The 84,609-nt window shown below is 71.7% G+C and carries 81 protein-coding genes and 6 pseudogenes; 47 read left to right on the forward strand and 40 right to left on the reverse strand.

Going from position 1 to position 84,609, the window contains the following annotated elements:
• Positions 1-85 precede the first annotated feature (85 nt).
• Both AQJ64_RS17875 and AQJ64_RS17880 read left to right on the forward strand, forming a co-directional pair.
• Positions 86-709 carry a DUF456 domain-containing protein gene (locus AQJ64_RS17875; protein ID WP_059202762.1) on the forward strand — a complete coding sequence of 208 codons (624 nt, stop codon included), beginning with the start codon at positions 86-88 and terminating at the stop codon, positions 707-709.
• Between the two features lie 212 nt (positions 710-921).
• A complete protein-coding gene (locus tag AQJ64_RS17880) occupies positions 922-2,100 on the forward strand; it encodes a metal-dependent hydrolase family protein (RefSeq protein WP_240512737.1) in 1,179 nt (392 codons plus the stop codon).
• Between the two features lie 507 nt (positions 2,101-2,607).
• Here AQJ64_RS17880 and AQJ64_RS17885 read toward each other — a convergent pair.
• From AQJ64_RS17885 to AQJ64_RS17900, 4 genes are read right to left on the reverse strand one after another with little or no spacing between them, the layout of a single operon-like run.
• Entirely contained in the window at positions 2,608-2,988 is a 381-nt protein-coding gene (locus AQJ64_RS17885) for a nuclear transport factor 2 family protein (RefSeq protein WP_055635744.1), read from the reverse strand.
• Positions 2,989-3,023: 35 nt separating this feature from the next.
• Entirely contained in the window at positions 3,024-3,434 is a 411-nt protein-coding gene (locus AQJ64_RS17890) for a nuclear transport factor 2 family protein (RefSeq protein ID WP_055635743.1), read from the reverse strand.
• Between the two features lies 1 nt (position 3,435).
• Positions 3,436-4,245, reverse strand: a complete 810-nt coding sequence (locus AQJ64_RS17895; protein ID WP_055635742.1) for an MBL fold metallo-hydrolase — start codon at positions 4,243-4,245, stop codon at positions 3,436-3,438.
• Positions 4,246-4,283: 38 nt separating this feature from the next.
• Positions 4,284-4,901 carry a DsbA family protein gene (locus AQJ64_RS17900; RefSeq protein WP_055635741.1) on the reverse strand — a complete coding sequence of 206 codons (618 nt, stop codon included), beginning with the start codon at positions 4,899-4,901 and terminating at the stop codon, positions 4,284-4,286.
• 550 nt (positions 4,902-5,451) lie between these two features.
• Between AQJ64_RS17900 and AQJ64_RS48170 the strand changes: the two are divergent.
• Positions 5,452-5,607, forward strand: a pseudogene (locus AQJ64_RS48170) (transposase); the annotation flags it as partial.
• A gap of 89 nt (positions 5,608-5,696) precedes the next feature.
• Here the strand turns inward: AQJ64_RS48170 and AQJ64_RS17910 are convergent.
• Positions 5,697-6,557, reverse strand: coding sequence for a UbiA family prenyltransferase (locus AQJ64_RS17910; protein WP_055635739.1), 861 nt, complete (start codon positions 6,555-6,557; stop codon positions 5,697-5,699).
• Positions 6,558-6,704: 147 nt separating this feature from the next.
• Between AQJ64_RS17910 and AQJ64_RS17915 the strand changes: the two genes are divergently transcribed.
• The 5 genes from AQJ64_RS17915 (at position 6,705) to AQJ64_RS17935 (ending at position 10,651) form a co-directional block, all read left to right on the forward strand.
• A complete protein-coding gene (locus tag AQJ64_RS17915; protein WP_055635738.1) occupies positions 6,705-7,736 on the forward strand; it encodes a type III polyketide synthase in 1,032 nt (343 codons plus the stop codon).
• 8 nt (positions 7,737-7,744) lie between these two features.
• Complete coding sequence (locus tag AQJ64_RS17920; RefSeq protein ID WP_055635737.1) at positions 7,745-8,260, forward strand: isoprenylcysteine carboxyl methyltransferase family protein; 516 nt, start codon at positions 7,745-7,747, stop codon at positions 8,258-8,260.
• Entirely contained in the window at positions 8,257-9,288 is a 1,032-nt protein-coding gene (locus AQJ64_RS17925) for an NAD(P)/FAD-dependent oxidoreductase (RefSeq protein ID WP_055635736.1), read from the forward strand. The genes AQJ64_RS17920 and AQJ64_RS17925 overlap by 4 nt, the downstream gene beginning before the upstream one ends.
• 192 nt (positions 9,289-9,480) lie before the next feature.
• Positions 9,481-10,035: a COG4315 family predicted lipoprotein gene (locus AQJ64_RS17930; protein WP_055635735.1), complete on the forward strand. Its 555-nt coding sequence runs from the start codon at positions 9,481-9,483 to the stop codon at positions 10,033-10,035.
• A 31-nt stretch (positions 10,036-10,066) separates the two neighbouring features.
• Entirely contained in the window at positions 10,067-10,651 is a 585-nt protein-coding gene (locus tag AQJ64_RS17935; protein ID WP_055635734.1) for a DUF6529 family protein, read from the forward strand.
• A gap of 196 nt (positions 10,652-10,847) precedes the next feature.
• On the opposite strand, the gene AQJ64_RS17940 is transcribed toward AQJ64_RS17935, so the two are convergent.
• Complete coding sequence (locus AQJ64_RS17940; RefSeq protein WP_055635733.1) at positions 10,848-12,068, reverse strand: acyl-CoA dehydrogenase family protein; 1,221 nt, start codon at positions 12,066-12,068, stop codon at positions 10,848-10,850.
• A gap of 120 nt (positions 12,069-12,188) precedes the next feature.
• Here AQJ64_RS17940 and AQJ64_RS17945 point away from each other — a divergent pair, with 120 nt between their 5' ends.
• The 7 genes from AQJ64_RS17945 to AQJ64_RS17975 all read left to right on the forward strand — a co-directional run bounded on the left by AQJ64_RS17945 (position 12,189) and on the right by AQJ64_RS17975 (position 19,779).
• A complete protein-coding gene (locus tag AQJ64_RS17945; protein WP_055635732.1) occupies positions 12,189-13,025 on the forward strand; it encodes an enoyl-CoA hydratase/isomerase family protein in 837 nt (278 codons plus the stop codon).
• A 94-nt stretch (positions 13,026-13,119) separates the two neighbouring features.
• Positions 13,120-13,752 (forward strand): hypothetical protein, encoded by a 633-nt coding sequence (locus tag AQJ64_RS17950; protein ID WP_240512735.1) that lies wholly within the window; start codon positions 13,120-13,122, stop codon positions 13,750-13,752.
• Complete coding sequence (locus tag AQJ64_RS17955) at positions 13,749-16,337, forward strand: putative PEP-binding protein (protein ID WP_055635730.1); 2,589 nt, start codon at positions 13,749-13,751, stop codon at positions 16,335-16,337. Before AQJ64_RS17950 ends, AQJ64_RS17955 begins: the two co-directional genes overlap by 4 nt.
• Entirely contained in the window at positions 16,334-17,452 is a 1,119-nt protein-coding gene (locus tag AQJ64_RS17960) for an acyl-CoA dehydrogenase family protein (protein WP_055635729.1), read from the forward strand. The genes AQJ64_RS17955 and AQJ64_RS17960 overlap by 4 nt, the downstream gene beginning before the upstream one ends.
• A 19-nt stretch (positions 17,453-17,471) precedes the next feature.
• On the forward strand, positions 17,472-17,906 hold the full coding sequence (locus AQJ64_RS17965) for a Zn-ribbon domain-containing OB-fold protein (protein ID WP_055635748.1): 435 nt from the start codon (positions 17,472-17,474) through the stop codon (positions 17,904-17,906).
• Complete coding sequence (locus tag AQJ64_RS17970) at positions 17,903-19,057, forward strand: thiolase family protein (RefSeq protein ID WP_055635728.1); 1,155 nt, start codon at positions 17,903-17,905, stop codon at positions 19,055-19,057. The genes AQJ64_RS17965 and AQJ64_RS17970 overlap by 4 nt, the downstream gene beginning before the upstream one ends.
• Before the next feature lie 17 nt (positions 19,058-19,074).
• Positions 19,075-19,779, forward strand: coding sequence for an SDR family NAD(P)-dependent oxidoreductase (locus AQJ64_RS17975; protein WP_055635727.1), 705 nt, complete (start codon positions 19,075-19,077; stop codon positions 19,777-19,779).
• A gap of 19 nt (positions 19,780-19,798) precedes the next feature.
• Here AQJ64_RS17975 and AQJ64_RS17980 read toward each other — a convergent pair whose 3' ends face one another.
• On the reverse strand, positions 19,799-20,470 hold the full coding sequence (locus AQJ64_RS17980; protein WP_055635726.1) for a TetR/AcrR family transcriptional regulator: 672 nt from the start codon (positions 20,468-20,470) through the stop codon (positions 19,799-19,801).
• A 140-nt stretch (positions 20,471-20,610) separates the two neighbouring features.
• Here AQJ64_RS17980 and AQJ64_RS17985 point away from each other — a divergent pair, with 140 nt between their 5' ends.
• Positions 20,611-21,216 (forward strand): TetR/AcrR family transcriptional regulator, encoded by a 606-nt coding sequence (locus AQJ64_RS17985; RefSeq protein WP_055635725.1) that lies wholly within the window; start codon positions 20,611-20,613, stop codon positions 21,214-21,216.
• 17 nt (positions 21,217-21,233) lie between these two features.
• Here the strand turns inward: AQJ64_RS17985 and AQJ64_RS17990 are convergent, their stop codons facing one another.
• The 4 genes from AQJ64_RS17990 to AQJ64_RS18005 all read right to left on the reverse strand — a co-directional run bounded on the left by AQJ64_RS17990 (position 21,234) and on the right by AQJ64_RS18005 (position 25,185).
• Positions 21,234-22,604, reverse strand: a complete 1,371-nt coding sequence (locus AQJ64_RS17990; protein ID WP_055635747.1) for a 2-oxo acid dehydrogenase subunit E2 — start codon at positions 22,602-22,604, stop codon at positions 21,234-21,236.
• A gap of 5 nt (positions 22,605-22,609) precedes the next feature.
• On the reverse strand, positions 22,610-23,623 hold the full coding sequence (locus tag AQJ64_RS17995; RefSeq protein WP_055635724.1) for an alpha-ketoacid dehydrogenase subunit beta: 1,014 nt from the start codon (positions 23,621-23,623) through the stop codon (positions 22,610-22,612).
• Between the two features lie 5 nt (positions 23,624-23,628).
• Positions 23,629-24,633, reverse strand: a complete 1,005-nt coding sequence (locus AQJ64_RS18000) for a thiamine pyrophosphate-dependent dehydrogenase E1 component subunit alpha (protein ID WP_055635723.1) — start codon at positions 24,631-24,633, stop codon at positions 23,629-23,631.
• Between the two features lie 96 nt (positions 24,634-24,729).
• Positions 24,730-25,185 (reverse strand): VOC family protein, encoded by a 456-nt coding sequence (locus tag AQJ64_RS18005; protein ID WP_240512734.1) that lies wholly within the window; start codon positions 25,183-25,185, stop codon positions 24,730-24,732.
• A 166-nt stretch (positions 25,186-25,351) separates the two neighbouring features.
• Here AQJ64_RS18005 and AQJ64_RS18010 point away from each other — a divergent pair, with 166 nt between their 5' ends.
• The 4 genes from AQJ64_RS18010 (at position 25,352) to AQJ64_RS18025 (ending at position 29,647) form a co-directional block, all read left to right on the forward strand.
• A complete protein-coding gene (locus tag AQJ64_RS18010; protein ID WP_055635722.1) occupies positions 25,352-26,650 on the forward strand; it encodes an aromatic ring-hydroxylating oxygenase subunit alpha in 1,299 nt (432 codons plus the stop codon).
• A complete protein-coding gene (locus AQJ64_RS18015) occupies positions 26,647-27,471 on the forward strand; it encodes an SDR family NAD(P)-dependent oxidoreductase (protein WP_240512733.1) in 825 nt (274 codons plus the stop codon). The genes AQJ64_RS18010 and AQJ64_RS18015 overlap by 4 nt, the downstream gene beginning before the upstream one ends.
• Before the next feature lie 52 nt (positions 27,472-27,523).
• Positions 27,524-29,260, forward strand: coding sequence for a PEP-utilizing enzyme (locus AQJ64_RS18020; RefSeq protein ID WP_055635720.1), 1,737 nt, complete (start codon positions 27,524-27,526; stop codon positions 29,258-29,260).
• Positions 29,261-29,332: 72 nt separating this feature from the next.
• Entirely contained in the window at positions 29,333-29,647 is a 315-nt protein-coding gene (locus AQJ64_RS18025) for a putative quinol monooxygenase (RefSeq protein ID WP_055635719.1), read from the forward strand.
• On the opposite strand, the gene AQJ64_RS18030 is transcribed toward AQJ64_RS18025, so the two are convergent.
• The 4 genes from AQJ64_RS18030 to AQJ64_RS18045 are packed head-to-tail and all read right to left on the reverse strand — an operon-like array spanning position 29,630 to position 32,619.
• Positions 29,630-30,670: an NADP-dependent oxidoreductase gene (locus AQJ64_RS18030; protein ID WP_055635718.1), complete on the reverse strand. Its 1,041-nt coding sequence runs from the start codon at positions 30,668-30,670 to the stop codon at positions 29,630-29,632. The two genes, AQJ64_RS18025 and AQJ64_RS18030, sit on opposite strands and share 18 nt — an antisense overlap.
• Positions 30,671-30,674: 4 nt before the next feature.
• Entirely contained in the window at positions 30,675-30,890 is a 216-nt protein-coding gene (locus AQJ64_RS18035) for a hypothetical protein (RefSeq protein WP_055635717.1), read from the reverse strand.
• Positions 30,891-30,898: 8 nt separating this feature from the next.
• Positions 30,899-31,225, reverse strand: a complete 327-nt coding sequence (locus AQJ64_RS18040) for a 2Fe-2S iron-sulfur cluster-binding protein (RefSeq protein ID WP_240512732.1) — start codon at positions 31,223-31,225, stop codon at positions 30,899-30,901.
• Positions 31,210-32,619: an aromatic ring-hydroxylating oxygenase subunit alpha gene (locus tag AQJ64_RS18045; protein ID WP_055635715.1), complete on the reverse strand. Its 1,410-nt coding sequence runs from the start codon at positions 32,617-32,619 to the stop codon at positions 31,210-31,212. Before AQJ64_RS18045 ends, AQJ64_RS18040 begins: the two co-directional genes overlap by 16 nt.
• A 446-nt stretch (positions 32,620-33,065) precedes the next feature.
• On the opposite strand from AQJ64_RS18045, the gene AQJ64_RS18050 reads away from it, so the two are divergent.
• From AQJ64_RS18050 to AQJ64_RS18065, 4 genes are read left to right on the forward strand one after another with little or no spacing between them, the layout of a single operon-like run.
• Entirely contained in the window at positions 33,066-34,208 is a 1,143-nt protein-coding gene (locus AQJ64_RS18050; protein WP_055635714.1) for a sugar ABC transporter substrate-binding protein, read from the forward strand.
• Entirely contained in the window at positions 34,193-35,725 is a 1,533-nt protein-coding gene (locus tag AQJ64_RS18055) for a sugar ABC transporter ATP-binding protein (RefSeq protein WP_063788773.1), read from the forward strand. Before AQJ64_RS18050 ends, AQJ64_RS18055 begins: the two co-directional genes overlap by 16 nt.
• Position 35,726: 1 nt before the next feature.
• Positions 35,727-36,818 (forward strand): ABC transporter permease, encoded by a 1,092-nt coding sequence (locus AQJ64_RS18060; RefSeq protein ID WP_055635712.1) that lies wholly within the window; start codon positions 35,727-35,729, stop codon positions 36,816-36,818.
• Positions 36,819-36,820: 2 nt separating this feature from the next.
• Positions 36,821-37,864 carry an NAD(P)-dependent alcohol dehydrogenase gene (locus AQJ64_RS18065; protein ID WP_055635711.1) on the forward strand — a complete coding sequence of 348 codons (1,044 nt, stop codon included), beginning with the start codon at positions 36,821-36,823 and terminating at the stop codon, positions 37,862-37,864.
• 34 nt (positions 37,865-37,898) lie between these two features.
• Here AQJ64_RS18065 and AQJ64_RS18070 read toward each other — a convergent pair whose 3' ends face one another.
• The 3 genes from AQJ64_RS18070 to AQJ64_RS18080 are packed head-to-tail and all read right to left on the reverse strand — an operon-like array spanning position 37,899 to position 40,750.
• Positions 37,899-38,696 (reverse strand): ThuA domain-containing protein, encoded by a 798-nt coding sequence (locus AQJ64_RS18070; RefSeq protein ID WP_055635710.1) that lies wholly within the window; start codon positions 38,694-38,696, stop codon positions 37,899-37,901.
• Positions 38,697-38,699: 3 nt separating this feature from the next.
• A complete protein-coding gene (locus tag AQJ64_RS18075; RefSeq protein ID WP_055635709.1) occupies positions 38,700-39,464 on the reverse strand; it encodes an SDR family NAD(P)-dependent oxidoreductase in 765 nt (254 codons plus the stop codon).
• Between the two features lie 41 nt (positions 39,465-39,505).
• Positions 39,506-40,750, reverse strand: a complete 1,245-nt coding sequence (locus tag AQJ64_RS18080) for an acyl-CoA dehydrogenase family protein (protein ID WP_055635708.1) — start codon at positions 40,748-40,750, stop codon at positions 39,506-39,508.
• A gap of 196 nt (positions 40,751-40,946) precedes the next feature.
• On the opposite strand from AQJ64_RS18080, the gene AQJ64_RS18085 reads away from it, so the two are divergent.
• From AQJ64_RS18085 to AQJ64_RS46025, 5 genes and pseudogenes are all read left to right on the forward strand, one after another.
• The gene (locus tag AQJ64_RS18085) at positions 40,947-42,485 is read left to right on the forward strand and encodes an AMP-binding protein (protein WP_055635707.1); all 1,539 of its coding nucleotides are present in this window, start codon (positions 40,947-40,949) and stop codon (positions 42,483-42,485) included.
• A 48-nt stretch (positions 42,486-42,533) separates the two neighbouring features.
• A complete protein-coding gene (locus tag AQJ64_RS18090) occupies positions 42,534-43,139 on the forward strand; it encodes a histidine phosphatase family protein (protein WP_055635706.1) in 606 nt (201 codons plus the stop codon).
• A 29-nt stretch (positions 43,140-43,168) separates the two neighbouring features.
• Entirely contained in the window at positions 43,169-44,359 is a 1,191-nt protein-coding gene (locus tag AQJ64_RS18095) for an acetyl-CoA C-acyltransferase (protein ID WP_055635705.1), read from the forward strand.
• 19 nt (positions 44,360-44,378) lie between these two features.
• Entirely contained in the window at positions 44,379-45,356 is a 978-nt protein-coding gene (locus AQJ64_RS18100) for a PDR/VanB family oxidoreductase (RefSeq protein WP_055635704.1), read from the forward strand.
• Between the two features lie 77 nt (positions 45,357-45,433).
• Positions 45,434-45,589 (forward strand): annotated as a pseudogene (locus tag AQJ64_RS46025) (3-hydroxyacyl-CoA dehydrogenase NAD-binding domain-containing protein); the annotation flags it as partial.
• A 6-nt stretch (positions 45,590-45,595) separates the two neighbouring features.
• On the opposite strand, the gene AQJ64_RS50150 reads toward AQJ64_RS46025, so the two are convergent.
• Positions 45,596-46,213, reverse strand: a complete 618-nt coding sequence (locus AQJ64_RS50150; protein ID WP_206189771.1) for a hypothetical protein — start codon at positions 46,211-46,213, stop codon at positions 45,596-45,598.
• 242 nt (positions 46,214-46,455) lie between these two features.
• A complete protein-coding gene (locus tag AQJ64_RS18105; RefSeq protein WP_055635702.1) occupies positions 46,456-46,845 on the reverse strand; it encodes a hypothetical protein in 390 nt (129 codons plus the stop codon).
• A gap of 102 nt (positions 46,846-46,947) precedes the next feature.
• On the opposite strand from AQJ64_RS18105, the gene AQJ64_RS18110 reads away from it, so the two are divergent.
• From AQJ64_RS18110 to AQJ64_RS49135, 7 genes are all read left to right on the forward strand, one after another.
• Positions 46,948-47,637 carry a DsbA family protein gene (locus AQJ64_RS18110; RefSeq protein WP_055635701.1) on the forward strand — a complete coding sequence of 230 codons (690 nt, stop codon included), beginning with the start codon at positions 46,948-46,950 and terminating at the stop codon, positions 47,635-47,637.
• On the forward strand, positions 47,634-48,395 hold the full coding sequence (locus AQJ64_RS18115) for a nuclear transport factor 2 family protein (RefSeq protein WP_055635700.1): 762 nt from the start codon (positions 47,634-47,636) through the stop codon (positions 48,393-48,395). Before AQJ64_RS18110 ends, AQJ64_RS18115 begins: the two co-directional genes overlap by 4 nt.
• 32 nt (positions 48,396-48,427) lie before the next feature.
• Positions 48,428-48,751, forward strand: a complete 324-nt coding sequence (locus AQJ64_RS18120; protein WP_055635699.1) for a MoaF-related domain-containing protein — start codon at positions 48,428-48,430, stop codon at positions 48,749-48,751.
• Positions 48,752-48,871: 120 nt separating this feature from the next.
• Positions 48,872-49,807, forward strand: coding sequence for a protein-ADP-ribose hydrolase (locus AQJ64_RS18125; RefSeq protein WP_099054023.1), 936 nt, complete (start codon positions 48,872-48,874; stop codon positions 49,805-49,807).
• The gene (locus AQJ64_RS18130; RefSeq protein WP_059202763.1) at positions 49,804-50,685 is read left to right on the forward strand and encodes an SIR2 family NAD-dependent protein deacylase; all 882 of its coding nucleotides are present in this window, start codon (positions 49,804-49,806) and stop codon (positions 50,683-50,685) included. Before AQJ64_RS18125 ends, AQJ64_RS18130 begins: the two co-directional genes overlap by 4 nt.
• A complete protein-coding gene (locus tag AQJ64_RS18135) occupies positions 50,682-51,062 on the forward strand; it encodes a nuclear transport factor 2 family protein (protein WP_055636995.1) in 381 nt (126 codons plus the stop codon). Before AQJ64_RS18130 ends, AQJ64_RS18135 begins: the two co-directional genes overlap by 4 nt.
• Before the next feature lie 158 nt (positions 51,063-51,220).
• Positions 51,221-51,535, forward strand: a complete 315-nt coding sequence (locus AQJ64_RS49135) for a hypothetical protein (protein WP_157881090.1) — start codon at positions 51,221-51,223, stop codon at positions 51,533-51,535.
• 97 nt (positions 51,536-51,632) lie between these two features.
• Here AQJ64_RS49135 and AQJ64_RS18140 read toward each other — a convergent pair whose 3' ends face one another.
• Positions 51,633-52,292 carry a TetR/AcrR family transcriptional regulator gene (locus AQJ64_RS18140; protein WP_055636996.1) on the reverse strand — a complete coding sequence of 220 codons (660 nt, stop codon included), beginning with the start codon at positions 52,290-52,292 and terminating at the stop codon, positions 51,633-51,635.
• Between the two features lie 180 nt (positions 52,293-52,472).
• On the opposite strand from AQJ64_RS18140, the gene mhpA reads away from it, so the two are divergent.
• The 6 genes and pseudogenes from mhpA to AQJ64_RS18160 all read left to right on the forward strand — a co-directional run bounded on the left by mhpA (position 52,473) and on the right by AQJ64_RS18160 (position 56,439).
• On the forward strand, positions 52,473-54,029 hold the full coding sequence (gene mhpA / locus AQJ64_RS18145) for a bifunctional 3-(3-hydroxy-phenyl)propionate/3-hydroxycinnamic acid hydroxylase MhpA (RefSeq protein ID WP_055636997.1): 1,557 nt from the start codon (positions 52,473-52,475) through the stop codon (positions 54,027-54,029).
• Positions 54,026-55,120, forward strand: coding sequence for an alpha/beta hydrolase family protein (locus tag AQJ64_RS18150; protein ID WP_055636998.1), 1,095 nt, complete (start codon positions 54,026-54,028; stop codon positions 55,118-55,120). Before mhpA ends, AQJ64_RS18150 begins: the two co-directional genes overlap by 4 nt.
• Before the next feature lie 147 nt (positions 55,121-55,267).
• A pseudogene (locus tag AQJ64_RS50920) lies at positions 55,268-55,415 on the forward strand (dioxygenase family protein); the annotation flags it as partial.
• 165 nt (positions 55,416-55,580) lie between these two features.
• On the forward strand, positions 55,581-55,817 hold the full coding sequence (locus AQJ64_RS18155) for a dehydroquinate synthase/iron-containing alcohol dehydrogenase family protein (protein WP_055636999.1): 237 nt from the start codon (positions 55,581-55,583) through the stop codon (positions 55,815-55,817).
• Positions 55,784-56,035: pseudogene (locus AQJ64_RS50925) on the forward strand (IS5 family transposase); the annotation flags it as partial. The gene AQJ64_RS18155 and the pseudogene AQJ64_RS50925, both read left to right, overlap by 34 nt.
• 74 nt (positions 56,036-56,109) lie before the next feature.
• Positions 56,110-56,439 carry a hypothetical protein gene (locus AQJ64_RS18160; protein ID WP_055637000.1) on the forward strand — a complete coding sequence of 110 codons (330 nt, stop codon included), beginning with the start codon at positions 56,110-56,112 and terminating at the stop codon, positions 56,437-56,439.
• A gap of 1 nt (position 56,440) precedes the next feature.
• On the opposite strand, the gene AQJ64_RS18165 is transcribed toward AQJ64_RS18160, so the two are convergent.
• On the reverse strand, positions 56,441-58,252 hold the full coding sequence (locus tag AQJ64_RS18165; RefSeq protein ID WP_055637001.1) for a CocE/NonD family hydrolase: 1,812 nt from the start codon (positions 58,250-58,252) through the stop codon (positions 56,441-56,443).
• A gap of 227 nt (positions 58,253-58,479) precedes the next feature.
• On the opposite strand from AQJ64_RS18165, the gene AQJ64_RS18170 reads away from it, so the two are divergent.
• Positions 58,480-59,304 (forward strand): PaaX family transcriptional regulator, encoded by an 825-nt coding sequence (locus AQJ64_RS18170; RefSeq protein WP_157881091.1) that lies wholly within the window; start codon positions 58,480-58,482, stop codon positions 59,302-59,304.
• A 52-nt stretch (positions 59,305-59,356) separates the two neighbouring features.
• Positions 59,357-59,564: pseudogene (locus tag AQJ64_RS52360) on the forward strand (transposase); the annotation flags it as partial.
• 18 nt (positions 59,565-59,582) lie between these two features.
• Here the strand turns inward: AQJ64_RS52360 and AQJ64_RS18180 are convergent.
• The gene (locus AQJ64_RS18180) at positions 59,583-60,275 is read right to left on the reverse strand and encodes a TetR/AcrR family transcriptional regulator (RefSeq protein WP_055637004.1); all 693 of its coding nucleotides are present in this window, start codon (positions 60,273-60,275) and stop codon (positions 59,583-59,585) included.
• 53 nt (positions 60,276-60,328) lie between these two features.
• On the opposite strand from AQJ64_RS18180, the gene AQJ64_RS18185 reads away from it, so the two are divergent.
• The 3 genes from AQJ64_RS18185 (at position 60,329) to AQJ64_RS18195 (ending at position 62,581) form a co-directional block, all read left to right on the forward strand.
• Positions 60,329-61,453, forward strand: a complete 1,125-nt coding sequence (locus tag AQJ64_RS18185; protein WP_059202764.1) for an FAD-dependent oxidoreductase — start codon at positions 60,329-60,331, stop codon at positions 61,451-61,453.
• A 523-nt stretch (positions 61,454-61,976) separates the two neighbouring features.
• Positions 61,977-62,330, forward strand: coding sequence for a hypothetical protein (locus AQJ64_RS18190; protein WP_059202765.1), 354 nt, complete (start codon positions 61,977-61,979; stop codon positions 62,328-62,330).
• A complete protein-coding gene (locus AQJ64_RS18195) occupies positions 62,330-62,581 on the forward strand; it encodes a hypothetical protein (protein WP_055638604.1) in 252 nt (83 codons plus the stop codon). The genes AQJ64_RS18190 and AQJ64_RS18195 overlap by 1 nt, the downstream gene beginning before the upstream one ends.
• A gap of 642 nt (positions 62,582-63,223) precedes the next feature.
• Here the strand turns inward: AQJ64_RS18195 and AQJ64_RS18200 are convergent.
• The 17 genes and pseudogenes from AQJ64_RS18200 to AQJ64_RS18275 form a co-directional block, all read right to left on the reverse strand.
• Positions 63,224-65,344 (reverse strand): PQQ-dependent sugar dehydrogenase, encoded by a 2,121-nt coding sequence (locus tag AQJ64_RS18200; protein ID WP_055638605.1) that lies wholly within the window; start codon positions 65,342-65,344, stop codon positions 63,224-63,226.
• 97 nt (positions 65,345-65,441) lie between these two features.
• Positions 65,442-66,605: a sugar phosphate isomerase/epimerase family protein gene (locus AQJ64_RS18205; protein WP_055638606.1), complete on the reverse strand. Its 1,164-nt coding sequence runs from the start codon at positions 66,603-66,605 to the stop codon at positions 65,442-65,444.
• 53 nt (positions 66,606-66,658) lie between these two features.
• A pseudogene (locus AQJ64_RS18210) lies at positions 66,659-67,729 on the reverse strand (alkaline phosphatase family protein).
• Positions 67,726-68,895, reverse strand: coding sequence for a metabolite traffic protein EboE (eboE, locus tag AQJ64_RS18215; RefSeq protein ID WP_059202766.1), 1,170 nt, complete (start codon positions 68,893-68,895; stop codon positions 67,726-67,728). The pseudogene AQJ64_RS18210 and the gene eboE overlap by 4 nt, the downstream one beginning before the upstream one ends.
• Before the next feature lie 3 nt (positions 68,896-68,898).
• On the reverse strand, positions 68,899-69,747 hold the full coding sequence (locus AQJ64_RS18220) for a TatD family hydrolase (RefSeq protein WP_055638296.1): 849 nt from the start codon (positions 69,745-69,747) through the stop codon (positions 68,899-68,901).
• Entirely contained in the window at positions 69,747-70,385 is a 639-nt protein-coding gene (locus AQJ64_RS18225) for an EboA domain-containing protein (protein ID WP_055638297.1), read from the reverse strand. The genes AQJ64_RS18220 and AQJ64_RS18225 overlap by 1 nt, the downstream gene beginning before the upstream one ends.
• The gene (locus AQJ64_RS18230) at positions 70,382-71,260 is read right to left on the reverse strand and encodes a sugar phosphate isomerase/epimerase family protein (RefSeq protein WP_055638298.1); all 879 of its coding nucleotides are present in this window, start codon (positions 71,258-71,260) and stop codon (positions 70,382-70,384) included. Before AQJ64_RS18230 ends, AQJ64_RS18225 begins: the two co-directional genes overlap by 4 nt.
• The gene (locus AQJ64_RS50155) at positions 71,257-72,360 is read right to left on the reverse strand and encodes a UbiA prenyltransferase family protein (protein WP_483316189.1); all 1,104 of its coding nucleotides are present in this window, start codon (positions 72,358-72,360) and stop codon (positions 71,257-71,259) included. The genes AQJ64_RS18230 and AQJ64_RS50155 overlap by 4 nt, the downstream gene beginning before the upstream one ends.
• Complete coding sequence (locus AQJ64_RS18240; RefSeq protein WP_055636839.1) at positions 72,357-73,508, reverse strand: inositol-3-phosphate synthase; 1,152 nt, start codon at positions 73,506-73,508, stop codon at positions 72,357-72,359. Before AQJ64_RS18240 ends, AQJ64_RS50155 begins: the two co-directional genes overlap by 4 nt.
• Positions 73,509-74,004: 496 nt before the next feature.
• The gene (locus tag AQJ64_RS18245) at positions 74,005-75,012 is read right to left on the reverse strand and encodes a sugar phosphate isomerase/epimerase family protein (RefSeq protein WP_055636838.1); all 1,008 of its coding nucleotides are present in this window, start codon (positions 75,010-75,012) and stop codon (positions 74,005-74,007) included.
• Positions 75,013-75,042: 30 nt separating this feature from the next.
• Positions 75,043-76,257 carry a Gfo/Idh/MocA family protein gene (locus AQJ64_RS18250; RefSeq protein WP_055636837.1) on the reverse strand — a complete coding sequence of 405 codons (1,215 nt, stop codon included), beginning with the start codon at positions 76,255-76,257 and terminating at the stop codon, positions 75,043-75,045.
• A 67-nt stretch (positions 76,258-76,324) separates the two neighbouring features.
• On the reverse strand, positions 76,325-77,371 hold the full coding sequence (locus AQJ64_RS18255; RefSeq protein WP_055636836.1) for a substrate-binding domain-containing protein: 1,047 nt from the start codon (positions 77,369-77,371) through the stop codon (positions 76,325-76,327).
• A 101-nt stretch (positions 77,372-77,472) separates the two neighbouring features.
• Complete coding sequence (locus AQJ64_RS18260) at positions 77,473-78,501, reverse strand: ABC transporter permease (protein WP_055636835.1); 1,029 nt, start codon at positions 78,499-78,501, stop codon at positions 77,473-77,475.
• The gene (locus AQJ64_RS18265; RefSeq protein WP_055636834.1) at positions 78,498-80,021 is read right to left on the reverse strand and encodes a sugar ABC transporter ATP-binding protein; all 1,524 of its coding nucleotides are present in this window, start codon (positions 80,019-80,021) and stop codon (positions 78,498-78,500) included. The genes AQJ64_RS18260 and AQJ64_RS18265 overlap by 4 nt, the downstream gene beginning before the upstream one ends.
• A gap of 369 nt (positions 80,022-80,390) precedes the next feature.
• The gene (locus AQJ64_RS18270) at positions 80,391-81,572 is read right to left on the reverse strand and encodes an ROK family protein (RefSeq protein WP_055636833.1); all 1,182 of its coding nucleotides are present in this window, start codon (positions 81,570-81,572) and stop codon (positions 80,391-80,393) included.
• Positions 81,573-81,878: 306 nt separating this feature from the next.
• Positions 81,879-82,049, reverse strand: coding sequence for a hypothetical protein (locus AQJ64_RS49145; RefSeq protein WP_157881082.1), 171 nt, complete (start codon positions 82,047-82,049; stop codon positions 81,879-81,881).
• A 388-nt stretch (positions 82,050-82,437) separates the two neighbouring features.
• A complete protein-coding gene (locus AQJ64_RS18275; RefSeq protein WP_055636840.1) occupies positions 82,438-83,157 on the reverse strand; it encodes a DUF4142 domain-containing protein in 720 nt (239 codons plus the stop codon).
• Between the last annotated feature and the right edge of the window lie 1,452 nt (positions 83,158-84,609).

Genomic DNA, 84,609 nt, shown 5'->3' on the forward strand with positions numbered 1-84,609 from the left:
CGGAAGTCCCACCCGAAGCGGGTGCCATGGCCCTCCCCTGCCAGACCTGGCCCCCTTTGCGGGTCCGCCGACCGAAGGAGAGTTCATGTCCGTGAACGAGAACGCCGTCACCCTGCGCTTCACCGATCGTGCGACCGCCTACCAGGCGCTCAGCGACCTGAAGTACCTCAGCCCCACCACGACGGAGGTCCGTGCCGCCGTACTGATCGAGCGCCTCGAGGACGGCGCGGTGCGTGTCCCGGAGGGATTGGACACCGAGGAGGGACGCAACACGGCGGTCGGCGGGCTGGTCGGCTCGCTGGTCGGCATCCTCGGCGGGCCCCTCGGCGTCCTGATGGGTGTGGGCGTCGGCGCGCTGATCGGCGGAGGCTACGACTACAAGCGGGCCGAGAAGGCCACCACCGCCGTCGGCGCCTTCGTCCAGCACGTCCCGCCCGGCGCCACGGCCCTCCTGGCCGAGGTCAGGGAGAGCGACACCCAGGCCCTGGACCTGCTGGCCATGCGCTACGACGCCGCCCTCGAGCGCCGCCCGACCGACTCCGTTCGAGTCGAGCTGAAGGCCATGGAGGAGGCCGCCGAGCGGATCCGCAAGGAAGAGGCGAAGGCCAGGCGCGCCCACAAGCGCGCCGAGATCGCGCAGAAGCTCGGCCGGCGCCCCGGCGGACGCAAGGAGGACGACGCGGCCCCGAAGGACACGCTCGCCGTGTGACCCGTGCGGGCGCCATGGACTCGGGGCACGGACCGCACCGCGGTGCGACTCCCCTGCGCCCCGCTGGTCGGGGCGGGCCGACACCCCCCGGCCCGCCCCGACCGCGTCACCCCACCGCTTCATCCGACACCGAGCACGGACCCCGCGCTCCCGGCCTTGCCGACCTGCCGACCTGCCGACCTGCCGACCTGCCGAAGGGAAAGACCCTCACCGTGAAACGCCGCTCAGCAGTCCGCGCCCACCGCCTCTTCGACGGACACACGATGCACGACGGCCCCGTCATGGTCCTCGTCGAGGACGGGGCGATCACCGGCGTCGACCATTCGGGTGCCGCCCCGCCCGACGGGGTGCCGCTGACCGATCTGGGCGACGTCACCCTGCTGCCCGGGCTGGTCGACGCCCACAGCCATCTGGCGTTCGACCCCGGCGGCCACGCCGAGAAGCAGATGCTCGGTGACGACGACGCGACGGTCCTGGCCCGCATGCGCCCCCATGCCGGGCAGGCCCTGCGCGCGGGTGTCACCACCATGCGTGACCTCGGTGACCGCGGGTATCTGGCGCTGCGCCTGCGGCAGGAGTACGAGGAGGGCCCGCACATCGTCGCCGCGGGACCGCCCATCACCCGCACCGGCGGGCACTGCTGGTATCTCGGCGGCGAGGCGGACGGCGCCGAGCAGGTCGCCCGCGCGGTGACGGAACGGGCCCAGCACGGAGTCGATCTCATCAAGGTGATGGCCACCGGCGGCATGACCACGGCCGGCTCGGACCCCGGCAGCGCGCAGTACACCCTGGCCGAACTGCGGGCCATCACCCGTACCGCGCACGAACTCGGGCTGCGCGTCACGGCGCACGCCCACGGTGCCGCCGGAATCGCCGACGCGGTCACGGCCGGCGTGGACGGGATCGAGCACTGCACCTTCATCACCCGCTCCGGGGTGCGCCCCGATCCGCGAACCATCGACGCCATGGCCGAGGCGGGCGTGTTCGTCGGCTGCACCGTCGTCGAAACGATGGACGGGATGCCCGCCGAGGTGCTGGCGGTCCTCGAACCGATGTGGGAGAACATGGCGGCCATGCACGCGCGAGGCGTGCGCGTCGTCTGCTGCACCGACGCCGGGGTCGGCCCGTTCAAGCCGCACGACGTCCTGCCCAGGGACCTCGTCTACTTCGCCTCGCGGGTCACCACCAACACCGCCGCGCTCGCCTCGGTGACCTCACTGGCGGCCGACTCCTGCGGCCTGGAGCACCGCAAGGGACGGCTCGCACCCGGATACGACGCCGACCTGCTGGCCGTCGGCGGCAATCCGGCGCACGACCTCACCGCGATACGGGACGTCCGGGCGGTGTACCGGGCGGGCCGTCGAGTGGACCGGTCGCAACCGGCCACCTGAACCAGACGGCTGGACAGCCCGGGGCGCAGGACGCGCCGGAGGACCGCCACTCCGCACAGACCGACCTGCGCATCCCGCACGGCTCTCCCTGTCGGCGTGCGCATGCGTCCCGGGGGGGGAGCCTTTCTGACGGGAACAGCAAGGGTCGGTGCGACGGCGCCCGAGTGGTGGGGCACGCCGGCACCAAGAAGCGCGGCACAGGACGGCCGCGAGCTGGTCGGATGAGCTGGAGGGGGTGCGGATGAGGTGCGCGGCCCGAGCGGCCCGCTCCTCCGGACGGCCTCAGGCCCGGCCGGGTCCGCGGTGGCCACGACGGTGAGCGGAAGGCCGGCTGAAGCATCCTTGTACCAGGGCGAAGTGGCGTTCGCCCGGAGCATCCTCAACTCAAGTGCGTGCCGTGTGCCGCGACATGTGCCGCGACACACGGCGGGGCGGTGCGGAAGAAGGTGGCGGCGGGTCGCACGGCTCGTGATGCGGGCCGGTCCCGGGCCGCCGCGGTCGCGGAAATCAGAACATGGTGTTGTCGTTGGCGCTCTTCTCGGGGACCTCCTGGATCACGTCCCAGTGTTCGACGATCTTTCCGTCGGCGAGGCGCCAGAAGTCCGCGACGGCCATGCCCCGGTCGCCGGGCTTGAGGTGCAGGTTGCTGTGGGTGACCACGAGGTCCCCTTCGGCGACGGCGCGCTTGATGTCCAGGCGCAGCTCGGGGAACTGCCCGCGCAGCCAGTGGACGTACCCGACGAACGCCTGCGGACTGTCCTGCGCCTCCGGGTTGTGCTGGGTGTAGGTCTCTCCGAGATGCGCGGCGGCGGCCTCTTCCGGCTGGTGGTCGTTGAACGCCTGCTCGTAGAAAGCGATGACGAGCGCCTTGTTGTCGGCAGCGGGCACGAGCCTCTCCTGTCTTCGGGTGCTGGGCGGTGCGTCTATGCGGTCATGGCGTCGCGTACGAGCGCGGTGTCGACGAACTGCTCGAAGCGGACGATGAGTCCACCCCGTACGACGAAGTGGTGGGCGACGCGCACGTCGATCGGCTTGCCGGTGGCCTTGTTGACGGCGGTGTAGCGGGCGAGGACGACGACGTTCTCGCCGTCGACGACATAGGTGTCGTCGTGGGCGGCCCAGCCGTCCCAGTCCTGACCGAGCTTCTCCATCACGCTGGAGGTCACGCCGTCGGGGGTGCGGTAGGTGCCGGCGAGAGGGAAGCCGGCCATTTCCGTCCACTCCACGTCGGGAGCGAGAGTGGCCCGAAGGGCCTCCAGGTCACCTGCCGCGGAGGCGAGGTACTGACGGCGTACGACGTCCGCGGGGGCAGTGGAGGTGGCGAACTCGCTCATGTCAGCCCCACTTCATTTCGCCCTTGGCGACCTTCGCGCCGATCTGGGCGGCGATCAGCATGCCGTTGTCGGGGTAGCGCTGGACGAGTGCCTCGGTGAGCGCGGCACCGTCGGCCGCCTTGTCCAGTTCCTCCTCGAAGGCGACGAGATAGTCGCGGGTGGCGGAGATGGCGGTCGCGTCGGCCGCGGTGCCGGGCAGACGGTGGCCGGGGACGGCCAGCTCCGGCTGGAGGGCGGCCATCTCGTCCAGCAGGTCGATCCAGGCGGCGCGGTCGCCGGGGGTGGGGGTGTCGGCGACCCACACGTGCTCCTGCTGGAAGAGCAGGACGCCGCCGAGCAGGGCGCGGTGCTCGGCCTGCCACAGGTAGTGGCGGTCGGGCAGCGCGGCCGGGCCGCCCCTGAGCTCGAAGCGGTGGCCCTCCAGGGTCAGGTCGTCGCCGGTCAGCGGGGTGAGGTCGACCAGGCGGGTGGGGAGGTTCGGGCCGAGCGCGGCCCAGGCCTTGAGCTTGCCCTCGTAGGAGTGCTGGATGTGCTCGATGACGAGCGGGGTGGCGACGAAGGTCGCGTCCGGGAAGGCGTCGGCGATCACCTCGGCACCGAAGTAGAAGTCGGGGTCGGCGTGGCTGACGAAGACGGTGGTCAGCGTCTTGCCCGAGTCGAGGATCTCGGCGGCCAGGCGGTGCCCGTCGGCGCGGGTGAAGGCGGCGTCCACCAGCAGCGCCTCATGCTCACCCGTGACGAGGGTGGCGGTCTTGTTCTTGCTGCCGGCCGGGAAGTCCAGGTCGAGGACCTTGAAGGAGAGGGTGCTCATACGGGGCTCCTGTGCGAGTGGGGTGGGGAGGAAGAGGTTCAGGGCGTGGGAAGGGCTGCGAGCCGCCGGTCGATCTCGTCCGCTGTGGCATGGCCGTGGGCCAGCGGGGTGACGAAGTCCCCGTCGACGGCGAGCAGGGTGGGGAAGCCGGTGACGCCCAGCTCAGCCGCGCGGTGGAAGTCGTCCGCCGCCGCATACGGCGCCTCCGGGCCTTCGAAAGCGGCGACGACCGCGTCGGCGTCGAGCCCGGTCGCCTCGGCGACCTTCCGGTACGTGGCCGCCTCCGACAGGCTGCGTCCGCCGACGTAGAAGGCGTGCTGGAGGGCCGCGGCGAGCTCCGTCGCACGGTCGGGGGCGGCCTGGCGCAGGGCCGCGACGCCACGGGCGGCGGCCTCGGAGTCCATCACGAACGAGCCGTCGGCGATCAGCTTCTCGTACGCCTCACCGAACTCGGCGCCGGTCAGTTCGGCGATCTTGGCGTTCGCGCCCTGAACGTGGCCGAACTGGCGGATCGGCACCCGGCGCGACCCGGTGAACAGTCCGCCGGAGACCACCTCGACCGGCAACCCCGGGTGGCGGGCGACGACCTCGTGCAGGGTCGCGGAGAACCCGTGCGACCAGCCGCAGTAGGCGTCGAAGACATAGATGAGCTTCATCGAAGACCTCGGCAGGGTGTGATGCCCGCCTGATGCGAGCGATTCACCTGACCAAACAGTACCTGACTCATCAGATATTTCTCTGCTCGTGTGACGTGGGCCATACCGGGGTGGCTCACGTCATTACATCAGCGCCGCCGCCGGGCCGCAGCTCAGGGCAGCCGGGGCAGCGCGTCCGGGCCGAATGGCTGAGGATGCGGAGAGCCTCCGCGAACCGCGCCGGGGCTGGGCCGTACGCAAGGCCGCCACACCCGCCCAGATCGACCTCGCCTGGCTGCCGGCCCAGAAGCCGTGAATAGTGCCGATTCCCAGCACCACCAGGCCGTCCCGCCTCCTGGAGAACATCAGCCCGCGGAGGCAGTCACGTTCAGCCGCGACGAACTCGAGGAACTGAACGCCGCCCCGCTGACCGACGCACGGTCCCGGCATGCCCCGCCCCCGGCCGAACTCCCATACCCCGAAGGGATGTTGCGGCCGTGGACGGAGTGCATGCTCCCTGAACAACGGAGAGGCTGCTGACTACGCAGGCCTGCGACCTCCGGTGGCCGAGATGGTCGCCGACATACTCGGAGAGCAGTTCCCTCAGGTCAGGACGATGCCGCTGGTCGCGGCGACGGACATCACCGCGTTCGCCGGTTTCCCGCCGACGCACTGGAAGAAGATCTGGTCGACCCACCCGCTGGAGCGGCTGAACCGGGAAACAAAGGGCGGGCCGACGCCGTGGGCGACGGCGCGCCCCCGCATGCCGTCCTTCCGGGCAGCGGGTACCCGGCGGTGGGTCCCGCTGCCGAGGGTTCAGGCGATGTCCGAGCCCCGCAGCACCAGCTGCGCCACGGCGATGCCCGCCACCACGATCGCCGCCCGAAACGGCCACCGGCTCCGCACGCCCGAGGGCACGGCCGTGCCCGCGATGGCGACGGCCCCGGCCAGCGCCGCCAGTGCCTCACTCAACCCGCCCACTGCTCCGGGTGGGCCCGCGATGAGCACCCCTACGGCTGTCAGCATCACGCATGGTGCCAGCCACCGGCAGGTTTCGCGGCCCAGCCTTTGCGGCAGACCGCGCACACCGGTCCCGAGATCGTCCTCGATGTCCGGAAGTGCGTTGACCAGGTGCGCCCCAACACCCAGCAGCGCCCCGGCCGCCACCGCCCACCAGGCGGGCCAGGACGGCGACGGCAGGCCGAGGGTGACGAAGGCCGGCAGTGATCCGAAGGCCACGGCGTAGGGCAGCGGTGAGAACACCGTGTGCTTGAGTACCAGGTTGTAGGCCCAGCCCATGGCCACCATGCCCAGATGCGCCACTCCGGCGGCGACACCACTGAGCAGCGACAGCGGCACACAGAGCCCCAGAGCGGTTCCGGCCGCCGTGGCCGCCGCCCGGGGCGGGAGTTCGCCGGTGGCGACCGGTTTGTCGCAGCGCCCGCTGATCGTGTCGCGCCGGGCGTCGACCGCGTCGTTGCACCAGCCGACCGAGAGCTGGCCGGCCAGCACGGCCGCGGCCACCGCTGCGGACCCCGCCGCCCCGCGGCCCGCTGCCACTGCGAGCGCGGTGATGAGCACCGTCACCGCGACCGCCGGCTCCGGATGGCAGGAGCGCAACAGCGCCGGGACGCGGCGTGTCGTGGACGGAAGGGCACGGGGTGCGTGTAGAGACACACAGAGAAGTTACGGGAGAACGCGGCAAAGGGAGACCTTACCGGCATGCGTGTCACTGCAATCGTCGACGATGCCCTTCCCGAGTCCGCGCCGTCCCGGACACTGCCACGTGGCCCGGCGACTGCGGTCAGAGCGATCCGCACCGCGATGCCGCCGTACCGGTATGCCCAGGAAGAGCTCACCGAGGCGATCGGTGACCTGTGTCTGCCCGCCGGAGCCGACCGCACCCTGCTGCGCCGCCTGCACGCATCCGCCGGTGTGCGCGCACGCCATCTCGCCCTGCCGATCGAGCGGTACGCCGACCTCGGCGACTTCGGGCAGAGCAACGACGCGTGGTTGGCCGTCGGGCTTGAACTGGGCGAGGAAGCCCTCGTCGGCGCGCTGCAGGAGGCTGGGCTCGGACCGGCCGACGTGGATCTGCTGGTGTGCACCTCCATCACCGGCATCGCCGCTCCGTCGCTCGACGCACGGCTCGCCGGGCGCCTGGGACTGCGGCCCGACGTCAAGCGGCTCCCGGTGTTCGGCCTGGGGTGCGTGGCGGGCGCGGCAGGGCTCGCCCGGCTCCACGACTACCTGCGAGGGCACCCGGCCGACACCGCCGTACTCCTCAGCATCGAACTGTGCTCGCTGACCCTTCAGCGACGCGACGACTCCCGCGCCAACCTCGTCGCCGGCGCCCTGTTCGGTGATGGCGCGGCGGCGCTCGTGGCACGCGGCAGTGCCGGCGCCGGGCCGGAGGCGGCGGGACCCTTCGTGGTCGCCACACGCAGCCGCCTGTATCCGGACACCGAACAGCTCCTGGGGTGGGACATCGGCCCCACCGGGTTCCGCGTCGTGATCGACGCCGGTGTTCCGGACATCGTGCGGGATCACTTCGGTCGGCACCTGCGTGCGTTCCTGGCCGACCACGGCCTCACCACGGACGACATCGGCAGCTGGGTGTGCCACCCGGGCGGCCCCAAGGTGCTCTCCACCATGACCGACACCCTCGGCCTGCCCGACGACGCCCTGCAAACCGCCTGGCACTCGCTCGCAACGGTGGGAAACATGTCGTCCGCCTCCGTGCTTCACATCCTCCAGAAAACCTGGGAATTCAACCGACCCGAGCCAGGCACGTGGGGGGTGCTCCTGGCGATGGGCCCGGGGTTCTGTTCCGAAGTCGTCCTGCTGCGCTGGTGAGTGCTCTCATGCCCTGGTACACGCTTCTCGTCCTTGCCGTCGCGGCCGAACGCATCGCCGAGCTCGTCGTCGCCCGACGCAACGCCACCTGGACCTTCTCCCACGCCGGTGTGGAGCACGGCCGCGGTCATTACCCGGTCATGGTCGTGCTGCACACGGTGCTGCTCGCCGGCTGCCTCGCCGAATCCGTACTCGCCCACCGGCCGTTCCTGCCCGCTCTCGGCTGGCCGATGCTGGTTCTTGTCATCGCGGCGCAGGCACTGCGCTGGTGGTGCATCATCACTCTGGGGCCGTACTGGAACACACGGGTCATCGTCGTCCCCGGGGCACGCCTGGTCAGCGCCGGACCCTACCGGTTCCTGCGTCATCCCAACTACGTCGCTGTCGTCGTGGAGATCGCCGCCCTGCCGCTGGTCCACTCCGCGTGGCTGACCGCCACGGCGTTCACCGCGGCCAATGCACTGCTGCTCACCGTCCGCATCCGTTGCGAGAACACGGCCCTCGCCTCGGCGGCGCCCGCGTGAGCGGCGGCCACGACGTGGTGATCGTCGGAGGCGGTCCCGCCGGTCTCGCGACCGCACTGCACGCCGTGCGCGCAGGTCTCGACACTGTTGTGGCGGAGCCACGTCGGGCACCGGTCGACAAGGCGTGCGGCGAGGGCCTGATGCCCGGCGCCGTCCGGGCCCTCGTCGCGCTCGGCCTGGAGGTCCCCGGTCACCCGGTCACCGGTATCCGCTACATCCAGGGGGCCCGCCGGGTGCAGGCCGCGTTCCGCCATGGCACCGGCCTCGGCGCGCGCCGCACCGACCTGCACCGTGTCCTGCACCAAGCCGTCGTGGACGAGGGAGTGCCCGTACTGCCCCTGCGAGTGAGGGAAGTACGGCAGGACGCGACGGGCGTGACCGTACCCGGTACGGGCCTGCGCGCACGGTGGCTGGTCGCCGCGGACGGTCTGCACTCACCGCTGCGCCGTTCGCTCGGCCTGGAGGTGAAGACCACTGCGGCGCCCAGGTACGGCCTGCGCCGTCACTACGCGGTCCCTCCCTGGTCGTCCTACGTCGAGGTGCACTGGGGGCCCTACGGAGAGGCGTACGTGACTCCGCTCGGCCCCGCACTCGTCGGGGTCGCCATGCTGACCGCCCGGCGAGCGTCCTTCGGCACCCACCTCGAGAGCTTCCCCGAACTGGCAGCCCGCCTCCCCGCGGAGAGGGCCGTCACCGCGGTACGCGGCGCAGGACCGCTGCGCCAACGGGCACGCACCCGCACACACGGGCGGGTGCTGCTCGTCGGCGACGCCGCTGGATACACCGACGCGCTGACCGGTGAGGGCGTCTCTCTCGCCCTGACCGGTGCCGAGGTCCTGGTCGCCAACGTGCGCCGCGGCACTCCCGGCCGTTACGAGACCGACTGGTGCCGCGCGACCCGCCGCCACCGGCTCCTGACCGACCTCTTGGTGCGCGCCCGCCAGCAACCGGCCCTGGCCTCGCGCATCATGCCCACAGCCGCACGCCTGCCCCGCCTCTTTGCGGCAGCGGTGAACGCACTGGCATGACCCGATGCATGCGGCCGGACGGCACTTCCACGCCGCTGGCCGCGATGGCCCTGCCTGTCCGACGTGCCCGCCGCGCAACGAGTCCATCTCAGTGAAGCTCGGTGCGGTGGGGCCGGGAGCGCGCGAGAACGTGGGGAGGTATGCGTTCATCGGCCCTTCGGACTTCGGGCCCTTACCAGTAGTGGAGCTGGGATGAGACGTATCCGCCTGGCCCTGGTGTGGACGGCCGTACTTGTGCCGATCGCTGCCGCGAGCGGTTGTTCCAGTGGTGACGGTGGTTCCTCGTCCTCGTCACCAGCGACGCCGTCGAGCACAGCCACGAGCGGCGTCGGCCAGAACACGAACCCGTACGCACCGGCGAGCAGTGTGTCGGCCGGCGCGCGGGCCATGGTGAAAACCGCCTCGGCCGGCAACCTCGGCACGATCCTGGTCGACGGGAAGGGTCGCACCCTGTACCTGTTCGAGGCGGACACGTCGACAGTCTCGACCTGTAACGGGGCCTGCGCCACGGCGTGGCCGCCGCTGCTCACCTCGGGGACGCCGTCGACCGGCGGCTCGGCGCAGTCCGACCTGGTGGGCACGTCGAAGCGATCCGACGGCACGACGCAGGTCACCTACCACGGTCACCCGGTCTATGGGTATGCGGGGGATTCCCAGCCGGGCGACACGAACGGCCAGGCGCTCAACCAGTTCGGTGCCGAGTGGTACGTCCTCGACGCCGGCGGCAACAAGGTCGACAAGAGCTGAACGGGCGACGACCACAGATGAGTCAGCCGACATGACGGCCAGGACCGGTCACCGAGGCCCCCGGCGGCGCTCTCCCGCGCGGGCCGCCGCCATCACACTGGGCGCTGCCGTGCCGGTGGCGGTGGCGGTGGCCATCTGGGTGACCGGCCGGCACCACAGTCCGCAGTACACGACCAGCCTGTTCGGCGCGCAGGGCGCCGCGGCGGTCACCCTCAAAGCCCGCCTGGGCAGTGCCCTGTTCGGCCTCGCGCTCGTCCAACTGCTGCTGGCCCTGTGGATGTACGAACGACTTCCCGGACTCAGAGCGGCGCCCCGCCGCGTCCGCACCTCCCACCGCGCGGTGGGATGGGCCGCCTTCCTGCTGTCGGTGCCCATCGCCTACCACTGCGTCCGTACCTATGGTGTGGAAACCACGAGCACCCGGGTCTTCCTGCACTCAGTCGCGGGCTGCGCGCTGTACGGAGCCTTCGTCGCCAAGGTATTGGTGGTCCACAGCCGGCGCCTGCCCGGCTGGCTGCTCCCGGCGGCCGGAAGCGCCCTGTTCGGCGCGATCGGGCTGCTGTGGTACTCCGCCGCGCTGTGGGCCCTCAACGGCTTCGCCGCTCCCGGTCTGTAGCAACAGAGCGCCCGCAGGGACAGGAAGTCCGCACAGGCAGCCGTTCCACCCCTGTCCTCATCCGTGTCCGATGGCTCCGAGCGGATCGCCCCGGTCGACTGCGTTGGCCGAGGGGGAGCCAGGGCTGCTGGCGGGCCCTCGTGCGGCCGGACGGCCTGCTCGTCGCCAACGCGCGGTTCGAGTCATGTCGACGCCGTCATCGGCCGCCGGCGGCTCCCGTGCGCGGCTGTCGGTACGGCCGCACCGCGCGGCGCGCGATGGCGAAGCGGTGCGTCTCCGACGGGCCGTCGTAGATCCGGAACGGCCGTACCTCTCGGAACAGACGGGCCAGCGGGGCGTCGGCGGCCGAGATGCCGAGGGCTCCGCAGATCTGCACCGCCCGGTCGACCACGCGGTTCACCGCCTCCGCCACGAAGGTCTTGGACACCGAGGTGAGCTGCGAGGCGGCGGCGGAGCCGGTGTCCAACTCCCAGGCGGTACGCAGGATCAGGGCACGGCTCGCCTCGATGTCGATCTCGGAGTCGGCCAGCATCTGCTGGACCATGCCGAGGTCTCCCAGCGCCGAGCCGAACGCCATCCGGCTCCCCGCCCGTTCCAGCGCGACGTCCTGGGCCCGGCGGGCCGCTCCGAGCCAGCGCATGCAGTGGGTCGTCCGGGCGGGACCGAGCCGGACCTGGGCGCCTTCGAAGCCGCGGTCCACCGCCCCGAGGACCTGCTCGTCCCCCACCACGCACTCGTCGAAGACGATCTCGCTGTGCCCGGCGAAGAGCGACTCGTCCAGGGTCTCGATCGTCCGGACGAGGCGCATGCCGGGAGTCCCGGCGTCGACCAGGAACATGGTGGCGCCGCCCGGGTCACCCGGGCTGCCGGAGGTGCGGGCCATGACGATGGCGAAGCCGGCTCCGTCCGCCCCGGTGATGAACCACTTGTGCCCGTCGATGCGCCAGCCGCCGGGAACACGGGTCGCGGTGGTCCGCAGGGAGCGGGGGTCGGCGCCCGCTCCCGGAGCGGGTTCGGTCATGGCGAAGCAGGACCGTGTCTCGCCTGCCGAGAGCGGACGCAGGTACCTCTGCTTCTGCTCTTCGGTGGCCACCTTCTCCAGCAGGTGCATGTTGCCCTCGTCGGGGGCCGCGCAGTTCAGCGCCAGCGGTCCGAGCAGCGAGTAGCCCGCCGCTTCGAACACCACCGCCTGCCCACGCAGATCGAGCCCGTGTCCGCCCCACCGCGTCGGTACGTGCGGGGCGAACACCCCCGCCTCGCGCGCGGCTTTCTGCAGGGTTTCCCGTAGGGCGTCGGGGGCGTCGTGCACCGACCCGCCGCACTCGCGCTCGGCCGGAATGACCACCGTGCGCACGAACTCGGCCGTGGACGCGGCGAGTTGAGCGACAGTCGGATCGACATCGAACTGGATGGGCACGGGACCTCCCGCCGACGGGCGTACGGGCATCGGCTCCCGTCGCGTCCTAGAAACTGTATAGCGTCTTCAGTATCTTGCCGGGAAGCACCCGGCGACGGGCAGACGACAGGAGAAATGTCCATGAGCCTTCCCGTGAGCACCGAGCCGGTCCGGATCGTCCGCCACCCCGACGGATTCGTCGAGCTGAGGCTGGACGATCCCGGGCGGGGAAACGCCCTGGACCTGAGGACGGCCGAGGCGCTGCGGGACGGGGCCCGCGAGGTGGCCGCGGGGCCCGGCGGCGCGGTGCTGCTGCGGGCGGCGGGCGGCAGCTTCTGCGTGGGGGGTGACCTGCGCGCATTCGCCTGCCGCGGCAGGGAGACCGGCGCCTACGTACACGCCGTGGCGAGCGCCGCGCACGCCGCGATACTGGCCCTGCACGAGCTGCCGGTGCCGTTGGTGACCGCCGTGCGCGGCGCGGCCGCGGGCGGCGGAATCGGCCTCGCCCTCGTGGGCGACCTCGTCCTGGCGGCCCAGTCCGCGCGGTTCCGGCTGGCGTACACGGCGATCGGGCTCACGCCGGACTGCGGAGCCTCGTGGTTCCTGCCCCGCCTGGTGGGCCCCCGCAGGGCGGCGGACCTGATCCTGACCAATCGGGTCCTGACCGGCGACGACGCCGAACGGTGGGGTCTGGTCTCCCGGTCCGTGGACGACGAGGAACTGGACGAGGAGGCACACCGGACCGCGGCCGATCTGGCCGCCGGCGCCGGGGACGCCCTGCGCGCCGCGAAGGGTCTGCTGCGCGCCGGCGCCGGTGACGGGCTGCGCCGCCACCTCGCCGCAGAGGCGCGGTCGATCGCCGCCCTGGCGGACGGCCCGGAGGCACAGGAGCGCATGGCGTCGTTCCTCGCCGCGCGGGGTCGCCCGAAGGCGGGCGACGGCCGGGCCGAGGCCAGGGCATCGGAAAGTGTTTCTTGAGTTCCTCTTCACTAACCTGTCCGCCGGGGCGTAACCTCCGGGCAACACAGAACCGAGGAACCGGTCACCACAGAACCGGGGAAAAGGTGTGGCGATGCAATCTGCTGCCGTGGACCTTCCGGACGCATCCGACGAGCCCCTCGCCGAAGCCGTCGTCGACCTCGTTCTGCGTGGGATGTGGCGCGGTCGGCCGGAGTCCGAGCACCGTCCGCTGGTCGACGCCGGGCTGGCGATGGTGAAGGGGCCGGTGGTCCTGCCGACCGAGCGCGCCAAGGCCGCCGCCGCGCAGATCCTGCGGGTTCCCGCCGGCTCCGAGCAGGAGGAGCGGATCACCGCCGCGTACGAGGCGTTCCTGCCGGTCAACCGGAGGATCCGCGACGTGTGCACGGCATGGCAGTGCCGTCCCGACGGCACCGCCAACGACCACTCGGACGACGTCTACGACGCCGGGGTCCGCGAGTCGCTGGAAGACGTGCACGAGTCCATCCAGCCGGTGCTGCGCCGGCTGGACCGGGTACTCGCGGGCAGCGGACAGTACCTGACGGCCCTGGAAGCCGCCCTCGACCGCTTCGACGACGGCGCTCTGGAGTGGCTGGCCTCCCCGCTGTGCGACTCGTACCACACCGTGTGGATGCGGCTGCACCAGGAGCTGCTGCTCGTGCTGGGGATCAGCAGGGCCGAGGACGAGGCCCGTGAAGAGGAGCTGGTCACGAGGAGCCGGGGTTGAGCGTCACCGCCCATGGGGCGGGACCACTCGTACCGGCCGAGGCGCCTTCCGGGACCCCCGGCCGGAGCCTGGTGCCCTACGGGCAGGGACGGATCCGGGGCCTCGACGCCGACGAACTGGGCGTGCACGGAGCGGCGATGGACCGACTGGTGGCCCTGGGCCTGCCGGTCGTGCCGGGGCTCACCATGCCCGCCGGCACCGCCGCTTCGCTGTGCGAACGCGACGTCGCCGAAGCCGCCGTAGCCCTGGTCGAACAGCTCTCCGGGCGGCGGATCGGCGATCCGGCCCGGCCGCTGCTGCTGCGCCTGTCGGCCAGCGCGCCGACCGAGATCGCCGGCCTGCCGCCCGACCTGGCCTGTCTTGGCATCGCCCCCGCCCGTGCCGACGACCTGTGCGCCGTCATCGGGGGTGAGGACGCGCTGTACGAGGTGTGGGCCTCCACCGTGCGCATGGTCGCCGAGTACGCCCTCGACGTGCCCGTCGCGGTGCTCGACGACGCTTTCCTGGACACGCCCGGACCGCGGGCACGGGTGGAGGTGCTGCTGTCCCTGGTGGCGGAGCACGGCTCCGGGCCCTTCCCCGACGATCCGGCGCAACAGCTCGCGCTGGCCGCTCGTGCCCTCCTCGGCCGGTGGGCCTCGCCGCGTGCGCGAAGGTCCCGCCGGGCCCAGCGGCTCCCCGCCGAGCTGGCCGTCGCCCTGCATGTGCAGGCCCTGCGCATCGGCCCGGCGGACCACTCGGGCTACGGCACGGCCGTCAGCCGCGATCCCGAGACCGGCCGCCTCTCCCCCCAGGGCTCGTTCTTCCGGGGTGTGCGCCGCAGCGCCCCACCGCCGCACACCGGCGAACCGCTGGACCGGCTCGCTGGCGGCACCGCGCTCCTTGAGCACTCCCTGCTCACCCTGGAGCGCCATCTGCGCGCGCCCGTGTCGGTCGACTTCGAGGTGCGCGACGACGAGATCTCCCTGCTCGCCGCCTCGGCGCAGCTCCGCCCGCCGCTTCGGGCCTCGGTGTGTCTGGCCGCGGACCTGGCCCGGGACGGGGCACTCGGCCGCGAGGAGGCCGTACGACGGATCACGCCCGCGCAGGTGCAGGAACTGCTGCACCCCCAGCTCCGGCTGACCGGCGGGGAGGAGCTCCTGGTGCGGGGGCTGCCCGCATCGCCGGGGGCCGCGACCGGGGCGGTCGTGCTGTCCAGTGAACGTGCCCTCGAACTCGCCGCGGACGGCACTCGGGTGGTGCTCGTGGCCGCCGAGACGACCCCGGCGGACGTCCCCGGGATGCTGGCCTCCGCCGCCGTGCTGACCGGCAGCGGCGGTATCGCCTCGCATGCCGCCGTGGTGGCGCGGGGCGCGGGCAAGCCCGCGGTGTGCGGCGCCGAGGGGCTGCGCGTCGACCCGGCCGCCGGGACGGTCCGCTTCGGGGAGCGGGTGGTGCGCGAGGGCGATCCGGTCTCGCTGGACGGCCGTACCGGCGCCGTCTACGCGGGAACGCTGAGCGTCAGTGTGGCCGGGCCGCCGCCCGAGCTGTCCACCCTGCTGGAATGGGCGGACGGCGTGCGCCGACTGGGTGTGCGGGTCAACGCCGACACGGCCGCCGAGGTGGAGACGGCCCTCGCCCTCGGTGCGGAGGGTGTCGGGCTGTGCCGTACGGAGCACCAGTTCCTCGGCGACCGGCTGCCGCTGATCCGCCGGGTCCTCCTGGCCGCCGACCCGACCACCCGCGACGAGGCGCTGGTGGCGCTGGAGCGCGCCCAGCACGAGGACTTCACGGCGCTGCTGACCGCCGTGGGCAACCGCCCGGTGACCGTACGCCTGCTGGACGCCCCGCTGCACGAGTTCCTGCCCGCTCCCGGGCAGGCCCTGGACGCGGCCGAGGAGCAGCGGGCCGCCGCGCTGCGCGAGGCGAACCCGATGCTCGGGCTGCGCGGGGTGCGGCTGGCGCTGCTGCACGAGCGGCTCTACCCGGCGCAGGCCGAGGCGCTCTTCACCGCCTGGGCCGATGTCGCCGCCACGGGAATCCGGCCGGAGCTGGAGGTGATGATCCCGCTGGTCAGCCTGCCGGAGGAACTGGCCGCCGCGGCCGGGTACGTCCGCGGTGCCGCCGACGCGGTCGCGGCCCGCACCGGGGTCGCGGTCCCGTACCGGCTCGGCACGATGATCGAGACCCCGCGGGCCGCGCTGCTCGCCGGGGAACTCGCCGAGCACGCCGAGTTCTTCTCCTTCGGCACCAACGACCTCACTCAGCTCACCTACGGGTTCTCCCGGGACGACGTCGAGCGCCAGGTGCTCGCCTCGTACCAGGAGCGGGGCTTTCTCACCGCCAGCCCGTTCGTCCGGCTCGACCCGCACGGGGTGGGCGCACTGGTCGCCCTGGCGGCCGAGCGGGCACGGAGCGCGCGGCCCGGCATCAAACTGGGCGTGTGCGGTGAGCACGGCGGGGATCCGGAGTCGATCGCGTTCTGCGACGCCCTCGGTCTCGACTACGTCTCCTGTTCCGCGCACCGCGTGCCGGTGGCCCGGATGGCAGCCGCCCACCATGCCCTGCGGGAGCCTCGCGACGACGACAGCGGGAGCGCACGATGACAAGCACCATGACCGGCGGCACGGCCCTGTCCGACGCCGAGCTGGAGGACCTGCGCGAGACCGTGCGGTCGGTGTGCGCGGACGCCGGTGGCACCGCGGCGGTACGCCGGCTGTCCGAGGAGGCCCCCGGCATCGACGCCGGGTTGTGGAACGCCCTCGGCCGGCAGGTCGGCCTCGCGGCCCTCGGCCTGCCCGCGTCGGCGGGAGGCGTCGGCGGCCTGGCCGAGATCGCTGTGGTCTGCGAGGAGTTGGGCAGGACACTGGCACCGGTCCCGCTGCTGACCTCCACCGTGCTGGCCGGGCAGGTGCTGGCCGGCTGCGGTACGGCGGACAAGGCGCTGACCGAGCTGGCCGAGGCGACCGTGCATGCCCTGGCGGTGACGGCACCCGACGGGACGTGGCGGCCGGACGCCGTGCCCGTGGCCGTCTCCTGGCAGGGCGGCGTCCCCGTGCTGGACGGCACCGCGCCGTTCGTCCTCGACGGCGCCGACGCCGAGGCGCTGGTGGTGGCCGCGGCCGGGATCGACGGCGTGGACCTCTTCCTGGCCGACCCGCGGGAGCCGGGGGTCACGGTGCGCCGGGTGCCCACCCTGGACCTCAGCCGGGGCCAGGCGGTGGTGACCTTCCGCGGTGCCCGGGCCCGGGCGCTGACCGCCGGCGGCGAGGGGGCCGACGTCGTCTCCCGCGCCCTGGACGTTGCCCTGGTGGCGCTGGCCGCCGAGCAACTGGGCGGAGCACAGGCCGCCTTGGACATGACGGTGGCCCATGTGCGCGACCGTACCCAGTTCGGCCGGGCGATCGGCGGCTTCCAGGCGGTCAAGCACGCCTGCGCCGACATGCTGCTCCAGGTCGAGGCCGCCCGGTCGGCCGTGGTGCGCGCGGTCCGGGCGGACGGCTCGCCGGAGGCACTGGCCGAGGCGGCGGCGGTGGCACAGGCGTGGTGCGGCGAGGCGTTCGTCTCCGTCGCCGCCGAGTGCGTGCAGCTGCACGGCGGGATGGGCTTCACCTGGGAACACGACGCGCACCTGTACTTCCGTCGCGCCCAGTCCGACGCGGTCCTGCTGGGCGGCGCCGCACACCATCGGGAACGGCTGGCCGGGCTGCTGGGCTGGTGACGTGGAAGGACGGGACGACATGACCACCAGGCTCGTCGACGAGTCTTTGTTCGAGAACGGTGAGTTCCACGGCGAGGATCCGCCGCGGCTCGCGGGGGCCCGTTGCTCCGCATGCGCGACCGTCGTCTTCCCCCGGCAGAACTCGTGCCCCCGGTGTCCGGAGGGGACCATGGCCGCGCATGTGCTGCCGGCCCGCGGGCGGGTGTGGTCGTGGACGCTCCAGGCGTTCCCCCCGAAACCGCCGTACCGGCCGCCGTCCGGAGGCCACCGGCCGTACCACGTGGGCTATGTCGACCTCGGTGACGTGCTGGTGGAGGCCCTGCTGGCGGTAGCCCGCGCGGAGATCCGGATCGGCCTGCCGGTACGGCTCACCACGGTGCCCGCGTACCGGGACGAGGACGGGACCGAGGTGGTGACCTTCGCGTTCCGCCCGGAGCGGGACGGGGAGCGATGAGCCGGGCCGACGACGTGTACGTGGTCGGATGCGGGATGCATCCCTTCGGCCGCGACGAGAGCGTCACCGGAATGGACATGGCCGAGCGTGCGGTACGCGAGGCGCTGGCCGATGCCGGTGTCGCCTGGGGGGACATCGGCTATGCGGCCGGCGGCTCCGACGTGTCCGGCAAGCCCGACACGCTGGTGGGCCGGCTGGGCCTGACCGGAGTGCCGTTCGTCAATGTGCAGAACGGCTGCGCGACCGGCGCCTCCACCGTGCTCGCGGTGGCCAACGCGCTGCGCGCGGGCGAGGCCTGTCTGGGAGTGGCCGTGGGGTTCGACAAGCACGAGCGGGGTGCGTTCCACGTCTCCCCGGCGCGCTACGGCCTGGGCGACTGGTACGCCGAGACCGGCATGATGCTCACGACCCAGTTCTTCGCGCTGAAGACCCGGCGGTACCTGTACGAGCACGGCATCTCGGAGCGGGCGCTGGCGATGGTCGCCGCGCGAGCCTTCCGCAACGGCTCCCACCATCCCCTGGCCTGGCGGCGCAAGCCGCTGACGGAGCAGGAGATCCTCGACTCCGCCGAGGTCAGTCCCCCGCTCACCCAGTACATGTTCTGTTCGCCGGGACAGGGCGCGGCGGCGCTGGTGCTGGCGCTCGGCGACCGTGCGTTCGACCTGTGCGAACGACCGGTCAGGCTGGCGTCGCTGGCCTTCCGGACCCGACGGTTCGGTTCGTTCGAGGTGTTCTCACCCTGGCTGCCGCCGGGACCGCACCGCAGCCCCAGTGTCGACGCCGCCGAGGCGGTCTTCCGCACGGCGGGAGTACGGCCCGCGGACGTACAGGTCGCCCAGTTGCAGGACACGGACAGCGGCTCGGAGCTGGTCCACCTGGCGGAGACCGGGCTGTGCGGCCACGGGGAGCAGGAGGAACTGCTGGCCGCCGGGGCCACCGATCCCACGGGCCGGATACCGGTCAACACCGACGGCGGCTGTCTGGCCGGCGGGGAGCCCGTCGGCGCCTCCGGGCTGCGTCAGTTCCACGAGGTCGTACGACAGTTGCAGGGCCGGGCGCCCGGCCTGCAGGTGCCGGGCGCTCCCCGGGTGGGCTTCACCCATGTGTACGGGGCGCCCGGGATCAGCGCCTGCTCGGTCCTCACCGCGTGAAAGGGGCGGGACACGCCATGCAGCACGGCAGGAGAACGGCGCTCGTCACGGGCGGGGCACGGGGAATCGGCCTGGAGGTGTGCCGTCAGCTCGCGGACCGGGGGCTGCGGGTCCTGGTCGCGGCGCGGAAACGGGAGGCCGCCGAGGAAGCGTGCCGCACCATCGGCGCGGCGGCCCTGCCGCTGGCCATGGACGTGACCTCCGCGAAGAGCGTCGGCGAAGCGGTCGGGGAGGCACGGGCGCTGGCCGGCGGGATCGACGTTCTGGTGAACAACGCGGGAGTGTCCCTGGACGGGCAACTGCGACCCCCGTACGTCGATGAGGACCTCCTGCGCGCGACCCTGGACACGAACCTCACCGGCGCCTGGCGTGTGGTGGAGGCCGTCGTCCCGGGCATGGTGGAGTCCGGCTACGGCCGGGTCGTGAACGTCACCAGCTCGTACGGCTCCCTGTCGCTGATGGACTCCGGCCGGCACCCCGCCTACCGCATCTCCAAGACGGCGCTCAACGCCCTCACCCGTATGCTCGCGGCCGAGCTGGCCGGCACGGGCGTCCTGGTCAACGCCGCCGACCCCGGCTGGACCCGCAGCGGTATGGGCGGCCCGTCCGCCCCGCGCGGTCCTGAGGAGGGTGCGGACACCCCGGTCTGGCTGGCGACCCTTCCCGAGGGCGACGGGACGACGGGCGGGCTGTTCGCCGGACGCAGGCCACTGCCCTGGTGATGCCGCTCAGGTCCGTTACTCAGGTCCGTGACGTGGCCGGTTTCGCCGGCTTCCGCGGTGGCTCCTCGGCGGCGACGATGCGCAGCGCCAGCGCCCTGACCGCCTCCAGCACGGACCGGGAGGGCAGCTGGGACAGCGGTCCGCCCTCCGCCCGCAGCGCGGTGACGAGCATGGTCGTACTGATCAGTGTGCGGACCGCGAGCGCCTGTGACGCGTGCCGGGCCTTCGCCGCGCGGGGGCTGCGGGTGCTGCCTTCGGGCAGATAGTCGTAGCCACGCTGGATGTGGCGCTGCTCGAACTCGTCCCGCAGCACCCTCACGTTGCCGTTGGCGGAGGCGACCTGGACCTGGTACAGCCGGGCCTCGTCCGGGTTCTGCTCCACCCAGTCCCACACGGCGTCGATGACGCGGACCAGCCCCGCCGCGTCACCCGGCTCGGACTCCGGCCGGGCCGCCTCCACGACCGCGTTCAGCTGGTCGAAGACCCGCCGCATGGCGAGTTCGAGCAGCTCCTCCTTGCCGTCGAAGTGGTAGTAGACGGCCGTGGGGACCACCTGGGCCTCGTCCGCGATGTCCTGGACGCTGGTCTCCGCGAACCCGTTGCGGCCGAACACCCGCACGGCGGCGGTGATGATGTGCTGCCGCCGCGAGGGGCGGTGGGCGGGCTGCTTGCCGTTCGAGGTGGCCATCATGCTCCCTGCCCGCTGCCGTGAACCCGCGTCCGTGGGCCCTGAGTACTGACCATTGTATCGAGTAAGTCCAACCGTCCGTCCGCATAATTCCTGCTGCGCGTTGGCCTCCGGGGCACCGAGATCCCGCCATACTTGACAGCATGACGACATCCGGAACCCGCGCCGCTCACCGTCCCTCGCGCAAGCAGTGGGTGATCGAGGCAGCCACGGAGTTGTTCGCCACCCAGCCGCCGGACGAGGTGACGGTGGCCGACATCGCCGCTCGTGCGGAGATGACCTCGGCGGCGGTGTACTACCACTTCTCCTCCAAGGACCAGGTCCTGGCGGAGGCCATGCGGGCGTTCGCCGCCGCGCTGCGCGAGCAGTTGCAGGCGATCACAAGGGCCCATGAACCCGGCTCGGACATCGGAGCGGCCATCACCACGCTGCTGGCCTGGATGGGCGAACACCGGTCCGCCGCCACCGTGTTCTTCGTGTCGTCGGCCGGCATGAGCCAGGACGCGGAGGCGCTGCGCCAGGCGAGCCGTACGGAGTTGCTCGACGAGCTGGTGCGGTTGATCCGCAAGGCCCGCGAGTCCGTCTCCGACGCCGAGGCGGCGGTGATCGGCCTGGGCCTGCTGGCGCTGCTGGAGACCGCGGCGATCTCGCAGGTCCGCGGCGACGACGTCTACCGGTCGCTGGGGCACCGCTCCTTCGTGCGCGAGGTCGGCGATCTGGCGGAGCGGATCGCCGACCCGGCCGCATAGGCCTGGTGGGTCCCGGATCACACCAGCAGGCGGAGGGGCTTGCTCAGCGACTCACCGACCGTGCGCAGGTACTCGGCGGCGGGTGCCCCGTCGACGGCACGGTGGTCGAAGGTGAGGCTCAGGGTGAGCACCCGCGTCCGCAGCGGCCTGTCGTCCACCCACTCGACGCCGTCCCTGAGCCTGCCCACCCCGAGGATCGCGACGTTGCCGGGGTTGATCACGGGGGTGAAGAAGTCCACGCCGTGTCCGCCGAGCGAGGTGACGGTGAAGGTGGCCCCTTCCAGTTGTGCGGGGGAGATCCGCCCCTCGCGCGCGGCCTGGGCCAGGGCCCTCGACCGGCGGGCGATCTCGGTCAGCGGCAGCGCCACCGCGTCCTCGATCACGGGGACCATGAGGCCTCCCGGAACGGACACCGCGAAGCCCAGGTGGATGCCGTCGAGCAGATGGATGCCGTCCTCCCGCACCGTCGCGTTGAGCAGGGGGTGCTCGCGCAGGGCGTGGGCCGCGGCCTTCAGCAGGAAGTCGTTGATGCTGGGCACCGGCAGATCGCTGCCGGCCCACTCCTCCTTGAGCCGGTCCCGCAGGGACACCACTGCGTCCATCCGCACCTCGTAGCCGTGCGTCAGCTGTGCCATCTCCTGGAGGCTGGCGTGCATCCTGCGGGCGATGGTGCCGCGCATCCCGGTGAGCGGGAGGACGTCGCCGGGGTGTGGGGCCGCGTCCCGGCGATCAGGCGCCGCAGCGACGGCGTCGAGGTCGGACCGGCGGATCCGGCCGCCCGGCCCGGTGCCGTCCACCTCGGAGAGGTCGATGCCCCGCTCCTTCGCCAGCTTGCGGACCAGCGGCGAGGCGGTGGTGCCGCCCGGCGGGAGTGGGGTGGGGAGGTCGCCGGGGAGGGCCGCGAGGTACTCCGCCACGTCCTCCGAGACGATCCGGCCGCCCGGTCCCGTGCCGCGTACTGCGGTGAGGTCGACGTCGGCGGCCGCGGCGACCCGCCGTGCGTTCGGTGAGGACGGCAGCCGGTCACCGATGCCGTTGACGGTGGGGACTACGGCAGTACCCACGGCGTCGAGGGCGGGCGTGGCGGCCGTGTCCCCGCTGGTCCCGGAGCCGGAGGCCGTCGGCGTGCCCGCCGCCCGAGGCGGCTGCTCGCCCTCGGCCAGCAGCCAGCCGATGAGGGTCCCGGCCGGGACGGTGGTGCCCGCCGGGACCACCGGGTGGAACAGTCCCCCGGCCTCCGCATCGACATCCACGTCGACCTTGTCGGTGGCCAGCCGCAGCAGCGCGTCGCCCTCCGCGACGGCCGCGCCGACGGGCACCAGCCATTCGTCGATCGTGCCTTCCTGCATGGTGAGGCCGATCTTCGGCAGCAGAACCTCGACCGCCACGTCGGTCACGACCTTTCGAGGAGGCGCCGGCAGCCCTGGGCGATGCGGGCGCGATCGGGCACGTACGCCTTCTCCAGGACGGGCGAGAAGGGCACCGGGGAGAAGGGGGCGCCGATCCGCAGGACCGGCGCGTCCAGATAGTCGAAGACGGCGTCCTGGATCTGGGCGGCGATCTCCGCTCCGAGCCCGCCGAAGGTGACCGCCTCGTGCACCACGAGCACCCGGTGGGTGCGGCGGACGGAGGCGAACATCGTCTCGGTGTCCAGCGGCTGCACGGTGCGGGGGTCGATCACCTCGATCTCCACGCCCTCGGCGGAGAGTTCGTCGGCCGCCGCGAGAGCCTCCCCCACCATGCGGCCGAGGGCTATCACGGTGACGTCGGAGCCCTGCCGCGCGGTGTGCGCGCGCCCCAGCGGGATGCCGTAGATCTCCTCGGGTACTTCGCCGGTGCTGCCGAGCAGGACCTTGTTGAGCATGACGACGACCGGGTTGTCGTCGCGGATGGCCGAGACGGTCAGGCCCTTGGCGGTGTAGGCGTCGCACGGCATCACCACCTTGAGGCCGGGCACGTGGGCCAGCCAGGCCTCCAGGCTCTGGCTGTGCTGGGCGGCGGCGCCGAGGCCCGCGCCGGAGGCGGTGGTGATGGTGAGCGGCACCGACAGCGCGCCGCCGAACATGTACTTCATCTTCGCCGCCTGGTTGACGATCTGGTCGAGGCAGACGCCGATGAAGTCCATGAACATCAGGTCGACGACGGGGCGCAGACCCCGGGCGGCGGCTCCCACGCCGAGGCCGACCAGAGCGGCTTCGGAGATCGGGGTGTCGATCATGCGGCGGGGGCCGAACTCGTCGAGCAGGTTGTCGAACATGCGGAACACGCCGCCGTATCCGGCCACGTCCTCGCCGGCGACGAAGACGTTGTCGTCCTCGCGCATGGCCTGCGCGAGACCCTCGTTGAAGGCCTTGACGTAGGTGAGTTTCCGCGTGGCGACGGCCGGTGCTTCGGTGGTGGTGGTCATGGCGGTCATCCCGAGTAGACGTTGAGCAGCAGGTCGGCGGGGTCGGGCAGGGGGCTCGCCTCGGCGTACGCGATGGCCTCGGCGATCTCGTCGCGCGTGCGGCGCCATACGTCGTCCAGCTCCGGGCGGGTCGCGGTGCCGTCGGCGACCGCCCGGGCCTCGATCAGGTCGATGGGGTCGCGGGACTTCCACTCGGCGACCTCCTCGTCCGAGCGGTAGGGGTGCCGCAGGCCCTTGACGCCCTGGTGGTCGAAGTAGCGGTAGGTCTTGGCCTCGATCATCATCGGGCCCGCGCCGGTCCGGGCCCGTTCGACGGCTTCGGCGGCGGCGCGGTGGACGGCGACCGCGTCCATGCCGTCGACGATCACACTGGGCATGCCGTAGGCGGCGGCCCGGTCGGCCACATCGGTGAGCAGCATGTGCCCGGACTGCGGGGTGAACTCCGCGTAGCCGTTGTTCTCGCAGACGAAGACGACGGGCAGGCCGAGGATCGCGGCCATGTTGGCTCCCTCGTGGAAGGCGCCGATGTTGGTGGCGCCGTCGCCGAAGAAGGTCACGGCGACGCTGTCCTCGCCTTTGTAGCGGGCGGCGAAGGCGGCTCCCACGGCGATCGGGACGCCCGCCCCGACGATGCCGTTGGCGCCGAGCATGCCGCGGGTGAGGTCGTTGATGTGCATGCTTCCGCCGCGGCCGAGGCAGGCGCCGGTGACCCGGCCGTACAACTCGGCGTACATCTCGCGGAAGCCGACGCCCTTGGCCACGGCGTGCCCGTGGCCGCGGTGGGTGGAGGTGATCTGGTCGTCGTCGCGCAGGGCCGACATCACGCCGGCGGCCACGGCTTCCTGGCCGACATACAGGTGCAGGAATCCGGGCAGTCTGCCCGCCTCCATGAGCTTTCCCGCCTCGGTCTCGAACAGCCGGATGCGCACCATGCGCTCGTGCAGGTCCTTGATGATCTCCGCGCTGACCTGCGCGGACTTCTTCGACGCCGTTGACGCTCGTTGAGCCATCGTCCGCCCCTTCGCCCGAGGGAGGTTGCCAAGCAATCGGACTTACTTGTGCCGGTCTACAGTAACCAACACGGGGCACCTTACTGAACAGGGTCTCTAATTACTATGCCCAGGGCCCGGGTCGTGGCCCCGCGCGTCCACCAACTCCACGGCGTTGCCCTCCGGATCCGCCCAGAAGCTGATCCGCCGGCCGCGCGCCCGGACCACGACCGGGTCCGACAGCGGCCGGGCACCCGCGGCCGGCAGCGCCGCCACCACCGGGTCCATGTCGTCGAGATGGAAGGTGAGGTACGACAGTCCGGGGCGCCCCGCCGACCAGGGCGCCGCAGGTGCCGCCACGGGCACCGACCGGGGAAGTATCAACTTGACGCACCCCCCGGAGGGCACCCGCAGCCAGACGACCACCAGCTCGCCGCCGAGCCCGGCCGGGCCCCCGATGGACCCCGGTACGCGCGAGCGGTGCTCGGCGCGACAGCCGAGCACGTCTCCGTAGAAGCGCTCCATCAGCTCCAGATCCCGCACCACCACACCCACCTCGAACGGCCGCGTCATGACCATCACACCCACCCCCACGGGACACCGAGCCGCAACTTCGACACTTTCTATTGACAGACCACACTAAGTCCTGTTGTCGTTTCGGACACAGCCCAGCCGTCGCACTCCGAAGCAACTCCGAAGCCCGTCACCGGCTCACGGCTGGGAGGATTGTGAGGACATCGTGGTCCAGACCAGTTCGCCGGAGACTCGGGAGACAGCCGCCGCACGCGGGGCGCCGACCCCGGCCCCCTCGGCTCCCGAATACTCCTCATGGATCAGCCAGGACCGGTCCACCGACACCGCATCCCTGAGGATGCGCCAGGAGGCCGCCGAACTCGTCGAGCGCGTGATGACGCACTATCGCGGCAACACGACGCACGAGGCGGACGGCCAGTGGACGGAACCCGTCGCCAACTACCTCGACGCCGACCGCTGGCAACGCGAGACCGGGGCCGTCCACCGGAGCGTCCCGCTGCCGCTCGCCATGTCCTGCGAGCTGCCCGGTCCGAACACCTACAAGGCGATCGACGTGCTCGGCATCCCCGTGCTGATCACCCGGGACCGCCAGGGCGCCGTGCACGCGATGATCAACGCCTGCCGGCACCGGGGGGCCAAGCTCCTCGAACCCGGCTGCGGAGTGTCGAGGCGGCTCACCTGCCCGTACCACTCGTGGTCGTACGACCTGGCCGGCGAGTTGCGGGGCGTGTACGCCGAGAAGACCTTCGGTGAGGTTCCGCGCGAGGGCCGCAGTCTGGTCGGGCTCCCGGCCGGGGAGCGGGCGGGGATCGTCTTCGTCTCGCTGGATCCGGCGGCCGAGCCGGACCTGGACGCCTGGCTGGGTGATCTGCAGCCGCTCCTCGAGGGGCTCCGGCTGGCGGAGTGCCATCACTACGCCACCAGCGAGCTGACCAGTCCCAACTGGAAGGTCACCCTCGACGGATATCTGGAGACGTACCACTTCGCCTCGCTGCACCCGAAGACGGTCTTCGAGACGAACCTCTCCAACATGATGGCCCACGACACCTGGGGCCCCCACCAGCGCATCGCACCGGCCCTGCGCCCCATCGCGCAGGCGGTCGAGCTGCCGCCGGACCAGCGTGACCCCGGTGACTGCGTCGGGCCCATCTACTGGCTCTTCCCGGGCCTCGCGATCGCCGGCGGCTGGCGCCAGAGGATCGCCGTCTCGCTGGTGCTCCCCCGGACGGTCACCGAGTCGGTGACCCAGCAGATCATCCTGCTGCGGGAACCGGCGGTCACCGAGGAGGAGCGACAGGCCGCCGACCGGTTCGGCGCGTGGTTCCACGAGGTGGTCCGCGACGAGGACTACGCGACCACCTACGGGGTCCAGCAGGGTCTGAAGGCCCTCGAAGGGACCGATGTCGTCTTCGGACGCAACGAGCCCGGACTCCAGCACTTCCACCGCACCATTCACCAACACCTGGACACAGGCGCCACAGCAGCCCCCAGAGCCGCCAGGTGAGCAACCAACAACACTCGCGGGAGAACACCATGGTGGCTACGGGCAGCCTCGACGGACGTGTCGCGGTGATCACGGGCAGCACGCGCAGCATCGGGCGGGCCATCGCCGAGGCCTTCCTGGCCGACGGCGCGACGGTCGTCATCAGCGGCCGTTCCGAGATCAAGGGCAAGCAGGCCCTGGAGGAGATGGGCGCCGGGGACCGGGCCGTCTTCCACCCCTGCGACGCGAACCGCCAGGAAGACATCGAGGGCCTCGCCGACTTCGCCGCCGAGCGCTTCGGCAGGCTCGACATCTGGGTCAACAACGTGGGCGGCAGCTCCGGCTTCGCCCCGATCCACCAGCTCAGCGACGAGGCGTGGCACGACGCGCTCAAGCTGAATATCAACGGCTACTTCTACGGCACACGCAGGGCACTGCCGAAGATGCTCGAAGGCGGGTGGGGCCGCATCATCAACATCTCCTCCGTCGAGGGGAAGCAGGCCAACAAGCCGGGGATCAGCCACTACATCACCAACAAGCACGCCATCCACGGGCTCACCAAGGCGACCGCCTTCGAGTACGGCACCCAGGGCGTCACCTGCAACGCCATCTGTCCCGGCGCGGTCGACACCGACCTGATGCGTGCCGCCGGGCCGGCCGCCGCCGAGGCCGAGGGCATCAGCTACGAGGAATGGCTGAGCCGTTTCGCCGAGCACGCCGCCACGAAGAAGATCACCACGGTGGAGCAGATCGCGGCCGTCGCCTCGCTGCTCGCAAGCGAGGCCGGCGCGGGTATCACCGGCGCGCTGATCAGCGTCGACGGCGGAACGGCACAGTGGTAGGCGGCGGACGGGCAGGGGCAGGCACGGGTACGGACAGCGGGAGATCTCGGTCATGAAGAGCTGGATCACGGACTGGCAGCGCAGTGAGCGGCTGCCGCACTACACCCGGGCCAACGCGGGCGAGACCCTGCCGGACCCCGCCAGCCCGCTGGGCTGGACCCTGGTCTGGGGGCGGGGCCTCGTGGGCTGGCGGCACGGCTTCGTCGGGTTCGGCATCTACCGCGAGGAGGAGGTGACCGGCCCCCGGCCGCCGTTCGTCGGCATGTTCGGCGGCCACTTCTATCTCAACCTGTCCCACATGCGGCTGTTCGGCATCCGTATGGGCCAGACGGCGGACCAGATCGACGCGGCCTTCGTCGGTCAGCGCTCCGACACGCCGGTGTACCTGGCGCACCCGGACGACCAGGACGAGGAACTGGCCGGCAAGGCGGGCGCGACGCTTCAGCGGATGCTCGGCCAGTCCGGCTTCCCGGAGGCCGACGCCGACCGGGAACGGCTGCGCGCCCTGCGCCGCTCGCGCCCCGACCTGACGCGGCTGTCCGACGCCGAACTGGTGGCGCACGCACGGTCGTTGCTGGACGAGGTGGAGACGACCTTCCAGCGGCACGTCGAGTCGTCGCTGCCCGCGTCCGTCGGACCGGCGATCCTCGGCCCGCTGTGCGCGAGCGTGGACCGCCCCGGCGCCATGCTCGACCTGATCGGCGGTCTCGGCGACGTCGACTCCGCCTCCCCCTCGACCGGGCTGTGGACCCTGTCCCGCCAGGTGGCGGCCTCGGCCGAGCTGAGCGCGCTGTTCGACCGGGGTCCGGCCGCCGTGGAGCAGGAACTCGACGGGGCCACCGGGGACGTGAAGGCGTTCCGTGACTCCTTCGAGGAGTTCCTGGCGGAGTCCGGCGACCGCGGCCCCAACGAGTGGGACATCCACGCGCTGTCCTGGGAGGCGGCGCCCGTACAGGCGCTGGCCCTGGTCGACCGGATCCGGCACAGTCCCGACGACGACTCCCCGGCCGCCCGCCGCAAGCGGCTGACCGAGGGGCGGGAGCGGACGGCGCGGGAGATCCGGGCCGCGCTGCCCGAGGAGACGCAGCCCCTGTTCGACGCCGGGCTGCACGCCTCCCAGGTGTGGATCCCGGCCCGTGAGCGCACCAAGGCGAACTGCGTCACCGTCGTCAACGAGATCCGTATGGCCGTACGGGAGCTCGGTCGCCGCGGCGTGGAGGCGGGGCTGTTCGCCCGGCCCGAGGACGTGATGATGTTGCTGGACACCGAACTGGACGACTATGTCGCCGCCCCGGAGTCCTTCGGCCCCGTCATCGCGCGGCGACTCGAGGAGTACGCGGGCCTGCACGACCTGGAGCCGCCGTTCTTCGTCGCCGACGACACGCAGACCGAGATCGACACCTGGCCGCGACGCGCCGAGGAGCGGACCCCGGCGGCCGTCGAGGGTGATGTGCTCGCAGGTGTGGGCGGCAGCCAGGGGACGTACACCGGCAGGGTGCGCGTGGTCACCGACCCGGCTTCGTGCGAGGCGCTGGAGCCCGGAGAGGTGCTGGTCGCGCCGATCACGGACGCGGCCTGGACCCCGCTGTTCCTGGTCGCCGGAGCGGCCGTCGTGGACGTGGGCGCGCTCAACAGCCACGCCGTGGTGGTCTGCCGTGAGCTGGGCATCCCGGCCGTGATCTCCGTCGAGGGCGGGACGCGACGGCTGCGGGACGGCATGGTGATCACGGTCGACGGCGACCAGGGCACGGTCACCGTGGACAGCGTGCCGGCCACGCTGGGCGTCTGAGAAGCGCGTGGGCCCGCCGCTCCCCCTGACGGGGCGGCGGGCCCGCGGCCATGAGCGGGAAAGGTACACGCCATGACAGAGGAAGTCATCGTCGCGGGCTGGATGGACTACGAGCCCGGCGATCGCGACAGGATGCTGGAACATCTGGTCGTACTGGGACACCGGACCCGTGCCGAGGAGCCGGGCTGCCTGGACTACGCGATGACCGCGGACCCGGGCGACGACCAGCGGATCCGTGTGTACGAGCGGTGGGCCTCCCAGCAGGCCCTCGACGAGCACTTCGCCACCGGGCACATCAAGGACTTCCGCGCGGCCGTGGCCGGGCTGACGCGAGTCGGGGTCTCCTTGCAGGCCCACACCGTGGCCTCGTCACGAGCCATGCGCTGATTCTCCCAGCCGCACCAGCATCTTGCCCACGTTGCCGCCGCGGAGCAGGGACAGCAGAGCCCCCGCGGCGTTCTCCAGGCCGTCCACGACCGTCTCGCGCGCGGTGATCCGGCCCTCCGCGAGCCAGCCCGCGACCCGCCGCTCGAACTCCGGCCGCAGGTCGTCGTGGTCACGGACGATGAAACCGCACAAGGTCAGCCGCTTGAGGACCGCCTGGATCAAGTGGTTGATGTCCACGGTCCGTCGGTCGTCGCCGAACTGCGACATCATGCCGCACAGGGCGACCCGGCCGCCGGTCCGCAGCGCGTGCAGGGCCGCGCTGAGCTGCTCACCGCCGACGTTGTCGAAGTACACGTCGATGCCGTCGGGCGCCAGCCGGGCCAGCGCGTCGCGCACCGGCTCGGCGCGGTAGTCCGCGGCGGCGTCGTAGCCGAACTCCTCGACCAGCAGGGCGCACTTGTCCGGCCCCCCGGCGGTGCCGATCACCCGGTCCGCGCCCAGCATGCGCGCGAACTGGCCGGCGGCGGTGCCGACGGCCCCTGCCGCCGCGGACACGAAGACGGTGTCGCGGGGGCGCAGCGCCGCGATCCGGGTCAGGCCCACGTACGCGGTGAACCCGGTCTGGCCGAGCAGCCCCAACCAGGTGGGCAGCGGGGCGAGTCGCGGGTCGATGCGATCCGCCCCGTCGGTGTCCGCCCCGTCCAGCACGGCCCGCTCCCGCCAGCCCAGCTGGTGACGTACGAAGGCACCGGGCGGCACGGCGGGACAGCGGCTCTCCTCCACGACGCCGAGGGCCCGCCCGTCGAGTGGTGATCCGGGCGCGAAGTTGTGCGTGTAGTGCTTCTCGGTCGTCTCCAGCCGCCCGCGCATGGACGGGTCGACACTCATGTAGAGATTGCGTACGAGGACCTGCCCCGCGCCGAGAGGGGGCAGGGGGCGTTCCTCGACGACGAAGTCACCGAGCGCAGGCTCCTTCTCGGATCGGCGTGCCAGGCAGACCACCCGGGTGGTGCGAGGGGCCACGGAGTCACCCCTCCGGCTGGGGCGCCGTGCGCCGCTGTGCGAGGCGGCCGACCCAGCCGGCCATCTGGAGGTCCGCGTGGCGCAGTTCACCGGACTGCCACCGGGCCTGGAAGTCGAAGACGCCCTGTGCCCCGGTCCTGGGGTCGGTCACCTCGACGAGCCCGTCCTCGGTGAGCCGGTACACATGCCCGGTCAGTGGGTGGATCGCTTGCTTGGACATGTGGGGCCTCACTCCTGCACTCGGCGGCGCACGCCGCGCTTGGTCACGGTCACCGGGCCCTCGACCCTGAGCCGGCAGGCGAGCCGGGTCAGGCCGTCCACCGGCCTGCGCAGGGCCTCGATGCCCTCGCGCTCCAGCGGGCCCACGGGGGAACAGTTCTCGGCGCCCTCCTCCACCTGGACGAAGCAGGTACGGCAGGTGCCCTTGCCGCCGCAGACGGTGGGCCAGCGGTAGCCGAGGCGCTGGGCGGCGGTGAACAGATCCTCGTCGTCGAGGACTTCGAGCTCGACCCCGGAGGGTCTGACCGCCACCCGGTGGGTCACGGGTTCATCCACTGGTCGAGGGTCTGGTTGAAGTGACGGATCCGGCTCTCCTGGTAGTTGGCCAGGGTGATTCCCGGCTTGCGCATCGCCTTCAGGCCCTGCTGGACGTAGGGCAGGTTCTCGCAGTCCTGGTCGAAGACGGGGCCGAGCACGCCGAGTTCGGGGATGTCGGCGAAGAGCATGTCCTCCGGCACCCAGCGGATCCTTGCCGGGGGCGGCATCTCCCCGGGCTGCTTGGGGGACGACATGAAGATGATCTCGGCGGTACAGGAGTCGGGATCGAGGCCGTGGGGCCGGAACCGGTAGATGATGTTCGACTTGGCGCCGCCCCAGGGGTTGAAATTGGGGAACAGCAGGTAGTTGATCGCGTCGAGCAGTTCGGTGTCCGGGGTCCCCGAGAAGTCCTGCTGCGAGGTGGCCGCCAGTTGCTCGCGCATCCGCTCGGCGAGGACCTGGCGGGCGGTGCCGCCGGGTGGGACCGCCGGCAGTTCGTCGCCCTCCTGCATCACCAGGTCACGGCCCTGGGCCGCGGCGTAGAACGCACGCGAGTCGTAGAAGGTCTCCAGGACGTCCTGCTCGGTGACGGAGTCCGCCACGTGCGGGCTGGGCGCGCCCTGGATGTTGATCATCCGGTTCCAGTTCGGCTGGTCCGCCATGACGTCGTACTGCGAGTTGGCGTCGGCGAGCCACGGCAGCATCTGCGGGTGGGTGGCGATCACATGGAAGGACTCGATGAACGCGTCCTGGGCGATCTTCCAGTTGCAGGGCAGCACCTTGGCGATGTGCAGCGACTTGTAGCGGTTCTCCAGCGGCCAGATGTAGTAGTCGTCGAAGGTGCCGCGATAGGACTCGAAGGACTCGGCGTACGGGTCCATGTTGATGAAGACGAAGCCGCGCCAGGTGGCCACCTGGGCCTCGGGGAGGGCGAACTTCTCCGGGGTGACGTGCGGGAAGTCCCAGGCGCACGGCGGGGTCTGCATCGTGCCGTCGAGGTTCCAGGCGAAGCCGTGGAACGGGCAGCGGAACTCGCTGACGTTGCCGCCACCGGTGCGCAGTTTGCGTCCGCGGTGCAGGCACACGTTGACGAAGGCCCGGATCTCGTCGGGGGCCGTGCGCACGACGATGAGCGAGTCGTCGCCGATCTCGTAGACCTCATGATCGCCGACCTCGGGAATCTCGCTCTCCAGACAGGCGAACTGCCAGACGCGCCGCCACACCTGCCGCATCTCGCGCTCGGCCCATGCGCGGGACGTGAAGCGGGCGGTGTCTATGTCCTCGCTGCCGAGGTAGTCGTTTCGCTCGTACCTCAGGGCGGGGGGAACGGGGCGGCTGTCCTGGTCGAGGTAGTCCTGGACGCTGGGCCCGGGGCACCGCGCCGTGCCCAGCTCCGACGTTTCGTCCATCATCTCTCCTCCGGGCAGAAACTTTAGAGTGAGTGTAGTTACCGGTTACAGACGGGAGCAACACTCGCGACGGTGAACCAACCCGCATCTACCGCGGTCATCACGGATTTCACCTGCGAGCTTGGAATTTCTTGCGGCGACCCTCTCCCCAAGCCCGCCGCGGCATGTCACACTCCGACCCACTCGAGACTGTAGTACCTCATAAGTTTCTCTGTCCCGGAACGGTCTCTGCCCGTCCCGGCTCCAGCGCCCCGGGGTCTTCCGCCCGGCGGCCCGCGCCGTACCCCACGCCGGCGATCGACGCAGCCCTCACCCCCCAGCGCCTCTTGCGTGCCGTCCCGCCCCGGGGCGACACGGAATCGTTCCGCCTGACCGGAGCCGACCGCCGCGGACGCGGAAGCGACGCGGGTCGCGGCAGCCCAGGCGCCACACCACGGGAGTACTCAACGATGAGTTCCAGACCCGGTCGCGCGGTCCGCCGCGCCCTCACCTCGATCGTCCCTGTCACTGCCCTGCTCACCCTCACCGCGTGCGGCACCGGCACCACTGCGGCCACCGGCCCCTCGCAGGCGGCGGCGCCCGGCTCCCCCGGCCTGGCGGCGGCCCGCGCGGCCCTGGAGAAGTACGCGGAGCGCCCGGCCGCGATCTCCGTCACCGAGCCTGTCGGCAAGCAGATCCCCCAGGGCAAGAAGATCGACTTCATCCTGTGCGGAGTCCAGTCCTGCAAGGACCTCGCCGACTTCTTCACCGTCGCCGCGGGGGAACTCGGCTGGAAGGTGAAGCAGATCGCCACCCAGGGGACTCCGGAGTCCGTCCAGGCCGCCTATGAGCAGGCCGTACGCGACACACCGGACGCCGTCGTCGCCTCCGGATTCCCGCGTGCCGTCTACACGAAGCAGCTGGCACAGCTGAAGGCGGCCGGCATCCCCGTCATCCAGTCGAACGCCGACGACGTGGTGGGCGACGGCGTCTCCCTGCTCAAGAACGGGCCCAACGACGTCGGCGTGCAGGGCCGGATGCTCGCCTCCTGGGTGGTGTCGAACAGCCGCGCCCAGGCGAACACCGTGTACTTCGATCTGCCGGCGTACACGATCCTCAAGCCCGTCAAGGACTCCTTCGCGGCCAACTACAAGAAATGGTGCGCCGGTTGTTCGCTGGACAACGTCGACGTGCCGATCACCGCGGTGGGCAAGGACATGCCGGACCGGGTGGTGTCGTATCTCCGGTCCCACCCGAAGGTGACCCATGTCGTCTTCTCCCTGGGCCTGCTCAACGTGGGCGTGCCGGCCGCGCTGAAGACCGCCGGCATCACCGGCAGGCACATCGTCGTCAACGTCGGTGACGCGCAGAACTACCAGTACATCCAGAGCGGTCTCACCGACGGCGCGATGGCGCTGAACTCCCACGAGACGGCCTGGCTCCAGGTCGACGCGCTGGCCAGGCACTTCACCGGTCAGTCCATGGCCGTGGACCAGAAGGCAGCGTTGCCCAACATGCTCGTCACCAAGGACAACCTGCCCTCCGCCGACGGCGACTTCCCGATCGTCGAGGACTACCAGAAGCAGTTCAAGGCGCTGTGGGGACTGAGTTGACCGGGCCGGCGCTGCGGGTGGCCGCCCTGTCGAAGAGATTCGGCGGCACCCAGGCCCTGAAGGACGTCGATCTCGAGGTGGCGCCCGGCGAGATCCACGCCCTGATCGGGCCCAACGGCTCCGGAAAATCCACCCTCATCAAGATCCTCGCCGGCTACCACCACGCGGAGCCGGGTGCGGTGGCCGAACTCGACGGCGAACCCTTCGACCTCGGCCAGGTCACGGCCTCCCGTCACGACCGGCTCCGCTTCGTCCACCAGGAGCTGGGGCTGGTGGGCGAGCTGAGCGCCATCGACAACCTCGCCCTCAGTCGCGGCTTCGCCCGTACCGCCTTCGGCAACATCCGCTGGCCGGAGATGGAGCGGAGGACAAGCGCCCTCGTCGAACGGTTCGGCCTCGGCATCGACGTACGCCGGCCCCTGGCCACGGCGACCCCCGTCCAGCGCACGGTGGTGGCCATCGCCGCCGCGCTGCAGGGCTGGGAGGGCCGCCGCGGGGTCCTGGTGCTCGACGAGCCCACCGCCGTGCTGCCGCCCGGCGAAGTGGCCCGCCTGTTCGGCATCGTGCGGGAGATCCGCGACACCGGTGCCGCCGTGCTGTACGTCTCGCACCGCATGGACGAGATCTTCGCGCTCGCCGACCGGGTCACCGTGATCCGCGGTGGGCGCCGGATCGCCACGTGCCCGGTCGCCGAGCTCACTCCGCGGTCGCTGGCGGAGCTGATGGCGGGCGAGGAGAGGGAGACCGGCCACCGTCCCACGCCTCCTCGCGGCCCCGACGGTCCCGTGCTGGAGGTCCGCGACCTGTGGACCGGGCCACTGCGGGGAGTCGGCTTCGACCTGGCCAGGGGCGAGCGCCTGGGCATCACCGGTCTAGCCGGGTCCGGCCACGAGATCGTGCCGTACGCGGTGTGCGGGGCCCACAAGGGGCGGGTGAGCGGCAGGCTGCGGCTGCCGGAACGCTCCGAACGGTGGACCGAGGCGCGCGACGCCGACGGCCTGGGACTCCCCCTCGTTCCGGCGGACCGGGCGGGCGAGGGGGTGATCGGTGACTTCTCGGTCGGTGAGAACCTCACCCTGCCGCTGCTGGACCGGCTGCGTGCCCGTTCCGGCCGGCTGCGCGGACGCCGCGAGTCCGCCCTGGCGGAGGACTGGATCCGCCGGGTCGGCGTGCGTACGGCCGGGCGCCATCCGGCCGGCGCCCGGATCACCACGCTGAGCGGCGGCAACCAGCAGAAGGTCGTCATGGCCCGCTGTCTGGCCCAGCGCCCTCCGGTGCTGACGCTGTGCGAACCCACGGCGGGCGTGGACATCGCCACCCGCTTGCAGCTGTACGACCTGATAGAGCGGCAGGCGGACGAGGGGATGGGCGTCATCGTGTCCTCCTCGGACACGCAGGACCTGCTCGCGCTGTGCACCCGCGTCCTGGTGGTGCGGGACGGCCGGATCGCACGGGAGATCAGCGGCCGGGACATCACCGAGTCCGCGCTCGTGCACGCCATGGAAGGAACGGAGTGACATGACATCCACCCCGACCCGGGCGGCGGGTCTCCCGCCGTCCGCCCCGGAGAGATCCGCGGTGTCCGTGGGGACACCGGTCCGACGGGCGGCGGCGGCCCTGTCGTTCCGGAACATCGGCGCCGTGTACGTGTGGCTGGTCATCATCGCGCTCTTCTCCGTGTGGGCGCCGGACACGTTCCCGACCACCGTCACGGTCAGGCAGGTACTGAACGGCAACGCCGTGGCCGGCCTGGTGGCGCTCAGTGTCGTACCGCCGCTGGCCGCACGGGTCTTCGACCTCTCGGTCGCCTACACCATGTCGCTCACCAGTGTGCTGACCGCCCGTTTCCTGGTCTCCGCCGGCCTTGGGCCCGGCGCGGCGATCGCTCTGGCGATGACCGCCGCGCTGCTGATCGGAGTCGTCAACGGCATCGTGGTGGTGGTCCTGCGCGTCGACTCGTTCATCGCCACCCTGGCCACCGGCGCGCTGATCCAGTCCCTGATCACCATGGTCACCAACGACAGCTCGATCACCGGTGTGCAGTTGCTCGCCGAGCCGTTCGCGAGCATCGCGCAACTGGACGTGGGCGGCATCACTTTGCCGGTGCTGTACCTGCTGCTCGCCGCCCTTGCCATCTGGTTCCTGCTGGAACACACCGCCACCGGGCGCCGGTTGTACGCGACCGGCTTCAACGCCGACGCGGCCCGGCTCCAGGGGGTGCGCACCGACCGGCTGCGCTTTCTGACCCTGGTGGCCTCCGCCCTGCTCTCCGGTTTCGCCGGCGTCGTCTTCGCGTCCTCGGTCGGATCCGGATCTCCGACCGCGGGCACCCCGTACCTGCTGTCGGCGTACGCCGCCGCGTTCGTCGGGGCGACCCAGTTGCGCGCGGGCCGCTTCAACGCCTGGGGAACGGTCCTCGCGGTCCTCCTGCTCGGCACGGGCATCACGGGACTCGGGCTCGCCACCAGCGCGCAGTGGGCCGCGAGTCTGTTCACCGGCTCGGTCCTCATCGTGGCGCTGGTCCTCACGGGTGGCCGGATCGCCCTGCCCGCCGCGCTGCGTCGCCGGACCGGGACCCGACCGGCTCCGGCCACGGACAAGGAGATCTGACGATGAAGGCTCTTCAGTACCGGCGGGTGGGACACGCGCCCGAGGTCGTGGAGGTCCCGGTGCCCGAACCCGGCCCGGGTCAGGTGCTGTTGAAGGTGACGGCGGCGGGGCTCTGCCACTCCGATCTGGCGGTGATGGGCTGGCCCGGGGAGCAGTTCCCCTATGCGCTGCCGATGACACTCGGTCACGAGGGTGTGGGGTCGGTGGCGGCGGTGGGCGCCGGCGTCACCGCCGTGACGGAGGGCGAGGCGGTCGCGGTGTACGGCCCGTGGGGCTGCGGGCGCTGCCCCCAGTGCGCCGAGGGCAAGGAGAACTGCTGTCCGTACGCCGCCGGCCTCGGCATCCTGCCGCCCGGGCTCGGTTGGCCCGGTGCCCTGGCGGAGTACGTGCTGGTGGACTCGCCCCGCCACCTGGTTCCGCTGAACGGAGTCGACCCTGTGCAGGCGGCGCCCCTCACGGACGCCGGGCTGACTCCGCATCACGCGATCCGCAGGTCGCTGCCGAAGCTGCTGCCCGGCAGCACGGCGGTGGTGATCGGCGTCGGCGGGCTGGGGCATCTCGCCGTGCAGTTGCTGCGCGTGCTGACCCCGGCCCGGGTGGTCGCCGTCGACATGAGCAAGGAGAAGCTGGAGCTGGCGGGCAAGGTCGGCGCGCACGAGACGCTGTTCTCCGACGGCGAGGCGGCCGCTCGGATCCGGGAACTCACCGGCGGTACGGGAGCGCAGGTCGTCCTGGACTTCGTCGGAGCCGAGGCGACCCTGGCCGTGGCCGCCGCGTCGGTGGCGGTGGCGGGCGATGTCACCGTCGTCGGCCTCGGCGGGGGCACGCTGGCCGTCGGCTTCGGGAGCGGCCTGCCGTTCGAGGTGTCGGCCTCCTTCCCCTACTGGGGCAGCCGGACGGAGCTGATGGAGGTCCTCGAACTCGCGCGGCAGGGCGCCGTGTCCGCCCACGTGGAGACATTCACGCTGGAGCAGGCGCCCAAGGCGTACGAGCGTCTGCACGCCGGTGACATCAACGGCCGCGCGGTGGTACTGCCGCACGCCTGAGCCGCGATGCACACCGGGCCGGCGCCCGCCCCGCTCAGGCGCCGGCCCGCTCCCCTGCCGGGATTCGTCCACCCACCGCGCGCTCCACGCAGCGCCGGAGCACGGTCAGGAACTCCGCTGTCTCCCAGGGCCCGCGGTCCACGCGCCCGGTGTCGTCCACGCCGAGGTCCTGCACGTCGTAGCGGCCCCGGCAGTGGCCGAGGGTGAAGTAGCAGACCTCGCCGAGACCGTGCCGCCTGAGATACAGCACCGGTCGGGGCGCGTCGTCGAGGGCCGCCGTGCCGCCCTCGGCGAAACCGCGGCACGGTCCCGTGTACTCGGCGTGCAGCAGCACCTCCAGCTCTCCGTGCAGCTCACACACGTACAGCTCGTCGGTGACCGTGAACGGGCCGATCCCGGCGACCAGCGGATGGTCGGGCCGGGTCACCCGCACCTCGTACGGCTGGATCGGCGGGTGGGCCAGGAACTGGCTGCCGAGCACCTGCGCCAGTTCCCCGAGGAGCCGTGGAGTGGTGAACACCCGAGGCCCGCCACTCGTCGACGGCTCGATCACCGAGTTGGTGCCGTGCAGGGCGAGCCAGCGCCCGCCCCGCGCGACGAACCGTGCCAGGGCGGCCCGCTGTACCGGGCGGGGCCGGACGTCGCAGGTGTAGGTGACCAGCAGGTCGGCCCTGTCGAGGGCGGCCACGCAGTCGTAGTCCTGGTACACCGTGGTGCGCACCCTCGGATGCTCACCGAGCAGCTCCAGCAGCCGGAGCCGCGCGTGGTCGAAGTCGTGCCACCGGCCGCCACAGACCAGCACGGCGTCCAGGCGACCGGCCGGGCCCGCCACGGCTCAGTACTGGACGCGGGTGAGCAGCCCGCCGTCCACCACGAGATTGACCCCGACGCAGAAGGAGCCGGTCCGTCCGAGCAGGAACGCCACCGCCGCGGCCACGTCCTCCGCAGTGCCGTAGCGGCCGATCGGCAGCCTGGCGAGCACCTCCTCGTAGACCTCCGGCCGACTGGTGCGGATGGTCTCCCAGGCCCCGCCGGGGAAGTCGATCGGGCCGGGCGAGACGGTGTTGACGCGGATGCCCTTCGGCGCGAGGGCGTGCGCGAGAGCGGAGGCGTGCTGCACCACGGCCGCCTTGAGCGCGGAGTACGAGTTCGCTCCGGCCGGGCGCGCGGTGTCGGAGGCGTTGGTGGTGCCGATGGCCACGACGGCGGCCCGGTCGGAGGCCTCCAGGTGCGGAAGGGCCGCCTCGACGAGTCCCGCGAACGGGATCAGGTCGCCTCGCAGGCTGGCCTCCCACGACCCGGGGCCCTTCACATTGCCCGCCGACACGTTGGACACCAGCAGGTCCAGGCCGCCGAGTTCACCGGCCGCCCGCTCCACGAAGCCCGCGAGGGCCGCCGGGTCGGTGACGTCGACCGCTTCCGCGAACACCGTGGCGCCCTCGGCCCGCAGCTCGGCGGCTGCCTTGGCCAGCGCTTCCTCACCCCGGGCACACAGGGCCAGGGCGCAGCCCTCGGCCGCCAGAGTCGCGGCGATCGCCCGGCCGATGCCCCGGCTCGCACCGGTCACCAGCGCCTTGGCGCCTGTCAGTCCCAGATCCATCGAGGTCGCTCCTTTGTGATGGTCGAAACGGTCCCGGTCGCTCAGTTGCCGGGAAGCTGCGAGAACGGCGCCCGGTCCGCCCGGGGTTCCGGCGGCAGCTTCAGCACCCGCTCGCCGATCAGGTTGCGCTGGATCTGGTCGGTGCCTCCGGCCAGCCGGTAGCCGGGGGCGCCGAGGACATGCTGTGTCCAGGCGAAGGTGTCCGGTTCCCCGGTGTCGGCGCTGATGCGCGCTCCCATCAGCTCGGCGGCGACCTGTCCCGTGCGGGTGAGCAGTTCGGAGGCCATGAGTTTGGTCAACGACGCCTCGGGACCCGGCCGGCCACCGGAGGCGCTCGTCCTGGCGACGCGGTCGACGGTGGCCGCGCGCAGCGCGGCACGTACGTACAGGTCGGCGAGGCGCTGGCGGACCAGTGGGTCCGAGGTGCGGCCGAGGGAGCGGGCCAGCGCGAGCACGTCCGGGAAGGTGCCGCCCTTGCGGCGGTTGCCGCTGCCGGAGGCGGTCCGTTCGAAGGCGAGGGTGGTGGTGGCGACCTCCCAGCCCTGGCCCGGCCGCCCGATCCGGAGCCGGTCCGGGACGCGTACGCCGCTGAGGAAGACCTCGTTGAAGGAGGCGCCGCCGCTCATCTGACGGATGGGGCGCACCTCCACTCCGGGGGCGTCCATCGGGACCAGGAAGGCGGTGATGCCGGCCTGTTTGACGACGTCGGGGTCGGTGCGGGCGAGCAGCAGACCGTAGTCGGCGAACTGGGCGCCCGAGGTCCACACCTTCTGGCCGTCGATCACCCACTCGTCGCCGTCCTGCCGGGCGCGGGTGCGCAGGGCCGCGAGGTCGGAGCCGGCGCCGGGTTCGCTGAAGAGCTGGCAGGCCAGCAGGTCGGTGCGGAGGAACGCGCGGGCGTGGTCGTGGCGTTGCTCCGGCGTCCCGAACAGGGAGACGGCCATCGCGACCAGGCGCACGGTGACGCTGATCAGTTCGGTGGACGGCGGCACCTCGAACGCGGACTCCTCCTCGGCGAAGACGGCCACGTGGGCGGCGGTCAGGCCCGCGCCGCCCTTGTCCGCGGGGAGGGTCAGCGCCTGGTAGCCGGCGTCGAAGCGGGCCCGCTGGTAGGCGCGGCAGCGCTCCAGCAGCAGGCGCTCCTCGTCCGGGGGGAGGTTGTGGAACACGGCGAGGTCGGCGGTCTCTCCGGCGGACTGCGGCGCCCGCGCCGGTTCGAGCACGGTGGCCAGCCACTGCCGGACCTGGGTGCGCCATGCGTCGGGGTCGGGGGCGGGCTGGGCCATGGCTCCTCCTCGAGCACTTACCAGATGACAGGTTCAGTAACGGGGATGGGCACGTGTGCGTCTCTCACCGCTCAACCATGTGGGAATGCCTCCGTCTGGAACCAGAGTGTTCCGCACTTTCTTGATAAACGCTACAGTCTCGGCATCCCCTCTCCCCTCGACATCGGGAGAGGCCCGAGGAGCCGCCGGAGGAGCCATGTCGCTGCTGCCACTCGACCGTCGCGCCCAGGAGACACCCGACGAGCCCGCCCTGGCGGACGACCTGGGCATGCTGTCCTGGTCCGGCCTCGCCGACCAGGTGGCGCGGGCGGCGGCCCGGCTGCTGGAGTTCGCGCCCGGCCCCGACGACCGGATCGCCGTGCTCGGCGACAACGCGATCCCGACACTGGTGGCCCATCTGGCAGGCCTGCGAGCCGGAGTGGGGACCGTGGCCACGTCCCGGAACCTCACCTCGGGCGAGCTCGTCGACCAGATCATCGACGCGGGCGTGACCGGGATCATCGCCGGACCCGTCGGCGCGGGTGCCGCCCTTGACGCGGCCCGGGAGCTGGGCCTGCCGGTCGTGACACACGGAACCCCGGCGGCCGGGCACGCCTTCGGCTGGGACCTGTGGCTGGCCGCCGCGCCCTCCCGACGCACCCTCCCGACGGACCGGCCCGCCCGGCCTCCGCTCGTCTACACCTCGGGAACCACCGGACGGGCGCGCGGCACCGAGGTGCGCTGGGTGAGCGGCCCGGCCGCCGACAGCGCCGCCTACCTCGCCGCGATCTCCGCCCGGTCCGGATTCCCGCCCGGAGCGCACCTGGTGTGCGGTCCCCTGCAGCACAACGCGCCGCTGACCTCGCTGCGGCATCTGGCCGCCGGTCAGCCGGTGGTCGTGCTCGGCAGGTACGACGCGGAGACGTTCCTCAGCCGGGTGCAGAGGTGGCGGGTCTCCTCGACGGTGATGGTGCCCACCCACTTCCAACGGCTGCTCGCCCTTCCGGAAGAGGTCCGCGCCCGCTACGACGTCTCCAGCCTGCGGCAGGTCTCCCACACCGGCTCCGCGTGTCCGCCGGACGTGAAGCGAGCCATGATCGACTGGTTCGGTCCGGTGCTGACCGAGTCGTACGGAGCCAGCGAAGCGGGAACCGTGGCCCGCATCAGCAGCGCCGAGTGGCTGGCGCACCCGGGTTCGGTCGGACGGGTCCGGCCCCCGTTCGAGGTCCTGGTCACCGACGACGACGGTCGTCGACTGGCGCCCGGTGAACGCGGGTTGCTGGCCTTCCGGGCGCCCGACGACCAGGGCGTGCGCTACCACGCGGACCCGGACAAGACCAAGGCCGCCTATCTCTCCCCCGGCGTCTTCACGCTCGGCGACATCGGCTACGTCGACGCGCACGGCTACATCTTCATCACCGACCGGGCCGCGGACGTCGTGGTCTCCGGCGGCGTGAACCTGTACCCGGCCGAGAGCGAGGCGGCCCTGCGGCAGCACCCGGCGGTCACCGAGGTCGCGGTGATCGGCGTGCCCGACCCGGACTTCGGCGAGTCGCTGCGGGCGCTGGTCGTGGTGGCGGGGGACGAGCCGCCGACCGAGGAGCTGGACCGGTTCTGCCGCGAGCGCCTCGCCGCCTACAAGTGCCCGAAGTCGTACGAGTTCGTTCCCGAGCTCCCGCGCAACGCGATGGGCAAGCTCGACAAACGCGCGATGCGCCGTCCCTACTGGAGCTCGGAACGGACCATCGCCGGCTGAGCCGCCCCTCCCACCCTCACACCCACTCACCCGTACCGAGGATCACCCATGACCGAACTCCTCCTCATCCGGCACGGCCTCCCCCTGGCGGGGGTGTTCGACCCGGGGCTGTCGCCGGAGGGCACCGCTCAGGCCGAGCGCCTCGCCGCCTGGCTCGGGCCCGAGGATGTCGACGCCCTGTACTGCAGCCCGTTCCGGCGTGCCCGTGAGACCGTGGCACCACTCGAACGGCTGACCGGTATGACGTCCACCGTCCTCGACGACCTGCGCGAGTGGGACACGGACGTGTCCCAGCCCTACACGCCGCCGGAGCAGATCGGCACGGACGATCCCCGGGCGGCGGCGCTCGCCGAGGGACGCTACGAGGACTTCGTGCCCGATCTCGACTGGGACGCCTTTCGCGCGCGTGCCGTGCGGGCCATGGACACCATCCTCGACGCCCATCCCGGCGGGCGGGTCGCGGCCGTGTGCCACGGCGGCATCACCAACACCTACCTGGCGACGGTGCTCGGTCTGCCCAGGATGTTCTGGTTCCACCCCGGCTACACCTCCGTCAGCCGGGTGCGCCGCATGCCCGGCGGCCGGATCGTTCTGCACTCGGTGAACGAGACGGCCCACCTGACCGCCGAACGTGCCGTCGACGCGGTCGCCTGACCTCGTCCCCCACCCAGGAGGTGCCGGCCATGCCGGGATCCGTCATCGTCGCCGGAACCAGGACGCCCATCGGCAAACTGATGGGCACCCTGAGCACCCTGACCGCGGTCGACCTCGGCGCCCACGCCATCGGCGCCGCGCTGGCCGCCGTCCACCTGGACCCGGCGGCCGTGGAAGCCGTCGTCATGGGCCATGTCGTGCAGGCCGGGGCCGGCCCCAACCCGGCCCGGCAGGCCGCGATCCGCGCGGGCATTCCGTTCTCCGTCCCCGCGAGTACCGTCAACAAGCTCTGCCCGTCGGGTCTGCACGCCATCGCCCTGGCCGACCTCATGATCGCCTCCGGCCGTCACGAGGTGGTCGTCGCCGGTGGTATGGAGTCCATGTCGGGTGCCCCGCACCTGCTGCGCGGAGCTCGCCCCGGCTGGAGGTACGGATCGACCGCGGCGGAGGACGCCCTCGACCGCGACGCCCTCATCTGCGCCTTCGACGACGTCTCCATGGGGGCGGCCACCGAGCGCTACCAGCAGCCGCACGCCCTGACCCGGGAGGAACTGGACGAGTACAGCGCGCTGTCCCATCAAAGGGCCGCCGACGCACAGGAGTCGGGCGCGTTGTCCGAGGAGATCGCTCCCGTCGCCGTTGCCGGACGCCGGGGCGAGACGTCGGTGGACACCGACGAGGGCATACGGCCGGGAACCACCGCCGAGAGCCTGGGGCGCCTGAGGCCGGCCTTCTCCCCAGCGGGCACCGTCACCGCGGGCAACTCCTCACAGCTGTCCGACGGCGCCGCGGCCGTGGTCGTGATGAGCGCGGAGCGCGCCCGGTGGGAAGGCCTGACACCGCTCGCCGAGATCGGCGCCTACGGCACGGTCGCGGGTCCCGACCCCTCGCTGCTCGTCCAGCCGGCCGGCGCGGTCCGCGACGCGCTGTCCCGTGACGGCCGGCTGAAGGCCGCCGACCTGGACCTGTTCGAGATCAACGAGGCGTTCGCCGGAGTCGCCCTGGCGTCCGTACGGCAGCTGGGCATCCCGCTGGACAAGGTGAACGTCAGCGGCGGCGCGATCGCGCTCGGGCACCCGGTCGGCATGACCGGAGCCCGGCTGGTGCTGACGCTCGCGGCGCAGTTGCGGCGGCGCGGAGGCGGCACCGGAGCGGCCGCCCTGTGTGGGGGCGGTGGTCAGGGCGACGCGCTGTTGCTGCATGTTCCGACGCAGACCTGAACCCCGGAGCTGAACGACCATGAACGACCACCTGCCCCCGGCCCCGACGACCCTCACGGTGGCCGCCCGCACGCTCGCCGCCGACGGCGTCGTCTCCCTCACCTTGCGCCGCCCCGACGGCGGAGCGCTCCCCTCCTGGACGCCGGGCGCCCATATCGACGTACTCCTGGAAGGCGGCAACGGCGACGACGGCGACGTGATCCGTCAGTACTCGCTGTGCGGGCACCCTGCCGACCGCGGGACCTGGCAGATCGCCGTGCTGCGCGAGCCGCAGGGCCGCGGCGGCTCCGCGTACGTCCACGCCCACCTGCGCGAAGGCACCACGGTGCGGGTCCGCGGACCGCGGAACAACTTCCCGCTGCGGCCCGCCGCCCGCCATCTGTTCATCGCCGGCGGCGTCGGTATCACGCCCATCCTTCCCATGGTCGAGGCCGCCGAGACCGCGGGGGCCGACTGGCGGCTGCTGTACGGCGGCCGCACCCGTACCTCCATGGCGTTCCTGGACCGCCTCGCCCCCCACGGGGACCGTGTGCGGATCCGGCCGCAGGACGAGTACGGCCTGCTGGACCTCGCCGCCCATCTCGGCGTGCCCGAGGAGGGCACCCTGGTGCACGCCTGCGGTCCCGAACCCCTGCTGCGGGCGGTGCGGGAGCAGTGCGCGGGCTGGCCGCCCGGCACGCTGTGCGTCGAGCGGTTCGCCCCGGTGCGGACGGCCGAAACCGCCCCGGCCGAGTCCTTCGAACTGGAACTCGCCCGTTCCGGCCTCACCCTCACCGTGCCGCCTGGCCGTTCGGTGCTCGAAACCGTGGAGGAGGCCGGCGTCGCGGTCGACTTCTCCTGCCGGGAAGGCACGTGCGGCACCTGCGAGACCGATGTGCTCGACGGCAGGCCCGAGCACCGCGACTCGCTGCTGACCGAGGAGGAGCGAGCCGCCGGCGACACCATGCTCATCTGCGTCTCCCGCTCACGCGGTCCTCGCCTGGTCCTCGATCTGTGACGGCGATCACCGCAAGCAGTCGGAGCGGGTGCGGGGCCTCCGGACTCGCCACAGCGACTCATCGGTAAGGACCTCGGATGGATCCCGTCACCCGTCTCGGCTTCGTCGGATGCGGGCTCATGGGCCCCGGCATCGCCGAAGTCGCCGCCCGTAGCGGCATCGACGTCCGTGTCGCCGAGGCCACACCGGACGCGGTCGAGGCAGGCCGCCGCCTCACCGCCTCCCCGGACCGGCTTTCCTCACCCATGCGCCGCACAGATCGGCTTCCGCACGTCCGCCCAGAAACAAGGGGAGGTCGGTGAGGTGCGCGGTGACATCGGACGCAGTACGGACTCCTCGGCGTGGGGTGGTGCGGGGGTTGCGGGTGCTGGCGGTCCCAGTCCGGCGACGAAGGCATCCACGTCCACACGCTCGCCACAGCGGGCATTCACCTCGCACAGGGCAGCAGCCGTCGCCCGCCGGGTGTCCAGCAGCGTCAGGTCCAGATCGGCACCGAACACGGAGAACCGGCCGGCCCGGAGGATGGCGGAGTCGCCGATCATGACACCCTGTCCCGCCTCGCGCAGCCATGGAGGGGCCGGGTGCGCAACGCGTCCCGCCCCGCGCCATGCTCGGCCCGGGCCGACCCTCGGGTAGCCGATCCGGCCGCGCACAGCTGTGACCTGCGATGGTCGGGCACGTGCACAGCCACCAGCCCCCACCACGGCGGCCTCGATGCGTACGGCGTCCCAGGCGTCGTACGTCGCTATCGCCTCGCCTGTGGTGGGGTTGACGGTGGCGTCGACCAACTTCCCGCCGATGCCGCCGAGTTTGCGCGCCACCCGGCCGCCACCGGCCTCTGCGTCGCCGGCCGCCACCGGCCTCTGCGTCGCCGGCCGCCACCGGCCTCTGCGTCGCCGACTGCCTCGGCGCCCGATGGGTCGCCTCGCCGAAGGGAGGTGGGCCAGGCGCAGGACGAGGACGGCCGCAGGTGGCGCAGGGCCACTGTGTGGATCTCCAGGGGCGGGCGTCCGAGGGCTGGGAACTCTGCGGCGAGATGGGCGGCGGTCCGTCGGAGGGCCTGGGCGTCCTCGGGCAGGGGCCGGCGCAGGATCGGCGCTTACGGGTCTTCCACGCGGGCGCCGGCGGTGGGTGGTGGCCGGGTCGAGGGAGTCCGGCGGAACGGGACCAGGGTGCCCTCGGCGTGGATGAGGTCACCCCGCTGCTGCACCTGGCCGGGGCGAGCCCACGGCCACGAGCCGGGTTCGACGGCGTAGGCGGGGAAGTCGACCGTGTGCCAGAGGGTTCCGCCGGTGAGGGTGCTCAGGTGGTGGAGGTCCGGGCGCCGGGGAGCCGTGAGCCGCTCATCGGGGGCGCGGTGGCCGCCCAGGTCGGCGAGGGGCCGCACCTCGACGCCGGCAGGGCTGCCGGCGGGCACCGCGAAGGAGATCTCCAGGATCCTCCGGCTGGCATCATGTCGGTTTTTGACCATCACCAGTCGCCCGCGCATCTGATTCGACCTGTTCAACCACTCTAACTTGGAGCTGTCAGCCCATCTGGCATCAATCGATGTCGGAAAGCAGTAAGAGAGCGTCAAGAGAGGAGGTATGTGATGCCTTCGGCAGAACGGGCCTCCTTGACGTACGCCTTCGACGCGTACTGCGCCTGGTGCTACGGCTTCGGCCCCACCCTGCGGGCCTTCGCCGAGGAAAACGCTCACCGCATCCGGCTCAGCGTCGTGTCGGCCGGCCTCTACACCGGTGCCCGGGCGCTGCCGGTCTCGGCCTATCCGCACCTTCCGGCCGAACGCGGCGACGTCACGCGGCTGACCGGAGTCACCTTCGGCACGGGCTACGACCGCGCCGTCTCGCGGGGAACGACCGTGCTCGACTCCGCAGCCGCGGCGGCGGGGCTGGCCGCACTGCGCGACCAGCCCGGCATCAGCGAACTGGACGCGGCCGAGGCCATGCAGCGGGCGTGGTTCGTCGACGGCCGGAGCCTGTCCGACGCCGAGGTCTACCGGGGTATAGCCGACGAACTCGGACTGGACGCGGACGCCGTGACCGCGGCGTTCAGCGCCCCGGCCGGCCGGGTGAAGGCCCGCGCCGACTTCCGCGCGCTACGCCGCCTGCGCGTTCTCTCCTACCCGACGCTACTGCTGGACTCCGCGCACGGAGCCGACCGGATGGGCGGCGCGGACTCCACCGTCACCTCCCTGACCTCCGCCCTCGACCAGCGCCTGACCACGACCGTCCCCCAAGTCCCCACCCATGACCTGCCCTCACAAGGAGAACCGTCATGAGCAACGCCAAGAACACCGTCCTGACCGCCGCCGGTGAACTGTTCGGCCAGAAGGACCCGAGCGCGGTGGACCGCTGGGTCGCCGCCGACTACACCCAGCACAGCACCCTGGCCGCCGACGGCCCCGAGGCCCTGCGCCAACTGGTCGCCGGCCTGCCGGAGGGCTTCGGCTACGAGGGCGCCCGAGTGATCGCCGACGGCGACCTGGTCGCCCTGCACGGCACGTACCACGGCTTCGGGCCCGACCCGCTGGTCGCCTTCGACGTCTTCCGTGTCGACGCCGACGGCAAGCTCGCCGAGCACTGGGACGCCCTGACCCCGCTGGTCAAGGAGACCGCCTCCGGGCGCTCGCAGACCGACGGCCCCACCGAGGTCACCTCGCCCGAGGAGACCGAGGCCAACCGGGCCCTGGTCGCCGAGTTCGCGCAGAAGGTCCTGGTCGGCGCGGACTACTCGGTGCTCACCGACTACATCTCCACCGAGACGTACGACCAGCACAACCCGGAGGCCGCCGACGGCCTCGCCGGCTTCGGCGCCGCTGCCGCGAAGTGGGCCGAGCAGGGCAAGAACCTCGTCTACAAGACCGTCCACAAGGTCATCGCCGAGGGCGAGTTCGTCCTGCTCCAGTCCGAGGGCGAGTTCGGCGTCCCCGTCGCCTACTACGACCTCTTCCGCGTCCAGGGCGGCAAGATCGTCGAGCACTGGGACGTCATCTCCCCGATCCCGGCCGAGCTGCCCCACGGCAACGGCCTGTTCTGAGGCCGCGCACCGCCGACAGGGAGAGAATCGCGATGAGTGAGCCGACCTACGCCGGGAAGACCTTCGTCTTCCGCGTCGACAACGGGGTCGTCTTCCGCAACACCTACGCGGCCGACGGCACCACTCTCCACTACGAGACCACCGAGGGCCCGACCAAGGGCTCCGAGGAGACGGTCACCCTCCACACCGCCGAGGTGGCCCCCGGCCTGTTCATGCTCGCCTGGGTCGAGAAGTCCGGCATGACGGTCACTCACCTCATGAACCTCGACGCCCTGACGGTCCACGCCTTCTGGACCTACGAGACGGGCGACGGCCGCATCGCCGAACTGCACACCGGAACCCTCGAACCCGCCTGACGGGCCCTCACCCGCCGCCACGCCTTCACCAAACCCGGGGAGTGAGGGCCTGGCGGCGCGCCGCTCGGCGGACCCGTCCCCCCTTCGACCCGTCACATGCTCACCGCCCGGAGGACCACCGTGCGCCCGACTTCCCTGCCGCTGGCCGCCTACCGGGCCGCCATCACCCTGGACGAACCGTTCCGGTCCGACGCGGGCCACGACGCGGACGCCCGGTCCGCCGACCTGGTCCGCGAGGCGCTCGGCCTGCTGGCCGACGACCCGGCGGCGGCCGGGGCCGGGCTGCGCCCCGGCGCGGCGGACCGGATCGACGACGCCACCGCCCGACGGCTCCTGCGGGCCGTGCTGACGGTCCGGGAACCGGGTCCGCTGCACACCCAGGCCGCCCGCGCGCTGGACGCGCTCCTGGCCGTCGAACGCCTGGCACGCGACATCACCGACGCGGCCGCACTGCCCACCGTCCGCGACACGCTTCCCCACACCACCTACCGGGCCGCCGACCGCACGGTGCTGTGGCAGGGCGACATCACCACGCTCGGCGCCGACGCCGTCGTGAACGCCGCCAACAGTGCCCTGCTCGGTTGCTTCGCCCCGATGCACCCGTGCATCGACAACGCCCTCCACGCCGCGGCCGGCCCCCGCCTGCGCGCCGACTGCCACACGATCATGTCCCTCCAGGGCCACCCGGAGCCGACCGGCACCGCCAAGATCACCCGCGGCTACCACCTGCCCGCACGCCACGTCCTGCACACCGTCGGCCCGATCGTCGACGGCCCCGTGCTCCCGGAGCACGAGGAGGCGCTGGCGGCCTCGTACCGTGCCTGCCTCGACCTCGCCGCCGACGTGGGCGACATCCGCAGCCTCGCGTTCTGCGGCATCAGCACCGGCGTCTTCGGCTACCCCAAGGTGCCCGCCGCCCGCACCGCCCTGAGCACCGTGGCCGAATGGCTCGACCTGCACCCCGGACTGCTAGACCGCGTGATCTTCAACGTGTACGCGGACGACGACCGCGCCGCCTACCTCCAGGCACTGACCGAAGGAACCCAGCCCCGATGAACGAGTCCACCTCCGACCTGGAAGCCGCCGCCGGGACGCTGCGCACCTGGCTCGGCGAGGCCGACCGCGTCCTGATCACCGCCGGGGCCGGACTCAGCGCCGCCGCCGGATACGACTACGGCGACGAAGACCGCTTCCGGGAACTCTTCCCCGCCCTGTACCGCCTCGGCCTGCGTTCCCGCTACCTCGTCGGCGTCCCCCTGCCGCCCGAGCTGTGGTGGGGCTACTGGGCGGTCCACATCGACGACATCCGCTTCTCGCCGGCCCCCAACCCCCTCTACCAGCGGCTGAGGTCCCTCGTCGGCGACAAGGACCACTGGGTGATGACGTCCAACGTGGACGCCCTCTTCGCCCGGGGCGGCTTCGCCCCCGACCGGATCTTCACCCCGCAGGGCGACTACGGCCGCTACCAGTGCACGACCCCCTGCACACCGACCACCTGGGACACCCGCCCCCTCGTCGCACAGCTCCTCGCCGCGTACGACCCGGCCACCGGCGCCGTCACCGGCCCCCTGCCCAGCTGCCCGAACTGCGGCGGCGAGGTCGAGATCAACGTCCGCATCGGCCCCGAGTTCGTCGACGAGCCCCATCTCCCCGCGGGCCGCCGCCTCCAGGACTGGCTGGCGACCGCCCCCGACGCCCGCCTGCTCATCCTCGAGTTCGGCGCCGGATTCAACACCCCTGGCGTCATCCGGTGGCCGGGCGAACACCTCACCCGCCAGATCCCCCACGCACGCCTCGTACGCGTCAACCCCACCCACCCCGAAACCCCCGCCGACCTCGCCGGCCGGACACTCTCCGTCCGCGCCGGGGCCGACCACCTGCTCGACGCACTCACCGTGCCGCACCCGGCACCCGACCCTACGGTGGCACCATGAACGACCCGGAGAAGAACAAGGCCACGGCTCAGGCGTTCTACGACCTGATGTTCAACCAGTGCCGTCCCGCCGAGGCCATCGACCGGTACGCCGGCGACACCTACATCCAGCACAATCCGCACGTCGGCGACGGCAAGCAGGCGTTCATCGACTACTTCGAGCGCATGGCCGCCGAGTACCCGGGCAAGCGGGTGGAGGTCAAGCGCGCCTTCGCCGAAGGCGACCACGTGATCCTGCACTGCCACCAGACCTGGCCCGCCGAGGAGTACGCCGGCATCGACATCTTCCGTTTCGACGCGGACGGCAGGATCGTCGAACACTGGGACGTCCTCCAGGTGATCCCGCCCACCTCCAAGAACGACAACACCATGTTCTGACCCTCGCCCCGCGCACGCCGATTCGCCGCACCGCAACGCTCACACGTGACCATGCCGTCTTCCTCGAGAAGCGGGCGGCGTTGGGTGCGCGCCTCGCACCACCTACGGCCGGTCGACGGCGTCGACTGGGCACCGCTGCCCGCAGGATGGCCGGTCAGGTGGCCGATGCCAGGATCACCGCCGAACTGCGTGAGACGGGCGAGTCGGTCAACCACAAGAGGGTCACCCACACTGTGACGGCCGCCGCCGGACCTCGCCCACGACTGCTGCGCGCCCATGTCGACGCCGCCTTCAGCCGGGCAAGGGCCCGGCCGACCACGCCGACGGCGTGCCGCGCCTCGACGACCCGCCGGCACGGCAGCCGCCGGCTCTCGCCTACCGGGACCCGGCGCCGTCCTCGCCGGCAGCCCGGGCGTTCGTACGCCCTCCCGCTCGCTCGCCTGTCCCCGCGCCCGACCACGGGCATCTCGTGAATGCCGGTTCACATACGATTCGAGCTGGAGCTCACATACGATCGCGCCGCTCGCCAAAGGCCGTCCGTGCACTTCCGCGCGACGCCGGGTTGGGCGCTCAGCGGGCTTCCCGGGTGCCGAGGAGGTAGGAGATGACCGCGGTCTGCAGGTGGGTGCGCAGTTCGGTCCAGGGCAGTGGTCGTTCGGACTCCAGGAACTCGCCCTGCGTGCCGCGGTGCGTGCCGCGGTGCGCGATCGCGGCGTAGATCAGACGGTAGGCGAAGTCCAGCGCGGCCTCGGGGTCGGCATGCGCGACGGGTGTGTGGCGCAGTGCCTCGGCGAAGTGGCGGTTGCCCTCGACGCTGACGCGGGAGCCCTCGGCGCGTACCGCTTCGTGCCGGGTGCCGAGCAGCAGGAAGACGCGCAGGAGGGCCTCGTGCGCCCGGAAGGCGTCGGTGAGCGCGCCGACGGCCTCGGCGATCGCCACGGCCGGATCGCGCAGGAGGCGCAGCCGCTCCGCGGACAGCCGCTCCGTGATCTCGGCCTGGATGTTCTCGGTGAAGGCGTGCTGGATCGCCAGCAGGAGGCCCTGCTTGTCGCCGAACCGGCGGTAGATGCTGCCGACCGCCATGCCGGCCCGCTCGGCGACGGCGGCCACGGTGAGCGCGTCCACTCCGCCCTCTTCGAGCAGTGCGTACCCGGCCTGTAGGAGGTCCTGCTCCGAACGGCGACTGCCCTCCCGGAGGGCGGCGGGTCTGCGGGTGGGGGACTCGGTCATTTGCGCAGTTTATCGATCGTGCTCTTGACGTCCATGTTGCCGTCGTGTGAATCTCGCTTCACATCAACTGTGAATCTCGCTTCACACGCGGTCTCGGCCTGCACCGCATGGCCGAGCCACGCCCTCCCTCTTCCCGCCTCACCCCTCGCAACGGCGCGGGGCTGTTTCTGGAGGTGTCCCATGGCTCCGCTCCATGACGTCGCTGTCGTCGGCTACGGGCCGACCGGCCTCGCCGCCGCGTCCCTGCTCGGCCGGCTCGGTCACCGGGTGGTGGTCTGCGAGCGCTGGCCCGGCCTGTACGGGCTGCCCCGGCTGACCCACATCGATGACGAGACCGCCCGGATCGTCCAGGCGGCGGGCGATGCGGACGAGGCGTTGCGCGACTCGTCGATGTGCGAGTACGTGTGGCTCAACGGCAACGGCGAGACCCTCGTGCGCATCCCCTCGATCCCCCAGGGGCCGATGGGATATCCGGGCCACATCTCCATGTACCAGCCGGACGTGGAGAGCGCGATCGACAAGCGGCTGCGCGGCTACGGCACGGTCGACGTCCGACAGGGCTGGGCGGTCACCGGCCTCGACCAGGACGACGACGGCGTCACCCTGCGCCTGCGCGGCTGGGACGCCGACGGGGCCACTGCGAACGGCCCGCACGACGAGGTCCGCGCGCGCTATGTGATCGCCGCCGACGGCAGCCGCAGCGGGATACGCGAACTGCTCGGCGTGGAGCGCCAGGACTTCGGCTTCAACGAGCTGTGGCTCAACATCGACACCGAGTGGCTGCGCCCCCAGCCCCCGGAGTTCGCCTACGCCACCCAGTACTGCGACCCCGCGCGCGGCCACATGACCATCAACATCGGCACCGCCCGTCAGCGCTTCGAGTTCGCCCTGCTGCCCGACGAGACCCGCGAGGAGATGACCGCCCCTCAGAGCGCCTGGCGGATGCTGCGCCGCTACCACGACCTGGGCCCGGACGACGTGCGGATCATCCGGCAGCTGGTCTACCGTTTCGAGGCGCGCATCGCCACCCGCTGGCGAACGGGCAACGTCTTCCTGGCCGGCGACGCCGCCCACACCATGCCCCCCTACCTCGGCCAGGGCGCGTGCAGCGGCCTGCGCGACGCCACCAACCTCGCCTGGAAACTGCACCTCGTCCTCGGCGGCCAGGCGCCCGACGCCCTGCTGGACACATACGAGAGCGAGCGCCGCCCGCACGTCACCGCCCTCACCCACGCGGCGATCGGCCTCGGCAAGGTCGCCAACACGCACGACACCGAGGCCGCGGCCGCCCGGGACGCGGCCTTCTTCGCCGGCACGATGCCTCCGCCGCCCCCGTTCCCGCCCCTTGCCCACGGTGTGCTGCGCCAGGGCACTCACGCGCCGGTCGGCACCCTCACCCCGCAGGGCCGCATCCGTCTGGCCGACGGGCGCACCGGGCGCTTCGACGACCTGACCGGATACGGCTTCACCCTGGTCACCGCCGAGGATCCCGCCGATGCACTGGGGCCTGAGCGGCTCGCCCGGTTGGAGCGCCTGGGCTGCGCCGTGGTCGCCCTCGACACGGTCGACGACCTTGACGGGCGGCACCGGGAGTACCTCGAACTGCTCGGCGCCGTCGCCTACTTGGCGCGTCCCGACTTCGTGCTGTTCGGTACGGCGGCCGACCGCGCGGACCTGGGCGAGCTGGTGGACGACCTCGATGCCGCGCTGTCCGGAACGGTGGGTGCGGCTGCATGACGAACGGAGATCACGAAGCGGGGGCCGGGTTGCCGCCGCTGGTCGCCGCCCAGCACCGGGCCATGCCGTTCACCCGGCTCACCGACTGCGGGATGGACCCCGCCGACGCCCGCCGCCTGCTTGCCGACACCGCCGCCGGGCTGTCGTGGCAGGACGCCGCCGCGACACTGGCCGACACACAACTGGAGCGTGCCCGTCTCGCCGAGACGACCGGCCACGACGTCACCGCCCGACAGGCGCGTCGATACGCCTCCGCGGCCCTGATGTTCGCGCAGATGGCGTATCAGAGCGACACCGCCGAGAAACGGGAGCTCTACGCCCGGCACACGGCGGCGGTCGCCGCTCTCGCACCCGGGGTGGAGCGTGTGGAGATCCCGCACCGCGACGGCGTCCTCGGCGGCTGGCTGTGCCTGCCGGCCGGCCCGCCGCGCGCCACCGTGATCGTGTGGGGCGGGCTCAGCGGCTGGGGAGCGGCGTATCTGTCGGTCGCCGACGCGTACACGGCGCGTGGTCTGGCCTGTCTGCTCGCGGAAGGCCCCGGTCAGGGCGAGTCACGGCTGCGCCACGGGCTGTACGTCGACGAACGCGTCATCGACGGCTTCGCCCGCTTCCTCGATCTGGTCGAGGCCGATCCCCGTCTCGGCGGCGCCGTCGGCATCCAGGGCATCAGCTTCGGCGGCCTGTTCGCCGCCCACCTGGCCGCCGCGGATCCACGTGTCGGCGCCGTGGTCGTCAACGGAGCCCCGGCGGCACCGGCGGTCCCCGAATTCCGCACCGCCCGCGAGCAGATGGCCGCCGTGGTCGGCACCGACGACCCGGGCCGGGTGACCGCGGTCATGGACAGCCTGCGCTTCGACCCGGACAAGCACCGCATCCGCTGCCCGCTGCTTCTGCTGCACGGCGGCCTCGACCCCCTCGCCCGTTACGAGGACCAGGAGCCGTTCCTCCGCGCCGCCGATCCCGACACCTCCACGCTGCGGATCTGGCCCGACGGCGAACACACCCTCTACAACCATGCGCCCGAACGCGACGCGCTCACCGGTGACTGGTTCACCGACCACCTCGCAGGCCAGGACACCCCGAACGGTTAGGAACACGAGTGGACTTCACCGTCTGAGACCGCCACCGACGCGGTGGTGGAGAGCTTCCGCGAGACCAAGGACCGGCGGCTGCGGCAGATCATGGAGAGCCTGACCCGCCACCTCAATGGGAGGCCGCGACGGAGGGAACCGAGAGCACCGTCCCCCCTGTTCGGCACCGACGGCCCCGTCGGCGACCTCCTCGAAGCCACCGGCAGGCACCCCTACCGGCCCGCCCACATCCACTTCGTCGCGCGCGCCCGAGCATCACCGGCCGGTCACCACGCACGCGTTCGTCGCGGGCACCTTCACCTCCGAGTCCCTGCCGATGCGGGTGGTCTTCGGCACCGGCAGCCTGCGTCAACTGCCGCAGCAAGCCGAGCGTTTGGGGCTGCGGCGGGTCCTGGTGCCGTCCACCCCGAACCGCCGCCCTGCTGGGTGAGACGTACGCCGGACTCTTCGCCGAAGCCGGATGCACGTACCGGTCGACCTCGCGGAAGCGGCCCGAGCAGCCGCACGCGAGGTCGGCGCGGACGGCTGTCCGGCCATCGGAGGCGACTCCACCATCGCGATGCCCCTGACCACGGGCCTGCCCGTGATCAGCGTGCCCACCACGTACGCGGGCTCGGAGACGACCCCCGTCCGGGGCCTGACCGACAACGGCCGCAAACGGGCCGTCCTGCCGCGCGGCGTGGTCTACGACCCCTAATTTCCGGAACCGGCCGACCAAGCCTGCCACCGCCGGCGCCGCGGAAGCAGGGGTGGACGTCCTCCGGCATTCGATCGCGAGGATGACAAGGCCCGCACGCCGTCGAGTGCGGGATCAACCGCCTCAAGCGCAACCGGGCTGTAGCCACTCGGTTCGGCAAACTCGCCGTCCGCTTCGAAGCCACCGTCCAGATGGCTGCGATCAACGAATGGCTGTGACCGGACGGGCTTGTCGGCACCGCATGCCATGCTGACGGCGGCAGCACGTCGGCACAGGGGGTAGGAGCGGACCGATGGCGGAAACCTACTGCTATGTCGACAGCGAGAACGGACACCACGTCGTCGACCCGTCCGAGGACGCGCTGTTCGACCTGATCGGCGAACTGAACGACTCGGACAACACGTTCGTCGTCATCCAACCCGACGAAGACGACCCCGTCCGGTTCGCTTCCGTGGCTGTCCTCGACGAAGGCGGCTACGAGATCGTTCGCCGCGACAACACACGGCGCGGACACGAGGTCGACACCGACACCAGCATCGGCCGGATCGCCAACGACCTCATCATGTGGGTGGCCGGCCGCGACTTCCCCGGACGGCCACGCAGGCAGAGCAGCGCCTTCTAAATCACGGCCTAGGGACCACCGGCAGCAGCAGGTGGGAATCGTGGGAACCGCCCGTGCGGATCAGGTGGGCGCCCTTGTTCCGGGTCGGGGTGCCGAGGTCGCCGCCGGGCAGGCTGTCGGCGGCCAGGTCGCCCACCGGGTGCCCGCCGATCTCCACCACCAGCGTCTCCCCGGCGTGCAGCACCATCGACGTGGGCCACAGGCCGAGCTCGACCGCCACCGGCTCACCGGGCGTGAGCAGGTCCTCCCCGGTGTGCAGGAGGTACGGTTCACCGGGCGTGGAACGCTCCGGGTCCAGAGCGCGGTGCGAGGCGCGGATCCGGCCGAGCGGGCCCGAGTAGGCCACCATCGCGGGAAGCATCGCCCCCTGCGCCGCCGCGGCGGCGAGTCCCGCACGCCGCTCACCGGCCACCGTGATGTGGTAGAGCCGCCGGCCCTGGGCATCGGTCTTGTAGACCGCGGCGAACAGGTCGGCGTCGTCGGCGTCCTCGGTCTCCACCCACAGGTGCAGGTTGAGGTGGCCGGTGATCTCGGTGTCCTTCTCGGCCGTGTAGGTGAACTTCACGGAGGACTCCAGGTCGTCGCCCTGGTAACGGGCCACCGACTCCTGCGTCGGCACCTTGTCGGAGAGCGTGTTCGACGACGCGTCGAGGTGCAGGGTGCGCCACTGTTGGCGAGCCGGCGGCCACTCGTTCTCCGCACGACCGACCTCGTCCTCACCCCCCGGGTCGAGCACCGAGAGGCGGACCCTGGGCGTGGCCTCCCAGCCGTTGTCGAGCCCCTTGAGGAAGCGGTCGAAGAAGCGGCGCAGGTCGGCGACGTTGTCCAGGTCGGCGAGGTCGGTCCACTCCAGCGTGTTGTGGACACGCAACCACTTGTCCTTGGAGGAGATCTCCCGGAACGCCTTCACCGAGCCGCGGGTGTGCAGCGGGTTGCTCCAGCTCGCCCCGATGTATGCCGGGACCTCGATCTGCTCCAGACGGGCCCGCTTGTCCTCCCAGTAGGCGTTCATCAGCGGGTGGGCCGCCATCATCGCGGGGCAGTCCTCGGTGCGGCTCTTGCCGTGGATGAAGGCCATGATGTCCCGGTCCTGGAACGTGGTGTCCGGGATGCCGCCGCGCGCGGTGTCGTCCCGGTACATGTCCGTCAGGCCCTCCCAGGGCGCGATGGCGGCCAGGTGCGGGGGCTGCTCGGCGGCGGCGAACCACTGGAGGATGGCGAGCTGCGAGTTGCCGGCCATACCGACCTTGCCGTTGGTCCAGTCCTGCGTGCCGAGCCACTCGATGGTGTCGTACACGTCACGTCCGCCGGCCCGGCCCCACCACAGCTGGTCGCCTTCGGAATGTCCGGTGCCGCGGGCGTCCACGACGGCGATCGCGTAACCGTACTGGACCCAGTAACCAGGGTCGGGCGCCTCGAACACCTGGAGACCCGACAGATGGTCACGCGGGGTACCGAACTTGAACGCCTGCAGGTGGTGGTTGGCCCAGCCGCCGTTCTTGGTGTACGGCGTCCACACCAGGATCACCGGGACCTTCTCGTCGGTGGTGGGCCGGTAGATGTCGCCGTAGAGCGTCGTGCCGTCGGTCAGGGGGACGGCCACGTCGCGGTCCAGCCGGATGTCGACCGGCAGGGGCAGGGCACCCTCGTCGTTCACGGATCCCTTGGGGAGCACGGTGGTGCCCGGCCGGAACGGCGTCTGGGCGCTCTGCGGGGGCAGGTTCTCCGGCGGATTCGCCGGCCGGTAGAGCACCTCGACTCCGAGACCGTCCTGGTCTCGCGGATCGGCGGAACGTGCGTGGTCTGTGCTCACGGGACTGATTCCTCTCCTACAGCAGGTTTGCCATGCATGGGGATCAGGGAGGCCGGGCTCGATCGGCCCGGTGCGCCTCTCACGGGATGCGACAGACAGCGGCAGATGCGGAAAGTTCGCTGCCCGCAGCGGGGCGCCGCCCGACTCCCCCATCCTCGACCTGAGACAATTCTTCACACATGTGCAAGAGATTGTCTAGAGTCGGCCTGTGGACGTAGCCTGAGACGGTGGAACAGGAGAAAGAGACGGACGCGCCCTCCTCAAGGCCTCAGGACATGGTGCTCAGCGTCCTCGGGTTCGCGTCCCAGCACGCGGCGGACGGGATGGTCCCGGCGCTTCCCAGCGCGACATTCATCTCCGTGCTGAGCCGGACAGGCATCGGCGAGGCGGCCACCCGCGCCACTCTGAACCGGATGACGCACCGCGGTCTGCTCACCCGCCGCAAGGACGGCCGCACCACGGTCTTCGCACCGACCGACGAAGGGGAACGCCTGGTCACGCAAGGCAGAGCGCGCCTGTTCAACCCCGCGCCCTTCGAACGCCCCGACGACGTCTGGACCGTGCTGAGTTGCCCGCTGCCGACGCGGCTGCGGAACGCCCGCTACCACCTCCTGCCCCGTCTGGCATGGGCCGGATTCGGCCCCCTGCAACCCAACCTGTGGATCGCGCCCGGCCGCATAGACGTCCGCCCCCTCCTCGTCGACCTCCTCCCGGCCGAGGACCTCGACCTGGCCCACGCGTTCCAGGGCAGCCCCAGCTTCCCCACCCCCACCGCCCAACTGGTCGCCAGGGCATGGGATCTGGACGTCCTCCGGGCCGCCCACGACGACTTCCTCACCCGGTGGGAGAACGCCGAGTCCGATCAGGCGAACGCCCTGCCGCAACTGCTCCTGCTGACCAACGACTGGAGCGATCTCCTGCGCACGGATCCAGGCCTGCCCGAGAAATACCTCGGCCCGCAGTGGCCCGCCCCGCGGTCGACCGCCACGTATCAGCGGCTGCACGCCGAGCTACGGTCATCGGTCGCGAGGCAGTTCGCGTCCCTGCCGTGACGCCGGGAGCCCCAGCCGACAAGAGCCGGGGCGAGCAGATCCGGTCACGGTGCTGCCGGTCAAGCCGCGAGGAGCCGACGCGTCCGGGGGCCGGCCCGGTCGGCACCTCGTGCAGGGGCTGCTGCTGGAGGGGCGGCGCAAGTCGGTGGAGCCGATGGCGGCCCGCCTCGCGAGGACGGCAACCCGCCAGGCCCTGGCTCGTTCCATCACCTCCGGGCCCGCGGGATACGGCCCACGTGCGGGCCCGGCCGGCCTGGAGGTCCGGCAGGAGCTGAGCGTCAGGCCGGCGGCCGGGTGAGTTTGGCGGCCACGGCGTCGAGGACCCAGTCCAGGCCGGTCGCGAAGACTGCCTCGGCGTCCACGTCCGTGCCCTCGTACACCGCCTTGGCCAGCGCCGGGAAGCGGCCCGTGGCCAACATCTTCGTCACATGCGGGCCGGACGCGCGCTGCCAGTCGCGCTTGGACAGGCCCGTGGCGCGCTCCGCCCGCAGGTTCGCGATCTCGCGCCTGATCGCGCCGGTGAAGTAGGCGCTGACCGTCTCCACGGCGCGCATGACGGTGTCGACGTCGGCGAGGCCGTCGAGGGCGGCCAGTGTGGCCTCGGTCACGGCGAGGCCGTTCGGGCCCAGGGCCGGGCGGCCACCGAGCAGGTCGGCCAGCCATTCGTGGCGGAGAGCGGACTGCCTGGTGCGGTGGGCGAGGACGCTCAGCGCCTCCCGCCAGTCGGCGGGCTGCTCCCCGGGGAGAATCTCGGCCTGGACCTCGTCCACCATGAGGTCGAACAACTCCTGCTTGGTGGAGATGTATCCGTACAGCCGCATCGGGCCGGCGTCCAGCCGGGCGGCCACCTTGCGCAACGACACCGCCTCCAGCCCGCCCTCGTCGGCCAGCGCGACGGCGGCGGCGACGATCCGCTCCCGGTCGAGCGGCACGGGGCGAGTCGGCGGCTCCGGCCGGTCCCACACAGTCATGGTCACATCGTACTGTTGCGATGCACCGTACCGAGAAAATACAGTGTATCGACATGAGACATCGCATCGCCGTGGTCGGCAGTGGCCCTGCCGGCCTTACCTTCGCCCGCGTCTTACACCGCCATGGTCACCCCGTCGCCCTCCTCGAACGCGATCCCGCCCCCGACGCCCGCCCCCCGGGCGGCACGCTGGACCTGCACGAAGGGCTGGGCCAGCTCGCGCTGGACAAGGCGGGGCTGCTGGCGGAGTTCCGGGCGCTGTCCCGCCCCGAGGGGCAGGCCATGCGCATCCTGGACACGGACGGGACCGTCCTGCGCGACTGGCGGCCCCGTCCGGACGACCGGGCCAATCCCGAGATAGACCGCGGGCAACTCCGTGACCTGCTGCTCGGCCCGCTCGACGTCCAGTGGGGGCGGGACGTGACACAGGTGGTCCCGGGGACCCCGGACGGCGTACTCGTCCATTTCGCGGACGGGCGACGGGAAACGTTCGACCTCGTAGTCGGCGCGGACGGCGCCTGGTCCCGGACCCGCCCGGCAGTCTCGCCGGTGACGCCGCACTACACCGGTGTCACCTCGGTCGAGACCTCCCTCGACGATGTCGACACCCGCCACCCCGACCTCGCCCGACTGGTCGGCGACGGCTCCGTCGCGGTGTACGGCGTGAACCGAAAACTCGTCGCCCAGCGCAACAGCGGCGGCCACGTCAAGGTGTACGCCCAGTTCCGCGCGCCGCTGGACTGGCACACGAACCTGGACCTGGCCGACGTCGAGGCCGTGCGATCGAGCCTGCTGACTCTGTTCGACGGCTGGGCCGCTCCCGTCCTCGACCTCCTGCGCCACGGCACCGCATTCATCCACCGCCCCCTCTACGTCCTGCCCGTGTCCCACACCTGGACCCACGTCCCCGGGGTGACGCTCCTGGGCGACGCCGCCCATCTGATGCCCCCACTGGGGGCGGGCGCGAACCTCGCGATGCTGGAAGGCGCCGAACTCGCCGAGTCCATCGCCGCCGCCCGCGGCCCTGGAGATCTGGACGACGCCGTCCGCGCCTTCGAGAAACAGATGTGGGCACGGGCCGGCAGGTGGGCGAAGATCACGACGGCCGGTCTGGAACGGCTCGTGAGCCCGGACCCCGCCGAAGCCCTCGCCCTCTTCGACCAGGTCCAGCCGTCCTGACCGCCCAGCCCGAGAGAACGGCACGCGAGAGAACCGGCACGACGCCTCGCCACGGCTCCGCGGGAGAGAACGGCACCGCCCCGGCCCCTTTCCGGCAAGACCACCGCCCGCCCACGAACCCGCCACAGGGCGGTGAGCGGCCGCCGAACCGGAATCAGGTGCGCCGCCTGCTCGCGCAGGGGACTTCCTCGGCGGCGACCGCGGGGCGTCCGGCGACGCGGCCGCGGGCGGCGGCCAGGCCCTCGTCGGTGAGATTCTCGTGCACCGAGCCACCGGTTCCCTCGCCGAAGGTCGAGTGAGCGTCCAGGGCTGACTGTCCCGTGCCGCCGGAGCTCGGCGAAGGGGCGGCTTCCTCACGATGAGGGAGGGGCCGGGGACCAGCAGGCGTCGGGAGGGCCGACGGCCCGCATCGGACATGAATCCGGCTTGCGACGGGAATCCCCGACACGCGTGCGGCTCTGCACATCCTGCCGATCGCAGGCGAGGGGGAACCCGGCTCATGAATCAACTGGCTTAATTAGGCGTGGCGTTGGCGGCGGCGGCCGGGGTGTACGCCGTCCTGTCCGTGGCGTGGTGGGTCCGTGACCGCGCCGATCACAACGCCGCCGCGCACCTGGACGCCGTGGAGATCGACCCGTACCACGCGATCGCCACGGCCCGCCGTACGGACATCGACCGCGTCGCGGCGGCCGAGTTGCTGCGGACCGGCCTGATACGGGTGGATGCGGGCGGGAGGCTGTCCCTCACCGACGAGGGCGCCGATCCCGCCAGGACCCCGGCGCACCCGGTCCCGGCAGCCCTGCTGACCCCCCTGCGCCGCTCCGGACCCCGACAGCCCTGTACCTGCTGCACTGGGACGTGGATCACCGCGACCTGATGGATGCCTTCCTACGTGCCGAGGACGCCAGGGTGCCGCGCTGGTCCGCGCGCACCAAGGACGCGCTCGGCGGCCTCGCCATCCTGACCGCCGCACTGCTCGCCCTGTGGTTCGCCGTCCAGATGCCGATCCATCCGGCCGAGCAGGCCCTCGACGCGGAGCAGCGGGGGCGGCTGGAGCGGAGCACCAGGGATCCGGCCCAGGAGGCGAAGAACCGGGACGTCTGGATCGACAGCGGGGGCGGTTGCTGAGGTCACGTCGAGCGAGCGAAGGAAACGCCGAGTACGCCCCGGGCTTCCCGCGCCCCCGGCGCGGTCGGCTCCTCCTCCGGGCACACCGAGGCGGGCGCGTGTCGTGAACGGCACGGTGAAAAGGTCACGGCCGGCTGGCTGCCGGGGTTCACGCCGTTCAATGCCGGCCTGGGCATCACCTGGTGGGTGCGTACGCGCACGGACCGCCGGCGTCGCTCAGCAGCGGCAGCGACGCCCGGCCCTTCGACGCCAGTGCTCGCGGACCTTCTGGTCGGCCTCCAGCTGTCCGGGCGTGAGGGTAGGCCAGGTGGTGAGCCGACGGTGCGGCCAGGAGCCGATCACGGGCGCCGTCCACGAGATCAGAGCCGCCCGCATCCACGGCATCATCGCCGCACTCAGCGCGGCCGGCGTCCCGTGCGGGGCGGACAAGGGCTGCCAAGGCGCCGGCGGAACCGCCCGCGTTCCCTGCCGCGGCAACCATCGCAGCCTCTCCGACGGCAAGCGAGCGGTGAACGTCGCTCACGCCACCCACCGGAGCTGCGGGCCTCACGGTCAAAGAGCCGTGAGGCCCGTGGCGGGTACGCCCGTTACCGCCCGGGAGTGTCGTTCCTGGTGGGCGTGGGGAGTCGAGTCGGGCGCCGGTCAGTCGGCCGGTGTCAGTGCGACCTCGGCGCTGCCCGAGAGGGACGGCAGACCGTCCGGGGGCGAGTCCTGGTAGGTGGCGTTGAAGACCGCCTTCAGGTTGTCCGCACCGGAGTGACCGCCGTCCACGAAGGTCTGGAACGATCCGGAGCAGCCGTTGCTCGACGACAGCGGATGGCCGTGCGAGTCGTGGCCGAGGATGAACGAGACGGTGACCTTCGAGCAGTCCACGGGCTGGTCGTCGGTGACGTAGACCTGCCAGGTGACCGTGTCACCCCAGTGGAACGCCGTGCCGCCGTGCGGAGCCGGGTCGGTGGTCAGCGAGACGACCGGCGCCTTGTTGCCGACCACGATGGGAACGGACGCGGAGGCCGAGCGTCCGGTGCTGTCGGTGACCTTCAGCGTGGCGTCGAAGACGGCGTTCCTGGTGAAGGTGTATGTCGGGTTCGCCTCCCTGGAGTCCACGGTGCCGTCGGCGTCGAAGTCCCAGGCATAGCGGAGGGCGTCACCGTCGGCGTCCTTCGTACCGGCGCTGGAGAACCGGACCGTCAGCGGGCCGGTGCCGTTGCGTACGTCCGCGGCGACCTGGGGCTCCGGGGTGCGGTTGCCCCGGGTGAAGTCGATGCGGGAGAGCTGGGCCTCGGGCAGCTCCGCGAAGTACCCGGTGCCGTACTCGAGGACGTACAGCGCGCCGTCCGGGCCGAACTCGGCGTCGATCGGACCGTCCGTCCTGATCGAGGGGATCGCGTCCTCGATCTTCTGTACCTCGTTCCTGCTGCCGAGGGTGATGGCCTTCATCTGGTCGCGGGTCCACTCGTAGAAGAGCGGTTTGCCGTCGAAGTACCGGGGCCAGCGGTTCTCGGCCGTGTTCCGCTTGTCGTAGCGGTAGGCCGGGCCCCCCATGGGGCCGATGCCGCCCGTGCCGAGTTCGGGGAACGTCTCGGAGGCGCCGTAGCCGTAGACGATCTCCGCGTCCGTGACGGGTGGCAGCTCGCCGCGTCCGGTGTTGTGACGCGAGTCGTTGACCGGCTTGGCGCAGTTGAACGCCCCGCTCGACCTCTGGGTGGCGAAGTCGTAGTCCTGGTAAGGCGTGTCCCTGGTCACGCAGAACGGCCAGCCGTAGTTGGCGGGGCGGTCGATGACCATCCAGCGCCCCTGGCCGACGGGCCCGCGGTCGGGGTTGGCGTTGTTGGCGTCGGGTGAGTAGTCGCCGAGGTAGACCTCGCCGGTCTTGTCGTCCACGGCGAAGCGGAACGGGTTGCGCAGGCCCATGGCGTAGATCTCGGGACGGGTCCTGGCAGTGCCCGGCGCGAAGAGGTTGCCCTTCGGAATGACGTATCCGCCGTCGCGCCCGACCTTGATGCGCAGGACCTTGCCGCGCAGGTCGTCGGTGTTGCCCGCGGTGCGCCGCGCGTCGTAGGCCGGATTGCGGCCGGGGCGGTCGTCGAGCGGGGCGTAGCCGTCCGAGGCGAACGGATTGGTGTCGTCACCGGTCGACAGGAACAGGTTGCCCTTGTGGTCGAAGTCGATCTTTCCGCCGACATGGCAGCAGATACCGCGGTCGGCCGGTACGTCGAGGATCTTCTGCTCGGTGGCGTAGTCGAGCTTGTTGCCCACGAGCTTGAACCGCGACAGCCGGGTGACGCCCTTGTACTTGGCGAATTCCTCGGCCGTGCCGAACTGCGGTGCGTCCCCTTCGTTGACGCCCGCGGTGGCCGGGTCGTCCATGGGGGTGTCGAGGCGGGGAGAGTAGTAGACGTAGACCCAGTGGTTCCCGGTGAAGCCGGGGTCGACGGCGATGCCCTGCACGCCTTCCTCGTCGTGCTGGTAGAGCCCGGCGGGGCTCTTCTTCAGGTCGGCGGCGAGGAAGTTGACACCGCTCCTGGGGTCGTGGATCCGGACCTCTCCGGTGCGCGCCGTGTGCAGCACTCGCCGGTCGGGGAGGACGGCGAGGGCCATGGGCTCGCCGGGGCGGTCGTTGAGGGTGACCTTCTGAAAGTCCGACGCCGCCGGCGGCACGGGGGCGGGTGGGGCGGCTTGGGCTGCGGGGAGCGGCAGGAGCCCGACGGCTCCGGCCAACGCAGCCGCCCCCACGAGGGTGGCGATCCGTCTGTTGCGCACTCAGAACTCCTTCGCGGGTGAATGGCCAGGCGCGCTGGGCGAGTTGCGCGCAGGAGCGTGCCTGGCGGGCATGGCAGGCATGCCGGGTGACGCTGTGTCAGTTGCAGGCGCGCAGGGCGGCGAGGTTGTCGTAGCCGACCCGGGCGAACTCCAGGGACTGGCCGGGCGCGCTCGTGCTCGGCGCGTTGTCCTGCTCGACCATCGGGTTGCGGTGGTTCTTCGCGCCCACCCGGGTGAAGAACGTCCGGTAGTCGATGTCGCCCGTGCCGAACGGCACCATGTCGTAGCCGAGGCCGCTCTGGGGGTTGATGACGCCGTCCTTGGCGTGGAAAAGCGGGAAGCGGTCGGTGTTGCGGACCACGAGTGCGGCCGGGTCGAAGACGCGCTCGCGCGGTGAGCCGTCGTGGGCGGTGTACGTGTGGAACTTGTACCGGGCCACGTGCGCCCAGAAGACGTCCAGCTCCAGATGGACGCTCTTGCGGTCCGTCACCTTCAGGAAGTACTCCAGCTTCCGGATGCCGGAGCTGCGGGTCGGCCGGCCCTGGGCGTCGAGCGGGCCGCCGTCGAGCAGGAAGTCGTAGGCGCTGTCGTGGTTGTGGGTGTAGAGCTTGACGCCCTCACGGCGGGCGAGGGCGCCCAGGGTGTTCCACTTCTGGGCGGCGACGTCCCAGTCGTCCCGGTAGGGGGTGGTGGTGGGGTCGGCGCCGGTACCCATGTGCTCCATGCCGAGGATGTTGGTGATCTCCAGCCAGCGCTTGAAGGTGTCCAGGTCGGACGGGGTCAGCGGCCAGGACGGCGGGATGAAGCCGTGGCTGCCCTGTGCCCGCAGGCCGTACTCGTCGAGCCAGGAGCGCAGCAGCTTCGCGCCCTTGAGGGTGCCCAGGTCGGCGCCGCCGGGCGCGCCCGCGTGCTGGCCGTACCCGGCGAACTCCACCTGGCGGTAGCCGAAGCGCGACAGCTGCTTGAACACCTCGCGGAAACCGGAGGGCAGGTCGGAGGCCAGCGGGTCGCGGCCGATCGCGTCACGGACGGTGTAGAGGATGATGCCGCGCTTGTGCGGCGGGACCAGAGCGGAACGGCCCCGGTCACCCTCGGCTGCTTCCGTTCTGTCCTGCGCCAGGGCGGGTGCGGCGCCGAAGACCGGGGCGGCGATCGCTGCGGCGGTGGCCGCCGTGCAGGTGCTGAGGAAACGGCGGCGGCTCACGCCGAGTGCGCGGCGCAGGGCGTCGCCGGTGACGGTTTCGTCGTTGAAAGCGGTCACAGTGGTTCTCTCTTTCGTTGTCACGGTGCTGCGGGTGTCGGACGGCTGCCGTCTCAGGAGAGGCCGGCGAGTCGAAGGAGCAGGGACTTCACCTCGGTGGCCGCTGCGCGGCCGGATACCGCGCGGGGGGGGTGGAGAGCAGGACGAGCGGACCTTCTTCGTCGCTCGGGGGGGGGAGGCGGCCGTGGCTGCCGCGTACGGGTGAGGGGGCGAGGGGGACGACGGCGAGCCGGTAGCGCACGCCGAGCTTCTTGCGGGCCACCGCCTTGGCCGCCTTGAGCCGCGCACAGGGATCTTCGGGATCCATGAACGGCTCGGCGGGGGCGTAACCGGGTTTGGGGTGGATCTCGACGAGCTGGGCGCAGTCGGGGCCGCGGGCGTCGTCGAGCCAGGAGGAGGACGTGAACCAGGCGTCCGGTGACCGCGACCAGTTCCCCGGAACGCGGGTGATCGAGTCCGTTCGCCTTCTTGCCGTCGTCGCGGGTGACGCCGTACTCGGACAGGGCCACGACCGTACGGCCCTCGGGGCGGGCGTCTGCCAGCAACGGGCCGCTGACGGCGTCGAGTTCGGCGGCGGCTCGGTGGGAGCGGGGATCGTCGGGGCCGACCCGCTGCAGGTCGTAGTCGAGATGCGGGAGGCAGCACAGGGTCAGGTCGGGCCGAAGGGTGCGCATGACGTGGCGGGTCGCCTCGGCGATCCACCGGCTGGAGACGATGTCCGCTCCCGGTCTCCAGAAGGAGAGGAGCGGGAAGGTGCCGAGCCGCGCGGTGAGTTCGTCGTGCAGGGCTGCCGGGCGGGTGCAGCCGTCGGGTTCCTTGCGGCCGTCGGCGTAGCAGATCGGGCGGGGGGTGACGGTGATGTCGGTGCCGGCGCCCATGGCGTACCACCGGCAGATGTTCGCGACCGTGCAGCCGGGGTGGGCGCGGCGGGCGGCGTCCCAGAGCTTGTCACCGGCGATCAGGCAGGTGGACTGCGCGGTGCAGGTGGCGGCCGGGAGCACGGTGGACAGGGGTGCCTGCGAGCCGGAGGCCGCCAGCGCCTTGAGGTGGGGCATGGGGTCGAGGAGACGGGGGGTGAGGCCGACCACGTCGAGGACCAGGAGCGGACGGGGGCGGGTGCTCATGGCAGCTCCTTCAGGCCGAGGCCGGTGAGCAGGTCCCGGGCGAGGGCCAGTTCGACGACGATGCCGTCGACGAGCTGGGTCCTGGTGCGGGGGCGCAGTTCGGGCGGGAGGGCCTGCCAGGTGTAGGTCTCGACCTCGAGATGACGGGTGCGCGGTCGCACCCCGCCCACCAGCAGGGCCAGGGCCTCCTGGAGCACGTGCAGCGTGGAGGTGAGCGGCGGGGCGGGAGGGGCGTGCAGGGGGACGTGGAAGTGGGCGCGCCAGGGTGCGTCGTCGGGCAGGGCATCGCCGGCCAGCGCCTCGCCGAGGTCGTCGGTGCCGCGCAGTCCGCCGGGCGTGAGGGTGCGGGTCTGGTGCAGGAAGCGCGGCTCGGCGAAGGCGGCGAGGGCGTCGCGGACCTCCGGCCGACGGGGTTCCTCGGCGTGCAGGGCCGCCGACAGCTGTGCCTTGGGGATGACGACGCCGGCCGTCTCGAGGTCGGCCAGCGCCGTTGCCGGGTCCTCGAAGGAAGTGGCGAGATGGCACGTGTCGACGCACACGCCGATACGGTCCCCGGGCAGTGCGGTGAGCGGTCCGATCGCGTCCGCGGTGGTCTCCACCGTGCACCCGGGCTCCGGTTCGAGGGCGACCCGGATCGACTTGCCGGTCAGCTCCTCCAGCGCGTCGAGCCGCCGCGACAGCGTCGTCAGCGCCGCAGCGGCGGTGGCGGCGGCGTGCTCGTCGAAGCCGGTGCGCCAGGCGAGCGGGAGGGTGGAGACGGTCCCCTCGGTGACGTCGTCCGGCAGGAGCGCGGTCAGGAGGCGGGCCAGGTCGGTGGTGTGCGCGAGGCGTTCGGTGTCGGCCCAGTCGGGCCGGTAGACGCGGTACTTGACCTCCTCGGCGCCGAACCCCTCGTAGGGAAAGCCGTTCAGCGTGACCACTTCGAGGCCGCGCCGGTCCAGCGCGGCCCGCAGTCCCCGCAGGGCCACCGGGTCGGTGATCAGCGTGCGTGCGGCGTCCTTGGCGAGCCACAGGCCGATGCCGAGGCGGTCGCGTCCCAGGCATCTGCGGACCGGCTCACAGTGGTCGCGCAGCTGTGCGAGGACACCGTCGAGGGTTTCGGCGGGGTGGACGTTGGTGCAGTAGGCGACGTGGACGGTGGAGCCGTCGGGGTGTCGGAAGCGCATGCCCTACTCGCCCCCGCGCAGGACGGAGTTGCCTTCGTGCAGGCCGTTCGCCTCCGGGACGTCGAGCCGGAGACGGCCGCTGAGTCCGTAGAAGGCGACCGGGTTGCGCCACAGCACCTGGTCGACGTCGTCCTCGCCGAAGCCGGCCGCGAGCATGGCGTCGGCGACCTCGCGGGTCTTCAGCGGGTCGCTCTTTCCCCAGTCGGCGGCCGAGTTGACGAGGACCTTCTCCGTTCCGTACGCCCTCAGGATCCCGACCATGCGGTCCTCGTCCATCTTGGTGTCCGGGTAGACGGAGAAGCCGAGCCAGCAGCCGCTGTCCTTCGCGTCCTTGACGGTCGTCTCGTTGAGGTGGTCGAGCAGCACCCGGTCCATCGGCAGGCTCGACTCGTGGACGCAGTCCAGGGTGCGGTGCAGTCCGGCGAGCTTGTCGCGGTGGGGCGTGTGGACGAGGGCGGGCAGGCCGTGGTCGGCGGCGAGCTGGAGCTGGGCGGCCAGGGCCGCGTCCTCGGCCGGGGTCATGGAGTCGTAGCCGATCTCGCCGACGGCGACGACGCCGTCCTTGACGAGGTAGCGGGGCAGAGCGTCCAGGACCGGCGTGCAGCGGGGGTCGTTGGCCTCTTTGGGGTTGAGCGCGAGGGTGCAGTGGTGAGCGATGCCGTACTGGGCGGCGCGGAAGGGTTCCCAGCCGAGGAGGGCGTCGAAGTAGTCGAAGAAGCTGGCCGGACAGGTGCGGGGCTGGCCCAGCCAGAAGGAGGGTTCGACGACGGCGCGCACACCGGCGGCGTGCATCGCCTCGTAGTCGTCGGTGGTGCGGGACGTCATGTGGATGTGCGGGTCGAAGATACGCATCACAGCTCCTTGGGCGCTTCGCCCGTCAGGGTCAGCACGCGGCCGAGATCGTCGGGGACGTCGCGGCCGGCGGCTGTCCGCTCGGCCGCGTAGTCGCAGAGCATGCGGGCCAGTTCGCCGTCGCCGGCCGCCCGGTGCGTCCAGCGGTCGACGGCGTCGAGGGGGACGCCGGTGAACAGGCACTTCAGGACGGCGTGACGCCAGGCGTGCGGATCGAGGTGGGCGGCGGCGTACGGTCCGACGGCGGCGGAGACAAGGCTGGTGTCGTTGCTGCGCAGGGCGTCCTCGACGAGGTGTACGGCGTGCGGGCCCGCGACCAGGTCCGGCAGCGCCCGGAGTACGGCGCGGCGTTCGGCGGCGCTGCCGTGCCGGTAGAGCCGGGTCAGGGTCTCGAGTCCCGCCCGCGCCTCGACCAGCAGCAGCCTACGGACGGCGTCCGCGTGGTGGTGGCCGCAGTGCCGCCCGGCGGCGGCGAACCGCAGCTCCCAGGTGTGGGCCAGGGACGGGGGAGGGGCCGCCGGTGGTGTTCTCGCGGCGCACGCGGCGTCGGCCAGGGCCTCGTCGAACCAGGCGCGCGCGGTGTCGTCGGGCAGCTTGGCGGCGACGTCGTGGCGGGTCCAGGGAGGGGGCTGCGTCATGATGCCGACACTCCCGTCCTGGTGCCGGCTGCCGTGGTCCGCAGGAACTCGATGGAGGATCGGGCCAGTTCCGGCCCCGCGTGGGAGTGGCGGGGCAGCTCGACGACGGTGAGGCCCTGGTAGTCGACGGCGGCGAGGGCGTCCAGCACCGGCGGGAAGTCGATCTCGCCGTCGCCGAACGGCAGATGCTCGTGCACCCCGCGGCGCATGTCCTCGATCTGCACATGCCGCAGCCAGGGCGCGGTCGCACGGACGCACTCCGCGGGCGGGGCCGGCTCCGCACACTGGCAGTGACCGATGTCGAGGGTCAGGCCGAGAGCTGAAGGGCTGTCGAGCGAAGTGCGCAGATGATGGAAGTCGGCGAGAGTGGCGAGGAGATGGCCCGGTTCGGGTTCGATCGCCAGCGGCACACCGGCGGCGGTCGCGGCGTCGAGCACGGGCGCGAGCGCCTCCTGAAGACGCTGCCACGCCGTGTCGTCGTCGGTGCCGGGCGGGGTGACGCCGCTGAAGCAGTGCACGGCGTGCGCTCCGAGGTCCGCCGCGACACCGACCGCCGTGATCAGCAGCCGGGTGCGGGCGGCACGCCCTGCGGGGTCCGGGTCGAGCAGCGACGGACCGTGTTTGCGGTGCGGGTCGAGGACGTAGCGAGCGCCGGTTTCGACGGTCGTGGTGAGACCGAGTGCGCCGAGCCGACGGGCCACCCGGGCGGTACGGGCGGCGAGGTCGGGGGCGAGCGGGTCGAGGTGCATGTGGTCGAGCGTGAGCCCGACGCCGTCGTAGCCCAGGTCCGCGAGCAGGCCGAGGGCGTCGTCGAGACGGAGGTCGGTGAGGCCGTTGGTGCCGTAACCGAGGCGGAGTCGCTGCCGGCGGCTCATATGGGACTCACCTTCCGTGCGAGGGTGCGGGCCATGGGTGCGAGCCCCAGTACGGCGAGAGCGGTGGCGTTCGCCCCGGACCGGGCGGCGAGCGCGGCCTGGAGCGGGATCATGGCGCGGATCCCGCCGCTGACGGCACGCCGGGTGAGGGGCGGGGACGGGTCGAGGGCGGCATGCAGACAGGGAACGGCGGCGGTGGGGACGTACGCGGCGGCCGCCCATACCGGGACGATCCCTCTCGACGCGCCTGTCCGTGCCAGCGACACGCCGAGCGCGGTAGTGGCGCCGAGGGCGGCGAGGGGCGTGAGCGCCGAACCGCCGTGCGCCTCGTGCCGCGAGACGGCGGTGACCGCGTAGGTGGGGGCGGCCAGCGCGAGGGCGGAGGTGGCGGTGCGGCGGGCGGTGACGGGCGCGGCGGCGTGTCCCCCGCCCCGCGGTGGGCGGGCGTCCGGACCTGAGAGCGCCCCGCCGACCGCGGGAGCGTCCGGGACGGGACCGGACGGCGCCCTGGCTTCGCCTCGTGGGAGCAGCGGGCGACGAGCGGGCACGGGCGATGCCGTGTCGGCGGCTCTTCGGCGGGACCGGGTCGCCCCGGGAACCGACAGGGTGGCCGTGGCGCCGAGCAGGAGGTCCAGGGCGCGGGCCGCGGCCATCGCCGCAGGGGCCGCAGGGGCCGCAAGGGTCGCAGGGGCCGCAGGGGCCGCAGGGGCCGCGGGGGTGCGCTTCGGTCGAAGGTCGTACGCCCAGACCGTGGCGCTCAGAACCGAGGCCAGCCCGAGTGCGGGGCGGCCGGCACGGGCGGCGGACGTCAGGCCCGCCGCAGTCAGGAGTCCGGCGGCGTGGTAAAGGCGGAGCGAGGCGCAGGCGGCGTACGCCGTGCCCCGGTTGGGCCGCAGCCCGGCGGGCGCGGCACCGGCGAGCGCGTCACCGGGCACGGTGAACAGCGCCGGGGCACGGAGCAGTTCGGCCCAGTCCCGCAGCCGCGTCGGCCGCCCGCACCGCGGTGCGGGTCCCACGGGGCCCTGAGCGTTCCCGGGTCGTAAGTGCTCGGGGAGGTGCACCGGTGCCGGGGCGAGGCGGGACGGAAAGGAGCGGATCACCGGGCCTCCCGAAGGCGGTCGGCGAACGACAGCAGTTCGGCGAACTGCTCCGAAAGGCCCGACGGGCCCGCGTCGGGGTCCTTGAAGTAGAAGCCCAGTTCCGGAAGCGGGCCGGACAGGCCCGCCTCGTGGGCGCGGGCGACCAGGCGGGCCAGGTCCAGGACGAGCGGGGCGGCCAGCGCCGAGTCGCAGCCCTGCCAGACGGTCTGGAGGATCATGCGCGAGCCGAGGAAGCCCTCGAAGACGATGTGGTCCCAGGCGGTCTTCCAGTCGCCGAGCACCGGTACGTCGTCGATGTGCACCTCACCCTCCGGCAGGTGCCCGAGGGTTTCGGTCAGGACGCGTTCCTTGCCGGCGTTCTTCGCCGCGGCCGCGCCCGGGTCGGCCAGCGCCGCCCCGTCGCCTCCGCCCAGCAGATTGGTGCCGGACCAGGCCCGTACCTCCAGGGCGCGCTGGACGAACATCGGGGCGAGCACGGCCCGCAGCAGCGTCTGGCCGGTCTTGCCGTCACGACCCGCGTGGGGAAGTCCGCCGGCTGCGGCGGCGCCCGTGAGGGCCGGGGCGCGTAGCCCGGTGGACGGCGTGAAGTTGACGTAGGGGCAGCCGGCTCGCAGCGCGGCGGCCGCGTAGAGGGAGCTGGGCGGCAGCCGTACGGCGTCCGGCGCGGGCAGCGGCTCCGTGGAGGAGACGTTGACGACGACCACCCGTGCCAGTGCGTTGCGCACCCGGAACGAGATGAGGTCTGCGGCGAAGTCCGCGATGAGCTCCTCGTCGCCGCGAGTGTCACCCGCGAGCGGGCCACCGAGCCGTATCTCCTCGTCCGCGGCCTGAAGTTCGGCGCGCACGGCGGGGGCGAGCCCGTGCGGCAGGACGCCCGCTTCGGTGAGGTGTTCGGCCCGCTTGGGCAGCGGACAGTGGGCGGTGTCGTGGCCGCCGAAGACGAGTGAGGGCAGGGACGGCAGACCGGTGCTGTCGAACGGTGGGGTCTCGGTGACCATGCCGGTCGGCGGATGCAGTCCGGCGGTGACCGCCGCGCATCCGGCGACGGCGGTGGTGGCCACCGATCCACGGGCTCCGACGAACCAGACACCGGTGCGTGCGGACCGCCCGCCGATCCGGGGCTGCGATGCGTTTGCGTCGTTGTTCACGGGCTGCCTCCCTGCCATGGCGATGTTCCGATGCGGGTGCGGGACGGCGGGCGGGGCTCGGGGCCTCCCGCCCACCGCCGGCACAGGGGCGGCTTTGGCCGCGGCCCAGGCGGGATGCTCCGTGGCGGGCGCGGTCACAGCGTGCGAGGGGGCGGCGAGAAGGCCGCCGGTGAGAAGAAGGACGTCGAACTTTTTCCCGCTCCAGGACAAAGGAGTATCAGGGCAGCGCGGACCAGCCCGGCGGCTCTCCCCCCACCGGGCGCTACGGTCCGGCCCAGGGCCTGCCGGTGGGATCACGCCGCAGACGCGGGGTCTGGCACGCGTGTCTGCCGCGTTGTCGTCACTCGCCGACTCCCCCACGCTCGGCTGCGCTCGCGCGGGAGGGGCCCCATCGCGTCGGCACCCTCCTGCGCCTTGCAGCCGCACGCACCAGAGCCCGCTCAGCTCCGCCGGACGGCACCGCCACTTTCCTGCGGCCTGATCCAGACGACAGGCTCTAGTTGTCGCCGCCTCCGAAGGCAGCGTCGAAGGATGCCGAGGGCGGGTCGAAGTCGAACCGCTTCAGATGGGCGAGTGCTTGCGGCGCACCCACGAGGCGGTCCATGCCGGCGTCCTCCCACTCCACGGAGATCGGCCCGTCGTAACCGATCGAACGCAGCATCCGGAACACGTCCTCCCAGGCGACGTCACCGTGCCCGGCGGAGACGAAGTCCCAGCCGCGCCGCGGGTCACCCCAGGGAAGATGGGAGCCGAGCCTCCCGTTGCGGCCGTCCAGACGCTTGCGGGCCTCCTTGCAGTCGACGTGGTAGATCCGGTCCCGGAAGTCGTAGAGGAAGCCGACCGGGTCCAGGTCCTGCCAGACGAAGTGACTGGGGTCGAAGTTGAGCCCGAAGGCCGGCCGGTTGTCCACCGCCTCCAAGGCGCGTCCGGTGGTCCAGTAGTCGTAGGCGATCTCGCTCGGATGGACCTCGTGGGCGAAGCGGACGCCTTCGGTGTCGAACACGTCCAGGATCGGGTTCCAGCGCTCCGCGAAATCCTCGAAGCCGCGCTCGATCATCCGCTCCGGTACCGGTGGGAACATCGCCACCAGATGCCAGATCGAGGATCCGGTGAAGCCGACGACCGTGTCGACACCGAAGGCGGCCGCGGCCCGGGCCGTGTCCTTGATCTCGGCCGCGGCACGGCGTCGTACGCCTTCCGGCTCCCCGTCGCCCCAGATGCGGGCGGGCAGGATGCCCTGGTGCCGTTCGTCGATGGGGTTGTCGCAGACGGCCTGGCCGACGAGATGGTGGGAGATCGCCCAGCAGCGCAGGCCGTACTTCTCCAGCAGGGCGTGTCGGCCGGCCAGGTAGGACGGATCGGCCAGGGCCTTGTCGACCTCGAAGTGGTCGCCCCAGCAGGCGAGTTCGAGGCCGTCGTAGCCGAAGTCGGCAGCCAGTCGGCAGACCTCCTCCAACGGCAGATCGGCCCACTGACCGGTGAACAGGGTGAACGGGCGTGGCATGGTGCCTCCCAACGGGGTCCTGCCGGTTCTCTACCGGACTTCGGCCTCGACGGACTGGACGGGGGTGTACACGGAGTTCTTCTGGGCGCTCTCCTCCACCGCGGCGAGCACCCGCTGCACCTGCAGACCGTCGGCGAACGACGGCATCGGGTCGGTGCCGGACGCGATCGCCTCGACCAGGTCGCGGGCCTGGTGGGCGAAGGTGTGCTCGTAGCCGAGCGCGTGGCCCGGCGGCCACCAGCCCTCCAGGTACGGGTGCTCGGCCTCGGTGACGACGATCCTGCGGAACCCCGCCGTGGCGGCGGGCTCCCGGTAGTCGAGGAAGTACAGCTCGTTGAGCCGCTCGAGGTCGAAGGCGAGCGAACCGTACTCGCCGTTCATCTCCAGCCGCAGGGCGTTCTTGCGCCCCGACGCCATCCGGGTCGCCTCGAACGTGGCGAGCGCTCCCGAGGCGAGCCGGCCGGTGAAGACGGCCGCGTCGTCCACCGTCACCGGCCCGCGCCGGGTGCCGCCGGAAGCGGTCAGGCCGGAGGAGGCGCCGTCGAGGCGGGGGCGTTCCTTGACGAAGGTCTCCAGCTGGGCGGAGACGCCGACCAGCACCTCACCCGCCAGGTACTGCGCGAGGTCGACGATGTGCGCGCCGAGGTCGCCGAGCGCCCCCGACCCCGCGTGCTCCCGCTGGAGCCGCCACGTCAGCGGGAAGTCGGGGTCGACCAGCCAGTCCTGGAGGTAGCTGACCCGCACGTGGCGCAGTGTGCCGAGCCTGCCGTCGGCGATGAGCCGGCGCGCGTAGGTGAGGGCGGGCACACGCCGGTAGTTGAAGCCCACCATGGCCAACTGCCCGCGCGAGCGGGCCGCGTCGGCGGCGGCGACCATGGCTTCCGCCTCCGCGACCGAATTGGCCAGCGGCTTCTCGCACAGCACGTGCTTGCCTGCCTCCAGCGCCGCGATCGCGATCTCCGCATGGCTGTCGCCCGGTGTGCAGATGTCGACGAGTTGCACATCGTCGCGGGCCACGAGGGCGCGCCAGTCGGTCTCCGCCGCGGCCCAGCCGTGCCTGTCGGCCGCCGCCCGCACGGCGTGCGCGTCGCGGCCGGCGATCGCGGCCAGGAGCGGCCGCAGCGGCAGGTCGAACACGTGCCCTACGGTGCGCCACCCCTGTGAGTGCGCGGCTCCCATGAAGGCGTAGCCGACCATGCCCACACCGAGTGCCGGCGGTGCGGTCCGACTGTCCCTGTGTTCCATACGGTTTGCTCCTCGTCGGAGTGTCGGTGACTCATCGCTGTGTGCGTGGGCACGCGGCCCGGACCGGTCAGCTGAAGCCGGTCGGCAGGTACTGGTCGACGTTGTCCTTGGTGACCACGGCCGAGTAGAGCGTCAGCGAGGACGGGATCTCGAACTCGGCGAGGCCACCGACGCCCTTGCCCTGACCGAGCCCCCGGGCGAGATCGATGGCGGAGGCGGCCATCGTCGGCGGGTACAGGACGGTCGCCTTGAGCACGCTGTTGTCGGCCTTGATGGCGTCCATCGCGGACTTGGCGCCCGCGCCGCCGACCATCAGGAAGTCGTCGCGACCGGCCTGGTCGATGGCGCGCAGCGCGCCCACGCCCTGGTCGTCGTCGTGGTTCCACAGCGCGTCGAACTGCGACTGGGCCTGCAGCAGTTGCGCCATCTTGGCCTGACCGGACTCGACCGTGAACTCGGCCGCCTGGCGGGCCACCTTCTTGATGTTGGGGTAGTTCTTCAGGGCGTCGTCGAAGCCCTTGGTGCGCTGCCGGGTCAGTTCGAGGTTGTCGAGGCCGGCGAGTTCGACGACCTTGGCGTTCGGCATGTCCTTGAGCCGTTCACCGATGTAGTGGCCGGCGTTGAGACCCATGCCGTAGTTGTCGCCGCCGATCCAGCAGCGGTACGCCTGGGGGGAGGCGAAGACGCGGTCCAGGTTGACGACGGGGATGCCCGCCCTCATCGCCTGGAGGCCGACCTGGGTGAGCGCCTTGCCGTCGGCCGGCAGGATCACCAGGACATCGACCTTCTTGTTGATCAGTGTCTGGATCTGGCCGATCTGCTGGGCGATGTCGTTGGAACCCTCGGTGATCTCCAGCGTGACGTCGGAGTACTTCTTGGCACGCGACTTGGCGTTGTCGTTGATGGCGTTGAGCCAGCCGTGGTCGGCCTGGGGGCCGGCGAAGCCGATGGTGACGGCCTTGCCCGGCTTGTCGTCCGCGACCGGGGCGTTGTCCGCGGCCTGTTCCTGGTTCGTGGGCTCATTGCTGGTGCAGGCTGTCATCAGCGCACCGGCGGAAACGGCCGCGGTGCCGAACAGCAGTGCTCTGCGGCTGGTGGAGGGGATTCTTGCCATGACGGATCGACCCTTCGACTGGGCGGGCGCGTCGGACGGGGAGGGTGCGGGTGCCGGGCGGCGGTGTCGGAGTCCGCCGTCCGGCGGTGTGTGGCACGGCGTCAGGCGTCGCCATGCATCGAGCGGCGCTGGACCAGGACGGCGGCGACGATGATGGCGCCCTTCGCGATCTGCTGGACAGCGGTCTCGAGGTTGTTCAGAGCGAAGATGTTGGTGATCGTGGTGAAGACCAGAACACCGAGGACGGAGCCGAGGATGGTGCCGCGGCCGCCGCTGAGCAGGGTGCCGCCGATGATGGCTGCGGCGATGGCGTCCAGCTCGTAGAGGTTGCCGTTGGTGTTCTGACCCGAGCCGGCGAGCACGATCAGCATGAACGCGGCGATACCGCAGCACAGTCCGGACAGCAGATACAGGTACAGACGCTGGCGGCGTACGTCGATGCCGGCGAGGCGTGCCGCTTCCGCGTTGCCGCCGACCGCGACGGTGCGTCGGCCGAAGGTGGTGCGGTTGAGCAGCAGCCAGCCGATGACGGTGACCGCGGCGAATATCAGGACAAGGGGCGGGATGCCGAGAACGTAGGCGTCCCTGGCACCGAGATCGAGCACGGAGCCGACGGTCACGATCTGGGTGCTGCCGTCCGTGATCTGCAACGCCAGGCCGCGGGCGGAGGCGAGCATGGCCAGCGTCGCGATGAACGGCACCATCCTGCCGTAGGCGATCAGCAGACCGTTCACGAGACCACAGCCCACACCGACGATCACGGCGGTGAAGAGGATGCCCGCGAAGCCGAACTCCTGCGTGGCCACGGTCGTCGCCCACACCGAGGCGAGCGCCACGATCGCGCCGACCGACAGGTCGATCCCGCCGCTGGTGATGACGAACGTCATACCGACGGTGACGACGCCGATCACGGACGCCTGGGTGAGGACGAGCTGAAGATTGCTCGTCGCCAGGAACTCGTCCGGTGCGGTGATTCCACCGACCGCGACGAGGACGGCGAGGACTGCGAGCAGGGACAGACTGCGCATGTCCCACCGCAGCCCGAGTCGGCGCGAACCCTCCTGGCCCCCTGTGGACTTGGTGGCGGACGTCGGCGCTTCCTTCTGCGCCGCAGTGGCCGGCTGCGTCATGGCGTCAGGCTCCCTTCCATCACGAGATCAAGTACCCGGTGCTCGTCGAGCTCGCGGGCGTCCGCCGTGTGCACGACGCTGCCTTCCCGGAGCACCAGCACCCGGTCGGCGAGACCCAGGACCTCGGGCACCTCACTGGACACGAGAAGGACGGCCAGTCCGTCGTCGGCCAGCCGGCGAATCACTGCGTAGAGCTCCGCCCGGGCGCCGATGTCGACCCCCCGGGTCGGCTCGTCCAGCAGCAGCACCTTGCAGCCCCGCAACAGCCAGCGTGCGAGGACCGCCTTCTGCTGGTTGCCGCCGGACAGGGTCCTGATCGCGGCATCGGGATTGTCCGGCCGCAGGGACAGTTCACGGACCGCCTGGTGTGCCGCGGCTCGCTCGGTACGCCGGTCGAGCCAGCCCGCGCGGGCGAACCGGGACAGGGTGGAGACCGAGACGTTGCTGCTGACGGACTCCAGCATCAGCAGGGCCTGCGCCTTGCGTTCCTCGGGCGCGAGACCGATGCCGGCGCGGACGGCGGCGCGGACACTTCCGGGGCGCAGGGGGGTGCCGTCCACGAGGACACGGCCGCCGTCGGGCTTGCGAGCCCCGTAGACCGTCTCCAGGATCTCGCTGCGCCCGGACCCGACGAGCCCGGCCAGACCGACGATCTCACCGGGCCGCAGCTCCAGGTCAACGGGCGCGAACTCCCCTCGCCGGGTCAGCCCTTCGACCTTCAGCACCGGTTCTCGGCCCGCGGCGAACCCGGCCTCGGGGCGCTCGGGGAAGACGTATTCCACATTCCGCCCGGTCATCAGCGCCACCACCTCCTGGGTCGGCGTCGACTCGGCCGGCAGACCGCCGGCAACCGATCGGCCCTCCTTGAGCACTGTGACCCGCTCGCCGATGCGCCGGATCTCCTCGAGACGGTGGGAGATGTAGATCACGGCGACGCCGTCAGCCGTCAGATCGCCCACGATCCTGAAGAGGTTGTCCACCTCCTCGGGGTCGAGCGCCGCCGACGGCTCGTCCATCACGATCAACCGGACATCGTGGGACAGCGCGCGAGCCATCGAGACGATCTGCTGCTGCGCCGCGGACAGATCGCCGACGAGCCGCGCGGGATCGATCTCCGCGTGCCCGAGGCGTTGCAGTATCCGCGCGGTCGCCGTACGGGCGGCGGAGCCGCGCACGACGAACCCGGCGGAGGTGGGTTCGTGCCCGAGGAAGACGTTCTCCGCGACGGACAGCCCCTCGATCAGATCGAGTTCCTGGTAGATGGTGGCGATGCCGAGGCGCATGGCGGCGATCGGTGACCCCAGGGTCACGGGCTCGCCCCGCCAGGTGATCTCGCCGCTGTCGGGCTGGTGGGCTCCGGCGAGCACTTTGATCAAAGTGGACTTGCCGGCCCCGTTCTGGCCGAGGAGACAATGGACTTCGCCGGCCTGGACCTCGAGATCCACACCGTCCAGGGCGCGAACGCCCGGGAACGACTTGGTGATACCGGACATGGTGAGCAGAGGTGGTTGTGGTGCCATGAGGAATCCCCTCGGCGGGTGCGGGCCGTGAGCGGGCAGGGCAGGGCACGGTGGTTCGATTACCTGGGCGGCTTGGGAGAGCCCCTGGCGTCGGGTGCGCAGAGGCGTACGGGCTGAGCAGGGCAGGGCAGGCCCGAGGACCCGGCGGCCGTGCGGTGGTGGGAGCCGGCCGCCGAGGTCATACGGTGGTTACGGCGGGGCTGCGGACGGTGCGGTGGCTCTCGGGATGCCGCGACGGCGCTGTGGGGTGCCGAGGCGCAAGGGGTGGGCTGGGACGCCGGTGCGGTCGAAGTGACGCTTGGTTGTGGTGACGTCGTGGAGTTCCGGTGACGCGGGTGATGTTCCGTTGCCCACGGGGTCGGGCCGGAGTCAGGCCGGTGAGAAGAGGTGGTCGCTGATGAGCCGTGCCGCGCCGATGACTCCGGCTGTCGGCCCCAACTCGCCCAGCACGATCGGCAGGTTGCGCGTGGCCAGCGGCAATGACTGCCGGTACACCTGGGTCCGGACACTGGCCAGCAACGTGTGCCCGAGCCCGGTCACACCGCCGCCGATCACCACCAGCCCCGGATTGAAGAAACTGACAAGCCCAGCGATGACCTGCCCCAGACGCTTCCCGCCCTCCCGAATCAGCTCGAGAGCCACCGCGTCCCCCGCCGCAGCGGCAGCCGACACGTCCTCGGCCGTCAGACGCCCGGCCGTCTCCAGCCGGGCAGCGAACTGCACCGACCGGCCCTCACGCGCGGCCTGCTCCGCGTCAAAGGACAACGCGGCCCCGCTGAAGTGGGCTTCCAGGCAGCCCCGGTTGCCACACGCGCACGTGCGGCCTTCCGGCTCCACCTGGATGTGCCCGATGTCGCCGGCGCTGCCCGTCGTCCCACGGTAGACCTCGCCACCGACGACGATGCCGCAGCCGATCCCGGTACCGATCTTGACGCACAGGAAGTCGCCCACGGAGCGCGCGACGCCCGCGTGCTGCTCCCCCATCGCCATCAGGTTCACGTCGTTGTCGACCATGACCGGGCAGCCCAGTTCCTGGCTGAGCGCCTCCCGGACCGGGAAGCCGTCCCAGCCCGGCATGATCGGCGGTGCGACCGGTACCCCCTCCGGAAAGCGGACCGGCCCCGGGACGCCGATACCGGCGCCGTCGAAGCCCTCCGCGACACCGGAGGCCTTCAGCTTGGCAGCCATCGACAGCACCTGCTCGAAGACCGCCACCGGCCCCTCCCGGACGTCCATGGGCTGATTCAGATGCCCCAGGACCTCCAACTCCGCGTTCGTCACGGCGACATCGATCGAGGTGGCACCGATATCGACACCGAGGAAACGCAGCGTCGGCGCCAGCCGGATGTTGTGCGACCGCCTGCCACCCCGGGAGGGGGCGAGCCCGTCCGCGACAACCAGCCCCGTCTCCAGCAGCCGGTCCACCTCGACCGCCAGCTTCGAACGGGACAGGTCCACCAGATCACCCATCCGGGCACGAGAGTTGGACCCGTTGTCACGCAGTAGACGAAGCAGCCGCGCCTGATGCGCGTTCTCAGGTCGGGCAGTCATCCGTCTCACGATCCCTCCTCTCACCGCCGACTGCGTCGTCAGGCTCTCTGAGAGGAACGTAACAACGATTTTCCGGCCTGGGAAGTACTTACGCAGCAACGGGGTGCCACTTTTTCCAGGTGCAGGACAAAGCGTGAAGGGTGACTCCGGGAGTCCCGGGAAGGGGGGCCGGCGCCGGCCCCAGCATCACGAGGAGGAACCCTTCATCGACGAGGTCGTGACGCAGGGAGTAGTCGCCGGGGCGGAGGAGTTCGGCGTCGTCCGGCGGAACCGCTTCCTCGGAGGTGCGAACCTCACCGACCCACTTCAGGGCCGGGACGCCTCGAGCATCCCGAAGAGCACGTTGCAACCGAGCACGAGAAGGACGACCTTCCCCACCACGTCGTCGAGCACGGCAGGTGTCCCGCGCACACCGAACGCCACCGACGCACTGAGGACGCCGAGGGGCACCCCACCCCCGACGTCTCCGCCTCGCACCGCAGCGCAGCCTTGAGCCCCGGACCGGCATCCGTACCGGTCCCGTAAGGGGCAGCCGTGCCCTACGTCCGCGCTGGACGCGGCCAACCGCGGTTTCAGCGGTGATGAAGTTGCCGTGGGGCGCGAACACCGAATTCCACGGCCCGGCTCCCCCTGCTACGACGCCCGCATCGATCCGGAACGCCGGAAACACCACCATCTGCGCCGACTGGAAGCCCTCGGCTTCACGGCCGTCGTCGAACCCGACACACAGCCAGGGCTCCCTTCCGCCCGCAGGCACTTCGCCCGTGGGCGTCAGTCGAGACCGTGTCCTATGTGTCCTTCTCCTCGAGTCCGCGGGGCGCACCGCTTCACCTGGGCGCACCCTGGGCCCGCTCCCGGGCGGCGCCTAACCGCCGTTGGCGGCAGCGCCGTTCATGGCCGGGCCCAGGTCCGCCGGGGTGGACGTGGCGTTGGGCGGCGGGGGGAGGACGACCAGTGGCTGACCGGCGGGCGGGACCGGCGGGGTCATGTCCGACTTGGGCAGTGTCGGTGGCTTGGTCTGGTTGAACAGTGTGGTGTCGAAGTCGACCAGCCCGGTCTGCTCCATCACCGTGATGTGGTCCAGGACGGTGTCGTTGGCCTGGTCGGCCAGCGCGCGCACGAGGGCGTTCTTCGTCGTCGAGCGGACCTTCGCCACCGTGTTGAAGATGGAACCGTGCGTCATGCGCAGGATGTTGGCGAAGTCGATGTCGAACTGCTTGCCCTGGGCCGTCTTCAGAGTGGTGACGAATCCCTCCTGCTGCGGGCTGGCCACGTTGGGCAGGACGACGTTCAGCATCGGGGCGATCTTGCGGCAGGTCTCGTCCAGCGCCGCGTGGCCGTCGATCAGGTGCTGGCTGGCGATGAGCACTGCCTTGCTCTGTCCCTTTTCCAGCCCGATCTGTCCGACGGGGTGCTCCCAGAGGCCGGCCGCCCGCACCGCCACCACGAAGGCCCGGTCGCTTTCAGTGAACGGCCCCCACTGGGTGTTGGCGATGAGCCGGTCGGCCGAGGTCGACACGGTGTCCAGACCGAGCATCGACGGGTATACGAGGGCACTCACTGTCAAGGTCAGGGCGCCGCCCACGACCAGAGTGCCCACGATGTTTCGCGAAAGCTGCACTGTTCCTCCTGCACAGTCGAGGGATCTGTCGAGTTGCTCGTCGCCCGGTGGGGCGGACGAAGACGAATACGTGCGTGATGCCACTCGGGCTCACCCCGTCCCGGTAAATGTTCAAGAGGGAGCAAAGAAGGATTCCGTCACCGCGATCACCGGTCTCCCCTCGGACGGCCGCGGCGGCGCGGTCGGCGACTTCGGCGACTTCGGCGACTTCGGCGACTTCGGCGACTTCGGCGACTTCGGCGACTTCGGCGACTTCGGCGACTTCGGCGACTTCGGCGCGGAGAACTGGGCGGTGTCGCCGGGCGTGCTGCCAGCCACTCGCCTCCCGCCCCCGGCCGTGGCCGCTTTCCCCGGCCGGCACTGGTGGCGCCGCAGCGGCCCCAGCGTCGGGAACGGCCGACGCCCGTTCGGCGGGCCAGGCGTGCGCGGCCGACAGCGGCGGGTGGTCCAAGGCGTCGTCCGCGGAGCGGCCACCGTAGCCACCCGGCGCCTGCGCGTCCGGCACCGCAGGCACCATCACCGTCTCGTCCACGTCCGCTGGGCGCGCTGCGGCGTGCTCGGGTTCGGTCGGCATCCGCTCGTCGCTTCTGGCAGCTCAGGCCGAATCCGTCAGCTGACGTACTCGGTCTCCACGGTGCTCTCCTTGCTGGTGTCGGTGACCTTGAAGGACGTGTCGAGGTAGACCTCGATCGACGTGCCGTCCGCCTGCTTCACCTCCACCGCGTACATGCCGGGCTCCTCCGTGCCCCCCTCGGACTTCACGACAGTGCCCGGGTACGCAGGCCAGCGCGGCAGCCTCGGCCTTCGTCATGCTGTCGGTCAACGGCGGCTCCGGCTCGTCGTCCGTGCCGCGCGCGGCCTCACCGGCCGCCTCGGCGGACACGGACGAAGACCGAGACCCGTTGGCCGTTCCGGCTGAACCGGCTGAACCGGCTGAACCGGCCCAAGCCGACCGGATACTTTCCAGTCTCGGTCTGAGCCAGCCACTGTTCCCCTGACGCAGTGCCCCGGGCCCGGAAACAGGGCGGAGCAGCACGGCCGGCCCCGCGGGGACGACGGGAACGGGCCCGAACGGTGAAGCACCACACATGACCCACATCACCCACTAAAGCCACTAGTAGTGCAAACCGTACGCCATGTCCATGCCAATTGCCGCTCCGACCTGCACATTGAGAGCCAGCTCACACCGACAGCCGCACCACCGAATACGACCACAACTAGCACAAGGGGTCTTTGCGGACGGCCTCCGACCCTGCTTCTCTGGATGACGTCGCACGGCGCCGACGAACCCCTTGGGTCCCGGCGCCGACGCATGCAGCCACCCACCGCACCTCACGCGGAGCGGCCACGCACCGCGTGACTCCCGCATGCAGGCGACCGCCATGTCCCCGAAGAAAAAAGGTTCCCGCGTGTCCG

This window comes from Streptomyces griseoruber (assembly GCF_001514205.1).
GTDB classification, from domain to species: domain Bacteria; phylum Actinomycetota; class Actinomycetes; order Streptomycetales; family Streptomycetaceae; genus Streptomyces; species Streptomyces griseoruber.

Coding starts and splice junctions, on each gene's coding strand:
- AQJ64_RS18250 (WP_055636837.1), bottom strand. CDS start 76,257: ATGGAACACAGGGACAGTCGGACCGCACCGCCGGCACTCGGTGTGGGC.
- AQJ64_RS18245 (WP_055636838.1), bottom strand. CDS start 75,012: ATGCCACGCCCGTTCACCCTGTTCACCGGTCAGTGGGCCGATCTGCCG.
- AQJ64_RS17900 (WP_055635741.1), bottom strand. CDS start 4,901: ATGAAGCTCATCTATGTCTTCGACGCCTACTGCGGCTGGTCGCACGGG.
- AQJ64_RS18230 (WP_055638298.1), bottom strand. CDS start 71,260: ATGAGCCGCCGGCAGCGACTCCGCCTCGGTTACGGCACCAACGGCCTC.
- AQJ64_RS17895 (WP_055635742.1), bottom strand. CDS start 4,245: ATGAGCACCCTCTCCTTCAAGGTCCTCGACCTGGACTTCCCGGCCGGC.
- AQJ64_RS17970 (WP_055635728.1), top strand. CDS start 17,903: ATGAGCCGGGCCGACGACGTGTACGTGGTCGGATGCGGGATGCATCCC.
- AQJ64_RS18025 (WP_055635719.1), top strand. CDS start 29,333: ATGACAGAGGAAGTCATCGTCGCGGGCTGGATGGACTACGAGCCCGGC.
- AQJ64_RS17965 (WP_055635748.1), top strand. CDS start 17,472: ATGACCACCAGGCTCGTCGACGAGTCTTTGTTCGAGAACGGTGAGTTC.
- AQJ64_RS18115 (WP_055635700.1), top strand. CDS start 47,634: ATGAGCAACGCCAAGAACACCGTCCTGACCGCCGCCGGTGAACTGTTC.
- AQJ64_RS17930 (WP_055635735.1), top strand. CDS start 9,481: ATGAGACGTATCCGCCTGGCCCTGGTGTGGACGGCCGTACTTGTGCCG.
- AQJ64_RS18050 (WP_055635714.1), top strand. CDS start 33,066: ATGAGTTCCAGACCCGGTCGCGCGGTCCGCCGCGCCCTCACCTCGATC.
- AQJ64_RS17935 (WP_055635734.1), top strand. CDS start 10,067: ATGACGGCCAGGACCGGTCACCGAGGCCCCCGGCGGCGCTCTCCCGCG.
- AQJ64_RS18260 (WP_055636835.1), bottom strand. CDS start 78,501: ATGACGCAGCCGGCCACTGCGGCGCAGAAGGAAGCGCCGACGTCCGCC.
- AQJ64_RS17995 (WP_055635724.1), bottom strand. CDS start 23,623: ATGACCACCACCACCGAAGCACCGGCCGTCGCCACGCGGAAACTCACC.
- AQJ64_RS18140 (WP_055636996.1), bottom strand. CDS start 52,292: ATGACCGAGTCCCCCACCCGCAGACCCGCCGCCCTCCGGGAGGGCAGT.
- eboE (WP_059202766.1), bottom strand. CDS start 68,895: ATGCGCTTCCGACACCCCGACGGCTCCACCGTCCACGTCGCCTACTGC.
- AQJ64_RS17920 (WP_055635737.1), top strand. CDS start 7,745: ATGCCCTGGTACACGCTTCTCGTCCTTGCCGTCGCGGCCGAACGCATC.
- AQJ64_RS18225 (WP_055638297.1), bottom strand. CDS start 70,385: ATGACGCAGCCCCCTCCCTGGACCCGCCACGACGTCGCCGCCAAGCTG.
- AQJ64_RS18060 (WP_055635712.1), top strand. CDS start 35,727: ATGACATCCACCCCGACCCGGGCGGCGGGTCTCCCGCCGTCCGCCCCG.
- AQJ64_RS18185 (WP_059202764.1), top strand. CDS start 60,329: ATGAGACATCGCATCGCCGTGGTCGGCAGTGGCCCTGCCGGCCTTACC.
- AQJ64_RS17875 (WP_059202762.1), top strand. CDS start 86: ATGTCCGTGAACGAGAACGCCGTCACCCTGCGCTTCACCGATCGTGCG.
- AQJ64_RS18160 (WP_055637000.1), top strand. CDS start 56,110: ATGGCGGAAACCTACTGCTATGTCGACAGCGAGAACGGACACCACGTC.
- AQJ64_RS18265 (WP_055636834.1), bottom strand. CDS start 80,021: ATGGCACCACAACCACCTCTGCTCACCATGTCCGGTATCACCAAGTCG.
- AQJ64_RS17890 (WP_055635743.1), bottom strand. CDS start 3,434: ATGAGCGAGTTCGCCACCTCCACTGCCCCCGCGGACGTCGTACGCCGT.
- AQJ64_RS18090 (WP_055635706.1), top strand. CDS start 42,534: ATGACCGAACTCCTCCTCATCCGGCACGGCCTCCCCCTGGCGGGGGTG.
- mhpA (WP_055636997.1), top strand. CDS start 52,473: ATGGCTCCGCTCCATGACGTCGCTGTCGTCGGCTACGGGCCGACCGGC.
- AQJ64_RS17985 (WP_055635725.1), top strand. CDS start 20,611: ATGACGACATCCGGAACCCGCGCCGCTCACCGTCCCTCGCGCAAGCAG.
- AQJ64_RS18065 (WP_055635711.1), top strand. CDS start 36,821: ATGAAGGCTCTTCAGTACCGGCGGGTGGGACACGCGCCCGAGGTCGTG.
- AQJ64_RS18105 (WP_055635702.1), bottom strand. CDS start 46,845: ATGCGCGGGCGACTGGTGATGGTCAAAAACCGACATGATGCCAGCCGG.
- AQJ64_RS18155 (WP_055636999.1), top strand. CDS start 55,581: ATGCACGTACCGGTCGACCTCGCGGAAGCGGCCCGAGCAGCCGCACGC.
- AQJ64_RS17975 (WP_055635727.1), top strand. CDS start 19,075: ATGCAGCACGGCAGGAGAACGGCGCTCGTCACGGGCGGGGCACGGGGA.
- AQJ64_RS18195 (WP_055638604.1), top strand. CDS start 62,330: ATGGATGCCTTCCTACGTGCCGAGGACGCCAGGGTGCCGCGCTGGTCC.
- AQJ64_RS18100 (WP_055635704.1), top strand. CDS start 44,379: ATGAACGACCACCTGCCCCCGGCCCCGACGACCCTCACGGTGGCCGCC.
- AQJ64_RS17960 (WP_055635729.1), top strand. CDS start 16,334: ATGACAAGCACCATGACCGGCGGCACGGCCCTGTCCGACGCCGAGCTG.
- AQJ64_RS18035 (WP_055635717.1), bottom strand. CDS start 30,890: ATGTCCAAGCAAGCGATCCACCCACTGACCGGGCATGTGTACCGGCTC.
- AQJ64_RS18095 (WP_055635705.1), top strand. CDS start 43,169: ATGCCGGGATCCGTCATCGTCGCCGGAACCAGGACGCCCATCGGCAAA.
- AQJ64_RS17945 (WP_055635732.1), top strand. CDS start 12,189: ATGAGCCTTCCCGTGAGCACCGAGCCGGTCCGGATCGTCCGCCACCCC.
- AQJ64_RS18220 (WP_055638296.1), bottom strand. CDS start 69,747: ATGCGTATCTTCGACCCGCACATCCACATGACGTCCCGCACCACCGAC.
- AQJ64_RS18045 (WP_055635715.1), bottom strand. CDS start 32,619: ATGATGGACGAAACGTCGGAGCTGGGCACGGCGCGGTGCCCCGGGCCC.
- AQJ64_RS18180 (WP_055637004.1), bottom strand. CDS start 60,275: ATGACTGTGTGGGACCGGCCGGAGCCGCCGACTCGCCCCGTGCCGCTC.
- AQJ64_RS18150 (WP_055636998.1), top strand. CDS start 54,026: ATGACGAACGGAGATCACGAAGCGGGGGCCGGGTTGCCGCCGCTGGTC.
- AQJ64_RS18000 (WP_055635723.1), bottom strand. CDS start 24,633: ATGGCTCAACGAGCGTCAACGGCGTCGAAGAAGTCCGCGCAGGTCAGC.
- AQJ64_RS18120 (WP_055635699.1), top strand. CDS start 48,428: ATGAGTGAGCCGACCTACGCCGGGAAGACCTTCGTCTTCCGCGTCGAC.
- AQJ64_RS18080 (WP_055635708.1), bottom strand. CDS start 40,750: ATGGCCCAGCCCGCCCCCGACCCCGACGCATGGCGCACCCAGGTCCGG.
- AQJ64_RS18255 (WP_055636836.1), bottom strand. CDS start 77,371: ATGGCAAGAATCCCCTCCACCAGCCGCAGAGCACTGCTGTTCGGCACC.
- AQJ64_RS18270 (WP_055636833.1), bottom strand. CDS start 81,572: ATGACTGCCCGACCTGAGAACGCGCATCAGGCGCGGCTGCTTCGTCTA.
- AQJ64_RS17915 (WP_055635738.1), top strand. CDS start 6,705: ATGCCGCCGTACCGGTATGCCCAGGAAGAGCTCACCGAGGCGATCGGT.
- AQJ64_RS18005 (WP_240512734.1), bottom strand. CDS start 25,185: ATGACGCGGCCGTTCGAGGTGGGTGTGGTGGTGCGGGATCTGGAGCTG.
- AQJ64_RS18135 (WP_055636995.1), top strand. CDS start 50,682: ATGAACGACCCGGAGAAGAACAAGGCCACGGCTCAGGCGTTCTACGAC.
- AQJ64_RS18110 (WP_055635701.1), top strand. CDS start 46,948: ATGCCTTCGGCAGAACGGGCCTCCTTGACGTACGCCTTCGACGCGTAC.
- AQJ64_RS17980 (WP_055635726.1), bottom strand. CDS start 20,470: ATGATGGCCACCTCGAACGGCAAGCAGCCCGCCCACCGCCCCTCGCGG.
- AQJ64_RS18020 (WP_055635720.1), top strand. CDS start 27,524: ATGAAGAGCTGGATCACGGACTGGCAGCGCAGTGAGCGGCTGCCGCAC.
- AQJ64_RS18075 (WP_055635709.1), bottom strand. CDS start 39,464: ATGGATCTGGGACTGACAGGCGCCAAGGCGCTGGTGACCGGTGCGAGC.
- AQJ64_RS18130 (WP_059202763.1), top strand. CDS start 49,804: ATGAACGAGTCCACCTCCGACCTGGAAGCCGCCGCCGGGACGCTGCGC.
- AQJ64_RS18085 (WP_055635707.1), top strand. CDS start 40,947: ATGTCGCTGCTGCCACTCGACCGTCGCGCCCAGGAGACACCCGACGAG.
- AQJ64_RS17950 (WP_240512735.1), top strand. CDS start 13,120: ATGCAATCTGCTGCCGTGGACCTTCCGGACGCATCCGACGAGCCCCTC.